Raw genomic sequence first — 114,497 nt, 5'->3', positions numbered from 1 at the left:
CTGCCGCCCCTGGCGGCGTTGAGGAAGACCTTCAGGTCGTCCCAGTCGAGCAGATCGAGCGCAGCCATGGGGATCGGTTGGCAAGACTCGCGCCAAGCCCGGCCATCCGGTCGCCGCCCGCGCCGGGTCCCTTCCGCAAGGCGCCTTGCAGATTTGCCCACTTCGCGCCCGCCGGGCGCCGGCTAGGCTGGTTCACGAAAGGGTCAAGTCCATGCTTCCACGCTTCAAGGCCGCGGCGATCCACGCCGCTCCCGTCTTCCTCGATGCCGCCGCCACCACCGACAAGGCGGTCTCGTTGATCCACGAGGCGGCGCGGGCGGGGGCGGGCCTCGTCGCCTTTCCGGAGACCTTCATCCCGGCCTTTCCGGTCTGGGCGGCGCTCTCGGCTCCCATCGACAACCACGATCTCTTCGCCCTCATGGTCGAGCAATCCGTCTTGGTCGACGGGCCGGAGATCGGGCGCATCCGCCAGGCGGCGCAGAAGGCGGGCATCGTCGTGTCCTTGGGGCTCAGCGAGCGCTCGCCCGTGAGCGTCGGCTGCCTTTGGAACGCCAATCTCATCATCGGCGCGGATGGCACGATCCTGAACCATCATCGCAAGCTGATGCCGACCTATTACGAGAAGCTCATCTGGGCCCCGGGCGACGGCGCCGGGCTGAAGGTGGTGGAGACCGGGATCGGGCGCATCGGCCAGCTCATCTGCGGCGAGAACACCAACCCGCTGGCGCGCTATGCCCTGATGGCGCAGGGCGAGCAGTTCCACATCTCGTCCTGGCCCCCGGTCTGGCCGACGCGGCGGCCGAAGGGGGGCGGCAATTACGACAACCTGGCGGCCAACCGCCTGCGGGCCAGCGCCCATTGCTTCGAGGCCAAGGTCTTCGGCCTCGTGACGGCGGGCATGTTGGACGGCAAGGCCTACGATTTCCTCGCCGCCCGCGATCCCGGCGCCGCCGACGTGCTCGACGCAACGCCGCGCGCCGCCTCGTTCTTCGTCGATCCCACGGGGGCGCAGATCGGCGAGGCGCTGCAGGACGAGGGGATCCTCTATGCGGAGATCGACCTCGATGCCTGCATCGAGCCCAAGCAGTTCCACGACGTGGTCGGCTATTACAACCGCTTCGATGTGTTCGACCTCGGGGTGAACCGCCAGCGGCTCGTTCCCGCCCGGTTCCGCGACGGCCCGGAGCTTGCTGCCGCATCCGAGCCCCCGGCCCCGCCAGCGAACGGCGCGTGAGCGACCGACCCCGCGGAAGTCCGCTCCTCTTCCTTGCCTGCGATCCTTCGCCCCCGATCCTTCGCGTCAACGACCCAGAATGGAGATGTGCCATGACCATCGACCGTCGCAAGCTCATCCTCGGAGGTGCCGCCGGACTGATGCTGCCGGATCTTCGCGCAGCCTTCGCCCAGAGTCCGGCACAGATCGGAACGTTCCCGGGCGGCGTCGGCGCGGATTCGGTCTTCATCGGCCTCAACATGCCGCTCACCGGGGTCTTTTCCGGCGATGGCAACGACCTCAAGCTCGGCTATGAACTCGCCATCGCGCAGATCAACGCGGGCGGCGAGATTCCCGCCGCCTGGGGGCTCAAGGGCAAGGGCGTCCTCGGCCGCCAGATCCGCCACAAGATCGCCGATACGGAGGGCAAGCCCAACGTGGCGGTCCAGGCCGCGACGCAGTTCATCCAACGCGACAAGGCGATCATGTTCCAGGGCTCCGTCAGCAGTGCGGAGGCCATCGCCCTCGAGGAGCTCGCGAGCCGCGACAAGGTCCTCTACATGGTGGGCATCGCCGGCTCGAACGACGTCACCGGCAAGAACTGCCAGCGCTACGGCTTCCGCTCGCAGCAGAACGCCTACATGGCCGCCAAGGCCCTCGCTCCCGTCGTCGCCAAGGCGCTCGGCAAGAAGCTCAAGGCCGCCTTCCTCGTCCCCGACTACACCTACGGCCAGACGGTCTACGAGTCCTTCTCCAAGTTCTCGAAGGAGCAGGGCTGGACGCAGGTCCTGAAGGAGACGGTCCCCCTGGGGACGGCCGATTACAGCTCGGCGCTCCTCAACATCGCCAACAGCGGCGCCGACGTCTTCGTCAACATCTGCTTCGGCTCGGATGCCGTGGCCTCCACCAAGCAGGCCGAGCAGTTCGGCGTCCTGTCGAGCATGAAGCTCGTGGTGCCGAACCTGTCCTCGTTCCAGGACAAGGAAGTCGGCCCGGAACTGATGCAGGGCGTCTACGGCTCCTGCGACTTCTGGTGGACGCTGCAGGATCGCTTCCCCCTCGCCAAGACGTTCGTGGAGGCCTTCCTCGCCCGGAACGCCTATCGCCCGCGCTGGGGCGCCCACATCGCCTACATGCAGACCTATCTCTGGGCGCTCTCGGTGGAGAGGGCGGGCGGTTTCAACCCCGTCGACATCATCAAGGTGATGGAAGGTTCGAAGGCGCAGCCCTACGAGACCACGATCGGCCGCGTCTATTTCCGCGCCGAGGACCACCAGATGGTCCGCCCGATCCCGATCCTGCGCGGCAAGGCGCCCTCGGCCATGAAGGGGCCGGAGGATTTCTACGAGGTCGTGGACCTCGTGGACGGCGAGACCGTGATGAACCCGCCCGATCTCTTCGGGTGCAAGCTCGGCCCCTACAGCTAAAGGCGCGCCGTCATGCCGAGCACCGCCGTCCTCCTCTCGCAGGCCTTCAACGGCCTCGCCCTCGGCAGCCTCCTGGCTCTCGTCTCCAGCGGGCTCACCATCATCCTCGGGACGCTCGGCGTCCTGAACTTCGCCCATGGCGCGCTGTTCGCTGTCGGCGCCTACACGGCCTTCGTGATGATGCAGGCCACGCACTCCTTCGTGCTCGCCATGCTCGGCGGCTGCGCCATCATGCTCATCATCGGTTTCACGATGGAGCGGCTCGTCATCCGCCACTTCTACGCCCGGCCGGACGAGGACCAGATCCTCGTCACCTACGGGATCGGCATCGTCCTGGTCGAGGGATTGCGGGCCGGGTTCGGCGGCAACAGCCAGCGGGTTCCGGTGCCGTCCTGGGGCACCGGCGCGACGAAGCTCGGGTTCATGGTCTACCCGACCTATCGCCTGCAACTCATCGGCATCGTCGCGGCGCTCCTCGTGGGCCTCTACCTCGTGCTCTACCGGACCTCGGTCGGCCTCGTGGTGCGGGCCGGCATCGAGAATGCCGGCATGGTCGGCATCCTCGGCATCGACGTGCGGCGGACCTTCCTGCTCGTCTTCGCGGTGGGCATCGTCGCCGTCGGCCTCGCCGGCATGCTCTACGCCCCCGTGGTGGCGGTGACGCCCGACATGGGCGCGAGCTTCATGGTGCAGTCCTTCGTGGTCATCGTGCTCGGCGGCCTCGGGTCCTTTCCCGGCGCCATCGTCGGCGGCCTCATCGCGGGCGAGATCATCAGCCTCACCAGCGCCTTCGATTCCGCCTACTCGGAGGTCATGCTCTACGGCCTGATGGCCCTCGTCCTCGTGGCGCGGCCGCAGGGCCTGTTCGGCACGGAGGGACGCGTCTGATGACACGCGGCCCCCTCCGGGCGCTGTTGCCCGAGCTCGCCCTCTTCGTCGCTCTCCTCGCCGCCCCCATCCTCCTGCCTCCGCTCGGCTTCTCCCACGACCTGCTGTCGCGGGCGCTGAACTGGGCCCTGTTCGGCCTCGGCTTCGACATCCTCTTCGGGCTCGCCGGCCTGCTCTCCTTCGGGCAGGCGGCCTTCTACGGGGCCGGCGGCTTCGTCGCCGCCTACCTGCTGGTCTCGGGGACGATTCAGAGCGTCTGGCTCGCCTTCCTCATCGGCACGCTGGCCGCCGGCCTGTTCGGTATCGCCGTCGGCTGGCTCGCCGTGCGGCGGATCGGCATCTACTTCGCCATGATCACCCTGGCCTTCGGCCAGATGGCCTATTTCATCCAGAACTCGTCGCTGTCGGATTATACGGGCGGCGAGAACGGCATCGCCGGGGTGCCCGTACCGGTGATCGGTTTCGGCGAGGGCGCCTTCCGGATCACGGCGGGCCTGCCGATGTATGCGCTGCTGGCCGCGACCTTCTTCTTCGGCTTCGTGCTCGCCCGGCGCATCGTGCGGTCGCCGGTGGGCCTGATCCTGAAAGCCATCAAGGAGAACACGCCCCGCGTGGCCATGCTCGGCCACGACGTTCCCGCCTACAAGCTCGCGGCCTTCACCATCGCGGCGCTCTATGCGGGCCTGGCCGGAGCGATGCTCGGCTCCTTCCAGAGCTACATGCCGCCGGACGCCTTCGCGCTCGAGACGTCCGGCCAGCTCGTGGTGCAGACGATCGTCGGCGGGGTCGGCACCCTCGTCGGCCCCCTGGTGGGGGCGGCGCTCTGGCTCTGGCTGCGGGACAACCTTCAACTCGTCCCCGGCCTGGGCCCTCTCTGGAAGCTCATTCTCGGGATCGCCTTCATCGGTCTGGTGATGGGCCTGCGCCGCGGCATCTGCGGCGAGATCCTGCACCGCTGGGAGCGACGCCGCGACGCGGCGCTCCTGCGCGCCGCCGAGGCCCGCACCGAGGTCATCGAGGCGGCGACCGGCGCGGTCACTCCCGAAATCCCGGCCGAGGTCGCGCTCCCCATGCCCCGGCCGGCCATCGACGGCCGCGCGTCGCACGCGGAGATCGCCCTGGAGGCCCAGGATCTCGCCCGCCATTACGGAGGCCTGAAGGCCGTGGACGGGGTCAGCTTCCGGGTCCGGCGGGGATCGATCCATGCGGTGATCGGCCCGAACGGCGCCGGCAAGAGCACCCTCTTCAAGATGCTCTCCGACGAGGTGAGCCCGAGCGCCGGCTCGGTCCTGCTGTTCGGTGAGCGGCTCACGGGGGCGGGGGTGACCCGTGCCACTCAGCTGGGCGTCGCGAAGAGCAACCAGCTCAACCAGCTCTTCCTCAACCTCACGGTGCGGGAAAACCTGCGGGTGGCCGCCCTCGCCCGGGCGCGCGGCAGGTTCCGCCTCGATCTCCTCGCCCCCTCGGTCGGGCGGGCGGAGGTGGAGGAACAGGTGGAGACCATGCTGGCCATCCTCGATCTCGGCCCGCGGGCGGAAACCCGCGCCAGCATCCTGGCCTACGGCGAGAAGCGCCGCCTCGAAATCGGGATGGCGCTGGCGACGAGCCCCAACGTCCTCCTCCTCGACGAACCGCTCGCCGGGATGAGTCCCTCCGAACGGGTCGCGACCTGCGCACTGATCCGGCGGATCGGACGGTCCTGCACGATCCTCATCGTCGAACACGATCTCGATGCCGTCTTCGACCTCGCCGAGCAGGTCACCGTCCTCAGCGACGGGCACCTCCTCGCGGATGGACCGGCCGAGGACGTGCGCCGCGATCCCGCCGTGCGGAAAGCCTATCTCGGCACGGGGCCGGAGGAGGACGAGATCGGCGAGTCCACTCGCATCCGGGGAGCCATGAATGAGCCTGCTTGAGGTGGAGAGCATCAACACGCTCTACGGGGATTCGCACGTCCTGTTCGACGTGTCGCTCCGGGTCGAGGAGAACGAGGTCGTGGCGCTGCTCGGCCGCAACGGCGCGGGCAAGACGACGACGCTCCGGACGCTGATGGGCGCCCTGTCTCCGCGCAGCGGGACGATCCGCCTCGACGGCAAGCCGATCCACGGCCTGCGGCCCGAGAAGATCGCGCGTGTCGGGATGCAGCTCGTCCCGGAGGAGCGCGCCGTCTTCGGCACTCTCACGGTGGAGGAGAACCTGCGCGTCGCCCGCCTGACCGCGCAGAAGCCATGGTCCCTCGACCGGATCTGGGAGGTTTTTCCGCGATTGAAGGAGCGCCGCACGTCGCGGGGGCGCACCCTGTCGGGTGGCGAGCAACAGATGCTCTCGATCGCTCGGGCGCTCATCCGCGATCCCCGGATCATCCTCCTCGACGAGCCGTTCGAGGGCCTGGCCCCCCTCATCGTCCAGGACCTCATCGCCTTGACCCGACGCCTCGCGCAGGAGGGCCGGACGATCGTCGTGGTGGAGCAGAACGTGGCGGCGGTGCTGAGCTTCGCCCAGCGGGTCTACGGTTTCAACAACGGCCACGTCGTCTACGAGGGGCAGGCCGCCGATCTCCGCGCCGACGCCGCGCCGATGCGGGCCTTCATGGGGCTTGCCGGGTAGAGCGCCCGTCCCGGATGGCGGCCTACGCGTCGGACGATGCCGCATCCGTCACACGACACGAGGCTGCATGCGAGGAGAGCACACCGAAACGCCTCGACAGGGGCTTTGCGCCCTGAGATAAGCCTCCGGCGATCGCTGGATGACGAGGCGTTTTAAGTCTTTGTCGCCGCGTGGCATTTTTCCGAGAAGCGGCTCCGGATCCCGAGCCGGCTCTGTAGGGAGAGGCGAACATTGGCGATTGATGAAGAGACTATTGCCGAGAAGACGTTCCTGACCTTCCTCCGGAATGGGGAGCGGGACGCCTTCCTTCAACTGGAAGCCGAATTGCTGGGCCAGTCCGTCGAGAGATGGGGAGCCCTGGTCGCGGCGTATCGCTCCCTGCTCACCCTCGACGACATCGCGGCGGAGGCCGGGCTTGACGAGCGGTTTCGTCCGAAGATCTGGTGGATGCGCAGTCCGTTCCCGGGGAATTTCGGCGATATCCTGACACCCTACGTGCTCTGGCATGCCTTCGGCGTCATGCCTCGCTGGTCCAATTCGAAGCAAGCAGACGGGCTGTGCATCGGCAGCATCGCTAAGTTCGCCCGGCCCGGCATGCATTTGTGGGGGACCGGCATGCCCCGCAGTACCGACGACCTCTGCCCGACCGCGATCTATTCGGCGGTTCGCGGGCCGCTCTCGCGCGACGCCGTTCTGGCCGCCGGTGGACAATGCCCCGAAATCTACGGCGATGCCGCCATCCTGCTGCCCGAGCTCTACGCGCCTGCGGTGGAGAAGACCCACAAGGTCGGCATCATCGCGCACGTCCTGCAGGAAGCGCGGATCCGCGAGGCCGTCGAGGCGGTGGGCGCCGACCACGTCAAGGTCATCTCGCTCCTCGCCGTGTCGTTCGAGGACATCGAGCGGGTAATCCGTGAAATCCTCTCCTGCGACGAGATCGTCACCACCTCGCTGCACGGCCTCATCGTGGCGCATGCCTATGGTGTCCCCGCTCAATCGGCGCGGCTGTCGGAGGGCAAGAAGGAGGCGAAGGATTCCTTCAAGATGCGGGACTACAAGCAATCGGTGGGTCTCTCCGACGAAGCCCTCGAACTTCCCCGGACGTTCAGCGACCTTGCCTGGCTCGACCACCGCGCCTGCGTGCTGCCGCCCTCCCCCCTCGACACGAAGCCTCTGCGGGCGGCCTTCCCGTTCCCGGTCCGATTTCAGGAACCGCCGGCCGCGAGGACCTGAGCAGGTTCGCATTGGCAAGCCAATGCTTCACCTCGCTCAGGCCTTTGGAGTGTCGCGGGTTTCGGGACGCAAATCCCGTGACCACTTTTGCTAAACCTACTCAAGGGACCCACGCGGAAAGATCGGTCCTGTCAGGCAAAAGGCTCCCGATGCGGTTGCATCGGGAGCCTTTTCATTATCGGGCCGCGGCGACTCGGGGGCCTCGGACAAGACCTGGCCACTTACGGCTCTCGTTCTAGGTACGGCGGCGCAGTGGGAGTTTGAAAGAGCCGCTCAGTTCAGCGCCACGGTGAAGGCGCCCTGGGTCTTGGAGCGGATCTCCTCCTCGGTGACGCCATCGGCGAGCTCGACCAGGACCATGCCGCCATCGCCCTTCTTGTCGATGGTGAAGACGCCGAGATCGGTGATCACCATGTCGACGACGGCGGTGCCGGTCAGCGGCAGGTCGCAGGCGGTGAGGAGCTTCGGGCTTTCCGACCCGTCCTTCCCCTTGGCGGTGTGCTCCATCACCACCACTACCTTCTTCACGCCGGCCACGAGGTCCATGGCGCCGCCCATGCCCTTCACCATCTTGCCGGGGATCATCCAATTGGCGAGGTCGCCGTTCTCCGCCACCTGCATGGCACCGAGGATCGACAGGTTGATGTGCCCGCCCCGGACCATGCCGAAGGAATCGGAGGACGAGAAATAGCTCGTGGTCGCCAATTCGGTGATCGTCTGCTTGCCGGCATTGATGAGGTCGGGGTCTTCCTCGCCCTCGTAGGGGAAGGGGCCCATGCCGAGCATGCCGTTCTCGGATTGCAGCTGAACCGACATGCCGTCGGGGATGTAGTTCGAGACCAGGGTCGGAATGCCGATGCCGAGGTTCACGTAGTAGCCGTCGCGCAGCTCCTTGGCGGCGCGCGCCGCCATCTGTTCGCGGGTCCAGGCCATGGTGGTGTCTCCCTAGGATGTCAGACGGCGGCGGAAGAGGCGGCGGCCTCGCCACGCTTGCGCGTGGTGCGCTGCTCGATCCTCTTCTCGCGGATCGCCACGTGGATGATGCGCTTGACGAAGATGCCCGGCGTATGGATCGCGTCGCCGTCGATCTCGCCCGGCTGGACCAGGTGTTCCACCTGAGCGACCGTGACCTTGGCGGCGGTGGCCATCATCGGATTGAAGTTGCGGGCGGTCTTCCGGTAGACGAGGTTGCCTTCTGTATCGCCCTTCCAGGCATGGACGATGGCGAGATCGGCGAAGAGACCGCGCTCCATCACGTAATCCTCGCCGTCGAACTCGCGCACTTCCTTGCCCTCGGCGATGAGGGTTCCGACGCCGGTCTTGGTGAAGAAGGCCGGGATGCCCGCCCCGCCGGCGCGGATGCGCTCGGCCAGGGTGCCCTGGGGGTTGAACTCGATGGCGAGTTCGCCGCCGAGATACTGGCGGGCGAATTCCTTGTTCTCGCCGACATAGGACGAGATCATCTTGGCGATCTGGCGGGTCTGTAGCAGCTTGCCGAGGCCGACATTGTCGATGCCGGCATTGTTGGAGATGACGGTGAGATCCTTGACCCCTGACGCCTGGATCGCGTCGATCAGCTCGTCGGGAATGCCGCACAGGCCGAAGCCGCCGGCCATGATCGTCATGCCGTCCTTGAGCAAGCCGGCGACCGCCTGCGTGGCGTCGGAATATACCTTCTTCATCTCAAGCCTTCCTCCCGAAATCCGGTTCCTGGCGCCGTTTCGGGCTGCCCTGCGAAACGCGAGCCAATCCCGCCTCCCCGGCCCGGCTCGCGCGGGGCTCGGATCGACAAGGGAGGGCCGCGTCCGTCTGTCCTGTCTCTGCGCCAGGACATGCTCTGCGCCAGGACATGGCGTTTCGGCAAGATCCTGCGGGAGAACATCGTGGTGGAAAGAATAAGGGTCACGAGACCTGTAGCAGGTCGAGCCGTCGGGGAAGGACGGCTCCAAGGACGAGAGCCCGTTTCCGAATCCTCCACTGCGGAGAAATGATGCATGGCAGACAAACCCCGTCCGGCTCGCTATGGAATGAAACGGGGGGGCAGGTTTTCGAAGATCGACCGCAGCGGCTGGGCGAGGCCGTGCGCGGGACCGCGCGTCGCGGTTTTGCTCCGATAGGGAGAGATATGCCGCTCCGTCGCCTCCTGCCGGCCGTCTGTATCGGCAGCCTCGTCCTCGCCCTGATCGCTGCTTGCCTGCCCTGGTCCGTCGCCTCCGCGCGCCTCACGCGGGGCGTCGGCAAGTCGCTGGCGACCGGTTACGGAATCGCGATGACGGCCGGGGGGCGGGCGGGCATCGCCCTGCTTCCCATTCCACGGCTGGATTTCGAGGGAGTCCGTCTCAGCGCCGGGACGGTCGACGGGCCGCTTCTCGCCGAGGGCGGAACGCTCACCCTCAAGCTCGGGATCCGCGCCCTCCTCGCCGGCCGTATCGAGATCGATACCCTCTCCCTCGAGCGCACCACGATCACCCTCCCCGTCGATGACGGGGACCGGCGCTGGGTCGAGCCGTTCCGCCGGCTCAAGGCGCGCTTGACCGAGGGCGGCGCGTCGCGTCCCCGTCGCATCAGCCTCACGGATGCGATCCTGGTGGGGCGCGATCCGCGCGACGGCAGTGCCCAGACCGCCAGCGACGTCGATCTGGTCCTCGCCTGGCCGTTCTGGAGTTCGCAGACCAACGTCGCGGGAAGCTTCGTCTGGAACGAGACTCCCACCCGGTTCTCGCTCTCCGGGGTTCGTCTGGACGAGCTGTTCTCGGGCCGTGAATCCCCGTTCTCCGCCAGCGCGACCTGGCCCGCAGGCCAGATGACGGCGGAGGGAAGCGGCAGCCTCGCCGACGGGGTGTCGCTTCGCGGCCAGGGCAGCCTGCAGACCCGTTCCCTGCGCGAGACTTTGGCCTGGGCGGGGACGGACATCGCCCTGTCGCCCTTGCTCGATACCTTCGCCATAGACGGTACGTTCGAGAGTTCGGGCCGCAACCTGCTCCTGCCGACCATGCGTCTGCGGCTCGGTGACAACAGCCTGGAAGGTGCCGGCTCGATCAGCTTCGGCCAGGGCCGCCCGGCCCTGCAGGCGACCCTGGCGGCGGAGAACCTGAACCTCGCCCCCGTTCTGGCCACCCTGGTCCGGGTCTTCGGCTCGGACGACACGTTGAACGCCAACGGCTGGAGCCGTCAGAGCCTGACCCTGCGGCCCTTCACCGGCGGCGACCTCGATCTGCGTCTCTCGGCGGGCAGTGCCCGCCTCGGCCCGGTGGTGATGGAGGATCTCGCATCCAGCCTGCTGGTGCGCGACGGCAGCGTCGAGGGCTCTCTCGTCCGCGCGATGGTGAGGGGCGGCCTCGTCAAGGGACGGTTCGGCCTCACCACCTCCGCCACCGATCGCGGCGAGACCGAACTGCGTGCGCAGGGGGCTTTCGACCAGCTCGATCTCGGTGCCTTCCTGGTCGATGTCGGGCAGGAGGGCTGGATCCTGGGCAATGCCCAGGGGCACTTCACCCTTGAGGGATCGGGCCGTACCGCCGCCGGGCTGATCGCTCACCTCAATGGACGTTCGTCCTTGGCCATGGAGAACGGCACCCTCGCCGGCCTCGACCTCGCCGACGTGATCCACCGCAACGGCGTCGCCGCCGATGGCGCCCTGGTCCGCCGGAACGGCCGTACGCCCTTCGAACGCGCGGGGGTGGTGCTGCGCTTCGTCGACGGGATCGGCGAGATCACGGATGGAATGCTGAAGACCACGTCGCTGTCCGCATCGCTGCGCGGAACCCTGTCGCTGCCGGAGCGGACCCTCGCCGCCAGGGCGGAACTGACACCGCGTGCATCCACCGACACCGTCCTGCGGCCGGTCTCACCCAAGAACCTGTCTTCGGCCCCGGCGCAGGGGCCGCTCTTCGACATCGACGGTCCCTGGGACGCCGTCGCCGTTCGCGTCATCCCGCGCGAGGGCGGTTCCGACCTCGACTCCCGGGGCGGCTCGATCCTGGCTCCCGATGCGATGCAGGGGCCGCGGACGGGGGCGCTCGACCTGCCGACGCGGGTGCGCGCCTACGTGCCCTGAGCGCCGGCGGAGGGGCGGCCGGTGAGGAAGGACGCCGTCAGCACGACGAGGGTGACGCCGCCGACCAGTAGCGTCGAGGCGGCGTTGATCTCCGGGTTCACGCCGAGACGGACCTGGCTGTAGAGCCGCATCGGCAATGTCGTCGCCCCCGGCCCCGAGACGAAGCTCGCGATGACGAGGTCGTCGAGGGAAAGGGTGAAGGCGAGGAGGAACGCCGCCGCCAGGGACGGTGCGATCAGCGGCAGGGTGACGGTGGCGAAGACGCGGATGGGTCCTGCTCCCAGATCCGCCGCCGCCTCCTCCAGGGAGCGGTCGAGCCCCTTCAACCGGGCGCCCACCACCACGGCGACGAAACCGAGGCCGAGGGTGGCGTGGGCGATGACCAGGGTCGCGAGGCCACGGTCGAGGCCGAGCCCGACGAAGAGCAGCAGCAGCGACAGGCCGGTGATCACCTCCGGCATCACCATCGGCGCGTAGACGAGGCCGGTGAAGGCGCCCCGTCCGGTAAAGCGGCCGCTGCGGTCGAGAGCCAGCGCCGCCAGGGTGCCGAGGACGGTCGCCACCAGGGCGGCGAGCGCCGCCACTTTCAGGGAAACGAGGGCGGCGGCGATGAGCGGGCCGTCGTTCACGAGCACTCCGTACCAGCGTGTGGAGAACCCGCCCCAGACCGTCACGAGGGACGAGGCGTTGAACGAGAAGACGACGAGGACGGCGATCGGCGCGTAGAGGAAGGCGAGCCCGAGCCCGAGGCTGGTCCGGTTGAGCGGACTCATCGGCCGACCTCCCCGCGCCCGCGTTCGGCATCCCGGAACAGCACGATCGGTCCCACGATGAGGATGAGGAGCAGCACCGCCACCGCCGAGGCGAGGGGCCAGTCGCGGTTGGAGAAGAACTCGCTCCACAGGACGCGGCCGAGCATCAGCGTGTCCGAGCCGCCGATAAGATCGGGGATGATGAACTCGCCCACCATCGGAATGAAGCAGAGGAGCGCGCCCGCGACGATGCCGGGCCGGGCCAGCGGCAGCGTGACGGTCCAGAACGCCCGCGCCGGCGAGGCTCCGAGATCGGCGGCGGCCTCCGTCAGGGTCGGGTCGAGGCGGGAGAGCACCGCGTAGAGCGGCAGCACCATGAAGGGCAGGTAGGCATAGGTCAGCCCGATCATCACCGCCGCCGGCGTGTTCAGGATGTCCAGGGGGCGGGCGATGAGACCGGTCCAGACGAGGCCGGCATTGAGCAGGCCCTCGGGCTTCAGGATCGCGATCCAGGCGTAGATGCGGATGAGGAAGCTCGTCCAGAACGGCACGATGACCAGGGCCACGAGGAGCGGCTGGAGCCGGGCCGGCGAGCGGGCCAGGGCATGGGCGACGGGCGTGCCGAGGATCACCAGGATCGCCGTCGCCGTGGCCGCATAGACCAGGGAGGACAGGGCCGCGTCGCGATACAGGCTGTCCCCGGCCAGGGTCTCGAAATTGGCGAAGTCCAGGGCTTCGAGGAACGCGCCCCATCCATCGATCCCGGCGCTCCAGTCGAGCACCGGCAGGTAGGGCGGCTGTGCCGTCGCCGGCGAGGACAGGCTGATCTTGAGGGTGATGAGGCAGGGCAGCAGCACGAAGGCGGCGAGCCACAGATACGGCGCAACCGGGAGGAGCCGCTTCATCACGCCGCCATGACCGTCGCGGCGTCGGGGGCGAAGGACAGGCGGACCGGGGCGCCGCCGGCGATCCCGGCTCCGGCCGGTAGGCTCGCGCGGATCGTGCTGCCGTCCGCCATGCGGATCTGGAGACGGATGCGGTCGCCGAGATAGGTCGAGCCCTCGACGTGCCCGTCGAGGGCGTGGCGATCCCCGGTGGCCATCGGATCGACGGGTGAAGCCCCGATGCGCTCGGGGCGGAGGGCGACCAGCGCGGAGGCGCCGGCGGCCGGGGCGCCCTCCCCGAGGGCGAGGACCGGACCGAGGGCGGTCTCGACCCGCACCAGCCCCCCGTCGGTTTCCCCGACCGTCCCCGGAATGAGGTTCACGTCGCCCAACAGCCCGGCGACGAAGCGATTGACCGGCCGTTCGTAGAGCGTCTCGGGCCGGCCGATCTGTACGAGACGGCCCTTGTCCATCACGCCGATCCGGTCCGCGAGCGCCATGGCCTCGGAAGGGTCGTGGGTGACGATGACGAAGGCGGTGCCGAGGCGGCGCTGGATCGCGCGCAACTCCCCCTGGGTCTCCTCGCGAAGCCCCCGGTCGAGGGCGCCGAGGGGCTCGTCGAGGAGGAGCACCTTCGGTTCGCGCGCCAGGGCGCGTGCGAGGGCGACGCGCTGGCGCTGGCCTCCGGACAGGGTCTCGGGTGCCCGGTGCCCGAATTCGTCCATCCGCACCAGGCGCAGCAACGCGTCCACGCGGGCGGAAGCGGCCGAACGGCCGAGGCCTTTCAGCCCGTAGGCGATGTTGCGCGCGACGCTGAGATGGGGAAACAGCGCATAGGACTGGAACATCATGTTCACCGGCCGCCTGTGCGGGGCGAGGCCGGTGAGATCGGTGCCGTCGAGGCGGATCGCCCCCTCAGTCGGCGTCTCGAACCCGGCGATCAGGCGAAGCAGGGTGCTCTTGCCGCAGCCGGAGGGGCCGAGCAGGCACAGGATTTCCCCCGACGGCATGTCGAGCGAGAGATCCGCCACCGCATCATGGGTGCCGAACGTCTTCGTCAGCCGTTGGAGGGTGAGGAACGGGAGCACGGCGTTCCGCGCCGTCAATTGTCCTCGCGCAAGGCTTCGGCCACCCGCGCCTCCAGCAGGTCGGGCCGGCGGATGACGAGGGCGCCACGGGTCCGGTCGATCAGGCCATCGGCCGCCATCACGGTGAACTCGCGGGTCACCTGCTCGCGCCGGCAGCCGATGCGGGCGGCCAGCACGTGGTGATAGGGCGGCGGCGTCACCACCCGTTCGCCGTCGCCGCCGGCGCGCGGCACGGACAGGCGCAGCAACTCGGCATAGAGCCGGTGGCGCAGGTCGAGGAGCGCGTGTTCCATCAGCCGCGTGTTGAGTTCGCGCACGCGCTTGGCGAGCAGGCGGAACAGACGGTCGGCGATAGCCTCGGAGGCGAAGATCATCTGCCGGAAGATCGGGGCCGGGACGACACAGACCTCACCGCGGGTCAGGGCGGTGACGTTGGCCGAGCGGCCGATTCCGTCGAGGGCCGCGAGCTCGCCGAAGAACGCGCCGCCCCGCATCTCGCCGAGGATCACTTCCTTGCCCGATTGCGAGCGGTTGAGGATGCGGACCTCGCCGGAGGCGAGGAAATAGACGTCGGTGGAGATGTCGTCGTAATCGACGAGGACTTCGTTCTCGTCGAACCGGCGCCAATGGCAACGGGTCTCATAGGTCGACAGCTCGATTCCCGGCTCCTTGAAGAAGGGGATTGTCGCCAGCCGTCCTGCGGTCACGGGTATCGTCTCCTAAAGCGGGTGATCGTTAAGCTGCCGGTCCCGTGGGTCAACCCATTCCGGCGGCCCATCCCTACCAAAAAGTCGGTCCGCCGGATTTAGGGGTCCGCTGCGGCCTCGCGATCGCGCCGAGGAAAGCGCCCTCTCCTCGCGCGTAGTTTACCTGCCTTTGCGATCGAGCGGGGTTACGATAGGCGCGCGCCGGAAATGAACACCCTGTCTCATGACAATCCCGGTTGATCGCTCCGGGAGCCGAGACGTGCTGGTAAGGTCAGCGTCATCGAGAGACGTCGCGGGCGCGACCCGTCAGCCGGGGCCACCCAGGATCGAGGCGGACGTCCCCTCGCCGTGGTGGACGCGAGACGTCGCGGCCGATTCCCCCGCCCCATCGGTCCAGGCCGCGCACGACGTGGCGCCGGCGAGTGCGCGCCAACGGCAGGCGACCCTGTCCGCGAGCGTCCGTCTGACGGGCTACGGCCTTCATACCGGGCGCCGCGTCACGGTCACCGTCGCGCCCGCCGGCGACGACCACGGCATCGTGTTCCGACGCGATCTCGGCCGTGGCCGCACGGTGGATGTGCCGGCCCTGTGGACTTTTCGCGAGACGCAACCGCTCTGCACCGCCCTTCGCTCGCCCCACGGCCCCCTGGTCCGGACCGTGGAGCATCTTCTGGCCGCGCTCTACGCCCATCGCGTCGACAACGCGCTGGTCTCCCTCGACGCGGAGGAACTGCCGATCTTCGACGGGGGCGCACTGCCCTGGTGCGAGGGGTTGCGCGCGAGCGGCCGGACCGAGAGCGACGCGCCGCTGCGCAGCATCCGGGTGCTGCGGCCGGTCGAGGTCCGACAGGACCACCGGACGTTGAGGATCGCCCCGGCGGATGTGCTTCACCTCTCCGGTCGTCTCGAACTCTCGCATTTCGATCCCATGCACTGGTCCGGCACGATCACCCCGGAGGTGTTCACCGAGCAGCTGGCTCCCTCGCGCAGTTTCGGGCGGGCCAAATGGGCGATTCCGGCCAAGATCTACGGCACGCTCCTGCGCAAGCCGCTGCTGCGGGGGGCGAACCTCTCCTCGACCGCGTGCATCGTCGGCGGGCGGATCATCGGCGGCATGACCGTGCCCGACGAGCCGGTGCGCCACCGCATGCTGGATCTGATCGGCGATCTGGCGCTGGCGGGATACCCGATCCTCGGCCGGATCGAGGCCGCGCATACGGGGCACGAACTGAACCACGCCCTGGTCGCGGCCCTGTTGAACGATCCCGCCGCCTGGGAGCTGACCTGACGCGGGTCCCGCCGGGGCGCCTCAGCCGATTCCGGCCAAAGCCAGCACAATGGCCAGGACGAGGGGGAGCGCCACCCCGGCGATCACGGTCTGGGTCGCCGTGATCCCTGCCATCAGCGGCGCGTCCCCGCCGAGCTGGCGCGACATGATGTAGGACGACGACGCAGTCGGCAGGGTCTGGAACAGCAGGGCCGTCACCGCGGCCGGACCCTTGAGCCCCAAGGCGAGGCAGGCCAGCACGGTGGCGGTCGGCATCAGCCCGAACTTGATCAGGGACGCCACGGCGACCGGCCTGATCCAGCTTCGCGCCGACCCGAAATCGAGGGCGGCGCCGACGCAGAGCAGGCCCAGCGGCAGCGACGCCTGGCCCAGGGCTCGCAGCATCGGCTCGAGTCCCGGTGGCAGGCCGAGCCCCGAGGCCTGGAGCGCGATGCCGCCCAGGCTCCCGAGGACCAGCGGATTGAGGGCGATCTGCCGCGCGAGGCCGAGGGCCGAGGGGCGGCCCGCCGTGCCGAAACGGGCGAAGACCAGAACGCAGAGGACGTTGACCGTCGGCACGATCGCGGCGTTCGCCACTGCCGCCAGCGCGATGCCCTGGGCGCCGTAGAGACCCGCCGCCGCCGAGACCCCCACATAGTTGTTGAACCGGATCCCACCCTGGAACACCGAGGTGAAGGCCGGTCCGCCGAAGCCGAGGCGTGGCCGGGCCGCCAGCGTCAGGCCGGCCACCGCCAGGGTCGAGAAAACCAGGACCAGGGCGAGCGCACCCACCGGGACGTCGGCGAGGCGTGCGGTGGCGAGGCTGTCGAGGAGCAGGCTCGGCAGCAGCACGTAATAGGCGAGGCGTTCGGCCTGCGGCCAGAAGCCCTCGGCGAGGAAGCCGAGGCGGCGCAGCGCCGCGCCGAGGCCTATGAGGAGTGCGATCGGAACGAGGGCGGCGAGAAGCGTCACGGTCATGGCGGCCGGATTACAGCGCTCAGCCCCCGCCGCATACCTCACCCTGCTGCCCTCGCCTCGTGACGCTCCCCTTGCAACCCTTGCCGCGCGCCGCCAGAAGCCTTCCATGCTCCGCGTCAACGACCTCACCTACCGCATCGGCGAACGCCTGATCCTCGACGGCGCCACCTTCGTCATTCCGGACCGGGCCCGCGTCGGGCTCGTGGGCCGCAACGGCGCGGGCAAGACGACGTTGTTCAAGGCGATCCTCGGCGAGTTGCCCACCGAGGGCGGCACCGTGTCGATGCCCAAGGGCATGCGCATCGGCGCCGTGGCGCAGGAGGCCCCGGCCGGCCCTGAAACGCTGCATGCCGTCGTGCTCGCCGCCGATACCGAGCGGGCGCGCCTGATGGCCGAGGCGGAGCACGCCGACGGCCTGCGCCGGGCCGAGATCGAGACGCGCCTCGTCGACATCGAAGCGCATTCGGCGCCGGCTCGCGCCGCCGCGATCCTGCACGGCCTCGGCTTCGACGCGGAGGCGCAGGGCCGGCCCTGTTCCGACTTCTCGGGCGGATGGCGCATGCGTGTGGCGCTGGCCGCCGTGCTGTTCTCGGAGCCCGACCTGCTCCTCCTCGACGAGCCCACCAACTACCTCGATATCGAGGGGACGATCTGGCTCTACGACTATCTCGAGCGCTATCCGCGCACCGCCGTCATCATTTCCCATGACCGCGACCTGCTCGACGAATGCGTCGATCACATCCTGCATCTCGACCGCGGCAAGCTCAGTATTTACCGGGGTGGCTACACCTCCTTCGCCCGGCAGGTGGCCGAGAAGCGCGTGCTGCAGTCCAAGGCCAAGGCCAAGCAGGATGCGGAGCGTGCGCATCTCCAGAGCTTCGTCGACCGGTTCAAGGCGAAGGCCACGAAGGCGCGCCAGGCCCAGTCCCGCGTCAAGCGCCTCGCCAAGATGGAGATCATCGCCTCGGTGATCGAGGACGACGTGCCGGCCTTCCGCCTGCCGAGCCCGGAGCGGCCGCTGTCCCCGCCCATCGTCGCCATGGAGCGGGTGCAGGCGGGCTACCCGGACCGGATCGTGCTCTCGGGGCTCAACCTCAGCCTCGCCCCCGACGACCGGGTCGCGCTGCTGGGCGCCAACGGCAACGGCAAGTCGACCTTCTGCAAGCTCATCGGCGGGCGCCTGCCCCCCTTGAGCGGCGAGATGCGGCGCTCGGGCAAGATGGAGGTGGCCTATTTCGCCCAGCACCAGCTGGACGAGTTGCGCCCCGCCGAGAGCGCCTACGCCCATGTCCGCGACCTGATGCCGGACGTGCCGGAATCGAAGGCGCGCGCCGCCGCCGCCCGGCTCGGCTTCTCGGGCACCAAGTCGGAGACGCCGGTCTCGCAGCTCTCGGGCGGTGAGAAAGCGCGCCTGCTGATGGGCCTCGCGGCCTTCAAGGGGCCACATCTCCTCATCCTCGACGAGCCCACCAACCATCTCGACATCGAGAGCCGGCAGGCCCTGGTAGAGGCGATCAACGACTACGAGGGCGCTGTCATCCTGGTGAGCCACGACCGCTTCCTGGTGGAGGCCTGCGCCGACCGGCTCTGGCTCGTGGCGAACGGCAGCGTGAAGGCCTTCGACGGGGACATGGACGATTACCGCCGCTTCGTCCTCGCCGGCCCCGAACGCGAGGCTCAGACGAGCGCGTCCGAGGCGACCGGCGGGGTGAAGGCGCTGGAGCGCCGCTCCAACGCCGACCGCCGCGTGGCTCTGGCCCCCCTGCGCAAGAAGCTGGAGGCCGTCGAGGCGCGGATGAAGAAGCTCACCGACGCCATGACCAAGATCGACGCAGCGCTCGCCGACGGCACCGCCTTCCAGACCAACGCCGCCAAGGCCGGAGAACTCGCCAAGATGCGCTCCGACGCCGCCGCCGCCCTGGAGGCGGCCGAGGAGGAATGGCTGGAGCTCAGCGGCGAGATCGAGGGCGCGACGGCGTAGCGAGGTGTAAGCCTGGATCGACCGGGCAGCCTTCGCGTTTCCCGCAGACGATTCCCTACCCGGACGAGACGATGACCGCACCGATCCGCCGCGACAGGCCTGCATCCCGCGTGAGCCTCGCCGCCAAGCTCGCCCTCCTGCCCCTCGGCGCGGCGGGCGCATGGATCGCCTATAGCCGGTTGGGGATCGACCACGATCAGACGCTGCATCCCGCCCTGCCGGGACGGCACGAGCGCCTGGAAACCCTGGCCGGGGATATCGGCCTTTATGGCGACGCCACCGCGCCGGGCGTTCCGCTGCTGCTGATCCACTCCGTCAACGCGGCGGCGAATGCCTATGAGATCCGTCCGCTCTACCGGCATTACGCGGGGAGCCGCCCGGTCTATGCCCTCGACCTGCCGGGCTTCGGTTTCTCGGAGCGCAGCGACCGGGTCTACACGCCCCGCCTGATGTCCGATGCGATCCAGGCCGTCACCGCCGAGATCCGTGCTCGACACGGCGGCGGGAAGATCGATGCCGTCGCCCTGTCCCTGTCCTGCGAATACCTCGCCGCCGCCGCTCTCGAGGCGCCGGGCGATTATCGCAGTCTCGGCCTCGTCAGCCCCACCGGCTTTGATTCCCGCTTCGTCGGCCGGCACCGCGACCGGACCCGGCACGGCGGCGCCGTCGCCCGCGCCATGCTGAACGCGCCGCTCTGGGGGGAGCCGCTGTTCGATCTCCTCGTGAGCCGGCCGAGCATGCGCTTCTTCCTGGAAAAGACCTGGGGCTCGAAGGACATCGACGAGGGCCTGCTCGCCTACGATCACGCCTCGGCGCATCGTCCGGGCGCGCGGCATGCGCCGTTCTCGTTCCTGTCCGGTGCCCTGTTCCCGGACGCGCCGGGGCGGTTCTACGAGGCGCTCACCCTCCCGGTCTGGATGATCCACGGGGTGCGCGGCGATTTCGTCGATTACCGCCATGCCGACCGTGTCGCCGGCCGCCCGAACTGGACCGTCGATGTCCTGCCCACCGGGGCTTTCCCGCATTTCGAGGACCTGGGGGCTGTGACGGGGCACTACGATGCGTTCCTGGCCGACCGCGACGGGTGAGGCCGGGGCTGGTCCGGCATCGACGGCCGGGCTACGTCCGGTATGACCCGTGACCTCATCCCCCGGTAAGCCGATGCCCGACCTGACCCTCGCCGCCGCCCAGACCATCGTCGCCACCGCCCTCGAGACGGCGCGCTCGCACAGCCTGAAGCCTCTCGCGGTGGTGGTTTACGATGCGCGCGGCGCGCTCAAGGCCATGGCCGCCGAGGACGGCACGTCCCTGCGCCGGGCGGAGGTCGCCATGGGCAAGGCCAATGGCTGCCTGGCGCTCGGCCTCGGCGGGCGCGCGATCCACAAGCGGGCCGAGGAGCAGGCCTATTTCGTCGCGGCCGTGAGCCATCTCGTCGGTCCCGCCGCGCTGGTGCCGGTGCCGGGCGGTGTCCTGATCCACGATGGCGATGCGGTCATCGGCGCCGTCGGCATCTCGGGCGATACCTCCGACAACGACGAACTCTGCGCGCTCGCCGGTATCGAGGCGGCCGGCTTCACCGCGCAGACCGGCGCCTGAGCGCCGCCATGCGCATGGACCGGCGCGCCTGCCTTCTCGGTGGCGGCGCCCTGCTCGTGGCCGGAACCGGTCCGGCGCGAGCGGCTGCGTCCTCTGTCTACCGGCGCGGCAACGATGCCGATCCGGAAACCCTCGATCCGCACAAATCCTCCACCGTGGCGGAGGCGCATATCCTGCGCGACCTCTACGAGGGGCTGCTGACCTACGACAATCACGGCGCCATCATTCCGGGCGCCGCGACGCACTGGACCGTCTCCGACGACGCCCTGACCTACACGTTCCACCTGCGCGAGAACGGACGCTGGTCGAACGGCGATCCCGTGGTGGCGGCGGATTTCGTCTTCGGTCTGCGCCGGATCATGGCCCCGGAGACGGCGGCGAAATATGCCGAGGTGCTGTATCCGCTCAAGAACGCCCGCGCCGTGAACCAGGGCGAAGCCGCGCCCGAGACGCTCGGCGTGACCGCGCCGGATGCCCGTACCCTCGTCGTCACCCTCGACCGGCCGACGCCCTACCTCCTCGAACTTCTCACCCACCAGACCTCGCTGCCGGTCCACCCGCCCTCGATCGCGCGCTTCGGCGATGCCTTCACCCGGCCGGGCAACCTCGTGAGCAATGGTACCTACGCCCTCGTGGACATGGTGCCGAACGACCGCATCACCTTGCGGCGCAACCCCTATTTCCATGCGGCGGCCGGCGTCTCCATCGAGACCGTGGCCTTCCTGCCGACGCCCGACCTGTCCAGCGCGGTCCGCCGCTACGCCGCCGGCGAGATCGATTCCCTGGCCGATCTGCCGGGCGACCAGATGGCCTCCCTCAAGGCGAGGTTCGGCGATCAGGTCGTCCTCGGCCCGTCGCTCGGGCTCTATGCCCTGGCCGTCAACACCCGCAAGCCCCCCTTCGACGACGTCCGCCTGCGCCGGGCGCTGTCCCTGGTGATCGACCGGGAATTCCTGGCCGAGAGGCTGTGGGGCGAGACCATGGCACCGGCCTATTCCCTGTGCCCGCCGGGCCTCGACAATTACCGCACGCCGCCGGAACTCGAAGGCCGCAGCGCCTTGCCCATCGACCGCGAGGAGGAGGCGCGGTCGTTGCTCGCCGAGGCCGGGTTCGGCCCGCGCGGCAAGCCCCTCCGCATCGAGTACCGCTTCAACAGCACCGACAACAACCGCAACACGGCGGTCGCCATCGCCGACATGTGGCGGGGCATCGGCGTCGACACGCGCCTCGTCTATACCGATGCCAAAACCCATTTCGCCCACCTGCGCGACGGCGGCGATTTCGATGTGGCCCGCATGTCCTGGGTCGCCGATTACTCCGATCCGCAGAATTTCCTGTTCCTTCTGGAGACCGGCAATGACGGGCTCAACCCCGGCCGTTACAGCAATCCGGCCTATGACGGGCTGATGCGCGAGGCGGCCGCGGAGCGGGATCTCGCCAGGCGGGCCGACCTCCTGTTCCGGGCCGAGACGATCGTCCTCGACGATTTGCCGTGGATCCCGGTGCTCCACACACGGTCGAAGGCGCTGATCTCGCCCCGTCTCACCGGCTATCACCCAAATCCGCGCAACGCGTCGCCGACGCGCTTCCTGAGGCTCGCACCGTGAGGCCGGCGGCGGCATGATCGGCCTCATCCTGCGCCGCCTCGCCCAGGCGCTCCCGACCCTGTTCCTCGTGGTCACCGGCAGCTTCTTCCTGATCCGCCTCGCCCCCGGAGGGCCGTTCGACCTGGAACGTCCGCTGCCGCCGGCGGCGATGCGCAACCTCGCCGCCATCTACGGCCTCGATCAGCCGCTGATCGTCCAGTACGGGCGCTATCTCGGCGCGCTGATACGGGGCGATCTCGGCCCGTCCTTCTCGTTCCGCGACCTCACCGTCGCGGATCTGTTCGCGCGCGGCCTGCCCGTCTCCATGACCCTGGGCGGCCTCGCCCTCGTCCTGGCGCTGGCCTGCGGGATCGGCTTAGGGAGCTGGGCCGCTCTCCGTCGCGGCGGGTGGATCGACCGGGCCATCGGACTTCTCGCCGGGCTGACCCTGGCGGTGCCCAACTTCGTCGTGGCGCCGCTGCTCCAGATCGTGTTCGGGCTGACCCTGCGCTGGCTCCCCGTGGGAGGCTGGGAGGGCGGCGCGCCCTCGCATCTCGTGCTTCCCGTCCTCACCCTCGCCCTGCCGCAGATCGGCGCCATCGCCCGCCTGACGCGGGTCTCGCTCAACGAGACCCTGAACGCCCAGCCGGTCCGCACCATGCGCGCCATGGGCCTGCCGCCCCACCGCATCGCCCGCCATGCCCTGCGCGGGGCGCTGCTGCCGGTGGTGTCCGTCCTCGGGCCGACCGCCGCCGCGCTGCTCACCGGCTCCGTCGTGGTGGAGACGGTCTTCGGCCTGCCCGGCATCGGCCGCGCCTTCGTCGACGGGGCGCTCAACCGCGACTACACCCTGGTGATGGGGACCGTGGTGCTGGTGGCCGTGTTCGTCACCCTCCTCAACATCGTCGCCGACATCGTCTGCGCCGTCCTCGATCCGCGCCTGAGAACGGCCCGATGAGGCGCGCATGGACCCGGTTCGCGCGCAACCGCGGCGCCCTCGCCGCTTTCCTGGTTCTCATCGCGATGACGCTCGCCTGTCTCGTCGGGCCGCGTCTCACCGGCCACGAGCCGGGGCGGATCTACCCCGACCTCGTGCGCACCGCGCCGGGCCTCGCCGCCCATCCCGGACCCGACGAAATCGCCCCCGCCCTCACCCGCCTCGCCTTCCGCATGCGGCTCGCGGTCTCGGACATCGCGGTCACCGGCGACACGGTCCGCATGGTGTTTTCGGGTGTCTCCAAATCTGTCGATACCAGGCCCATCGACGAACGGGTCCTGGTCTACCTGCCCCGTTCGGACCTGTTCGGTCCCGCCTCCATCGTCGAGCGCCAGGACGGGGGGCGCCGCCTCGTGGTCGAGGCTCCCCTGCGGCGCCTGCGCTTCCTCATGGGCACCGACATGCTGGGGCGGGACGTCCTCACCCGGAGTCTCGTCGCCGGGCGTGTCTCCCTCCTCATCGGGGCCGTCGCCACGGTCGTGGCGCTCCTCGTCGGGGTCGCCTACGGAGCGCTCGCCGGCTATCTCGGCGGCGTGGCCGACGCGGTGATGATGCGCGTCGTCGACATGCTCTACGCCCTGCCCTTCGTCTTCTTCGTGATCATGCTGCTGGTGTTCTTCCGCTCCGGGCTGGGGCTGATCCTGGTGGCCATCGGCGCGGTGGAATGGCTCGACATGGCCCGCCTCGTCCGCGCCCAGACCCTCTCCCTGCGGCATCGCGATTTCGTCCGCGCGGCCGAGGCCCTCGGCTTGTCCACGGCGGCGATCCTGCGCCGGCACATCGTCCCGAACACCCTCGGCCCCGTCACGGTGGCGGCGACCCTCCTCGTGCCCAAGGTGATCCTGCTGGAGAGCTTCCTGTCGTTCCTCGGCCTCGGGGTGCAGGAACCGGCCACGAGCTGGGGCGCCCTCATCGCGGAGGGCGCGCGCGCCCTCGAATCCGCCCCGTGGATGCTCGCCGGCCCCGCCGCCTTCCTCGTCTCGACGCTGGTGGCCCTCAACGTCCTCGGTGACGGCCTCGGCGACGCCCTCGATCCCCGGATCGCCGGCAGGTGACGGCCTGAGGGCCGTGGCCCTACAGGATACGCACATCTGCTCGACGGACGTGTCTCTACCCATGAGGGTTCGGCATGAGGCGCGACGGGCTCCCTCTCCCGTTTGGGAGAGGGTTGGGGTGAGGGGCGTGGACTCTCCGAAAAGGTCACACACCTCACCCTGTCCCTCTCCTTCCAGGAGAGGGGACCCGTGGTGCCCGCCAGATGTGGGAATGCCGTAGGCCGTGGCCTGAGGGAAACAGGCATGGATCCCGCCGTCCTCGAATTTGGGGCGGGCATCGGATCCCGAGGGTTGGCTATGCCACCGATCTCAGGTCGGCGATGTCCGCCGTGAAGGTGTGGATGCAGTTGCGTCCCCGCGATTTCGCCTCGTAGAGGGCACGGTCCGCGCGCTCGATGGTGTGGTCGATGTCCTTGTCGGACGAGTCCGCCTCGGCGATGCCGATGCTGATCGTCGCCAGAAGGCGATTGTTGTCGGGCTCGAACACGGTGCTGGCCACGCTCTGGCGAATGCGCTCCGCGATCAGCGCCGCGCCGACGGCGCTGCTGTCGCCGAGCAGGACGATGAATTCCTCGCCGCCGAAGCGCGCGACCTTGTCCGTCGTCCTGATGGTGTCGCTGATGATGGAGCCGACCTTGCGGATGACCACATCGCCCGCCGGGTGGCCGTAACGGTCGTTGACCCGCTTGAAATGGTCGATGTCGATCATCAGCACCGCGATGGGGCGGCGGTAGAGCTTGAAGGCGTTCAAGGCTTCCTTCGCGAGGGGAAGGAACGCGCGCCGGTTGAGGAGGCCCGTGAGAGCGTCCTTGTTGGCGATGAGCTGCAGGGCGTGGAGGTCGTCGCCGATGCGCCTGACCCGGTCCTGCGCGGCCTGCACCGCCCGGGACGCTTCGGTCTCGACGTCTCGCGCATCGGACTCGGCGGTGCCGATCCGTCTCAGCAGTGACCTGACGGCGGCGGACAGGCGCAGCACCTCGGGCGAGCCATGGACCCGCTCCGTCATCGTCGCATTCGGCTCGCGGCCGATCCGGTCCACCGCATCCGTGAGGTTCACGAGCGGGCGGCTCAGGCGCGTCACCACCAGGAAGATGCCGAGAACGCCCACCGCACCCGCGCCGAGGCCGATCAGGGTGATGAGGAGGGTCAGGCGATTGGCTCCCGCGAGCGCCGTATCCTCCGGCTGGAGGGCGACCACGATCCAGCCGAGACCGCTGTAGTCGCCCCGGCCGCGGGTGGCCGAGACGGCGGCGAGCCGTTTGCCGTCCGGGCCGCTCGCGATGAAATGTCCCGCCGCGAGATCGGCGGGGGAGTAGGGTGTGGTCCCGAGGTCCGGCCCGAGGAGCACGCGGCCGGTCCGGTCGAGGACGACGATCTCCTCCTTCAGCTCCGGCCTGCGCGAGGACAGGACTTCCCGTCGCACCACGTCCGCCCAGCTCCAGCTGAGATGGCTTCCCAGGACGCCGATGATCCGGCCCGACGCATCGGTGACGGGAGATGCGAAATCGACGAAGCGGAACGGGGTCTTGTCCCCGCTGGGCTTGAGCAGGCTCTGCAGCAAGGCCGCGACGTGAACGTCCTCGGCGACCGCGCCCTTCATCCCGTCGATGAACCAGGGACGCTGGCCGACATTCGCGCCTTCCAGGATACCGCCGGTCGCCGCGCGGACTTTCCCGGTCTCGTCGGCAAAGCCGATCCAGGCATAGTCCGGAAGGGTTTTCTGCATCGTCTGCAGCACCTTGCGCAGACTTCCGGTCTCTTCCATCCAGTGGGGCTGGAGCGGATCGAGGGCCGCCACGTTGCGAATCTCGCGCAAGCGCTCCGCCATGTCCTGGTCCAGGCGATCGGCGACGGAGCGGGCCACCTGCAGCAGGGCGTTCTGGGCCATATCGGTGGCTTGCCCGCGCGCCAGCAGCGCGGAGCCCAATGTGCTCGCGGCTACGATGGACAGGCCGACCGCACCGGCGAACAAGCTGATCTGGTGCCGCAGGGATATCTTGTCGGCGAGCCGTCCCAGCATCGATCCTGACCCTCAATCAGACCCGACCCTGCAACTCATAGGCTTGCGAGAACGTCAATCCTTAGAGTCAATTTTTCGTATAAATGAGAGTTTTCGCAAATCGGACATAGACGATGGGATGGTCCATTCGGCGGTGGTCGAGCATTGCAGGGCGACCGCAGTCACACTTTTGTCTATTGACGATGATACTGTCGGTATATTTGCGATATGAAATATTTATGATGCGGTTTTTATCATAGATGTATCTAGAATGCGGTTGCTTCTATCTATATGTTCGCAGTTATATGTAAATCACTTGTATCAAGGCAATGTGGGACAGTTGATTTGAGTCATTCAACCGCATCAATATTTTGATTATTGAGTTCGTTTCATTATTTACCGTTGTCCCAATCGTATTACGCTGTAGTGGCGAGCCGCCATTGAGTCGCGCGAACCACTCGCCCTTTGCCGGGCGGAGCGACCGCCGAATGGTCGACCCAAGGTGGAGGCTCGTATCCGCGCCGTCGGCGCGCGCCTGCGCGGCCGGGCCGGATGCTCACCGATCGGCCAGGAGGCCGGGATAGACCACCCGCACCGCGCGCCGCTCCGCCGGGATGTCGGCGCTCGGGCGGTCCTTGATCGCCGCACCGGTACTTCCCGTCGTCGTCACGTCGGCGGGGCGCAGGCGCCAGCCTTCGGCGCCACGCGGCGGCCTGTGTGACGCCTCATTGGCGCGCAGCGGCGGCGGCGCGAGCGCGGCACCCGCAAGCACCGTGGTGGCGAGGATGGCGGAGAGGAGGCGGGGATTCATCGGTCGAGGCACCCGGAGACGCGTACTCCGAGTGAAGCGTGAACAGGTAAAGACGCCGACGGAACCGCGAGGCTTGGCCGTTCATTGCCCACAGCAATCGTATCCGAGAGTTAACGAGGCGTCGATGACGAGTATGGTCGAGGCAAAGCCGGGCTCCGCCCCGCCGGAGCGGGTTCCGATGGGCACGGTGATCGACACCGATATTTCCGCTCGTCTCGACCGGCTGCCCTGGGGACGCTTCCACATCCTCGTCATCGTGGCGCTGGGCATCACCTGGGTGCTCGACGGCCTCGAAGTCACCCTGGCGGGCTCCCTCGTGGGCGCCCTGCGGGCCGAGCCCATGAGCTTCACCGAGTTCGATATCGGCCTGGCGGCGAGTTCCTATCTCGTCGGCGCGGTGGTGGGGGCGCTCGGCTTCGGCTGGCTCACCGACCGGATCGGCCGCAAGAAGCTGTTTTTCATCACCCTGGCCCTGTACCTCGCCGCCACCGCGGCCACCGGCCTGTCCTGGAACATCTACAGCTTCTGCATCTTCCGGTTCCTCACCGGCGCGGGCATCGGCGGCGAATACACCGCCATCAACTCTACCATTCAGGAACTCGTCCCGGCCCGCGTGCGCGGCTGGACCGACCTCGTCATCAACGGGTCGTTCTGGATCGGGGCGGCCTTGGGCTCCTTCCTCTCCATCGCCGTGCTGCGCCCCGGCATGATCGACCCGGCCTGGGGCTGGCGCATCGCCTTCTTCGTCGGCGGCGGCATCGGCCTCGTGATCTTGGCTCTGCGGACATGGATTCCCGAGAGCCCGCGCTGGCTCGCCACCCACGGCTACGTCGCCGAGGCGGACAGGGTCGTCACCGGCATCGAGAAGCGCTTCACCGACGAGGGCATCACCCTGCCGCCGGTGGACGAATCCAAGCGGATGAAGCTGAGGACGCGCAGCCACACGCCGCTGAAGGAAGTCTTCGGCACCATGCTGGTCGGCTACCGCAAGCAGACCCTGGTGGGCCTCGCCCTGATGATCGCGCAGGCGTTCTTCTACAACGCGTTGTTCTTCACCTACGCCCTCGTGCTCCAGCGCTTCTACGGGGTGCCGGGGGACCATGTCGGCTGGTACCTGCTGCCCTTCGCGCTGGGCTCCTTCCTCGGCCCGCTGCTGCTCGGCCGGCTGTTCGACACGATCGGCCGCCGCCAGATGATCGCCTTCACCTACGGCATCTCGGCGGTGCTGCTCACCATCACCGGCTACCTGTTCAAGATCGAGGTGTTCGGTCCCGTGGGCCAGACGGCGGCCTGGATGGTGGTGTTCTTCTTCGCCTCCGCCGCCGCGAGCGCCGCCTACCTCACCGTGGCCGAGACCTTCCCGCTGGAGATCCGGGCGCTCGCCATCGCGGTGTTCTACGCGCTGGGCACCGGCATCGGCGGCGTCTCCGGCCCGCTGCTGTTCGGTGCGCTGGTGGAGACGGGGTCCCGCGACAACGTGCTGATCGGCTACGGCATCGGTGCCGCGCTGATGCTGATCGCCGCCATCGTCGGCGGCATCTGGGGCACGGCCGCCGAGGGCAAGTCCCTGGAGGATGTCTCGAAGCCGCTGGCGGCGGCCTGACTGACGGCCGGGCGGTTCCGAGGCGCTCCCAAATGCCTCAAAACCGCTCCACCCACGGACGCAGCGCGACCTCGGAGGTCCAGGCGCTGCGATCCTGCCGCAGGACGTCCCAATAGGCCGAGGCGATGGCGTCGGGATCGAGCAGGCTGTCGGGGGCATCCGCCGGCTCCGGGCGGGAGGCGCTGCGGATCCCGCCGTCGATGACGAAATGGGCGACATGGATGCCCTTCGGCTGGAGCTCCCGCGCGAGGCTCTGCGACAGGCCGCGTAAGCCGAACTTGCCCATGGCGAAGGCGGCGGATTCGGCATAGCCCTTCACGCTGGCCGACGCCCCCGTGAACAGGATGGCCCCGTGGCGGCCCGGCAGCATGCGTCTTGCTGCGGCCTGGGCCACGAGGAAACCGCCATAGGCCGAGACCATCAGGGCGTGACGCACCGCGTCCGGGTCGAGATCGGCGACGGGGCCGCGCAACCGGCCGCTGGCATTGTAGATCACCACGTCGGGCGGGCCGCCCAGGGCCGGTTCCATCCGGGCGAACAGTGCCTCCACCTCCGACGGGTCGACGGCATCGCAGGAATGCAGGGCGGCGCCGGTCTCGGCCGCCAGTTCTTCGAGCTTGCCGATGGAGCGCGAGGCGAGGCCGAGGCGAAGGCCTTCGCGGGACAGGCGGCGCGCCAGCGAGGCGCTCAGGCCTTCGCCGGCGCCGACGATGAGGGCACGCTGGTAGGTCGGGACCATGGGGCATCTCCGGATGGCGAGGGTCTGTTGCCGAACGTCCCAGGGCCCGGGAAGGCTCCTGGCTTCAGCCCTCCCGCCGATCGCGAAAAAAATCGCGCAGGAGCGTGGCGGCCTCCGCCTCGCGCAAGCCGCCATAGACCTCCGGCGCATGGTGGCAGGTGGGCTGGTTGAAGACCCGCGGCCCATGCTCGACCCCGCCGCCCTTCGGGTCGAGGGCCGCGAAATAGACCCGGCGAATGCGCGCGAACGAGATGGCACCCGCGCACATCGGGCAGGGCTCCAGGGTGACGTAGAGATCGCAGCCGATCAGGCGCTCGTCGTCGATGGCGGCGCAGGCGGCGCGGATCGCCAGGATCTCCGCATGGGCGGTGGGATCGCGCAGCGCGCGGGGGCGATTATGGGCGACGCCGAGGATCGCGCCGTCCCGCACGATCACGGCCCCCACCGGCACCTCTCCTTCGTCGGCCGCGCGGCGGGCGGCATCGAAGGCGAGGCTCAGAGGGTCGGTGCCGGTGCTGGGGGAGAGGGGGGCATTCACTGTCGTCGAACCCAAGATCTGTCTTCATCGAGAAACCCGGCGGGTCGAGATCCCGTGATGGCCCGGCAGGAACATCGCGGCGATGGAGCCGTTTCCTTCCCGACGCGGCAAGGCCGCAGGATCTTTTCAGGAGCAGACGATGAGCAGCACCACCGACAAGATCAAGGGTCTCGCCAACGAAGCGGTCGGCAACGTGAAGCAGGGCATCGGCAACGCCACGGACAACGACAAGCTCAAGGCCGAGGGCAAGGCCCAGGAACTGAAGGGCGAAGCCCAGAAGACCGTCGGCGATGCCAAGGACGGCGTCAAGAACGCCGCCGACACGGTGAAGAGCAAGCTCTGAGCTTCGGCACGGGATATTAGAGAAGGCGGCCGGGAGGCCGCCTTTTTCGTATGCGGCTGCAACGCCCCCTTGCGCGGCGGGCGGGCCGCTCCACGCGCAATCGCTCGCAACCTCGCCTCCGCTCTGTTATGGGGCTCGGATGAGCGACAAGACAGACGAACAGACGGGCGGGTCCGAGGACGCGCCCGAGACCAACAACGTTTCCGGCCAAGCGTGGTCCCCGGCGACCGATGCGGGTGTGCCCGGACCTTCCGCCGAAGAGCAGCCGGCTCCGCGCCGGGCCGCGCCCGCCAGGGGCGGCGACGCCCCCCTGCGCCGCAAGGCGGCGTTGCCGCGGCCGGCGGCCAAGGCCGTCGAGGCGGGTGCCACCGGTGATTCCGATTCGGCGACGCCCGAGGGCGACCGTATCGCCAAGGCCATCGCGCGCGCCGGCATCGCGTCCCGCCGCGACGTCGAGGTGATGATCGCCGAGGGCCGCGTCACCCTCAACGGCAAGGTGCTGACCTCGCCGGCGATCAACGTGACGGATGCGGACGAGATCACCGTCGACGGTGAGCCCCTGCCCGCCCGCGAGCGGACCCGGCTGTGGATCTATCACAAGCCGCGGGGCCTCGTTACCACGGCACGCGATCCGGAAGGGCGCCAGACCGTCTTCGAGGCCCTGCCCGAGGACCTGCCGCGCGTGGTCGCCATCGGCCGCCTCGACATCAACACCGAAGGCCTGCTGCTGCTCACCAACGATGGCGGCCTCGCCAAGGTGATCGCGCATCCCGATACCGGATGGCTGCGGCGCTACCGCGTCCGCGCGCATGGCGACACGAATCAGGCCGAGCTCGACAAGCTGCGCAAGGGCGTCACCATCGACGGCATGGATTACGGCCCCGTGGACGCGGTCCTCGACCGGGCCTCGGGCGACAACCTGTGGCTGACGCTGGGCCTGCGCGAAGGCAAGAACCGCGAGGTCAAGCGCATCCTCGAGCACCTGGGTCTGGCCGTGAACCGGCTGATCCGCCTGTCCTTCGGCCCGTTCCAGCTCGGCGACCTCGAAGTGGGCCTCGTCGAGGAGATCCGCACCAAGGTGCTCAAGGAGCAGCTCGGCCCGACCCTCGCCGACCAGGCCGGCGTCGATTTCACCAGCCCCAACCGTGAGCCGATCGCCCCGTTCGGTTCGCCGAAGGCCGCGCAGCAACAGACCAAGCAGCCCGCCCGCAGCGCCTCGGCCGCCGCGGCGCGAAGCGCCGGGCGCAGCTACGACGACGCCCCGCGCGGCGGCGAGCGCGGTGGCGACCGCGACCGTGGCGGCGACCGCCCCCTGCGCAGGCCCGCCGAACCCGCACGGGTTCCCACGGGCGGCAACAGCGCCGGTCCCCGGCGCTCGGTCTGGCGTGCCGAAGAGGCAGCACCCCAGGAGGATGGTGCGCGCCGGGTCAAGATCCCCCGCCGTGGCGCCGATCCCAAGGCCGAGCGTGAGGCCTCCGCCGCTCGCGGCCGGGAGCGCGTGGGCGCGATCAATACCGGCGAACGCCGTGTTCTGGTGGAGCGCCTGAAGGCGAGCCCGCAGGAGCCGGCCCCCGAGCCGCATCGCCGTGATCGCGGTGCCCGGCGCGACGAGACGGGCGGCGCCGAGCGCCCGGTCCGGACGCTGCGCCAATCCGATGCCAAGGCGGCCCGCCGCGAGGAGGCCGATGCCCGGCCGCCGCAGCGCCGGTTCGACGGAGATTCCAGGCCCCCGCGCAGCGATTCCAGGCCCCCGCGCAGCGATGCGAGGCCTCCGCGCCGGGACGATGCTCCGCGCGGCGGTTTCGGGCGGCCCGCCGATGGCGCCGAGCGGCGCGGTCCGCCTCGTGGCGGCGACGAGCGCCCCCGCAGCTTCAAGCCTCGCGATGGCGGCGGCTTCAACGACCGCGCGGAACGTCCGGCTTTCAATCGCGGCGAGCCGCGTGGGGACAAGCCGGCGGGATTCCGCAGCGAGAAGCCGGCCTTCAATCGTGGCGGCGACGATCGTCCCGGCGGCGGCCGGCCGGGCGGGTTCAAGCCCGGCGGCTTCAAGGGAGCGGGCTTCAAGGGCCGCTCCGACGACCGCCAGGGCGGCGACCGTGACATCGGCGCCGAACGCTCGGGCGCCGATCGCGGCGGCTTCCGGCCCGGTGGCAAGCCCGGTGGGTTCGGCAAGCCCGGTGGGTTCGGAAAGCCCGGCGGATCGGGCAAGCCCGCCGGGGCCGCAAGGCCGGGCGGGTTCAAGGCAGGCGGTTCCTCCCGTCCCGGCGGTTCGGCCAAGCCCGGTGGGTTCGGCAATCGCGGCGGTGGCGCGGGCGGCAAGCCCGGTGGCGGGGGCGGACGTCCGCCCCGTGGCGGCTCGCGGTGAGGATCGTCGGCGGCGACCTGCGTGGACGCCGCCTCGCCACCCCGAAATCGGACGCGATCCGGCCGACCTCGGATCGACTGCGCGAGGCGCTCTTCAACGTCCTCGCCCATGCGTATGACGACGCGGTGGCCGGCGCGCGGGTCCTCGATCTCTTCGCCGGAACCGGGGCGCTGAGCTTCGAGGCCCTGTCCCGCGAGGCGAGCTATGCCCTCCTGGTGGACGAGGGCGCCGAAGCGCGCGGTCTGATCCGCGAGAACATCGATGCCCTGGGCTGCGCCGGCAAGACCCGGCTGTTCCGTCGCGATGCGACCAAGCTCGGCCCGGCCGGCACCAGCGGGACCTTCACCCTGGTCTTCTGCGACCCCCCCTACAACCGCGACCTCGCGCCGGCTGCGCTGGCGAGCGCATCCCATGGCGGGTGGCTCGCCCCCGGCGCCCTTGTGGTGGTGGAGGAGGCGGCGGGCGCCAATGTCGCGCTGCCGCCCGGCTTCACCGAATTGGAGCGGCGGGTCTACGGAGACACCGCCCTGGCTTTCTCGCGCTTCGAGGCCTGAGCCTGCGACCCCCGCGCGCGCCGGGAACCCCGGGGCATCGCCGCCGCGTTGCCCCGGAATGGTCCTCGATGACGCCACGCGCGATCCCGTCACGGCCGACCCGGCGAAGGCCGAGACGGCGGATGCTCCGCGTGACCCGCGCTTGTGGCGGCCCTGCCGTGTCCTGGTGACGCCGGCGGCCCTGGACCATGCCCAGGGCCGTGCGATGCTGGCGCGGGCCGAGGCGCTCGGTCTCCCGGTGGAGTGCCTGACGAGCAACCGCCTCACGGGCCTGCGCGACGAGGATCCGCGCCGCGCCTATCGCGAGGCGAAGGCCACCCTCGCCATCGTGGTGGCGCCCCCGAGCAAGCTGCGCCTGCAGCCGATCCCGCCCAGTGCCGACTGGCGCTTCGATCTCGCCGAGGGCTGCCCGGCCCATTGCCAATATTGCTACCTCGCCGGCTCCCTCTCCGGCCCGCCGGTGACGCGGGCCTATGCCAATCTCGACGCGATCCTCGGGAACCTGCCGGCCTATCTCGGCCAAGGCGGTGTCACTTCGGCCCAGGCCGGGCGCGTCGAGGAGGGCACCACCTTCGAGGCCTCGTGCTACACCGACCCCCTCGGCATCGAGCACCTGACCGGCTCGCTCTCGGCGGCGATCACGCATTTCGGCGCCTGGGACGCGGCGGTGCAATTGCGGTTCACCACGAAGTTCGCCGCCGTCGAGCCGCTCCTGGCCCTGCCCCATCGGGGTCGGACCCGCGCTCGCTTCTCCCTCAACGCGCGTCCCGCCGGGCGCTACGAGGGCGGCACCGCCAGCCTCGACGCCCGCCTGCAGGCGCTCGGCGCAATGGCGCGGGCCGGCTACCCGGTGGGTCTCACCATCGCGCCGATCATCGCCGTTCCCGATTGGCCGGATGCCTATGAGGGGCTCCTGCGGGAGGTGGCGGAGGCGCTGTCCGGCGTGTCGAACCCCGACCTCACCGTGGAGCTCATCACGCACCGGTTCACACCGGGGTCGAAGGACGTGCTCCAGGGCTGGTATCCCGGCTCCGACCTGCCGATGCGGGAGGACGAGCGCAGTCGCAAGCTCACCAAGTTCGGCTCGGTGAAATACGTCTATCCCCGCGATCTGATGCGGACGATGCGGGAGACGATCACCGCCGCCGTCGCGCGCGAATTGCCCTTCGCGCGGATCCTTTACTGGACCTGAGCGGCCGGTCTTCCCGGCGAGTCAGCCTCCGAGCGCCCTGGTCTTAGTGTCGGGATCGATGAGCGGTTCGACACGCCGCTCAGGCCCTGCCTCTATCTTCCGCTCGAGATCGACGGCCGGTGCCGCGTCGAGCTACGGCAGGCGGCATGACCGGGCTTGAACGCCGCCGTCTTGTTGTCCTGACATTCGTCACGTCCACGATACGCCACTGAGGCAGTCGCAGAATGGCGGGATCGAGAACTGCAATGATGCCGATTTAGCGATAGCCCATATCGTGATGACCGCATGAGGAGGACGTCTTGGAAACCCATTTCGAGCATTTCGGCCAAACTGACCTTGGTCAGCGCCTCATCGCCCTCATTGACACACCCGACCGTTACACTGAGTTCCGTGCGCTCTCGGAAAAAGGCCTCCCGGCTGTCACGGCGCTGGTCCCCGTCTTGTCGCCGGTCCTGATGCCGTTAGAGCGGACTGATCTGAAGCGTTTGAGCGCCGCTAAGCAATTCGTTGGGCGGTATGTTGGAACGATCATGCGGAAATACGGGCATACCATTGTGCGTCCGTCAGCAAGTGTTCCTGGCAAGCTGTTTGACGTCGCTGCCGTCTGGAGTGGCGCCCCTTCATCTGATGCCGAAGAAGACACTCAGGCAGATTGATCCAAGACGAGCGGTAAAGCACTGCGCGCCGCAATATGTTCCGCTCTGGTTCAAGATGCGTTATATGATCACTGATGCATCTAACTATTGTAACTAAAACAACATGACAAAGAACGAGATCGCCGAGATCGCCGGTGCGTCCGAGCTTATGATCGATGGCGAGCGTGCTGATTGACGTAGCATCACCGCACGTCGCTGGCGCTCTTCTTTTGCTGATCTTGCAATGCAGATTGGTGGTGGTGTCACTCTCTCCGAAGCGATGATGCTCCGGCGCGCCGCGAACCTCGCCATGATGTGCGAACGAGATGAGGCGCGCGTGATGAGGGGTGATGAGGACGACGTGGTGGATGAGGAGCACTATCGCCGGAACGCCTCTGCCTCAAAGGCCGCACTGATGGGGCCCGGCATGGCATCCACGGCCCGCATCTCGACCGTGCGCTTGTTCCCACCCCGTTTGGCCGGCGGGATCAGCCCCCATTCCGCATAAGACACTTACGCCGCGTCGGGCTCGGCACCCGCGTCGAAACGGGTCCGCGCGGCCTGGATCGTGGGCAGGTTCGCGAAGGCCCAGGAGCCGAGCGCCTGGACCGGCACCTGAAGCGAGCGGCCGAGCTCGGTGAGTTCGTAATCGACACGGGGTGGGATTGTCGGAGTGACCGTGCGCGAAACGAGGCCGTCGCGCTCCAGGCCGCGCAGGGTGAAGGTGAGCATCCGCTGCGAGATGCCGCCGATGATCCGCTTCAATTCGTTGAAGCGTCGGGGGCCGTCCGTGAGCGTCATCACCACGAGGATGCTCCACTTGTCGCCGACCCGCGCCAGGACCGTACCGACCACCCGGCAATCGCCGGGGCGGTGAATGGGCTGTGCCTCGGTTACGTCGCTGTGACCGGGTTCCACGAATGTGCCTCCTTGCGCGAGCGCTGCTCCGGTACTCTATAGCGCCTCGGTATCATTCTGATACCGAGGATCGAACATGAATCTTCTGCACATCGACAGCAGCATCCTGGGCGAGCATTCCGTCAGCCGCGCCGTCTCGGCCGCCATCGTCGCCCGCCTCCGCACGGGAGCGCCCGATCTCGAGGTGACCTATCGCGATCTGGCCGCCACGCCGATCCCCCACCTCTCTGGCGCCTATCTCGCTGGCCATCAGCCCAACGCCACCAACACGCCCGACATCAAGAACGACGTCGCGCTCGGCCGCGCGGTGCTGGCGGAGTTCCTGGCCGCCGACATCGTGGTGATCGGCGCACCGCTCTACAATTTCACGATCTCGACGCAGCTCAAGGCCTGGATCGACCGCATCCTCGTGGCCGGCCAGACCTTCAAATACACCGAGAGCGGCGCCGTCGGCCTGGTGCCGGAGAAACGCGTCATCGTCGCCGTGGCGCGCGGCGGCCTCTACGGTGCGGGGTCCCCTGCCGCCTCGGCGGAGCATGCGGAGACCTATCTGCGGGTCGTCCTCGGCTTCATCGGCGTGACCAACCCGGAATTCGTCATCGCCGAGGGGATCGCCCTCGGTCCGGAGGCCCGCGAGAAGGCCCTCGCCGGGGCGCTCGACGCGGCTTCCGCTCTGGCTGCCGTCTGAAGGCCTAGCGCCGGCCGAACAGCCGCTCGATATCGTGGAGCTTCAGTTCCACGAAGGTCGGGCGGCCGTGGTTGCAGGTGCCGGCGAACGGGGTGGCCTCCATCTCGCGCAAGAGGGCGTTCATCTCCTCGGGGCGCAGGCGCCGGCCGGCGCGGATCGAGCCATGGCAGCTCATGCGCGAAAGGATCGCGTCGAGGCGCCGCCCGAGCGGGCCGCCCTCGGTGCCGTCCGCACTCCCCTCCTCCAGTCCGCTCTCGTCGAGGGCGTCGAGGATGTCCTCCAGGAGATGGCGGGTGGACGAATCGGCCAGCGCCACCGGAACCTCGCGCACGAGGACGGCGCCGGTGCCGAAGGCCTCCAGAGTGAGGCCGAGACGGTCGAGGTCGGGGGCGGCCGCGATCAGGCGCTCGGCGTCCTGGGGCGCCATCTCCACCACGTCGGGGATCAGGAGGCCCTGGCGGGCGATGCCGCCGGCGGCGCGCTCGCGCTTCAGCCGCTCGTAGACGAGGCGCTCATGGGCCGCGTGCTGGTCGACGAGGACGATCCCGTCGTGGGTCTGGGCGACGATGTAGGTCTCGTGGAGCTGCGCGCGGGCGGCCCCCAGGGGATGCTCGCTGTCGGGCGGTTCGATCTCCGGCTGGCGCAGGTCGGCGCCGGGTGGTGCGAGATCGCCGGAGAACAGCGCCTGCCCTGCTTCCTCGAACCCTGTCTCCGGCCGGCCGAACGCCGCTTGCGGGGCCTCGAACAGGCCCCCGCGCGCCCCGAAGGACGATGCCGGCGCGAGGCCGGCGGGTGCGCCGAACGAGGGCAGGCCCGGCGGAAGCGGCACCCTGCCCGACCAGGCGCCACGACCCGAATGCGCCTGCATCGCCGGTCGCATCGTCGATGAGGGATGGCCCGGGCGCAGGGCATCCAGGGTGCGGGACGCGCCGGTGCTGGCATTGCGCGCTCCCACCTGCCGCAGGGTCTCGTGAATGGCGCTGACGATGAGGGCGCGGACGAGGCCCGGCTCGCGGAAGCGCACCTCCGTCTTGGCGGGATGGACGTTCACGTCGACGAGGGCGGGGTCGCAGGTGATGGCGAGGCCGAGCACCGGATGACGGTCCGAACTCATCGTGTCGGCATAGGCCCCGCGCACGGCGCCCAGCAGCAGACGGTCGCGTACCGGGCGGCCGTTGACGGTGAAGTGGATCTGGTTGCCCGCGCCGCGATGGTAGCTCGGCAGGCCGATATGGCCGGACAGGGCGAAGCCCTCCCGCGCCATGTGGAGGGGGGCCGAACTCGCGCCGAAATCCGGCCCCAGCACCGCCGTGAGCCGGCGCAGATCGGCGTCGTCGCCGGTCTCGGCGGAAAAGACGAGGGGGCTGCCGCTCTCGGAGCGGAGGGCGAAGCGGATCCGGGGCTGCGCCACGGCGAGGCGCCGCAACCCATCGGCGATGGCCAGCGCCTCGGCGCGGTCGGATTTCAGGAATTTCAGCCGCGCCGGCGTCGCCGAGAACAGGTCCGTGACCTCGATCCGCGTGCCGCGCGGGCTCGGCGCGGGACGGACCTCGCCCTTGATGCCGGCATCCACCACCAGGGTCGATCCGCTCTCGGCCTCGGCCGTGCGGCTGGTGAGGGAGAGGCGGGCCACCGCCCCGATGGAGGGCAACGCCTCGCCGCGAAAGCCGAGGGACTCGATGCGGCTCAGGTCGCCACCGGGAAGTTTCGAGGTGGCGTGGCGCTCCACCGCGAGGGCGAGATCGTCGGCGCTCATGCCGGCGCCGTCATCCACCACGCGGATCAGCCGGCGGCCCCCCGCCTCGATGGTCACCTCGATGCTGGTGGCGCCGGCATCGATGGCGTTCTCCACCAATTCCTTCACGGCTGAGGCCGGGCGCTCCACCACCTCGCCCGCGGCGATGCGGTCCACGAGGATCGGGTCGAGGCGGCGGACGGGGCGGAGCACGGGCGGCATTCCCCCAAGCATAGGCGAGCGCGCCGCCGCCTCAAAGCGCCGCCGACGTCATCGCGGTGGGAAGGATGCGATCAACCGAAGGGAAAGGCGAGACCACGCCCCGCCTGGACCCAGGCCCCCGCGATGACACCGCAGAGGAGGCAGGCCGCCAGGGTCACGAGCACCCGTCGCCTCGGCAGGCCGAGGGCGATGAAGGAGGCGGCGGCGAGCGGCACGATCTGTTCCCCGTGCATGCCGAGGAAATGCGCGATCCTCAGGTCGCCGCCCGCCCGGTTCCAGCCGAGCAGGGGCAGGCTCGCACCGGTAGGGCCGACCGCATGGCCATGGTTGGCGCTGAGGGCGATGCCGGTGGCGGCCCCGAGGATCACCGTTGTCGCGAGGCCGAGAATGACCGCCAGACGCAGGCTCGGCTCGAGGCCGGGACGTGGCCGGACCGCCACCGCGATGGCCAGGGGAATCTTGGCAGCGAGCAGGGTCAGGGCCATGAACCCCATCAGGGCGTAGAGGGCGGCGTGCAGCGGATCGCCGTCGTTGAAATGCGACGCCTCGGCCCGCGCCGCCTGCAGGGTGATGTAGGCGAGCTCGAACCCGCCCGCGATGATGAGCAGGAGCCGGCCGGTGCGCAGGGAGCGGGAGCGGCGCCGATCCGGCCGGACATAGCCGGTGAACCAGGCGAAGGTCAGGGCGTACACACCGACCGAAACGAAGAACTTCGCGGGCTTCGCCCAGACGAAGGCGCCATCGATGAGCCGACCGTCGATGAGGGGGAGTGCCAGGGTGACGGCGCCGGTCAGCAGGCAGGCGAGGCCGAAGGCGGTGAGAACGGGATCGTCCGCCCGAAGCCGGGCGAGCGCCGTGGGGCGGGGAGCGTCTCCGCCGAGGGTGAAGGCGATCATGGCCGGGTCTCCAGGCCGAGCCTGCCGGTGCTGAACCCGACGACGAGGGCGAGGAGCAATCCCGCCGGGCCAACCAGGAAGGTGAGGACGAGGCAGGGCAGGAGCAACAGAGGCGAGATCCCCGCCCCGATCCCGGCGCGAGCGATCCACGTACCCACGAAGAGGTCGAAGGCGAGATAATGGATCCAGCCGGCGGTGAGCGCATGGTCGTCCGCGAACAGGGAACGTACCGCCTCGATGGAGTCGAAGCCGCCTTTCACGCCGCCCGCCAACCCTGCCGCCAGGGCGCCGATATAGGCCACCGCCAGAAGCGCCGGCAGGATGAGACCGGTGCCGATCCAAGTGGCCCTTCGGAGCCGGGGAGCGAACAGCGCGATGGCGAGGGCGACCCAGCCCAAGAGGGCGATCGTGCTGCAGAGGGAGAACAGGCTCGCTGCGGGGATCACGTCTTGCCCATCCTTATCTTGACATCGTATAGATCGAGCATGAGTGAGCATCTTGACACTGTCAAGTCATCGAAGGGCGTTCCAGCCACAGAAGCCTCCGCCTACCATCACGGCGACCTGCGGTCCGCCCTGATCCGGGCGACGACGGCCATCCTGCGGGAGCGCGGGATCGACGGGTTTTCCCTGAGGGAGGCGGCGCGGCGGGCGGGCGTCTCGCCGGCGGCCCCGCAGCATCATTTCGGCGACGCGCGCGGGTTGCTCACCGCCGTGGCGACGGAGGGGTTCCGGATGCTGGGCGACGCGCTGGCCGCGGCCGATTCCGCCGCGACGGACCGAGACGGGCGTATTCGCGCGCAAGGCCGGGCCTATATCGGCTTCGCCCTCGACCATCCGGCCGAGTTCGACACGATGTGGCGCTGTGCGCGGATCGATACGGGCGACGCGGCCTACGCGGCGGCCGCCGGACGCGCCTTTGGGCTCCTGAAAGCCGCGGTGGCCGGAACCGCTTTCGAGGATGGCGGGCTACCGGCGGTGTCCCATAATACCGCCCCGGACCCGAAGGCCATCGCCTGCTGGTCCCTGGTCCATGGTCTCGCCCGGCTCGCCCTCGACGGTGCGCTGGGACCGGCCGAGGTGGCGCGAGGGATCATCGACGGGATGCTGGAGCCTATCCTCGACTGCCTGACGGTGTGATGCCGGGACAGCGCGGCCCGACGCCAGCGCTCATCGCGAGACCATTGGCGGATCCGCTCCAGACTTCGCCGGGTAGGACCCGTCGTCAGGCGACCCCGGCCCGCAGCAGGTCGTGATAATGGACGAGGCCCACGGGGCGCTCGTTCTCGACGACGATCAGCGAGGTGATCTTCATCGATTCCTGGATTTCCAGGGCCTTGGCGAGAAGGGTCTCCTGGTTCACGGTGCGCGGCCGGACGCTCATCAGCGCCTCGACCACGAGGCTGTCGAGATCGGCCCTGAACACGTTGCGGCGCAGGTCGCCGTCGGTGAGGATGCCGGCGAGGCGGCCGTCTTCTTCCACCACCACCACCGATCCGAAACCCTTGGCGTCGATCTCGGCGATGGCGGCCCGCATGCCCGTGCCGCGCCGGACGACCGGCAGCTGGTCGCCCGCATGCATCACCTCGCGGACCTGCCGGAGCGAGGCCCCCAGGCGTCCGCCGGGATGGTAGATGCCGAACTCGCGGGCTGAGAAGCCGCGGGCCTCGAGCAGGGCGATGGCGAGGGCGTCGCCCAAAGCGAGCTGCATCGCCGTGGAGGTGGTGGGCGCGAGCCCGTTGGGGCAGGCCTCGCGGGCCTTGGGCAGGGTGAGGCAGATATCGGCCTCACGCCCGAGGGTCGAGCCGGCATTCGCCGTGATGGCGATGAGGCCGACCCGATAGCGCCGCGCATAGCCGATGATGTTGGCGAGTTCCGTGGTCTCGCCCGACCATGACAGGGCGACGACGACGTCCTCCGGCTGGATCATGCCGAGATCGCCATGGCTCGCCTCGGCCGGATGGACATACAGCGCCGGCGTGCCGGTGGAGGCCATGGTCGCCGCGATCTTGCGGCCGACATGGCCCGATTTGCCCATGCCGGTGAGGATGGCGCGGCCCTTGGCGGCGGAGATGCGGGCGACGGCGTCCGAGAAGGCGGTGCCGAGACCGTTGCCGATGGCCTCCATCAGGCAGCGCAGGCCCTCGCACTCGGTCTCGATGGTGCGCAGGGCCGAGGCGATGGCGGGCGCATGGCCGGCATCGGGGGGCGACATCCGCTTCTCCGCTGCAGCACCGCCCATGACAATCCTCGCCTTCGCCGGCGCGCGCGGCGCCATGACGTGCCGCCTATGCAAGGCGAATGTGGTCGGATGGGGGCTTGGGCGCGTGGGACGCGGCGCACCGGTATCGGCGGCGGCGCGCCGGAGACCAGGGTATCGGGGGTGGGCGGCAGGAGTCCCAGGCTGCCCGGTGGATGGAACTATACTACGCCGATGCTGAAAAATTTCCGATCGCAACAAGTGATCGTTAACCGTTCGGCTGGAATGTCAAATCCCAAGTATAGGCTGATCGTCGCGAACCGCGGTCAGGAAGAGGTTTCCATGTCGATCCAAACTCGCTCGATTCGTGCCAAGCTCATCACGGCATTTTCCCTGCTTACTTTGTTCGTCATTGGCCTGGGGGTGCTTGGGATCGTCAGTACGCAGCGCATGCGCGAACAGGCGCTCGATATCGAAAACAATTGGCTTCCGAGCGTTCGTGTCCTCGGCGAGATCGATACTCTGACGGCTCGCAACAACGGCGTCATGCTGCGTCACACGCAGGAGACCGACCCCCAGAGGCTGACGACCATCGAGGGCGACCTCGTGCGGTTCGGAAAGAGGATCGACGAGAAGAAGGTCGCCTATGAGCGGATGATCGCCTCTCCCGAAGAGCGCGAACTCTACGAGACGTTCACGCGCGAGGCCGCCAAATTCGCCGCGATCCGCCAGACCATCCTGGACATGTCCCGCAGCGGAGAGAAGGCGCAGGCCTTCTCGTTCTACGAGACCAAGGGGATCACCATCCGCCGGGGCATGTCGGACGCCCTCGAAAAGCTGGTGAGCCTGAACAATGTCGGGGCGGATCAGGCTCAGGCGCGGAGCAAGTCGGTCTTCGAACAGGCTCGGACCCTGGGCATCGCCGCCATCGTCGTCGCGGTCCTCCTCTCCGTCCTGTCCGCCTTCCTGATCATCCGCGGCGTGACCCGAGACATCGATTCCGTGGTGCGGCCGATGCAGGCCCTCGCCGCCGGCGACCTGTCGGTGACCATCCCGCACCGGAACGCCAGGACCGAGATCGGGCGCATCGCCGACGCCGTGCAGGTGTTCAAGGACGGATTGCACCGGATGAAGGCTCTGGAAGACGAGACCGTCCTGGCCCGTGCCGGCGCGGAAGCACAGCGCAAGGCCGCCATGCGGTCCATGGCCGACGGCTTCGAGTCCGCCGTGGGCGGGATCATCCAGACCGTGTCCAGTTCGGCGACGGAGTTGCAGGCCACCGCGCAGGGCATGGCCGGCACCGCGACGCAGACCGCCGCGCAATCCACCAGCGTCGCCGCCGCGGCGGAACAGGCCGCCTCGAACGTCACCACCGTGGCGGCGGCGGCCGAGGAACTCGGCTCGTCGGTGCAGGAAATCGGCCGTCAGGTCAGCGCCTCGGCCAGCCTGGCCCATGTCGCCGTCGAGGAAACCGCGCGGACCGCGCTGCTCGTGAAGGACCTTAACAGCGCCGTGGCGAAGATCGGCGACGTGGTGACGATGATCAGCGCCATCGCGGGCCAGACCAACCTCCTGGCCCTGAACGCGACCATCGAGGCGGCCCGTGCCGGCGAGTCGGGGCGCGGTTTCGCCGTCGTCGCCGCCGAGGTGAAGGAACTCGCCAACCAGACCGCCAGGGCGACCGAGGAGATCGGCGGCCATATCGCCTCGATCCAAGGCTCCACCGATCAGGCGGTCTCGGCGATCGGCGGCATCACCACCCGCATCCAGGAGATCAGCGCCGTCGCCACCACGATCGCGGCCGCGGTGGAGGAGCAGGGCGCCGCCACGCAGGAGATCGTCCGCAACGTGTCCCAGGCCGCCGCCGGCACGGGCGAGGTCACGGTGAACATCGCGGGCGTGGCCGGCGCCGCCGAGGAGACCGGCGCTGCCGCCAGCCAGGTGCTCGGTGCGGCATCGGAGTTGTCGCGCCAGTCCGAACATCTCAACTCCGAACTGGGCCGCTTCCTCGCCACGATCCGCGCGGCCTGACCGGGGTCGGGCGCCTGCGCGGGGGAGCGCCGTCTCCCTCCGCGACAGGCCTGGTCGCCTCATGGGTTCGCCACGAGCGTCACGTGGCGATTGCCCTCCGGGTCGCCCATTCCGACTCGGAGGGCGACGGCGCGGCGCCGGATACCCCCTTGGTCGACTGGCGAAATCCTCCCCCGGCGCGGTATGCCTTTCGGATGCAGCGCGTCATCGTCATGGGGCCGCCCGGAAGCGGGAAATCGACACTGGCGCGGCGTCTCGGCGCCGCGCATGACCTGCCCGTCTTCCATCTCGACCAGGCCTATTTTCGTCCCGGCTGGGAGCCCGTGCCGGCCACCGAGTTCCGTACCGAAGTCGAACGCCTCGCGGCCCTCCCCCGCTGGATCATCGACGGGAACTACACGGACGTCATCGGGCCGCGCTTCGAGGCGGCGGATACCCTGGTCTATCTCGATCTCCCGGCCTGGCTGACGATGGCGCGCGTGATCCGGCGCCTGGCGGCGAGCTATGGCCGGGTCCGGCCGGACGCGGCGCGGGGATGCCCGGAACGGCTCGACGCCGAGTTCCTGCATTACGTCTGGACCTGGAACCGCAAGAGGCGAGCCCGGAACCTCGCCCTGATCGAGAGGTTTCCCGGCAAGGTCGTCATCCTGGCGAGCCGGGCGGAGCAGCGGCGGTTCGGAGGTGCGTGACCCTTCTCCGATCGGCGCTCGCGTGGTCGGGGGCGGCTGTCATCGCCGGCCTGCCCTCGTTAGAATCCCGGCCGCCCTCGCAGGAACCCGCGCCCGCCCATGCCATCACCACGCACCGCCGCGAAGCACGCCGAACTCGGCCCCGATTTCTACGACGTCGTCGCCGCCGCCGACTTCCCGAAGACGATCCTGCGCTACCGGAACCGGCCCTGGTCGGCGCGGGTGGGGCTCGACGACCTTTCCGACGAATCGTGGGTGGCGCATTTCGGCCGGTTCCAGCCCCTCGCCGGCAGCCTGCCCCAGCCTTTGGCGCTGCGCTATCACGGCCACCAGTTCCGCTCTTACAACGCCGATCTCGGCGATGGGCGCGGCTTCCTGTTCGCCCAGCTTCACGACCTCGCTGACGGTCGCCTCCTCGATCTCGCCACCAAGGGCAGCGGCACCACGCCGTGGTCGCGCACGGCCGATGGCCGCCTCACCCTGAAGGGAGGCATGCGCGAGATCCTCGCCACCTCCATGCTCGAGGCCCTGGGCGTCGACACCTCGAAGACCTTCAGCCTCATCGAGACCGGCGAGGAACTGCAGCGGGGCGACGAGCCCTCCCCCACCCGGTCCAGCGTTCTGGTGCGCCTCAGCCATTCCCATATCCGCATCGGCAGCTTCCAGCGCCTGCTGGCGCTGGACGAGCCGCACAACATCGAGAAGCTCCTCGATCATGCGGTGCGGACCTATCTGCCGGAGGCTTGGCGCGACGAGACCGCGCCCCGTGCCGTCGCCTTCCTGGAGGAGGTCTGCCGCCGGGTCGCCCGCACGGGGGCCCAGTGGATGGCGGCGGGCTTCGTCCACGGGGTGCTCAACACCGACAACATCAACATCACGGGCGAAAGCTTCGATTACGGTCCGTGGCGCTTCACGCCGACCAGCGACCCGGGCTTCACCGCCGCCTATTTCGACGTCCATGGCCTCTACAGTTTCGGCCGCCAGCCCGAGGCCCTGTTCTGGAATCTCAGCCGGCTCGCCGAATGCCTGATGCCGCTCGCCGACCGCGACGCCCTCGAAGGCGCCCTGAAGGTCTTCGGATCGAGCCTTCAGGATGCCTTCGCCGAGGCTCTCCTCGCCCGTCTGGGCTTGGCAAAGCCGGCGGACGAGGCGGATTTGCACCGGTTCGTCGCCGCCTTCTGGGGCTTCCTGGCGAAGAGCCGGGCGCCGTTCGAGCAGACCTTCTTCGACTGGTACGGTGGTCTCCTCAGCGCCGACCGTGCGGCGGCGAGCCCTTCCTCCGCCTTCTACGAGCGCGAGGATTTCGCCGCCGTCAGAACCAGCCTCGCATCCTTGTCCCCCGTGGAGACCATCCGCCTCGACCACCCGTATTTCGCCGGGACCACGCCCTGCACGATGCTGATCGAGGAGGTCGAGAGCCTCTGGGACCCCATCGCCGAGCGGGACGATTGGTCGGCGCTCCATGCCAAGCTCGAGGCGATCGCCCAGATGGCGGAGGCCTATGGTACGGCGCCTGCCCTGGCCGTCTGAGGCCATGCCCTGTTTCGGACACATGGCTGCGTTGTTCTGGGGAACGGCGGCGGGCGACGTCCGCCTGGACGGCACGATGACGGATATTCGGATCACGGCAGGCACCTTCGGCGAGGGCGTGGCCACTTACGAGAACGGCGTGTTCCGTTTTCCCAACGGCGAGGCCCGCGGCGTGGAGGATCTCACCGATCTCGGGCTCGCGCCCGAGTCGACGCCAGAGGCGCATTGGAGCGGTGACATCGTGCGCGGTCTCCAGGGTGCGCTGGCCACCTCGACCAAGGCCTTACCGTCGCCCTTCGGCTTTGCTGCGTCCTTCGTGGGCCTCGGGCTCGACGTGCTCGAATCCTCGGCCAATACCGCCGCGACCCTGCCGATCACGTTCAGCGACGGCGCCAGCGCGACGATGGCCGCCGACGGCGCCGTGGCGGCTCTGATCTGGCGCGACCGCGAGGTGGTCCGCCTCGCGCTCGAGCGGGTGGCCCCCGCCCCGGCGGTCCAACCGGTACCGGCACCGGAGCCGATCGTCTCGACACCAAATCCGAGCGATCCGACCCTGACCTCGATGTTCCAGTACGAGAAGCGCAAGGGACGCCTGCGCCGCGTCGTCACCGAGACGACGCCTCAGGAGACGTGAGCGGACGCCACGGATCTCCCGCGCGGGGGCGGGGGAATGGCGTGCCTCAACCGTCGATGACGCTCACATGCGCGGCCACGACCTTCCAGCCGTCGGGGAAGCGGATCCAGGTCTGGCTCTGCCGGCCCACCTTGCCGGGCGATCCGTCGCGGCGGAACAGGGTCATCGCCACGGCCGTATCCCGCCCATAGGCCGTGATCACCGTATCGGACAGGGTCCGCTCCAGCCCGGCCGGTGAGCGGGCGCGGCGGAAGGCACGGATCGCGTCCATGCCGTAGAGGTTCTCAGCCCCGCCGTAGCGGATGGTGCGGGGATCGTCGTGGAACAGGGCTTCCAGCGTCGCCACGTCGTTGCCGGTGAGCGCCGCCTCATAGGCCGCGAAGGCGGCCTCGACCTCGGCGATCACGTCTGGCGCATCGATCTCCATCGGCTCGCTCACAGGATCGCATGCGGCGCGGAGACGACGCCGTTTCGTTCGAGATGCCGCGCGACCCGCAGCGCCAGATCCTCGCGCCACGGGGCGGCGATGACCTGGACGCCGAGGGGCAGGCTGTCGTCGAGCCGTACCGGCACCGCCACTACGGGCAGGCCGATGAACGAGATCGGCTGGGTGAAGACGCCTATATTCGCCCGCACCGGCAGGGTCACCCCGTCGAGCTCGAAGGTGACCTGGCCCGATTTCGGAGCCCGGCACGGGGTCGAGGGGGCCAGGATGATGTCGACCTCGCGGAACAGGTCGAGCATCGCCGCCCGGTACCAGCGGCGAAAACGCTGCGCGCGCTCGACGAAGGGGGCCGGGATCATCGCCCCCGCGATCAGCCGGTCACGCACGGCCGGGTCGAAATCGGCGGCGCGGGTCCGCAGCCGGTCGAGATGGAGGGCGGCGCCCTCGGCGGCGGTGATGAGGTAGGCGGCGGCCCGCGCCCGCGCGGCTTCGGGGATCTCCACTCGCCGCCCGCAGCCGAGCGATGCGGCGAGGGTTTCCACCGCCATGAAGGCCTCGTGATCACCGCCACGCGCGAAGTATCCGCCCGCCATGGCGATCCGGAGGTCGCCGATGCCGTCATCGAGGCTCGGCATGGCGGGATCGGGGGCACGGGTGGTCGCCACCGGGTCGTCCGGATCGGGGCCCTGCATGGCATCGTAGGACAAGGCGAGGTCGGTGACGCTGCGCGCCATCGGCCCGAGATGATCGAGGCTGCCGACGAAGGGGAAGCTCCCCGCCCGCGTCAGTCGGCCGTAGGTGGGCTTCAGGCCGAAGCAGCCGCAGAAGGCGGACGGGACGCGGATCGAGCCGTTGGTGTCCGAGCCGAGGGCCAGGGGGACGAGGCCCGCGCCGATGGCGCCGCCCGAACCCCCGGACGAGCCGCCGGACATGTGCCCGAGATCGTGCGGGTTGCGGGTGGCGCCGTCATGGACGTTCTCCCCGGTGAAATCATAGGCATACTCGCCCATGTTGAGGCCGCCCACGAGGATGGCACCGGCGGCTTCGAGCCGTCGCACCAGGGCGCCGTCCCGTTCGGCAGGGGCGAGATCGCGGTTGATCTTCGAGCCCGCCCGCGTCGGCAGGCCCGCGATGTCGATGAGGTTCTTCACCGCGAAGGGCACGCCCGCCAGCGGCCCCAACGCCTCCCCACGGGCTCGCGCCGCATCGACGGCATCGGCTCTCGTCAGAGCGCGTTCGGGCAGCACGTCGGTGAAAGCGTTGACCTCCGTGTCCACCCGCGCGATGCGCGCCAGCACGGCCTCGACCACCAGGCGGGCGCTGATCGCCCCATCCCTGACGGACCCGGCGATGTCGGCCGCGTGCATCGTGCTCGGATCGGTCATACCGCCGCTCACGCCGCGAAGACCGGAGCCGGCTCCGCCTCGTCTGGCAGGGGAAACCCCGCGACGAGGCCGGCGGCGCCCTGAAGCACGGTGAGGTTCGCGCCCACCGCCGCGACCCAGGCGGGATCGAGGGGAATGCCGAGGAGGGCGGAGGCGGCGTCGATATAGGCATCGAGCCCACCCGATACGGGCTCGGTCTTCGGCATCTCGGCCATGGCTTCCTCCTCAAACCCCGATCCGGCGGAACCGTCGCATCCCGGGGAGCAAGGGTCGGGCCGGACTATGTGACGATCTCACGGAAGCACCCTGTGCGTCATGGCCGTCTTTAGGAGGTTGAGCGTCTTTCCCCATCCGCCGTCCTGAGATCGTGAGAGCGGGCGAAACGGGTCAGTCGGACCCGACGGCATCCGATCCTCACCATCGTTTCGGATGACGTCGAACTCTGTCCTTGTCTTATATGCAATTTGCATCTAACTAAGATGCAGAACGCATATAAGGCTCGCCCCGTGACCGAAACCGAATTCCTGGCCGAGTACGATCCCACCGCCTACGAGCGCCCTGCCCTCGCCGTCGATCTCGTCCTGCTGGGCCTGCGCGAGGGCCGCCCGGCGGCGCTGCTGCTGAAACGCGAACAGCATCCGCATGCGGGTCGCTGGGCGCTGCCCGGCGGCTTCGTGGGGATCGACCAGACCCTCGATGCGGCCGCTCTCCATGTCCTGCATGAGAAGGCGGGGATAACCGGGGTGCATCTGGAGCAGCTCTACACGTTCGGCGCGCTCGCCCGCGATCCGCGCATGCGGATCGTCAGCGTGGCCTATCTCGCCCTCCTGCCGGAGGCGGCCCTCGCCGAGGCTTTGGAGCGCGCACCCTCCCTCGTGGCGGCCGGGATCGAGGTGCCGTGGTCGGGCGAGGCGGGCGGAGACGTGGTGGCCCTGTCGCCCAAGGGTGAGGTTCTGCCCCTCGCCTTCGACCATGCCGACATCCTGGCGATGGCCATGCTGCGCCTGCGCGGAAAGCTCGATTATTCGGATGTGGGCTTTGCCCTCCTGCCCGGGCATTTCACCCTGCGACAGCTGCAGGACGTGCACGAGGCGGTTCTCGGCACCACGCTCAACAAGCCGGCCTTCCGACGCCGGATGCTCGACCGGGGCTGGCTGGCGCCGACCGGATCGCGCGAGGCCGGAACGTCGTTCCGCCCCGCCGAACTCTACCGATTTCAACCGTCCCGCTGACCCGACAGGAGGTTTCCATGGCATCGATCCGCAACATCGGCCTGGTCGCGCAATTGCGGAGCGAGGCGAGCAGCCACGTCATCCGCTATCGCCGGGGCCGCATCCGCCAGAGCGGCCGGGGCCTCGTCTTCTGGTTCCGCCCGGAGACGTCGAGCATCGCCGAGATGCCCATGGACGACCGCGAGATGACGCTGTTCGTCCGTGGCCGCAGCCAGGATTTCCAGGCCGTCGCCGTGCAGGGGACGATCGGCTGGCACGTGATCGATCCGGAACGTCTGGCCAGCCGCATCGATTTCTCCATCGACCTTCGCACCGGTAAGCTCCAGGGCGAGCCGATCGAAAAGATCGAGGCGCGCATGGCCGGCATCGCCAGTCAGGCGGTGCTGCAATATCTCGGCGGCAAGCCGGTGCGCACCATCCTCGATGCCGGCCCCGAACCCCTGCGCGGGGGGCTGGAGGCCGTCTTGGCGGCGGACCAGTCCCTGGCCGAGATCGGCGTCGCCGCTGTGTCGGTGCGGCTCACCAACCTCGCACCCACGAGCGAACTCGAACGCGCCCTGCAGACTCCGACCTTCGAGGCGCTGCAGCAGAAGGCCGACGAGGCGACCTTCTCCCGCCGCGCCCTCGCCGTGGAGAAGGAGCGTGCCATCGCAGAGAACGAGCTCGCCACGCGCACGGAACTGGCGCGCCGGGAGAAACTCCTCATTGCCGAGGAGGCGGAGAACGCGCGAAACCGGGCGGCCGGTCTGGCCGAGGCGCAGGGCGTCGAGGCGACGGCGGAAGCGGAGCGCATCCGCCTCGTCGAGGGAGCCAAGGTCCAGGCCGAGGCGCAGCGCGTCGCGATCTACCGCGACCTGCCGCCCGCGATCCTGCTCGGCCTCGCCGCGCAGGAACTGGCGGGCAAGCTCGACACGATCGAGCATGTCAGCGTGACGCCCGACCTCCTCGCCGCCGTGATGGGTGAGTTCCACAAGGCCCGTCCCTTGGTGGGAGCGCGCTAGGCAGGTTCGCGTCGGCAAGCCAACGCTTCACCTCGCTTAGATCTTTGAAATGTCGCAGGTTTTAAGACACAAAACCGGTGACCACTTTTGTGAAACCTGCTCAGCATGGCCGCCCTCACCCACCGCGCCGTCTTCGTCATCCGCGAGACCGATTACGAGGCCCTGATCGCCCGGCACGCCACGAACGGGCAGGCGCGCTTCTTCCTCGAGAGCCGCGGGCAGAAACTCGAGGATGTGGTCGAGCGGCACGAACGGTTCCACGCCGTGCTCTCCCGGGCACGGGCCTCGGTCCCGGGGGAGTGGCGCCAGGCCCTGGTGCGGCGCGCCGACCTCGATCGCTTCCTGTTCGCCGCGGACGACGTCGTCGTGGCCGTGGGCCAGGACGGGCTTGTCGCCAATGTCGCGAAGTATCTCGGCGCGCAGCCCGTGATCGGCGTCAACCCGGCGCCCGACCTCTATGACGGGATCCTCGTCCGGGTCGCCGTCGAGCGGCTCGGGCAGGTGCTCACCGCGAGCGTCAACGGCGCGGCGCAGGTGGAGCGGCGCACCATGGTCAAGGCCGTGCTCGACCATGGCGAGACGCTGTTCGCACTGAACGAGATCTTCGTCGGGCACCGCAGCCACCAATCCGCGCGCTACCGGGTCGAAGCGGCGGGCGAGGCCGAGGATCAATCCTCCAGCGGGCTCATCGTCGCGTCCGGTACGGGGGTGACCGGCTGGGCGCGGTCCATCGCCGAGGCGACGCATCTCGCCCTCCCCCTCGGCACGGAGGAGGCGGCGGTGGGCTACTGGGTGCGCGAGCCGTTCCCGAGCGTCGCCAGCGGCACGCGGCTGCGCGCGGGCAAGCTGACCGATGCCGGGCTTCTCGTGACCTCGCGCATGAACGATGGCGGCGTCGTCTTCGCCGACGGCATCGAGCAGGATTTCCTGGCCTTCGAATGGGGCCGCCAGGTCAGAATCTCGCCGGCGGATCGCACGCTCAATCTCGCCATCGGCTAGGCGTCGCCGGGATGTTTCGGCGGAGCGAGAGTGCGCAAAGAAAAACCCGCTAAGTCAGAGACTTAGCGGGTCGAATTCTTGGTAGCGAGGGAGAGATTTGAACTCCCGACACAAGGATTATGATTCCTCTGCTCTAACCAACTGAGCTACCCCGCCATAACAAAGGAACCCGCGCGGTGCGGGCGCCCCTGAAGAGATCGGCGGTATAAAGAAATCCGCCTTCGGGTGTCAACGGGGAGTTTGCGACTTGGCCACTCCCAGGCGCGGTTTTGTCAGAGGCGGGTGCCCAGGATCTCGGCCACCTGCGGGATGTCCTTGTCGCCACGGCCCGAGAGATTGAGCACCATCAGATGCTCGGCGGGCTTCGTCGGCGCGATCTCGAACACCTTGGCGAGGGCATGGGCCGGCTCGAGGGCCGGGATGATCCCCTCCAGCATCGAGCACAGCTTGAACGCCTCCAGCGTCTCGGAATCCGTTGCCGAGAGGTAGGTGACGCGCTTGGCCTCGTGCAGCCAGGCGTGTTCGGGGCCGATGCCGGGATAGTCGAGGCCGGCCGAGATCGAGTGGGCGTCGGCGATCTGACCGTCTTCGTTCTGCAGCAGGTAGGTCCGGTTGCCGTGGAGCACGCCCGGCTTTCCGCCGGACAGGGAGGCGGCGTGCAGGCCCGAGGCAATGCCATGGCCGGCGGCCTCGACCCCGTAGATCTCCACCTCGCGGTCGTCGAGGAACGGGTGGAACAGGCCCATGGCGTTGGAGCCGCCGCCGATGCAGGCGATGAGCGAGTCGGGCAGGCGCCCTTCCATCTCCAGCATCTGCTCCCTGGTCTCGAGACCGATGATCGATTGGAAATCGCGCACCATCGCCGGATACGGGTGCGGTCCGGCCACCGTGCCGATGCAGTAGAACGTGTCGGCGACGTTGGTGACCCAGTCGCGCAGCGCCTCGTTCATGGCGTCCTTGAGGGTCTTGGTGCCGGATTCCACCGGGATCACCTCGGCGCCGAGCATCTTCATGCGGAAGACGTTGGGCGCCTGGCGCGCCACGTCGACGGCGCCCATGTAGACGACGCATTTCAGGCCGAACCGGGCGCAGAGGGTGGCGGTGGCGACCCCGTGCTGACCGGCGCCGGTCTCGGCGATGATCCGCGGCTTGCCCATGCGGCGGGCCAGCATGATCTGGCCGAGCACGTTGTTCACCTTGTGCGAGCCGGTGTGGTTCAGTTCCTCACGCTTGAAGAAGACCTTGGCGCCATGGCCCGGAGCCGACTTCGTCCGTAAGTGCTCGGTGATTCGCTCGGCGTAGTAGAGCGGGCTCGGGCGGCCGACGTAATGGGTCAGGTGGCCGTTCATCTCCTCCTGATAGGATGGATCGGCCTTGGCCTCCGTATAGGCCTTCTCGAGATCGAGGATGAGCGGCATCAGCGTCTCGGCGACGAAGCGACCGCCGAAGATGCCGAAGCGGCCGCGCTCGTCCGGTCCGTTGCGGAACGAGTTCGGAGAGGGGGCGATGGTCACGGTTGTCGTCCTTCGCGTCTTCGGCCGGCGAGTCTCCGCCGGGCCTGTGCGTTCGGTATTGGGTTGCGCCAATGCCTAGACCCGCGTGGGGGGCGTCTACAATGCGGCGAACGCGTCGATTTGTGAAATCGGACCCTATTCGTAGGCCCGAACCGCCGCGATGAAGGCGGCGATGCGTTCCGTGCTCTTCTCTCCCGGTCGCGTCTCGACGCCCGAGGAGACGTCGACGCCGCGCAGGCCCGTGCGGGCGAGGGCTTCGGCGAGGTTCTCAGGGGTGAGACCGCCCGAGAGCATCGTCCCCGCCGGCAGGGTTTTTCCTGCGAGAAGATCCCAATCGAAGGCGAGGCCGTTGCCGCCGGGAAGTGCCGCATCCGGCGGCGGCTTGGCGTCGAGGAGGATGCGGTCGGCTGCCTCGTACGCGGCGATGGCGGCGAGGTCCGAGGGCGTCGAGACGCCGAGCGCCTTCATGACCGGGCGACCGCTGCGGTCGCGGATCGCCGCGACCCGCTCGGGCGTCTCGTGTCCGTGGAGCTGGATCCAGTCCGGATCGACGGTGCCAACGGCCGCATCGATCAGGGCATCGTCGGGATCGACGAGGAGGACGACCCGCTCCGCCCTGCCCTTCGCCCGGTCCGACAGCAAACGCGCCGTCTCCAGCGGGACATGGCGCGGGCTCTTGGGGAAATGCACGAAGCCGACGAGGTCGGCCCCGGCCGAGAGCGCAGCGTCGAGAGTGTCGGGCGCGCTCAGCCCGCAGATCTTGACGCGGATCGACGGCATGACGGCTCTAACGCGGCGCGGGGAGCGCGACGCGGCTGTCGAGGCCGGGATAACGCTCGGCCGGAGCGGGCTCGCTCGCTGCGACACGCGACTTCAGACGCTCGGTCTCGCCCTCCAGGCGCCGGATCTCGCGTCGGCGGGCCGCGCTCGTCCGCCGTGTGCTCGACTGACCCAGCCACGTGCCGATTCCGCCGCAGAGGATGCCGATGGCGACGGAGGCGAAGATGAGGACGTAGAGCGGCAGCGGCAGGCTGAAGGCCGGCGTGTCCGTCGTGAACGGATCGAAGGACAGGCGGACGACCTCCCGGTTGGCGACAGCCAGGGCGACAACCACGATCGCCACGGGAAGCAGGATCAAACCCTTGAGGAAGCGGATCATCGAGACACTCCGGTCGATGGGACGAGGCTGTGCATGGCGTTCAGGATTCCTCGCTTTCGGAGGGCTCCTCGGCGCCGATCCCGGCCTCATTGAGTCGCTGGCGCATCTCCTTGCCCGTCTTGAACACGGGGATGGCCTTCTCGGAGACGGCAACGGGCTCACCGGTGCGCGGGTTGCGCCCCCGTCGCGCATCGCGGCGCTTGACCGAGAAGGCGCCGAAGCCGCGCAGTTCGACACGGTCACCGCGCGCCAACGCCTCGGCGATCGTGTCGAGGATCGCCTTCACCAGGGTTTCCACGTCGCGCTGGTAGAGATGCGGGTTCTGCTCTGCGATCCTGAGCACGAGCTCCGACTTGATCATGCGGCGGTCTTCCCTGACTTCATGCGGTTCCGGCACCCCTGCGGACGTGATCCGGGCAGGCGTGATTCGGCGTCGCCCTCAAGGCTCATCGGCGGAACCCGGACGCCAGAGGGCGAGCATGCCCCCTTGCGCGAGACCTGCCGTCTCGTCGCCGGCCTGACGCAGGCGCGTGGCGAGGCCGCCCAGCCCCATCAAGTCGGCCCCCATGCCGAGAGCCGACCAGAGCTTGAAATCGCTCTCGGATTTCGGCTTCCAGTCGCGCACGGGCAGACCCTTGGCGACGTTGCGCTCGGTCTCGAGCCAGGCGATTGCCTGACGTTCACCGCCGACACCGTCCACCAGCTTCAGCGGAACGCTCTGGCGGCCGCTGAACACGCGCCCGTCCGAGACGGTCGCGAGTTCCTTCTCGGAGAGCTTGCGCCGCTCGGAGACGAGGCCCTTGAACCAGGCGTAGGTATCGCCGACCACGGAGGCCAGGGCGGCGCGGGCCTCGGGCGAGGTCGGGGTGAAGCCCGACGGCTCTGCCTTCAGCGGCGACGACTTCACCGACTCGACCTTGACCCCGACCTTGTCGAGGAGGCCGGACAGGTCGGGATACTGGAACAGCACGCCGATGGACCCGACGAGGGCGGTTTCCCGCGCGACGATATGATCGGCCGCGATGGCGGCGATATAGGCGCCCGATGCCGCCGTGCCGTCGACGAAGGCCACCATGGGCTTCTTCTCGGCCAGCGCGCGCAGGTTGCGGTAGAGTTCCTCTGAGCCGGTGGTGGTGCCGCCAGGCGACGAGATCGAGACGATCACGCCCTGCACCGCGCCGGCATCGCGGACCCGCTCGATGAGTTTCGTCGTCGATTCGCTGCCGGCGATGAAGCCGCCGATGGAGATGCGGGCGATCTGCGGTTTCACGGCCGGGAAACCGAAGCCGTCATTGCCCCGGACCCGGTAGCCCAACGTCCCGACGGCGACGATCAGCCCGCCGATCCCCACGACGCGCCACAGGGAGAGCTTGCGGCGCAGGCGCCGGCGATCGATCAGAAGTTCGGCGTCTGCGGCCATGCGATCGTCCCGCTCCCTTGACTCGTCCGACCGCTGCGGCCGGCTGTTCGCTCACGACACGTAAGGATGTACCGGTAAAGGTGCCTCCAAACGTCCCCTCGAGATGTGTTCCACACCCGCCGCCGGATTGCACCAAGCCGTTGGCAGCTCTCGCGTCCTTCCGCCGGACGACCGATGGAGTCCGGGGTACGCGAAAGCAGGGCCGTGTTCTAGCGCCCCCTCCGGTGGACCGGCAAGAGGACTCGTCGACGGGAAGCGAAGCTTGGGAGCGAAGCCGTGGGGATGGGGGCTCGGCGGGTGGTTCGATCGCTCGGCCGAAACAGAATCCTCCGATGTCGAACCGGTGACATCGGAGGCTTTTGGCGGCCAAATTCACTCGCTCAGGGAGCGAGGTCGTGGACCGGCTTCGTCGTGGTGGTGCGGTTGCTGTTGAGGACGGTGTTGCTGACCGGTGTCTGCTTCAGCGCCTCCAGGTCGATCTGCGGGGGAGCCGGAAGCTGCAATTGCTCGCTCGTATAGGCCCAGGCCTGCGCGACCCGCTCCGGATCGTCGTTCAGCTTCAATCCGTAGCTGGGGACGATCTGCCGGAGCTTCGCCTGCCATTCAGGGGACGACACCTTGGAAGCGAAGACCTTCTCAAGCACCTTCAGCATGATCGGAGCCGCGGTGGACGCGCCCGGCGAGGCGCCGAGCAGGGCCGCGATGCTGCCGTCCTTCGCGCTGACGATCTCCGTGCCGAGCTTCAGAACGCCGCCCTTGTCCTTGTCGCGCTTGATGATCTGCACGCGCTGGCCCGCCTGCCACAGGCGCCAGTCTTCCTTCTTCGCCTTGGGGAAATACTCGCGCAGGGCGGCGATGCGGTCATCGTCCGAGAGCATCAGCTGACCGGCCAGATATTCCACCAGCGGATATTCATCCACGCCCACGCGAACCATCGGCCAGACGTTGCTGGTGGTCGTCGAGGACAGGAGGTCGAAATACGAGCCCTCCTTCAGGAACTTGGTGGAGAAGGTCGCGAAGGGACCGAACAAGAGGACGCGCTTGCCGTCGAGGACGCGCGTGTCCAGATGCGGAACGGACATCGGCGGCGAGCCGACCGAGGCCTTGCCGTAGGCCTTCGCCAGATGCTGCGTCGTCACATCGGGATTCTCGTTGACGAGGAACGAGCCGCCGACGGGAAAGCCGGCGTAGTCCTCGCCTTCCGGAATGCCGGATTTCTGCAGGAGATGCAGCGATCCGCCGCCCGCGCCGATGAACACGAACTTGGCGTCGAAACTCTGCTCGGATCCGTCCTTGAGGTTCCGGGAGACCACGCGCCAGGAGCCGTCGGGATTCTTGTCGATGGTCCGGACCTCGGACGAGGCCTTCAGGTCGAAGTTCGGCTGGCTCTGCAGATGCCCGACGAACTGGCGGGTGATCTCGCCGAACTCCACGTCGGTGCCCAGAGAGGTCCAGGTGGCTGCGATCTTCTGCTTGGGATCGCGGCCCTCCATCATGAGGGGGACCCATTTCCGGATCTGCTCGGGATCGGTCGAATAGTCCATGCCGGCGAAGAGCGGGCTCGCCTTGAGCGCGGCATGGCGCTTCTTGAGAAAGGCGATGTTCTCGTCGCCCCACACGAAGCTCATGTGAGGGGTGTAGTTGATGAACGAGCGGGGGTTCTTGAGGACGCCGTTGCGAACCTGCCACGCCAGGAACTGGCGCGTGACCTGAAAGGCCTCGTTGATCTCGACGGCCTTGGTGATCTCGATCTGGCCGTCCTTCTTCTCGGGCGTGTAGTTGAGCTCCGCGAGGGCGGAATGGCCCGTGCCGGCATTGTTCCAGCCGTTGGAGCTCTCCTTCGCCACGCCGTCGAGCCGCTCGATCATCTGGATCGACCAGTTGGGTTCGAGCTCGCGCAGCCAGACACCGAGAGTGGCGCTCATGATGCCGCCGCCGATCAGAAGGACATCGACCTTCTTCGCCGGAGGGGCCGCGAGAACCAGGGTGCCGGGCACGGCCACGGCCGCCATCCCGGTCAAGGCCGTGCCGAGGATCTGCCTGCGGTTCAGGGCAGGCGCCGTGGAGGAAACGCCCTTGGACGGGCACATATCGTTGTCGTCGGCGCTCATCGCCATACCTCGTTCTGCGGAACACGTCCGAAGGACCCTCATCGGACGGCTGTCCGCCCAGGGCATCGGATCGAGAGGATCGGAGGAGCGCTTCTTCCCAGAGGGCATTCTTGCCCGGTGTGCTGGATTGACCAGTCTGCCGGATCGATGCCTCGCCGATCCCGGTCGGTAAAGGGGTCGGCAGTAGTCTTCCAGCTATTATTTGTCAGTCCGGTGGTGCGATTGGACGTTCTGACTTTCTCTCTGGAACATTTACAGATGAGAGGTCGATACGACGCCTCGGGACTTCGACTATGTTTCCATGTCCGAGAGGATTCCGCATGGGCAACTCAGCCCTGAACGAGGCGAGCCGGTGCGAAGGGCATCGGCGGCTGCCATCCGCGAAGTGCCAGGGCTGTTTCAGCTGATCGTCGTGCGGCCCGAATGTCCCATCCAGGCTGCCGCTCCAGAATCCCGTCCCGTACCGACGATGTCTCGAACAGTGGCGTTTTCAGTTCGAGCCGATCCCTCGGTGCCCGTCTCCTAAACGATGGCTCGGAGGGCAACAATCTGTGGCTCGCCGCAATCCGTTCAAATGCCGGGTTTTGAAACCGGCATGTCAGGGCGAGTCCGCTCGAGAGAGAGCGTGTCGAGACGAAGAAACGCCCGCGCGGGAGGTGATCCCACGCGGGCGTTCAGGATGCGACCACCGACTCCAGGGAGTCGGCGACCGTTCATGTCGGCGCCGGATTTAGTCCTGCGCGTCGTCCTTGTCGTCGCTGGTGCGGGCCTTCTTGAAGGCGGCACCGAGGATCTCGCCGAGGGAGGCGCCGGAATCGGCGGAGCCGAACTGGGCCATCGCCTCCTTCTCCTCGGCCATTTCCAGGGCCTTGATCGAGAGCTGGACCCGACGCGCCTTGCGATCGAACTGGATCACGCGAGCATCGAACTTCTCGCCGGCGGCGAAGCGCTCGGGGCGCTGATCGCCACGGTCACGAGCCAGCTCGGCCCGGCGGATGAAGGTGGAGAGGTCGGTGTCGACGATCTTCACCTCGACGCCCGAATCCTTCACTTCCAGCACTTCGCAGGTCACGATCTGACCCTTCTTGAACTCGCCGGCCTCCGTGAAGGGGTCGCCGCCGAGCTGCTTCACGCCGAGCGAGATGCGCTCCTTCTCGACGTCGACGTCGAGAACCTGGGCGCGCAGCATGTCGCCCTTCTTGAACTCCTCGATGACCTGCTCGCCGGGACGGTTCCAGTCGAGATCCGACAGGTGGACCATGCCGTCGACGTCGCCGTCGAGACCGATGAACAGACCGAACTCGGTCTTGTTCTTGACCTCACCCTCGACCTCGGAGCCGACCGGATGCTGCTCGGCGAAGGCCTCCCAGGGGTTCTGGAGGGTCTGCTTGAGGCCGAGCGAGATGCGGCGCTTGACGGGATCGACTTCGAGGATCTGCACTTCCACTTCCTGCGAGGTGGAGACGATCTTGCCCGGATGAACGTTCTTCTTCGTCCAGGACATCTCGGAGACGTGGATCAGGCCTTCGATGCCCGGCTCCAGCTCCACGAAGGCGCCGTAATCGGTGATGTTGGTGACACGGCCCTTGAGCTTGGCGTCGACCGGGTAGCGCTGGGCGATGCCCTCCCACGGATCGGCGAGCAGCTGCTTGATGCCGAGCGAGATGCGGTGGGTCTCGTGGTTGATCTTGATGATCTTGACCTTGACCGTCTGGCCGATGGTCACGACCTCGGACGGATGGTTCACGCGGCGCCACGCCATGTCGGTGACGTGGAGCAGGCCGTCGATGCCGCCGAGATCGACGAAGGCGCCGTACTCGGTGATGTTCTTGACGACGCCGTCGATGACCTGACCCTCTTCGAGGTTGGCCACGAGCTCGGAGCGCTGCTCGGCGCGGCTCTCTTCGAGGACGGTGCGGCGCGACACGACGATGTTGCCGCGGCGGCGATCCATCTTGAGGATCTGGAACGGCTGCGGGGTGCCCAGCAGCGGGGTGACGTCGCGGACGGGACGGATGTCCACCTGCGAGCGCGGCAGGAACGCCACGGCGCCGTCGAGATCGACGGTGTAGCCGCCCTTGACCTGGTTGAAGATCGCGCCGGTGACGCGCTCGTTGGCCTCGAAGGCCTTCTCGAGCTTGACCCAGCTCTCCTCGCGGCGCGCCTTGTCGCGCGAGATGACGGCTTCGCCGAGCGCGTTCTCGATGCGGTCGACATAGACCTCGACCTCGTCGCCGACGGCGAGTTCGCCTTCGCGGCCGGGGCCGTTGAATTCCTTGAGGGCGACACGGCCTTCCGTCTTGGCGCCGATGTCGATGACGGCCACGTCCTTCTCGATCGCGACGACGCGACCCTTGACGACGGAACCTTCGGTGATCTCGTGCTCGAGGAAGCTCTCCTCGAGGAGAGCCGCGAAGTCGTCGCGGCTCGGGTTACGCTGCAGGGCGCTACCAGCGGTCATTCTGTCTCCTGACAGGCCTCATGATCGAGGCCGGCGTCGGCGGTTCGTGTGACGGGGCACCCTCGGCGATCGCCGCCCGCGCGCCCCCTGGAGGACTCGACAGGCTCACCCCCCGCAGGAGGGCCGACGCAATCTGGAACAATGGTCGAGGGCCATTCCCCAACGGGTCGATGGCGGGACGAAAAGCCCGCGCACAGTCGAATCCGAAGGGAGGACGGCGCTGCCATAACCGATCGCGTCCGTTTCGGCAACAGAACGCTTGCGATCCGCGTAGGAGGATGCGTTCACGTAAGCATCCAGCGCGGTGTATCGGCGTGGCGCAGCCAGATCGCGGAGGCGACCGAGAGCGCCTCGATCGGCATCTCCACGTCGCCGCGGCCCTTGTCCCAGAGTTCGATGCCGGAAAAGCCGACCTTGCGGATCGTCAGCCACGCGCCGAAGGGGAATGTCGCGTCGGTACCCTGACCGGGGCCGAAACATTCCTCGAAGGCCAGGGGATCGATCATCATCTGATCGTATTTCCGGAGGTGCTCCACCATCGAGACCTTGGATCGGAACAGGATGCGGTCGCGGATATGGGACGAGAAACACGGCTCGTATTCCGTCAGCGTCATCCGGAGCTTGCCTCCAATGCGCAGATAAGGCGGATTCGGCCCGGCCTCGCTGAAGTTGAGCAGGCTCCAGCCCTCCTCATTCATCAGTGATTCGGCCAGCGTCACCGGTTCCGATGCCCCCAGTCGCGGATCGGCGTCGCGAGCCGCCGTATCGGGGCCGGTTCCCGTGGCCAGGATGTCGGACCCGATCGTGTGGCCGCCCGGCTCGTATTCCGCCACGTCGTGTGCCGTCTCGTGAGAGGCCATCATTCGCCCCGTAAAAGTGTCCCCGGCAATCGAGGGCGATCAATATTGCGCATTTTCTCATGCTTGGCGATCATGCAGCGCACCAACACGATAAAGGCGCCGCAACAGCGGCGCCTCCGGTAGTATGTCTGTCGGTTGGCGGACGCTCGACGCGACGATTATTCCTCGTCTTCGTCCTCGGTGCTGCGCATGCCCTTGAGCTTGGCGAAGACCGAATCCGCGTTGAGCTTCTCGTCGCGCTCGTTGCGGTGATGCTCGTCGGCTTCCTCGAAATTGCCGGCCGTGGAGACTTCGGTGGGCAGCAGGGTCGCGCCGGCATCGGTGGGCAAGACCGCCGGGCGGTCCTTGGCGGCGCGCTGGACTTCGAAATCGAGGTCGATCTGCGTGCAGAGGCCGAGGGTCACCGGGTCCATCGGCTGCAGCGAGCCGGAATTCCAGTGGGTCCGCTCACGGATCTGCTGGATCGTCGACTTGGTGGTGCCGACGAGGCGGATGACCTGCGCGTCCTTGAGCTCGGGGTGGTTGCGCAGCAGCCAGAGGATGGCGTTCGGCCGATCCTGACGGCGCGACAGCGGGGTGTAGCGCGGACCCTTGGTGGTGCGCTTGACCTCGGGCAGCTTCACCTTCGAAACGGCCACCTTGAGCTTGTAGTTGGGGGCCTTCTGCGCCTTCTCGATCTCGTCGCGGGTGAGCTGCCCGGTGGTGATCGGGTCGAGCCCCTTGATCCCGGCCGCGACTTCGCCATCGGCGATGCCCTTCACTTCGAGGGGGTGCAGCTTGCAGAAATCGGCGATCTGCTCGAAGGCGAGGGACGTGTTCTCGACCAGCCAGACGGCGGTCGCCTTCGGCATCAGCGGACCTTGGGACATGCTCTGTGGCTCCGACGTTAGCGGGGGAACGGGCGGCGCCGGGCATCGGTCCGCAGGCTCCGGATCAGTCGATCCGGAAGTCCCGTCTCACGCTCTCAAAAGGGGATCAGCGTATATAGGCGGCTGCCGGAGGGCGCGCAATTGCCTTCACGTCCGGTCGTCGACGATGGACAGCCGGATACGCCCGCTCTCCCCCGTCGATTGGCAGCCGTGCGGCGTCGACCGTCAGACGAACAGGCTCGAGACGCTCGATTCCGTCGCGGTCCGGCCGATGGCCTCGCCGAGGAGCGGAGCGATGGTGGCGACGCGGATATTGCGGGCGAGCTTGACCGCCTGCGTCGGCTGGATCGAATCGGTGATCACCAATTCCTTCATCCGCGAGGCGGCAATGCGGGAGACCGCCCCGCCCGAGAGCACGCCATGGGTGATGTAGGCCGACACGTCCTTGGCGCCGGCGTTGAGCAGGGCCTCGGCCGCGTTCACCAGGGTGCCGCCGGAATCGACGATGTCGTCGACGAGGATGCAGGACCGACCCTCGACCTCGCCGATGATGTTCATGACCTCCGATTCCCCCGGGCGCTCGCGGCGCTTGTCGACGATGGCCAACGTCGCGTCGATGCGCTTGGCGATGGCGCGGGCGCGGACCACACCGCCCACATCGGGGGAGACCACCATCCATTCCTTCGGGTCGAGGCGTTCCTTGATGTCGCGCACGATCACAGGCGCGGCGAAGAGGTTGTCGGTGGGGATGTCGAAGAAGCCCTGAATCTGCCCCGCATGGAGATCGAGGGTCATCACCCGGTCGGCGCCGGCCTCGGTGATGAGGTTGGCCACGAGCTTGGCCGAGATCGGGGTGCGGCCGGAGGTGCGCCGGTCCTGACGGGCATAGCCGAAATAGGGGATCACCGCCGTGATGCGTCGCGCCGAGGAGCGCCGCGCAGCATCGATCATGATGAGCAGTTCCATCAGGTGATCGTTGGCGGGGAAGGATGTCGACTGCACGATGAAGACGTCCTCGCCGCGGACATTCTCCTGGAGTTCGACGAAGATCTCCATGTCCGCGAAGCGGCGGACCATGCACTTGGCCAGGGGAAGCTCGAGATAGGCGGAGATCGCCTCCGCCAGCGGACGGCTGGAATTTCCAGCGATGATCTTGATCGAGGACTTCATGCCGCCGTCTTCATCTCTCGATTCCTGCGCCGCGCCGGATACCGGCCCCTCGGCGCGGCACCCCTTACAGCCCCCGACCCGGTGTCACAATGCCTTCACCGATCATTGAGGGCTGCCCTGCACAGATCACGGCTCCAACAGGCGATGGAGGTGGACGATGAAATAGCGCGTCTGAGCGCTGTCGACGGTGGCCTGCGCCTTGGATTTCCAGGCGCTCTGCGCGGAGGCATAGTCTGGAAAGATTCCGACGATGTCGAGCCCCTTCACATCGCGGAAGTTGACGCCTTCGAGGTTCTCGAGCTCGCCGCCGAAGACGAGATGCAGCTTCTGTCCGCTATCGATCGTGGTGGTCATCGTCTCTCCTTGGCAGGCCGTGGGGCCGCTGGCACGGGGTGGGATCGAGGGTGCGGGCCGACATTCGGCGCCGCGCTTTAGCGGTGTTCGCGACGCGAAGCGAGATGCCGCAGGTCGGCAAGCATCCGCCGGGCCAAGAGTCACGGCCCCGCCATGCGCCGGCCACGGGACTCACAGTTCGAACAGGGATTGCTGAGGCGGGGCCTCCGCCGGCTTTCGCGGCTGCCGCTTGCGCTTCGGCGGCCCCTCCCCGCCGGGCGCCGTATCGTCTGCGGCCTCGGACCGGGCGAACCGCGTGCCGTCCGCGAATTCGAGGCCCAGCCGCTGGCCCGGCGTCACCGAGGCGGCGGCGCGGATCGGGGCTCCGTCCTCGTCGCGGACCAGGGCGAAGCCGCGTGCGAGGACGGCGCGGTAGCTCAGCGTGCCGAGGAGTGCCGCGAAATTGCCGAGCCTGTCGCTCCGCCGCTCGTTCAGGCGGCGGATTGCCTGGCCGAGCCGGGCATCCAGGGCGCCCAGGCGCTCGAAGCGGCGGGCGGTCTCCGTGCGGGCACGGATGAGGGTCTGTTCGCGGGCGACGACGAGGCGCCGGCCGAGATAGCCCAGCGCCTCGCTTTTACGTGTCGCATAGTTCTGCAAGGCGGAACGAGGGCGGTCCGCGACGAGGGCGAGGCGGCCGCGCGCCTGGGCCAGCCGCAATCCCGGCGGGTGCCGCCCGAGCCGATCGATCAGGCGGCCGAACCGCGCCCGGTGATCGCGCGCATTGCCGGCCAGCGCCGGCATGAGCCGGGCCTCGGCGAGGTCGAGCCGTTGGCGTTTTCCCGCGAGGAAGGCATCCGCTCCCGGCATGGCACGCAGGAGCGCGCGCAGGTCGGAGCCTTCGCGGTCGAGCTTGCGCCTGACGGCTTCGCCCTGGCGGTGGCCGAGGTCGCGGATCTCGGCGACGAGATCGGCGCGGACCGGCACGGCCATCTCGGCGGCGCCCGTCGGCGTCGGTGCGCGGCGATCCGAGACGAAATCGATGAGGGTGGTGTCGGTCTCGTGGCCCACCGCCGAGATCAGGGGGATGGTGCTCTCCGAGGCGGCGCGGACCACGATCTCCTCGTTGAACGCCCACAGATCCTCGATCGAGCCGCCGCCCCGCGCGACGATGAGCACGTCCGGCCGTGGGATCGCGCCGTCCGGCGGGAGCGCGTTGAAGCCGCGGATGGCGGCGGCGATCTCTTCGGCCGCCCCCTCCCCCTGGACGCGCACGGGCCAGACCAGGACCGGCCGGGGGAAACGGTCTTCCAGCCGGTGAAGGATGTCCCGGATGACGGCGCCGGTAGGCGAGGTCACCACTCCCACGACCCGCGGGAGATAGGGAATGGCGCGCTTGCGATCCGCGGCGAACAGGCCTTCCGCCGAGAGGACGCGCTTGCGCTCCTCCAGCAAGGCCATCCAGGCACCGATCCCGGCCGGTTCGAGGCTCTCGACGACGATCTGGTAGGACGACTTGCCGGCGAAGGTGGTGATGCGCCCGGTGGCGACGACCTCCAGCCCCTCCTGGGGGCGCTGGCGCAGGCGGTTGAAGGTTCCCTTCCACACCACAGCGTCGATGCGGGCGGTGCCGTCTTTGAGCGAGAAATACGCGTGTCCGGAACCGTGCTGGCCGCGATAGCCGGAGATCTCGCCGCGCAGCCGGACATGGCCGAACGCGTCTTCCAGCGTCCGCTTCAGGGCCGAGGCGAGGTCCCCCACCGACCATTCCGGCGCGTTGGAGACGGCCGGTGTCGGGGCGGCAGGATTTGAAACAGGGGGAGGAACGAGGGCCATGGCGCGGGGACGCTAGGCCGGGTCGGCACGCGGGTAAACCCCGGCGCGGTCGGTCAGAACATCAGAGCCAGCAGGAGGATGCCCGACAGGACGGGGGCGACGCCGATGGCGAGCGCCCAGGGCCAGAAGCCCGGGATGTGCGGGGGGCGATTGTCGTTCACGGGTCTCACCGAGGGTCGGCCACTCACGAGGAACTGCGACAAACGCAGGCCCGACCCGGTTTGCGGGACGATCGGGAGAGCAGTGGAGTGGCGACATCCTGGCATGACGGTGTTCAACCCGCAGACGGCCAGTATCGTTCCTGCGACGGCCATCGATTGCGTGAGGTCGGAAGCGGTAATTAGAGCATCGATGCGAACGGCCCGCCAGAGCGCTCCGTGAGCGCCTGCCTCGCGGGAAGACTGTCCATCTCTCGCTTTTCGGGGGAAACCCTGTGCGGGAAGGCCCGCCGCCCTGCGCTGCGGGCCTTCGAGGATGCTATGTTTCGGACCGACCGTTCGCTACCTGGCCACTCGCGCCGGCTCCGGCATCCCGGCATGCCTTCTGCGTCTTTCGAAGCGTGACTTATGAACATCCTCCTCATCGGCTCCGGCGGACGCGAACATGCCCTGGCTTACGCCATCGCCAAGAGCCCGCTCTGCTCCCGCCTGTTCACGGCCCCGGGCAATCCGGGTACGGCCGAATACGGCGAGAACCGTCCCGATCTTGCGGTCACCGACCATGAGGCGGTGAGGCGTTTCTGTGAGACCGCCGAGATCGGCCTCGTGGTGGTCGGGCCCGAGGCGCCCCTCGTGGCGGGCCTCGTGGACGATCTCCAGGCGGCGGGCATCCGCGCCTTCGGGCCGACCAGGGCGGCGGCGCAGCTCGAAGGCTCGAAGGGCTTCACCAAGGATCTCTGTGCCGAGCGCGGCATCCCGACCGCCGCCTTCGCCCGCTTCACCGAGCGGGACGCCGCCCTCGCCTATCTGGCGCAATCGGGTGCACCCATCGTGGTGAAGGCCGATGGGCTCGCCGCCGGCAAGGGCGTCGTGGTGGCGGAGACCCTGGAGCAGGCCGAGAGCGCGGTCCGCTCCATGCTCGGCGAGCCGGGCGCCGAGATCGTCATCGAGGAATGCCTGTTCGGCGAGGAGGCGAGCTTCTTCGCCCTCTGCGACGGCACGAACGCGGTGCCGATCGGGACGGCGCAGGACCATAAGCGCGTGTTCGACGGGGATCGCGGCCCCAACACCGGAGGCATGGGCGCCTATTCCCCGGCTACCATCCTGACGCCCGCCCTCGAACGGGAGGTGATGGACACGATCATCGCCCCGACGCTCGCCGGGATGCGGGAGCGCGGGACACCCTTCACCGGCATCCTCTATGCCGGCCTGATGCTGACGGCCGATGGCCCGAAGCTCATCGAGTACAACACCCGCTTCGGAGACCCCGAGGCGCAGGTGCTGATGCCCCGTCTCGCCTCCGATCTGGTGCCGGCCCTGCTCGCCGCCTGCGAGGGCGACGTCACCGGCATCGCGCTGCAATTCGACGCCCATCGTGCGGCCCTGACCGTGGTGATGGCGGCGGCCGGTTACCCCGGCGCGGTGATGCGCGGTTCGACGATCCGGGGGATCGCCGAAGCCGGCGCCAGCAACGCGGTCATCGTGTTCCAGGCCGGCACGCGGGCGGAGAATGGCCGTATCGTCGCCGATGGCGGCCGCGTGCTGGCGGTGACGGCCACCGGCGACAGCATGATGGAGGCCCAGGCCCGCGCCTACGCGGCGGTGTCGCGGATCGACTGGCCTGAGGGCTTCTGCCGCCGGGACATCGGTCGGCGGGCCGTGGCCCGCGAAGTGGCGGGGGACGGCATCTGATGACGCCGCGCCCTTGAAATTCCGGGCGCCCGCTCATCTTGCTCGGTGACGGCCGGTATTGCGCCGGCGCGGAGGAATCGACCGATGGGCTACGTCTCGAAGACCGTGATGGAAGAGGGCAAGGCCGCCAAGATCGCGGGCCAGCCGGATGGGTCTAACCCCTACCCCGCCGGATCGCAGAACAGCGCCGACTGGCTCGAAGGCTACACCTACGACGAGGCCGAGCAGAACGTCGACAACGACTCGGACGAGTAGCCGCCCGGTTCAGTCCTTCGTCCAGACCTGCCCGTGATAGACGAACACCCCTGGCCGGTTGGCCAGGGCGGCGAGACCCGAAAAGGCCGGGTCCTGAACCGAGATCACGCTGGTGGGGATCGCCTCCATCTGCGTGACGAAGGGCGGCTTGTGCTCGAAGGACCGCCGGAAATCGCCCTTCTTCAGGATGGGCAGGATCCGCGGGGCGATGCCGCCGCCGATATAGACGCCGCCCGTGGCGAGGAAGGTCAGGGCGAGGTCGCCGCAGACCCGTCCGAGCAGTTTGGCGAACAGGGTGACGGCTTCGGCCGCAACCGGGTCGCTGCCGTCGATACCCGTATCGGTCACCTTGGCGGGCTCGGCATCCGCCGCCTCCCGCCCGGTTCGCGCGAGATGGATCGCCTTGTAGAGCCGCGTGAGGCCGGGTCCCGAGAGCAGCGCCTCCACCGTCACCCGCCCCTCGATACGCTCAACATGCCGCCAGATCTCCTCCTCGGCCGCATCGGAGGGGCCGAAATCCACATGGCCGGCCTCCGTGGAGACGATGGCGAGATGATCCGCGTAAGCGATCACGGCCGCTGCGCCGAACCCGGTTCCGGGGCCGAGGACGAGCCTCGTCCCCTGGTCGCCCTTCAGCCCGCCATCGCGATGGGGGCCGACCGGCGTCAGGTCGGTGGGGGCGATATCCACGGCGCCAGCGGCGACGGGGACGTAATCGTTGACGACCACCGCCCGCGAGAGGCCGAAATCCCCGCCGATCCGCGCGCCTTCGATGACCCAGTTCGCATTGGTGAGACGGACGGCGGGGCCATCGATCCGGGCGGCGACCGCCAGGATCGTCGAGCGCGGCGCCGGCCCGTCATACTTTTCGAGAACGGAGCTGATCGCGGCGCTCGGGTCGGGGAAGGCGTTGGTCGGGACATGGCCGACGATCTCCGCCCCGGCGCCCGCCTCCGGCACGAGTGCGAAGCGGGCATTGGTGCCGCCGATATCGCCGACGAGGACCGGGAACTCGAACATGCGTGCGGTTGTCCTTCGCGCTGGAATCCGGGGGTTCATATCTTGCCCGCCCTCAATGCGGGTGCGGGGCGTCACGGTCAGGTCTGCGGCACCGGCCCCGATGCGGGAGCGCGGCCGGTCGCGCCCTCAGGCGGGCGGCAGGGCGTCGGGATCGATCGGTGCGCCGTCGGCCCACGCATAGATGAGGGCGCGCACGGCATCGGGATCGGTGAGACGCCGCGTGGCGATGGTGTCGCTGCCGCCGATGCGGACGCTGACCCCGCCCTCCTCGTTCACCACGGCGAAGGCCTTCTCGTCGGTGAGGTCGTCGCCCAGGAACATCGCGCGGCGGCCGGCATAGGGCGGCGCCTCGGACAGGGCGCGGATCGCATGGCCCTTGGTGGCCGAGGCCGGGACGATCTCGCCCACCGCCTTGCCCAGCTGCAGCCGGTAATCGGCGCCGAGATCGGAAGCGGCCGCCTTCACGGCCTCCTCGGCCTTCGCGGCGTCGGTGGGCGTGGCGAGGCGCCAATGCACCGCGACGGAGGCCCCCTTGTCCTCGATCAGCACGGATTCGAGGTCGCGCACGGCGTCCTTCAACCCCGCGATGCGGGCGCGCAGGGCGGGATGATCCTCGGCGCTGCCTCCCGACACCACCCCGTCTACCCGCCGCTCGACCCCGTGAAGCCCGGCGACGTCGAACCTGGCGGGCGAGAGGAAATCGTCGATCACCGCGATGGGGCGGCCGGTGACGATGGCGAGCGCCCCGCCGAGCCGGTCCCGCAGGCGCAGGAGCGCGGGCGCGAGCTCCGGGGGCACCACCACCTGGTCGGGTCGGGGAGCGATCTCCACCAGGGTGCCGTCGAAGTCGAGAAAGAGGGCGAAATCCGTCACAGGCAGTGTCCCAGGGCATCTGGTTCGGGATGGCCGGCTCACCGAGACGGTCGATCCATCGGAGCGGCCGAATGTCTATCGTCCGCGTCGCGAGCCGGGCTAGCATGGCCCGCGCCACGCGCAAACGCCGCGTCTCGAATATCGCCTCCGCGCCGGCCCCCGCTGCGAAAACGGTCTCCCGTTTCCGGGAGGGGGTTCTACCGGCAACCCATTGATAAAAAATAGAAATTGGATGATTCCGATGCACCCGACCCCCCTGCCCTGCGGTCCCGGCCAGGAAAGCGTGTGGGATTATCCCCGTCCGCCTCGGCTGGAGCGCGTGGCCCGGCGCCTGCGCGTGGTCTTCGCCGGTGCCACCGTCGCCGACACGGTGGCGGGGTACCGCGTGCTGGAGACCAGCCACCCGCCGACCTATTACCTGCCCCCCGGCGATGTGGCCGACGGCGCGCTCGGGCCGCCCACCATGGCGGGGATCTGCGAATGGAAGGGCCGCGCCGTCCTCTTCGATGTCCTGGCCGGCGGCCATCGGGCACCGGGCGCGGCCTGGGCCTACCCGACGCCGACGCCGGATTTCACGGCCATTGCCGGCTTCGTCGCCTTTTATGCCGGGGCGATGGAGGCCTGTTTCGTCGATGACGTGAAGGTCGAGCCGCAGCCCGGCGGCTTTTATGGCGGCTGGATCACGCCGGAGATCGTCGGCCCGTTCAAGGGCGGGCCGGGCAGCATGGGCTGGTGAGCGCCACGTCCCGCGCTTTCATGCGCCACGCGACGGCCCTTCGATGCGTCATGCGACGGCCCTTCGGCGTTTGACCGACAGCCGGCAAATACCGGTACCCATGGCGCCGAACGATGCTCTAAAGGCCGGGGTCAGGTTCGATGAGGCGGCCGCGCGAGGGCGGTGAAGACGGAGTGGCGCGCATGCAGGACATCTCGGTTCAGGACTTGCCCGTCACCGACCCCAAAACCCTCGGCCTCTGCCCCGAGCGGCTCGAGCGGGTCGATGGCTGGATGCGCAGGCTGGTGGCCGAGGGCAAGCTCGCCGGCCTCTCGGTGATGCTGTCGCGGCGGGGGGAGACCGCCTTCTTCCGCGCCCATGGTCTCGCCGACATCGCCCGCGCGACGCCGTTTGCCGCCGATACGATCACCCGCATCTACTCGATGACGAAGCCGCTGACCTCGGTGGCGGTGATGATGCTCTACGAGGAAGGGCGCTTCCAGCTCGACGACCCGATCACCCGCTTCCTGCCCGAATTTACCGACATGCGGGTTTTCACCGGCGGCAACCGGGTGAAGGCCGAGACCGTGCCGGCCGAGCGGCCGATCACCATCCGCGACTGCCTCACCCATACGGCGGGCTTCACCTACGGCTTCATGGAGGCCACCCTCGTCGATGCCCTCTACCGGCAGAACGGCGTCGATTTCGGCGAGAACCAGGATGCGAGCCTGGCCGAGGTGGTCGCCCGGCTGGCGCGTCAGCCCCTCCTCGCCCAGCCCGGCGCGGAATGGAACTACAGCGTCGCCACCGATCTCCTCGGCCATCTCGTCGCGGTGGTCTCGGGCCAGGATTTCGGCGATTTCCTCAAAACGAGGGTGATCGACCCGCTCGGCATGGTCGACACGGATTTCCACGTGCCCGCCGACAAGGTCTCGCGGCTGGCGGCCAATTACAGCCTGTTCCGTGATCGCAGCCTCAAGCTCTACGACGACGCGGTGGGAAGCCGCTTTGCCGCCAAGCCCGCGATCGCCTCCGGCGGGGGCGGCCTCGTTTCGACCGCGTCGGACTACATGCGCTTCTGCCGCTTCATCCTCGGGCGCGGCGCCCTCGACGGCGTGCGGCTCCTTGGGCGCAAGACGGTGGAGCTGATGCTGATGAACCATCTCGGCGGCGACCTCGCCTCGATGGGCCAGCCGCGCTTCTCGGAATCCTCCTATACGGGGATCGGCTTCGGGCTCGGCTTCTCGGTCATGCTCGACCCGGCGCGGGCGCAGATCGTCGGCACCCCCGGCGAGGTCGCCTGGGGCGGCTTGGCCAGCACCTCGTTCTGGATCGACCCGGCCGAAGACCTCGCCGTGGTGATGCTGGCCCAGCTCATCCCCTCGTCGGCCCTGCCGATCAGACGGGAATTGCGGGTGCTGACCTACGCCGCGCTGGCGGAGTGACGGGGCTTCGGGCGAGGCATCGTCCCGGATTTGGGAACCGGGACGGCGCGGGCCGGCATGAACCGGCGTGACGATGGAAGCGGCAGCAGGCCATTTGGCGTCTCCTACAAGTACGCCTTCGTCTTTCTTCACAAACTCCGCGAGGCCATGGCTGTGGAGTTGAAGGGCCGCGTCGTCGGTGGCGAGGGCAAGACGGTTGAGGTGGATGGCGGCTACTTCGGCGGCTACATCAAGCCCGCCATTCACAAGGCGAGCCGCGTCGACCGACGCTTTGCCAGAAAACAGAACGGCAAGCGTGAGTGCGTTATGATCGTCCGCGAGCGCGGCGGCAATTTTAGCCCCGCCGTGTTCCGCACCGAATGCGCGGCCCTCAGCTTCATCAAGGCCCGCGTCGCCAAGCGCTCAGTCATTCAGGCCGACGAGGCCGCTTCATGGAACGCGCTTCACGCTTAGTACGAGGTCAAGCGCATCAATCACCGCGAGGCCTACAGCGATGGCGGCGCCTGCACGAACACGGCCGAGGAGTACTTCTCCCGCCTCGGTCGGGCCGAGCAGGGCCACCATCACCATAGCGCTGGCGTCTATCTCCGCCACTATGCGCAGAAGGTGTCATGGCGCGAGGATCACCGCCGCGAAGCGAACGGCACTCAATACGAGCGGATTGCCGGGCTGGCGATGAAGCGCGGCCCGTCCGTGGACTTCTGCGGCTACTGGCAGTGTCACAAGGTTGCGTGAAGCCTGCATGGTCGTGGTTTGAGTGCTCCTTTGCGGATAGCGCAAACCAGCCTTTGACATGGCCTTTGCGACGACGTATATCAAATTCACGCTTCTGCCAGCGAACCCGTGGGAGGGTTGCATATGTCCGCTATCGACGAGCTAAGAGAGTTGGAAGGCAAGCTACGCAGCCGGTTAAAGCAAAATCCTGACTTCTTGGCTTGGACCGCTTTGCGAAAGGCCATTGACGAAGTCATTGGGGCGACGGGTCATATTCCGGCGAGCCATGTAAACGTAAAATTGCAGGAAGAAGCTTCGCAGCAAAACTTTGCGCCCTTAAGTCAATCTGAGGCAGCAATGCGGGCGATTAAACAAGCAGGCGTGCCGGTTTATATTGGAGAATTGCTCCCGAAAGTTATCGAGCAAGGCGTTTCTGTTGGAGGATCTAATAAGGAAGTTAATTTATCTTCGGCGCTTTCAAGAGATAAGCGATTAAGGTCAGTTAGATGGAACGGAAAATACTACTGGTGGCTTAAAGATCAACTATATCCCGGAGAGACCGTTGCGGATCAGGCAGCGGCTCATGATGACTATGACGTACTGGGAAACGATCCCGTCAATAATAATGGCACCCAAGATGAAGAGGACAATGACCTGAGCGGCGTACTATAATAAAAAGGCGCTCCGAGGATGCCTGATTTGAGACATCGCCGGAGCGTCTTTGACGCCGGAAAGGAGGTGGACGGCATGGAGCCGCCTTAACACTCTGATCTTCCGGGTTGCACTCAGGTCGCCACAACCTGATGCAGTTCGCAGGCCCGTAGGGTGCCATAGAGTCAAAAACGGCATGGGCGGGAAACTGCCCATGCCACTTCCTTCTCATCATATATGATATGTTGCTAGCAGGGTCAATTTGGCCCGTCTAAGCTCGCACCCACCCCTTCAAATCGCCCTCAACTCGCAATCCTCTAACGTTCCCCGCCTGCTTACTCTTCCACAGGCAGGCTCCGACGCGCTTCCGAGTCATCTGCGCGACCCTGGGATCGTCCTTGTCGAGGCCACGCCCGACCATGACATGGTCCGCGATCTCGCGGGACGTGAGCTGCCCGTCAGTAACGCGGAGCGCCCCCAGCACGAACCGCATCATCTCGCCTCGGAAGGCGGCATGAAGCGGCGGGTACAGTTGGGTCTTGATCTCTCCCACGTCTGCCATGGGATCGAAGATGCGGATGGCGCTGTCTACAGCGTCCAGTGACCTGACGAGCTTCCGAAGCTCGCCCTGAATGTGTTCGATCTGGCCGGCGATCTCGGCTTGTGGCGTTTGCGCCCTAATGCCGGATGGACCCTCCCGGCCTCGATCCGCGGACGGCCACCCCGGTGTCGAGGTCGCGCGGAGACGTCAGCGGCAGAGGCTTTGCCGCGCGAGGCAGGGCAGCAGGCTGTCTTCGGGGAAGGGCAGCGTCACCTCCCCTGTCTTGGATTCGAGCCTGGAGATCGCCCATTCGCCCTTCGCATCGGCGACCGGCTCGATGAGCCAGCGCAGGGCGCGGACCTGGTCGCGGCCTCGCTCGGCCGGGAGCCGCGCTTCGACATATTGCTTGGACCACCACAGCATGCCGGAGGTGGGGAAGGTGACCGTGACCTTCTGCTTGGCCGCTTCGCAGACGAGCTGACGGACCCGGAAGCTGTTGCCCGCTGCGGCCTTCGGCCTGATCGCGGCGTCCAGCAGGCCGGAGCCGCCACCGGATGCCTTGAGGGCTTCCTGGCACCGGAGCTCGTCGCGCCGGGCGGCCAAGGCGCGGCTTCCCTCCTGGCAGGCCTGAACGAGGGGCCTGAGACTCTCATGCGACGGAATCATGCCGCGCCCGCATTGCAGGAGGGGCGACGCCGTGGCGTCCGATAGGGGATCGGCGGCGGCGAAGGCCTTGTCGACTTCGCCCGTCGCAATGCGGACGGCCTCGGTCCGGACCTCGGCGACCTTGCCGTTGAACTCCGTCACGAGGGCCGTCGGCGGATAGATCCCGCGCACATCGCTTGTGCCCATCAGGAACCAGTCGTTGGCCTCCAGCCCTGCGAACGTCTTCGGTGCGGCCTCGATCCGCCCGGCCTGCTCCTGGAAGACCTGCCGGACGCTTTTCGCCACGTAGTCTTCCGCCATTCCGGTGCAGGTCTTGTGGAGGCGCGACAGGGCCTCGTTGCCCCATGGCGTGCCGACGAGCCGGTCGCATTGCGAGCGAGCCTCGTTGAGGGGGAGGCTCTTGAGGCTCTCCCCGTCGAACGCCTCCCGAAGCTCCCGAGCGGCGGCCTGCTCCATCTCGGTGCGACGGGGTTCGAGCGGGACTCCGATGAAGCGGTCATGGGCCATCCGCGTCACGCCGTTTCGGCGGAGTTCGTCCCCGCCGAGCTGCAACCCGTTCGTCTCACGGAACGACGTCAGGGTCAGGGGAAGGGCGAGGAGGCGCTCCCGCTCCTCGTGCAGCCAGAGGGCGGCCTTCCGGCGCTTCTCGATGTCGGGATAGGATTGAGACAGCAGCCGGACGACGGTCCTGCCGTCCTTGCAGGACTGGGCTTTCCGGAGGAGGTCCTCCGTGAAGGGACGGTCCCAGTATTCGACCGGCAGACCCACCGCCCATTCGAGCCGCTCGATGTCGAGATAGCCGAACGTCGCGATTCGCTCGCACACGGTATCCCCCGGCAGGGCCTCGAGCGGTTGCCCGCTCGCCGCGAGGCGGTCGGCGACGATGCGCAGGAAGTCCAGGGCAGCCTGGCGGGCTGCCCCGTTGCGGTCGAGCGACCCATCGGGCGCCAGAGCGGGGCTGGTCGCCGCGCGCATCTCTGCGACGACCTGAGAGCGGGCGGCCGGCGGATCGACGGGAAGCTCCGCGAGCCGCTTGCGCTCGGCGTCGTAGAAGCGCCTCCAGAAGGTCGGCGCAGCCTCGGCGTAGCGCTGACGATAGGCTTGCTGGTCGAGGTCCGGCAGCAGGTCGAAGGGGGGAAGCGTCTGCTGCTCCCCGGCGACGGCCCGCGCCGTGTCGACGGAGGGACGGGCCTCGCCGAGCAGGCCGAAGAGGCGATCGATGCGGGCCTTCACGCTCTCGCTCCGAGCGAGCGTGAACGGCTCGCAATCGGCCTGCGGCTTGCCCTGGCCGGTGAGCCAGCGACCCTGGAGGCTGTCGCCGTTCTGCCCGAATCGCACCGCGACCCAAGGGCGGCCGCGTCTGTCCACCAGGATGAGACCACCCTCCGTGTCCTGAGCGACCAATTCCAGCTTTTGAAAAGAAGACGCGTTCGTCTTGCGAAAGAAGACGTCGAAAGCCGAGCCTTCGGGTCTGAATTCCCAATCGTCCAGCGTCGACACGCCGTCGCAAACGTGGCGACCCTTGAAGAAGCCGGCATCGAATGCTTTGGCCTCCCCCGATACCGTTGCGGACATTGCGAGGACGACGAGGGCTTTCAGGCTAAATGTCATGGATCGACCTGGATCTCCGCAATGATCGTGCATCAAATCACCCCTCCGCAAGGGGTAATCGATGCCTTTAACAAGCAGAGTTTACGTCGAGCCTGCGGCGCACTCAACGTTTGTCCGTCTGCGACAGCGGCCGGCCGGAATGAGCCGGCTCGGTACGGTCGTTCCCGACTGGACGGGGCGTGTCCCTGGACGTGGCGCGGACGCGAGGCGTTCGAACCGGCTGACGGAGCCGTCCGATCCGGATGATCTCCGGTTCGGCGGGCGGTCGTGGCGGACGGTCAGGCGGTGGAAGCGGTCGAACCGGGCGCGGAGAAGACGCCCTCGGCGACGTCGAACCGGATGGCCGAGGCCGAATGGGAATGGGACGGTTCAGGGGGCGGGACGCGCCAGCCACGCGCGCATCGTCGCGGACTTATGGCTGGCGTCGTCGTCGAGGACCTCGCGTCCGGTCCGGTCGGGGGGGCGCCGGACGGCCCGCATCGCGGCAATGGTGCCGCTGGGCCGTGGCTCCATAATTGGGAAAGATCGTCGTGCATCCGACCCTCGGACGCCCGCCGCGCGGTCTCCCGTACCGTCGGGCGTCCGCCCCGCCTCGGCACGCTTCGGCCAGGCGGGATGGGATCGAAGCGGTCGCCGGCAGGTCCGACGAGTCGGGACCCGGATCGAACGGGTCGGTCCGGTACCCTACTCGGCGGGCTTGGCCGCGGGCTTCGGTGCCGGCGCGGCCGGTTTCGTGGAGGGCGCGGCAGGGGTACCGGTCCCCGTGGCGGCCGGTGCGGCCTTCGGCGCCCATTCCGGATCGGAGCGGGGACCGCCCGGGCCGTTGGTCGGTCCGGTGATCTGTCCCGGCGCCGTATCGGTGACCTTGGTCCAGGCCTGCGACATGCACATGAAGCGCAGCATGCAGCCGCGCACGGTGAGTTCGCCGGGCTTCTCGCTCCAGATCGTCACGTCGTAGAACGACCCGTCCTCGGCGTTGTAGATCTTGCCTTCGTAATGGTTCTCGGCGTTGGGCTTGATGCCCATGACGAGCTGGTGGCCGAGCGATGGGCGGGCCTGCTTCTTCGGGTCGGGGTTCTTGAAGTCGATCCGGGGCTGGCCCTTGTCGTTCAGCGGCACCTTCAGCCAGACGACGTAGCCGCACAGGTGATCGTTCTTCGCGCCGCATTTCTCGAGACGGACGCGAGCCCGCCCGTCCTCGGTGAGCCAGGTTCCGCTCGGATCGTTCGGAGCAGCCATGGCGAGGCCGGACATCGCGCTGAGCGCAAGACCGGCCACCGGCGCCAGGAGGCGCCCGGCCACGGCCGAAATGGGTCGATACGTCATCAAGAACATCCTTAACCCGCCCCGAAACGCCGCTGTCCGCGCCCATGCCGTCCGCCCGTCCGGGGCGCGTGGTCGAGCGCGCGGTGGCGGGAGCCGCCCCTCGTCTGAAGGCCCCGGCTTCGGATGCGAACGTGACCGGATCATGACCGGCTCACGGCGTCCTAACGGATTTCGCGCAAGCCGCGAGAGAATTCTTCGTGAGGGTCGGCGTGTCTCGCCGAAGACGATGCCGCATGAAAAAGGGCCGGTGCTCACGCACCGGCCCCGATCCCGCCACCGACGAGGAAGGTTGGCTTACTCGGCCGCCGTCATGTCGGAGGTGAAGTGACCGCACCAATCCTTGGACGCCACCACCGGCCACAGGCCCGGCGACTTCGGCTCGGGCTGGCTCACCGGCGGGTTATAGCGGCAGAGACCTTCGTCGCCGGCCGACTGACCGCCATTGATCTTGTGATCGTCGAAGAAGCGGCAGCTCTCGCAGGCCGCGCTGGTGATGTGTGCCATGTGTCTCTCCCAATGATCCGGTCCAGGGGGCAGGAGGCCTGCCGACCCCCGCCATCCGCGTGGTTCTTAATTAGAATAACTCCAGACTGAGGTCAAGGGCGTCATGCGGCTCGATCCGGCGGCTCGGCGCGTTGCTGGGCCACCCAAAAGTTGTCAGTGGGCCGCGGAAACCCGGCAGCTGAAAAGGCCATAAGTGGCAGTCACCAAACGAACGATTGAATCGACCTTTCAATGAGGGGACCGCCGGGCGTGAAAGGATCGACGTGAATTGGCCAAGGCCGCTTCACCACTGACCAGCGCGGTCCCTCTGGCTAGAGCCGTGCCCTGGCGGTTTGAATCGTTGGGGGTAGGCGATTTGGATCAGTTGTGATTCACTGGACGGGCTTATGAGGGAGGATCACCATGCCTTCAGCTCTATCGGTCGATCTGCGCGAGCGTGTGGTCGCCGCGATTGAAGCGGGCACATCGCGGCGTCAGGCAGCCAAACGCTTCGGTGTCGGAGCGGCCAGCGCGATCCGCNGTCGATCTGCGCGAGCGTGTGGTCGCCGCGATTGAAGCGGGCACATCGCGGCGTCAGGCAGCCAAACGCTTCGGTGTCGGAGCGGCCAGCGCGATCCGCTGGCACGACTGCTTTCGGCAAGAAGGGCGGATCGCGCCCAAGCCCATGGGCGGCGACCGCAACTCGCAGCGCCTGGAAGCGCAGGCCGCCCTGATCCTTCGGGCCAACGAAGAACACCCGCAATCCTTCCTGCGCGAGCTCCGYGACGTYCTCTCGGAACGCGGTGTCCAAGCGAGCACGAGCAGCCTGTCACGCTTCTTCGCCCGGCACCGCATCACCCGTAAAAAGGGGCTGTCCACGCGGCCGAGCAGGAGCGGCCGGATGTGAAGGCCGCACGCGAGGACTGGTTCGAGCGCCAACCCGACCTCGATCCGGATCGCCTGGTCTTCCTCGACGAGACGGCCGCCACGACGAAGATGGCCCGCCGCTATGGTCGTGCTCCCCGCGGCGAACGCTGTCGGATCGCCGTGCCSCATGGGCATTACAAGACCACCACCATCACCGCCGCCCTGCGGGCCACGGGMCTGATCGCCAGGAGCGTCTTCGATGGAGCAACSAATGGCATGCGCTTCCGTGCCTACGTCACCGACACCYTGGCTCCTGTGCTCAGGGCCGGCGACACCGTCATCCTCGACAATCTGAACGCCCACAAGGTCGCCGGGGTGCGCGAAGCCATCGAGGCGGTCGGTGCACGGGTGCTCTACCTCCCGCCCTACTCACCCGATTTCAATCCCATCGAGCAAGTCTTTGCCAAGGTCAAAGCCCTCCTTCGGACCGCCGCAGCGCGAACCGCCGACGACCTGACCATCGCCATTCGAGAGGCTTTCTCCGCCTTCCGGCCGAACGAGTGCCGCAACTATCTCACCGCCGCTCGATACGATGCCTATGATCCAAGCTGAGCGGGCACGGCGCTAGATCCACCCGCCATCGTTGATCCGCGCCCTGATCCGATACGGCTCCGCCAGGACGTGGGCGTGAGACATGCCGGCGGCCAATGCCATGGCGGCGGAAGAAGAGGAGGTCGTCGAACTGCAGGAATGGAACCCGGCCGTCGTCACCGACCAGCGGAAGCGGGTCTTGTCGCTCCGGCACGCCGACACGGCGACGCTGTGGTTGGGCAAGGTGGGGATCTGCCTATCCCCATCATGGCATGGTCGCCCGAACGCTCCGATGTCGGGGCGACCCCATCGGATCCCAGACCGACCCACTCCCGCCCCGCCGCCTACGCGGCCGGGGACCGCCGCCGGGCGAGGCTGCGCATCCGCGCCACCGCCTCGGCCCGCCAGTTGCGCAGGAGCCGCCGCCTCACGCCGTCCCAGCTGATGGCCGGGACCGGCGAGACGGGATCGATGAGGGCGCTGAGCGCCCGCGAGTAGTCGAGCACGAGACCGGGCGTCCAGGTCATCGCGCCGGCCCCGTTCCGCAGGAGGGCGGCCGCCCAGAATTCCGGGCTCAGGGCGGCCTGGGCGAGCCTGCGCCACGGCTTGCCGGCCCGGCTGAACGCGCCCTCCACGGCGGCGTCGAGGGCGCGGGCGACCGCCGTCGAGCAGTTCCGGCCCACGAGATTGTAGGTCGCGTCGCGGCGATAACCGGCCCAGAAGCGCGTCAAGCCCGCCCCGTCGATGCCGTGGAGGGTGACCGTGACGGTGGCCTCGCACCAATCGTCCGCCTCCTCGCGGTAGCTCGGCAGGAAGCGGCCCGGCACGTTGTTCTCCGGGCCGGCCCGCAGGGTGGCGCGCAGGTTGTCGGGGGACCGGTCGATCTCCACCGCGGGGTAATGGCTCACATAGAGCGGGCTCCCGTGCGTCCCGCTGCCATCGCCCAGTTCCAGGGCCGCGTGCCCGGTGGAGATGTGGCCGGACCCGTTCACGGAGATGACGTAGCGATGGACCAGGCGCTGCCGGGCCGGGATCGAGACCGTTCCCGTCGGCGTCCAGACATAGACGGTGAGCGTGTCCGTGCCGGCCCCGTCGGCGCGCGGTCCGGCTGCCGCCGGAGGGCGCCGCAACCGCAGCCCGAGGATCGCCACCTTGATCCCCGCCAGCATCAGGAAGGCGCCGATGCAGAACCCCACCGTGCCGGCGTACCAGGTGGGCCAGGGCTGCAGGGTGATGATGCCCAACGCCACGCCCAGCGCCCCATGCGCCGCCGACAGGCGCCAGCCCGGAAAGCGGAGCACATAGGAGAGCGCGAAGCGCGACAGGCCGTCGAACAGGAAGGCCGTCCCGAACAGCATGGCGAGGAGGAACGTGCTCGAGGACGAGGCCAGCATCGTCAGCACCGCCACCACGAGGAGGAGCGCCGCCTTGAGGAGGCGCAACCGGCGCGCGGCGCCGGTGGCGACGAGGCCGCGCAGGAACGAGCCCAAAGCCTCGACCACGAGGAGGAGGCCGAACCAGCGGTCGGGAATATGCGTGGCCCCGTCGAGGGCATCGATCACGAGGGCGGCGCCGAACCCCGTCCAGACGAGGCCCGCCCCGGTGACGAGGCCCCAGCGCCGGTGGACCGCCTCCCGCCCCACCAGCAGCAGCCAGAGCGGCAGCGCCATCTGGCTCGCCGGAGCCTCGGAGGCGGCGAGCAGATCGTCGACGGGGGCGCCCTCTCCCTTGGCCAGAGCGAGGTTCACGACGCCCTGCCCCTTCAGGCTCAGCCGCCCGTGGCCGGAATCGCCCTCGGGGCGGGACGCGTCCGTCGCGGAGCCGTCGTGGAATGATTGAGGCCGCATGGTCACCGGTGATCGCCCCCCGCAGTGCGCCATCTCCTATCACCGAGAAGCCAGAACAAGGGAAAGGTTCGCTTAAAGGAGCCGCATCGACCCGAATTTTTCCAGGTCATACAACTCCAACAGTCTCAATCTGACGCAGGCACAGCCCGTTTCGACCCGCCCCCGCCGTAAGGGTTATCCTACGTCGCGCTCAAACGCAGCGCATTGGCTGATGCGTTAGACCCTACCAATCTGATGCATTTGGGTAACTATTTTCAGAATTAATTGATATTTATGCTTCGCCTCTAGAAGCCGCAATTATGATCGTTGTACAATTTTACAGATACGGAGTTCGATCTATGAATAGAAAAACCATAAAATCGATCCTTTTGGCATTTTTCAGCGTAAATATTGCAGGGTGCACGTTATCAGGTGTGAAATACGTCGATGGAGTTCCAACCTCGGACACAATTGAATCAAATGTTGCGAGAAGAGCTCTTAACACTGTAGAATTTGCACAGTTTTCAGTAATAGGTCGCGAAATATTAGACCCTTCAGTTACAGGGCCATATTCTAAAAGAAATATTTTTAGCAGCGAGCCAATCGAAAATGTTTATTGCGTTAAGGCAAAACTTAGGAACCCACTGCTGTCAGTAGATAGCGCGTTTCATAAAACAGTGTCAGTCGAAGTCCAATCTATTCTTTCGGAGAAACCATTGGCTTGGCCCATTATTTCAACAGGCATGGGATGTGACAGATCGCCAATGAGACCTTTCCCAGAACTTTCAAAAATAGGCTATCGACCATAACCGATTGATCAACGCCCATCTCGCAACCGCCCTTCAGCGTCGGCGTTTGACCACGAGATTTCACCCTCGCGCGCCCTTCGGATCCGGGCTCCGCTGCGCGGCCCCGGAACGATCGAGGCGCGCCAGACCGCATCGCCCGGCGTCCAGAGCCATACTCCATCGGCCCGGTTGTCGAGGCCGCCGGCGGCTGCCATGGTCGCCCGATGGCACAGTCACCCCCCTCCCGCTACTCCCCCTCCGAACTCATCGAGCAGTTGCGGGAGGCCGCCGAAGAGATCGCGCCCGAACTTCCCGGCATCCGGGCGGAGGAGACGCTGGAGGGCGAGGCGGCCCAGACCATCGAGGAGATGGCCGAGGCCCTGATGCGGATAGCGAACGGGGCGCCGCGCCCCCAGGACCTCGCCCGCGCCGCCCTGGAGGCCAAGGCGCCCCTGAAGCCGATCGGCCGCCCCAAGAGCACCGTGGTGAAGATGCAGCGGCCGCGTCGGTAGAGCCTCCGGCGCAGCAACGGCAAGAACAGACTGTATCAATTCAAAAGTAGATATTTTTTAAATCTTGCCTTGGACTGCGCCGGCAGGCACACTCTTCGACCTATAGCATGACACGAGTGACGCCGACGGACGGTCGCCGGGAGGCGGTCCCCGTCCATGCCGGCGCGCGACCGGCTCAGGGCGACCGCCAGCGACAGGGTGATCCCGACCAGATGACGCACCGTCCTTGCCCTCCCCGCCCGTCCCGCCGCGCGATCCTGGCCGGCGGGCTCGGCCTCGCCGCCCTCGGGGGCCCGGCGCGGGCGGCGGGGCCGGCCGCGCGCATCGCCTCGCTGGGCGGGGCCGTCACCGAGATCCTCTACCGGCTCGGGGCCGCGAGCCGGATCGTGGTGGTCGACACCACGAGCATCTACCCGGCGCAGGCCCTGCGCGAGAAGCCGAATGTCGGCTATCTGCGCGCGCTGTCGGCGGAGGGGCTGCTCTCGGCCGGCCCGGATCTCGTCATCGCGGCCGAGGGCGCCGGCCCAGCCGACGTGCTGACCCTGGTGCGCGAGGCCGGGGTGCCGGTCTCCATCGTCAAGGAGCCGCCGACCCCCGAAGGTGTCCTCGACAAGATCGCCACGGTGGGACGCCTCGCCGGCCTCGAACGGGAGGCCGCCGCCCTCGCCGGGGAGGTGCGCGCGCAATTCGCCGGTCTGAGCGAGCAGCGCGCCCGCATCACCCGCCCGGCCAGGGCGCTCGTCGTGCTGTCGGTAGCCAACGGCCGCGTCATGGTCGGGGGCCGCAACAGCACGGCGGACGGCATCCTGGCCCTGGCGGGGGTGGAGAACGCGGCGACCGGCATCGAGGGGTTCAAGCCGATGACGGACGAGGCCATCATCGCCGCCGCCCCCGACGCCGTGGTGATGATGCAGAACGGCGCCGAGGCCCCGAACCCGGAGACGACCTTCGCCCCCGGCACCGCCCTCGGCCAGGTACCGGCCGCCGCCAAACACGCCCTCGTGGCCATGGACGGCCTCTACCTCCTCGGCTTCGGCCCGCGCACCCCGGATGCCGCACGCGACCTGATACGGGCGATCTACCCCGACCTCATCCGTGGCTGATCCTGTCCACGGGGACAGGCTCGCCGATCCGCGCCGCCGGGACGTCGCGGTCTTCGCCGGCTTGGCAATCCTCGTCCTCGCCGTCAGCCTCCTCTCCGTTGGAATCGGGGCGATCCCCATCGCGCCGGCGCGGATCCTCGACGTGATGATGCAGGGCGGGGCGGATCCGGGCCTCGCGCGCGACAGCCTCGTCATCCTCAACATCCGCCTGCCGCGCACCCTCCTGGGCCTGATGGTCGGCGCGGGCCTGGCGGTCTCCGGGGCGCTGATGCAGGGGCTCTTCCGCAATCCCCTGGCCGATCCGGCCCTGGTCGGCGTCTCCGCCGGGGCGGGTCTCGCGGCGGCCTGTATCATCGTCCTCGGCGACCGGCTCCTCGTGGCCTTTGGCCTGCCGGGGCCGCTCCCCTATGCGGTGCTGCCGGCGGCGGCCTTCTGCGGGGGGCTCGTGGCGACGCTCGGCCTCTACCTCGTCGCCACCCGCTCGGGCCGGACCTCCGTGGCGACGATGCTGCTCGCCGGCATCGCGCTCGGAGCGCTGAGCGGCGCGATGACGGGGCTCCTCGTCTATGCCAGCGACGACCGGCAGCTGCGCGACCTCACCTTCTGGTCCCTGGGCAGCCTCGGGGGATCGACCTGGACCAAGGTGGCGGCCACCGCTCCGGCGATCCTGCCGGTGCTGATCGCCGTGCCGTTCCTCGGGCGCGGGCTCAACGCCCTGGTCCTCGGGGAGGCGGAGGCGTTCCATCTCGGCATCCCGGTGGAGCGGCTCAAGCGGGCGGCGATCCTGCTGGTGGCCATCGCCGTCGGCGCCGGCGTGGCGGCGGCCGGGGTGATCGGCTTCGTCGGCCTCGTGGTGCCCCATACCCTGCGGCTGATGATCGGCCCCGAGCACCGGCGGCTCCTGCCGGCCTCGGCCCTCCTCGGGGGCGCGCTCCTCGTCCTGGCGGATGTGGCGGCGCGTCTCGCGGTGGCGCCGGCCGAACTGCCCATCGGGATCGTCACGGCGCTGGTGGGCGCCCCCGTCTTCCTGTGGCTCCTCCTGGCGCGGACCCGGACCCTCAATGTCTGAGGCGGCGCCCCTGCTCACCGCGTCCGGCCTCGCCTTCGCCACGGGCGGGCGCACCCTCGTGGAGGGCGTGTCGCTCGACGTGGCGCCGGGATCGCTGCAGGTCATCATCGGCCCGAACGGCGCGGGCAAATCCACCCTGCTGCGCCTCCTGTGCGGCGAGCTCGCCCCCACCGCGGGCACGGTGGCCTATGGCGGAACGCCGGTTCCGACGATCCCGCCCTGGCGGCTCGCGGCCCTGCGGGCGGTGATGCCGCAGACCACGCGGCTCGCCTTTCCCTTCTCGGTCTCGGACGTCGCCCGCATCGGGCTCGACGGCATCGGCCGGGGCCTCACCCGGCGCGACCGCGAGGCAATCCTCGCCGACGCCCTCGGCCGGGCCGACATCCTGCATCTCGCGGGCCGTGCCTATCAGAGCCTCTCGGGCGGTGAGCAGGCCCGCGTCCAGTTCGCACGCGTGCTGTGCCAGCTCGCCGCCGGCCGCACCATCGCCACCGGACAGGTCCTGTTCCTCGACGAACCCACCGCGAGCCTCGACCTGCGCCATCAGAGCGCGATCCTGGAAGCCGTGGATGGGCTGCGGGACCGGGGCGTCGGCGTGGTGGCGATCCTGCACGACCTCAATCTCGCGGCCGCCTATGCCGACACCCTGCTGGTGCTCTCCGAGGGCCGCCTCGTGGCGCGCGGCACCCCGGCGGCGATCCTGCGCGACGACCTGATCGCCGACATCTTCCAGGTGAGCTGGCCCGTCGGGCGGGTGCCCGAGGGCGGGCGGCCCTTCATCCTCCCGCGCCGCCTGTGACCGGGCGGCAACAGACCACGGTATTACAATATTGAACTGGAACAGGTCCAGAAATATTCAGACGGTTCTTGGACCTACCCCAATCTAGCCAAGACTAAACTGCGTTGACCGCACAGTCACGAAGCAGCATCAGCGCTGGGAGCCAGCCAACCTCCCAGCGCTGCCTTTCTGTCTCGCGGAACCGGTCATGCCTCCCCGTCGCCTCCTCACCCCCCATCGCGCCGGCGCCCTCGTCGGCGTCTCGCTCATCGCGATGAGCGCCGCTCAAGCGCAGACGGCGCCCGCCCTCCCCGCGGCGCAACCGCCGCACACGGCGGTGAGCCTCGACACTCTCTCGGTCACCGCGACGAAGACCGAGGAGCCCGCCATCGACGCCCTGTCCGGGAGCAGCGTCGTCACCCGCGCGCAGATGGACCGCCTGCAGCCGAGCCGCCTCTCCGACGTCCTGCGCGACGTCCCCGGCGTCACCACGCAGGAGAACCAGAACGACCCGGCCCAGGCCATCAACATCCGCGGGCTGCAGGATTTCGGGCGCGTCAACGTCCTGGTGGACGGCGCCCGCCAGAACTTCCAGACCTCGGGCCACAGCGCCAACGGCGTCTTCTATCTCGATCCCGAACTCGTCGGCGGCGTCGACATCACGCGCGGCCCCACCTCCACCATCTACGGCTCCGGCGCGATCGGCGGCGTGGTCGCCTTCCGCACGCGCTCCATCGACGACATCCTGGCTCCGGACGAGAAGGCGGGCGCGGTCCAGAAATTCGGCTTCGGCTCGAACGGACAGACATTCCTGAACTCGACGGCGCTGGGCGCCCGCATCGGCACCGCGGCGGATGTGTTCGGTCAGTTCGTCTACCGCAACAACGACGCCTATCGCGACGGGTTCGGCACGCTCGTGCGCGACACCGGCAACGAACTGACCTCCGGCCTGGCCAAGTTCAACCTCCGGCCCGCCGACGGCCACGAGATCAGCGGCACGGCCCTCCTGCAGAACTTCGACTTCGCCAATAACGGCAGCAGCAACGCCGGAGCCCGCTTCAACAACGCGGTCCAGGCCAACACCTACACCCTCGGCTACCGCTTCGCCCGGCCCGACGTGCCCCTGATCGATCTGAGCGTGAAGGGCTACTACACCGGCACGCACAACACGCTGACCTTCCTCGACGACACCGCGAGCGGTCTCTACGGCAATCTCGGCGTGCGGGCCGGCGACAGGATCGACTACGACATCGAGACGCTGGGCGTCGACGTCCACAACACGGCCCGTTTCGACACCTGGGCCTTGAGTCACGCCCTGACCATCGGCGGCGACGCGGTGTTCGACCGGGTCAAGACTACGGACAATGCCGGGGGCTTCGGCTCCGCTTTCACGCCCTCCGGGCAGCGGACCCTGGCGGGCGCCTTCATCCAGGACGAGGTGCGCTACGCCTCCTGGCTGCGGGTCATCGGAGCGTTGCGCTACGACCATTACGAAATGTCCGGCGGCAACGCGAGCTCGAGCGGCGACCGCCTCTCTCCCAAGATCACGGTGGGGGTCTCGCCCTTTGCCGGGATCGAGTTCTACGGCACCTATGCGGAAGGCTATCGGGCGCCGTCGATCACCGAGACCCTGGTCCAGGGCATCCATCCCTTCCCGGCCTTCAACATCCTGCCGAATGCGTCCCTGAAGCCCGAAGTGGCGCACAATATCGAAGGGGGCATCAACCTCAAATACGGCGATGTCCTGAGGCCCGGCGACGTCTTCCGCGCCAAGGCCAACGTCTTCCAGAACGAGATCGACGACTACATCAACACCGCCCAGGTCGGCCCGACCTATTTCGTGCCCGTGATTCCCGGCATTCCGGCCTCGGTCTGCGTCGGCCGGCCCGGACGTTTCCCGTGCTTCATCCCGGTCCAGTCGTTCCAGTACCTCAACGTGGCGCAGGCCGAAATCTCCGGCGTCGAACTGGAGGGCGCCTACGATTGGGGCGGCGGCTTCGTCTCGGTGGCGGCCACCCATACCGAGGGGCGCGACAAGGCCACGCGCGAGGCCCTTCTGAGCATCCCCCCGGACCGCATCAGCGCCACGCTCGGCCTGCGCTTCCTCGACGACAGCCTCACGGTGGGAAGCCGCCTCACCTTCGTGGACAAAAGCAACGTCGTTCCCGACAGTGCGACGATCCTGGCGACCAAGGCCTATGGCCTCGTGGATGTCTTCGCGTCCTACCGGGTCAACGACCGGATCCGCGCCGACTTCACCCTGCAGAACGCCTTCGACAAGCGCTACACCCAGTACCTCAACCTGCTGCAGAGCCCAGGCCTGACGGCAAAGGCCGCGATCAGCATCAAGTTCGCCACGCGCTGACCGACGGGATAGTCAGTTCGCGCGACGCACCACGGTGCGGGAGGGCGGCGGGCAGGCTTCCGAGAGCGTGTTTGCGGTGTATTTCCAAGGCTTTACCTCATCCTGAGGTGCCGCGCAGCGGCCTCGAAGGAGGGCTCCAGATATCGCGCGACAACTGGAGTGCTCCTTCGAGGCCCGCTGACGCGGGCGCCTCAGGATGAGGTGGTCTGCTTGGATGATCTGCTTTGGCAAATGATCGACTTGGGTATGGGCATCCGCTGAGCAATCCGATCACACAAGCTCTCAAGGACATAGGCAGCCGTCGCTCCGCTCACGCAGCGGAGGCGGTGCCGCGTAGCGGCTCGGCCGCCCGCACCTCACCGACCGCGGCGGCGATGCCGGTGGAGGCCAGGTTCTTGCCCTTCGCCTCGATCTCGAAATCGGCCCAGGCGAGGTGCCGGGCCACGAGGGCGTTGAGCGCCCGGTTGCCCATCAGGTGCGAATGGGCCGCGATGTCGCGCCACTTGTGCCCGGCCCCTATCAGGGCGGCGTAATCGGGCAGCGTGTCCGGGTCGTGCCCCTCCAGCAGGGCCTCGCGCGAGAGGCTGATATGGGCGATCGGGCGCACGCCGCGCCAGGAGTCGCGGATGCGGGCGATCCGCGAATCGTCGGGCTCGATATAGATGCCGCCGCTCTGGACCCAGTGGTGGTGCAGGTCGAGGACCACCGGCACGTCGTCCGCCAGGTCCAGCACCGTGTCGAGGCCGAAGGCGTTCTCGTCGTTCTCCACCGTCAGCAGGTCGCGCGCGGTCTGGGAGAGCTTGGGCAGGCTGGCGCGAAACCCGTCGATGCCCGGATCGCGGGCGCCGACATGGATGTTGATATGGGCGCCCTGCGGGTGCCAGCCGCCGCCATAGCCCATCATCGCCATCAGCTCGGTATGGTATTCGAGCTCGGAGATGCCGTTGCGCTCGGCATTGGGGTTGCGCGAGGCGATGACGCAGAACGGCCCGGGGTGGAAGCTGAGGCGCACGCCCCCCGCCCGCGCCCGATCGCCGACGCGCGCGAGACCGGTCTCCACGAGATCGACCATCTCGGGCTCGGCATAGATCGAGCGTGCCACCGCGTGGGTGTAACCGGGCAGGACATTACTCGCCATCCGCAGCAGGCGCTCCAGGGGCGGCCGGGCCGCGACCCAGGCGATCTGCCGTTCGAGCGCGCCGAGATTGTGCCGGACGAGACCCTCGAGCTTCGCCCGCCGCGCCGCGGGCGSGAGCCTGTCGAGATGGCTCATGGTAGTGTGCGACAGGTTCATGTGAAGCGTCGCCTCGCGGGCGGCCTTCAGGGTCTTGAAGCTGGCAGGATCGTCGTCGAGCACGAAGGTGCAGCAGAAACCGAGGCGCGGCGTGTCCATCATCATGGGGGGATAACGGCGTCGGCCGGCTTTGGTGTCGCCGGACCGGGCGGTTTCGGATCGCCCCGTGACCGAGCCGGCGTGATCGGATGCCTCAGCGGATGCACACGCTGATGTCGGTCGTCCGCCAAAGTCGATCGCCCGACCCGACCACCTCATCCTGAGGTGCCCTTCGCCTCGGCGAAGGGCCTCGAAGGAGCCCTCCAGATACCGAAGCGTTCCCTGGAGCCCTCCTTCGAGGCCGCTACGCGGCACCTCAGGATGAGGTAGAGCCTTGGAAAAACATCCAAAAAGTCTCTCAGTCCAGGCACATGGCGAAATACATCTCCCTGATCCGCTCCAGGGCCTGGAACCCCTCGGCGCGCGGGTTGAGGAGTTCCGGCCCCTCCGGGACACGGCCGAAGAACGCGCTCGACGGATCGGCCACGAAGCCGCGCTCGCCGATATAGAGCCCGTCCCGGTTCTTCACGTTGACCGAGCCGCAGACCCACGACCCTTCGGCCTTGCGCAACGCCGTCACCTTCGGATCGAGGGCGCCGAAACGCTCCCCCACCATGACGAGGATCGCTTCCGCCGCGGACTTGCCGATGACGGCATCGGACCCGTCCTCGACCCGCTGCGCCTGCGCCGGGCCGGACAGGGCCGAGAGCAGGAGGAGCGCCCCCACGAGGCCACGGGAGTGGCCCGTCATCGTGAATGGCCGAACCATGACGCGACGGCCCTCACCGCGCCGAACCCGCTCCGCCGCCCCCGTTGGTCGCCGGCTTGGCATCGGCGATGAGGATGTCGAGGGATTGGCGCACGATCTCCAGGGCGCTCACGCCCTTGCTCGCGGCCTCCGCCTCGACCTTCGCCCGGTCGGCGGACGGCATCCCGTCGAAGATCGCCTGCGCGACCCCCACCGATGCATGCTTGTGATGTTCGCCCATGATCAGACCAGCCGGATGACGGTGGAGCCGAAGCTCCCGTTCAATACTAATAAGCATTTCATGAGAATAGCCTGACCCCGCACTTGGGAACGATGAGTGCTCTTCTTTCTCACCTCGCAGCAGAGATCAACTCGTTCCATGATGGAAATCTGGGTGAAATCACCCAAAACGCGACCCGCGATTCGCCAAAGCACCATCATCTCGCTGGCGGGCAAGGCCGGAACCGGACTGGGCACGGCGCCCCCGCCCTCATCGCATGGCCCGCGACGTCAGAATTCGAGGCCGAGCTTGAGGCGGACGGCGTGGCGCTCGAACTGGCCGAGGCCGAGGGCGCGCCGTGCGAAGGCGGGATCGGCATCGCGCCCCCAGATCTGGCCGGCATAGGCCAGGGTGATCCAGGCCTTCTCGGTGAAGCGGTGGTGCAGGGCCGGGCCGAGGGTCAGGGCCTGGCTCTCCAGCCGGTTCAGGAAAGCCCCGTCATAGCCGCGCAGGTAGCGCAGTTCCGGCCCGAGATAGGTCTTGTCCGCCACCTCTCCGACGAGGGCGTTCGACCAGACGAAGGTCGAGGAGCGGTAGCCCTCGCCCGAGCCGCGCTGGCGCCCCACCGCCGGTTCGAAACTGACGTTGCTGCCGTACCAGAGTGTGTTCGGCACGATCTGGACATCGACCTGGGCCAGGGTCTCGAGATCGAAGACGTCGGCGCCGTTGCCCTCAATCGGCAGGATGCGGGTGAAGCGCGGCCTCACCTCCAGGGCGAAACCCACGGGCTGCTCGGCCGAGCCCTTCAGGAACTGGTACTTCACGTCGATCGAGGCCCCGTCGAACGTGCCGAAGGCCTTGTCGTCGAGATCGGCGATGGTGCGGACCCGGTGCAGGGTGCCGAAGGCGCTGAACTCGATGCTCAGGCGGTCGATCGGATCGAACTGATAGCCGAGGCGCGCGTCGAAGGCCCGGTAATGCGACGGGCCGGGGCCGGCGCGGCGCTTGCCGATGCGCGAGACGCTGTCGAAGACGACCTCCTGCTGGCCCTTCTCGCCGGCATCCGTTCCTTCGGTGAAGCCGAACAGGTGCTCGGTGTCGACATCCTCTTTCTCGGGCGACGACGGCTTGGCTTTCGTCTCAGGCGACGGCGACTTGGCCTTCGACGAGCGCGCCTGACCGCCGCTCTTGCCGTCCTTGCCGTCCTCGGAGCCGGCCAGCGCCGGCGCGCAGGAACAGGCGGCGAGAAGAAGCGCGACGGCGATCCTCACGGGCGTCATGGCGCGGTGTTTCCTTCGGCCCGAGGCACCGATGTCCCCCGGTCCCGTCGACACCCTAGCCGGCCGCACCCCGAGACGCTGCGCCGTCTCTGCAACAGGACGAGAGTATTCATGATGCAGAGGATGATCACGCCGGATGAAACGTGAGATGGGGCCGAGACGACCTCCGGCTTTCGGAGGGCGGTGCTCCCATCGCCGGACGGTCTTCAGCCCCGCAGGGCCGCGAGGGTCCGCCGCTGGCGGCCCGCATCGTCGAAATTCTCCGGCGCGAGCCAGGCGGCGAAGGCGTCCCGCAGGCGGGGCCAGTCGGCATCGGTCACCGCGAACCACGCCGTGTCGCGCGAGCGCCCCTTGGTGACGATGGCGTTGCGGAAGATGCCCTCGAAGGTGAAGCCGTAGCGCAGGGCCGCCGCGCGGGAGGGCGCGTTGAGGCTGTCGCATTTCCACTCGTAGCGGCGATATCCGAGGTCGAAGGCGCGGTCCATCATCAGGGCCATCGCCTCGGTGGCGGCGGGGTTGCGGGCGAGACCGGGGCCGAACTGGATATGGCCGACCTCGATACAGCCATGGGCCGGCTCGATCCTGAGATAGGCCGCGAGGCCCAGCGCCCGGCCGGTGGCGGCGTCGAGGATGGCGTGATGCATCGGGTCGCGGCTGCGCGCGATCTCCGCCAGTCGCGCGCGATACTCGGCCTCGTCCGCCGGCGGCTCCACGGGCAGGTAGGTCCAGCGCGCCGGGTCGTGCGCCAGAGCGGAGAAGAGGTCGCCCGCATGGCGCTCGGCATCGAGGGGCTCGATCCGGCAGAACCGGCCCTGCATCGCCTCGCGTGGCGGGAACGACGGCGCGGTCCACCCCGCGAGGGCGGGGCCGACCGGCTGGCCATAGGAATTCACGCGCTCGCTCATGCCCGAACTCCCAACCTGTCGACGAGGTCCGCCATCGCGTCGTTGCCGCCCGCGTCCCGGCGCAATCCGGCCGCGACGCCGGCCCGGTCCGCCTCCGTGCGGTTCTGGCTGACCTTCCATTTGCCGGTGAGCCGCGCAATCGGAATCTCGATGCCGACGATCCCCCTGATCTGCGCGGCGGTGAAGGCCGGCGGCGCGTCCGCCACCGACCAGGGCGCGTCCCGCCCCGACTCCTGCATCCGCGTCAGGTCGTCGATCTGCCGGCGCAGCCAGGCCTCGTCCTCGATGACTTGCGGGCGGCCCCGCGCCTGGACGGTGGCGTAGTTCCAAGTAGGCACCACCTTCCCCGTCTCACGCTTCGTCGCGTACCAGGAGGGCGTGACGTAGCGGTCCGGCCCCTGGAACACGACGAGGCATTCGGGAAGCCCGTCGAGGTCGCGCCAGTGCGGGTTGGCGCGGGCGAGATGGGCGCGCAGCACGCGCTCTCCGCCAGCGCCCTCGTCGAGGAGGAAGGGAACGGGGTTGGCCATCAGCCCGCCGGCGCCCGCGCTCACCAGCAGGCCGAGCGGGCAGGCGCGGATGAGGGCGGCCTGGGCCGCGGCATCGTCGGTGCGGAAATGGGGCGGCTCGTACATGACGCATCCTCGGCGTGGCGCGGTGTTCGCCGTCACTGTTGACGAGAAGCGGATCATGCGGAAGATCCAGTTTTCGCCCGATGACCGGACCAGTTCGACGAAGACCCGGCGCCGCCCTCCCCTGCCGCTTCAGCTCGATCTCGACCCGCCGACCGCCGGTCCGCTTCGTCGCGGGGATGCGAGCCTGCACGGGCGCGTGCGGGAGGCCCTGCGCGACGCGATCCTGGCCGGACGCCTGCCGCCCGGAATGCGTCTGCCCTCGTCCCGCACCCTCGCCGGGGATCTCGGCTGCGCGCGGGGGACGATCCTGCTCGCCATCGAACAACTCGTCGCCGAAGGCTACCTCACCACCCGCCCCGGCTCCGGCACAAGCGTGGCCGACACCCTGCCCGACGACCTCCTCGTGCCACGGGGCGCGGCGGGCCGCACGACCCCCTCAATCGCGGCGCCGGTCCTGTCGCGGCGCGGGGCGTCGCTGGCAGCGTCGCGGGGCGAGGCCGGCGACGCCCCGATCCCCGACGCCTTCGCCCTCGGCCGACCCGCCCTCGATGCGTTTCCACGTGAAACCTGGGCGCGCCTCCTCCAGGCCGAGTGGCGCGCTGGCCCGCCCGCGCATCGTCATCCCCTCGGCGATCCGCGCCTGCGCCGCGCCCTGGCGGCCTATCTCTCGGCCGGGCGCGGGGTCGCCTGCAGCGAGGAGGCGGTGATCGTCACAGCCAGCATCCGGCAGAGCCTGCGCCTCCTGGCGGAGCTTCTGCTGGAGCCCGGCGAGGCGGCCTATCTGGAGGAGCCAGGCTTTCCCGGCCTCGCCCATGCCCTGCGGGCGGCGGGCCTGCGCACGGTCCCGGTGCCGTGCGACGGGGCGGGGTTCTCGATCGCGCGGGCGCGGTCCATCGATCCCGGCGCCCGGCTCGCGGTGGTGACACCGGCCCAGGGCCATCCCCTCGGCGCCACGATGAGCCTGGAGAACCGTCTCGCCCTCCTCGCCTGGGCGGAGGCGGAGGATGGCTGGATCGTCGAGGACGATTACGACGGCGAGTACCGCTATGCCGGGCGGCCGCTGGCGCCGCTCCACGCCCTCGACCGGGCCGGGCGCGTTCTCTATGTCGGCAGCGTCTCCAAGGTGCTCCTGCCCGCCCTGCAGATGAGCTACCTCGTCCTGCCGGAGGCCCTGGTGGAGCCCGTGCGCCGCGCCCTCACGGGCAGCGGCGGCTTCGCCTCGATCCTCGGGCAGGGTGCGCTCGCCCGCTTCATCGCGGAGGGCCATTTCGCCGCCCATCTGCGCCGGACGCGGCGTCTCTACGGGCAGCGACAGGCGGCCCTCGTGGCGGCGGCGCGCGACCATCTCGGCGATGTGCTGGAGGTGCCGCCCCGCGACGGCGGCATGCATCTGGTGGCCCGCCCCGTCCCCGGAACGGACTTCGACGATCGCCTCGCCGTTCAAGCCTGCGCGCGCGCCGGCATCGCCACCACGGCGCTCTCGCCGCATTTCGCCGATCCTGCGCGCGCCGAGCAGGGGCTGCTTCTCGGCTATGCCTGCGTGCCGGAGCGCGCCGTCGCACCGGCGTTAATGCGGATGGCGGAGGCGTTGCGGCATAGGGGCTAGCGGGCCAGGGGCCGTTCATCGGCAAAACTCCGCGGACCGGCTGCTTGCGATACCGCATCGAACGGGGATCCCGGCGGTCCGGGGCCGGTGACCGGTTCGGCGGCCCTCGTCCCTACGTCTTCGTCTCCCGGCACATCGGCGCAGTCCGGTTCACGATCGGCCCGGAATCGAGGCACGGCTCATTCCACATCGCCGCGAGCGCGTGTCCGAATCCGGAAAAGCGGTCGTTCATGGCACGACACCAACCGAATCAAGTTTTCCGAAAAAGGTTCAGCTTTATTAAGCCACATGTCTGCAACGTAGAAATCGAAAAGCCACAAGGTATTCGTTGATGTACCGCGCCCTTGTCTGCCTCGGCGAGCAGCATGACGGCTGGGTCTTGCCCCTTGCTGCTATCGTTTGCTGGGTATCGAGCCATACCGCCCTACGGCTCGCCCGCCAATCGACTAAGAGCCGGGATTTGGAACCTTGGGCGTGGCTGCTAGCGGCGGGCTTTTCTGCGGGATCCGGGGTGTGGAGCACGCATTTCATCGGCATGCTCGGTTACGACCCCGGAATCGTCGTCGGCTACAATACCCGCCTGACGCTGCTGTCCCTGGTCGTGGCGATCCTGGCATCCGGGATCGCCCTGACGCTCGAACGCCGGGCGACGAGTTCGGCCATGGCGGCAGGCGCCGGGATCGTTCTCGGGCTGGGCGTGGCGGCCATGCACTTTCTCGGCATGGCGAGCATCGAAGTCCCCGGGACCTTTACCTGGGACCGCACGCTCGTCGTCGTATCGGTGCTGATCGGCTGTGGCCTGTCCGCGGCCGCGCTCGTCGCCTTCCGGCATCGGGAGCTGAGATACCCGAACGCCATCGCCGCGACACTTCTGACCGCCGCGATCGCAGGACTGCATTTCACCGCGATGGGCGCGCTGCAGATCACCCCCGACCAGACGCAACCGACTTCGGCGTCGAGCCTGCCGCGTCTCGCGCTCGCCTCCGGCATCGCCGCGATCATGCTCGCGATCCTGGGCTTTGCCGTGCTCGCCCTGTTCGCCGATCGCATGCGCCTGGCCAATCGGGCCTTGCGCACCAGCGAGGCCGCCTATCGTCTGCTCGCCGAGAACACGACCGATGTGATCGTCCGGTCAGATCTCGACACGACGCGCCGCTATGTATCGCCCGCCGCCTTTCAGGTTCTGGGGCGCGATCCGGAGGAACTCATCGGAACGCAGCCTCTGGACACCGTCCATCCGGACGATCGTCCGGCCTATGAGCAGGTGCTCGCCGACCTGGTTCAAGGTCGGATCGACAGGCCCGTCACGAGGCAGCGCTACCGTCACAAGGACGGACGCTGGGTGTGGATCGAAGCGTCGTTCAAGCTCACCCGATCGGCGGACGGGGCCGCTCCGACGGGCTATGTCGCGTCCCTGCGTGACGTCACCGACCGAATGGCAGCCGAGACCGCGCTGCGGATCAGCGAAGAGCGCCTCGCGCTCGCCCTCGACAGCGGCAGCGACGGTCTTTGGGACTGGGAGGTCGCGACGGGAAAGGTCTGGTTCTCCGATCGCTGGCAGACGATGATCGGCTACGAGCCGGGCGAGATCGAGGGTCATCTGCGCTCGTGGCGGCGTCTCACGCACCCCGACGACGTCGAGCGCGCGCGCCGGCTGCTGACCGACCACATCGACGGGAAGACGCCGATCTACGAATGCGAGCAGCGCGTCCGTACCAAGAGCGGTGCCTACACCTGGGTCCTGTCGCGCGGCAAAGTCGTCACGCGCGATGCCACGGGGGCTCCGCTGCGCATCGTCGGCACGCATATCGACATCGCCGCGCGCAAGCAGGCGGAGCAGCAGATCGAGTATCTGGCGCTGTACGACGCGCTCACCGGATTGCCCAACCGGACCCTGTTCTGGGACCGCCTGGACCGCGAGATGGTGAGCGCGGAACGGCGCGGACATTTCTTCGCGGTGCTGGCTTGCGATCTCGACCGATTCAAGTCCGTGAACGACAGTATGGGCCACCCGGCGGGCGACAGCCTCCTGCGCAAGGTCGCCGATCGGCTCAAGGCGTCGATCCGGGAGGGAGACACTGTCGCGCGGCTCGGCGGTGACGAATTCGCCATCGTCCTGAGGGGACTCGACCGTCCGCAGAACGCCAGCACCACGGCCCAGCATGTCATCGACGCGGTGAAGCTGCCCTTCGATCTCGAGGGCCGCACGGTCAGCGTCGGGATCAGCATCGGCATCGCGGTCGGGCCCCAGGACGGCCGCAACCCCGATCAGCTGTTCAAGAATGCCGACATCGCGCTCTACCGTGCCAAGGCCGCCGGTCGGAGCACGTACCGCTACTACGAGCCCGACATGGATGCGGCGATAGCCGAGCGCAACGCACTGGAACTGGACCTGCGCGAAGCCGTCCGGCTGGGGGAATTCGAGCTGTTCTACCAGCCGATCATCGCGCTCGAAAATGACGTGCTCAGCGGCTTCGAGGCGCTCATGCGCTGGAAAAATCCCACGCGGGGCTTCGTCTCCCCCAGCGAATTCATTCCCTTGGCCGAGGAAATCGGCCTGGTGGTGCCGTTGGGCGCCTGGGCTCTGAAGGAAGCCTGTTGCGAAGCGATGGAATGGCCGGGCGAGCTCAAGGTCGCCGTCAACGCCTCCACCGTGCAATTCGCCGAACTCGGCCTGGAACATGCCATCGTGATGGCGCTGACGGCGTCCGGCCTGCCGCCGCATCGGCTCGAACTGGAGATCACCGAGAGCGTGCTGATGGGTGACACGGAGAGCGCGATCGCGTGCCTGCATCGGCTGCGCCGGCTCGGCGTGCACATCGCCCTCGACGATTTCGGCACCGGCTTCTCGTCCTTGAGCTACCTGCGGCGATTCCCGTTCGACAAGATCAAGATCGATCGCTCCTTCATCCACGAGATCGGCGACTCCGATACGGCCGCGATCGTGCGCGCCGTCGTGGGCCTCGCCGAGAGGCTCGGCGCGCGCATCACCGCCGAGGGTGTGGAGGACGAGGCACAGCTCGCCCATGTGCGCCGGGAGGGCTTCACGGAAGCTCAGGGCTATCTGTTAGGCCGACCGCTCTCGGCGCCGGATGCGCTCCGGTTCGCCCGTGCCGCGAAAGAGCCGGTGGCCTGAGACCGTGCCGTCGGCCGGTGACAAACGGCCGTGTCCGGCGACCGGATCGGCCGGTCATCCGCGTTCGACGCTCGATGCTTCGCCGACACGGAAAAGGCCGCCGACGCGGGCCTCCCTCCGCCACCGTTTTTGAGGGCGGCCGGAAAACCGGTTACGATGGGGCATCAGAGGCAGAGCCCCCGAGCCAGGACGAGCGATGAGCCAGGACCCTTCCCCCACCAGCACCGCCGCCCATGCGGTGTTCGACGTCGCCGCCGCCGTGGCGGCCCTGCCCGAGGCTTGTTCCACCATGGTGGCCGACCATCGGTTCGTCGATCAGCCGGCGGCGAGCGCGCGGGTGTTCCGGGTCTATTCGCCGACCCCGCCGCACAGCCACGCCTCCTGCGACGAGTATCTCTACGTGCTCTCCGGCCGCTGCATGATGAAGTTCGCCGACGAGCCGGCGGTGGAGGTCGGGCCGGGCAAGCTGGTGATGTTCCAGCGCGGCGTGGTGCATTCGGTGCCGGAGATCCTGGAGGAGCCGATGGTGTTCCTCTCCGTCGACACACCCCGCCGCGAACCGCGCGACATCCGCTTCGTCTCGGACGGCACCGGCACGCCCGACACCTTCATGCGCCAGTCGCAGCAGGCCCAGCAGCAGTAAGGCACACGCCCTTCCCCTCTCCCCGCCGGGCGGGGAGAGGACGTCGTCCTCCCCTCGTCGGGAGGCGACGTGAGCCCGCCAGGGCGAGGGTGAGGGGGTATCTCCGGATGCGGCTCCTTCGGCCAAGCCCCCTCACCCTCGGCTGCCGCCTCGCCGCGCCGACGACGGGGTCGTCGCGGCCCTCTCCCCGCGCGCGGAGAGAGGGGAATGCGCGCCGGCCTTCGGGTCCAACAGTCTGAGGTCACGTCCCTATTCAAAAGAGGCTGGTCCCCCTCTCCCCGCTAGGCGGGGAGAGGACGTCGTCCTCCCCATGCCGGGAGGCGACGTGAGCCCGCCAGGGCGAGGGTGAGAGGGTCTCTCCGGGTAGGGCTCCTTCGGCCGCGCCCCCTCACCCTCGGCTGCCGCCTCGCCGTGCCGACGACGGGGTCGTCGCGGCCCTCTCCCCGCGCGCGGGGAGAGGGGAATGCGCACCAGCCTTTAGGCCGATGCGCCGCCAGCCGATGACGAGCCCCGTCGTCACGAGGGCTCCGGCGAGCAGGTTCAGCAGCCATTGCACCGCATCTCTCGCCGGCGGGTGGCCGACGAGGACCGGCAGGTCAAGGCGGTGGAGCGCCGTGAACAGCCAGCGGTTGACACGGCCCGAACGGTCGAGCCGGTTCAAGATCTCGCCGCTCTGCGGATCGACGTGAAGCCAGGTGGCGGCCGGGTCGGCGAAGCGCAGGCGCAGGATGGGGAGCGTCCCGCTCGTGAGCGGCGACCAGTAGAGATCGTGGGTGTCGAGGCGCTCGACGCCTTCCAGCCTCGCACCCGCCATGGCGAGACCGGCCGCCGCCGCGATCCGGGCGGTCGAGGGTGCGTCTCCGATCACCCGGCCGCCGGTGCGGTCGAGCCCCGTCGCGACCCAGTGCCCGCCGATCCGCGCGAGATGCAGGCCGAGAGGAGCATGCGCGCCGATCTCGCGGAGGCTTTCGGTCGTGAGGCCGATGGGGCTGTCCGCCCCGGCATAAGCCTCGCGCAGGTCGGCGGGCGGCGCGAGGGAGGTGAACCAGCGGTTCGGGTTCATGGAGAGCCAGCCGCTGAGGATGAAGATGGTGAGCCCGATCCCGCCGATGAGCCCGGCGAGGTGGTGCCATCGCGCCATCCCGCGATAGGGCGTGACGCGTCCTCCTGCGTAGCGCCGCCTCAGGCGCAGGCGCCAGATCCCCAGGACGAGGCCGCTGAGCGCCGTGAACGCGGCGATGCCGGAGAGCCACAGCACTACATCGCGCCAGAGGTCGGCGCGGGCGCGCAGCGGCGTGAGATAGACCCAATGGGTGACGGCGCCGACCCAGTTCCAGCCGCGCTCGAACCGCGTCGTGTCGAGCACGATCTCGCCCGTCCTTTCCGAGACGTAGAGCTCCGTGCCGGCCGCGTCGTTCAACGCGACCTTGTGGAACGGGCGGAGCGGATCATAGCGCGCCGTCACCGTCCATTGGTCGCGCTCGACCTCCTCCACGGACGCGCCGGGACCGGCCCCGGTGAGGCGCCGGGCCGCCTCGGCATCGACCAGCCCGGCCGGCGCGCCGGTTCGCGCCGAGAGAGTGATGCGGCGGCCGTCGCTGGCCGACATCCGGTAGAAAGGCTCGTCCCCGCGCATCTCCAGATCGAGGCTGCGGGGCATGCCCTGCAGCCCGGCGGCGGCCAGGGCCTCGTCAGGCGAGACCGCGACCGCCTCCCACGCCATCGGGCGAAGACGCGCGAGACGCTCCGTCTCCGTCAAGCTCGGGAACGGCACGTAGAGCATCACCAGCCCGGAGCCGATCCAGAGGGCGAAGAGCAGCCCGGTGGCGATGCCGAGCCAGCGGTGGCCGAGGACCAGCCACCGCTTCCCTCGTTTCAGCAGGCTCACCACGCGACGCTGTAGGCCACCTCGAACGAGCGCGGTCGCCCGAGGATCCAATTGGTGCCGATGCCGTCCACGGCGTTGCCGCTGATCGCGTAGGTCTTATCGAACAGGTTGTAGACGCGGAGGCTCAGGCGCGAGGCCGGGGTGACCTGATGGTCGAGGCCGAGATGGGCGAGGGTGTAGTCGGGCCGCGGCGCGGTATTGGAGAAGTCGCTGAAGACCCGGCCGACATTCTGGAGCCCGATGCGCGCCTCCCAGTCACGGGCGAAGGCCCAATTGAGCCAGACATTGGCGACGCGCTCGGGCACGTCGATGGGCTGGTTGCCCGCATAGGACACCGCCCCCTCCCGGAACTCGTCGTATTGCGCGTGGAGCAGAGCGAGGTTGGCGTCGATGCGCCAGCCATCGGGCAGGCGCAGGGCGAGCGCCCCCTCCACCCCGTGCGAGGATTGCCGGCCGACCTGGGTCGAGACATTGGGCTGGCCCGGCACCGCCGAGATCAGCTTGTCCTTGACGATGCGATAGCCGGCGAGCGTCCATTCAAGGGCGCCGTTCAGCGCGAGGCCCTTGGCCCCGACCTCGATCTGCTCGCCGGTGGAGAGGTCGAAATTGGCGTTCGATTGCGACAGGCTGATGAGGCTCCCCACCGGATCGGTGGCGGTGGCGTATTGCACGTAGAGGGCCGAATCCGGCGTCGGGTTGTAGACGAGGCCGAACCGGTAACTCAGGGCCTCGAACGAGCGGGCGAAGGTGTCGCCGGTCTGCAGGTTGCGCCGGTGCAGGGTCGGCGCGTCGAAACGCACGCCGGTGAGGAAGGAGAGCTGGTCGCTCAGGATCAGCCGGTTCTCGGCGAAGACCGAGGCTTGGTTGGTGCTGGTGGCATAGGCCGGGCTGGCGCGGCCATTGGCCGGGAACAGGCCCGGATCGTAATTGTACGGATCGACGCTGGTGACGAGGCTGCTGCCCGCGCTGGAGAAGTTGTTGGTGTGGCGGAAATCCACGTGGTTCACGTCGAATCCGATGGCGAACTCGTTGCGGAAGCCGAACACGTTGCCCTTGAAGGCCGCGTCGAAGCGGTTCCCGACCTGCTCCTGTTGGTGGTAGATTTCGGTATAGCTGGACCGGTCGATGAGGCCCGTGCCGCGATTGAAGCTGTATTGCTCGACATCGAGCCAGTGGCGGCGGCTCTGCAGCCGGTAGGCGGTGTTGCGGATGGTGATGTCGGCGCTCGGCGTCCACTCGGTCTTGAGCTGGGTCCAGTTGTCGGACCAGATGACCTTCGCGCCGTCGACATTGTAGTTGTTGTTGCGCAGGGACTGGACGATCCGGCCATCGACCAGCGGCGTGCCCCAGTAGCGGGCGGGCTCCTGGTAGCCGAGATCGTGGCTGAGGGTCACCGCGAGATCGGGGTTCAGCTGGAACAGCAGCGCGCCCGAGACCGCGAGGTTGCGGAAATCCCCGTTCGGGCTGGTCCAGCCGCCATCGCGGTTGCCGCTGACATTGAGGCGGTAGGCCACCGCATCGCCGATGGGACCGCCGAGATCGACGGCGAGGCGCGCGAGCCCGTCCGACCCGGTGGCGGCGCGGGCGGCATGGATCGGCGTGAAGCTCGGCTTCTTCGAGACCACGTTGACCACGCCGCCGATGGCGCCGTCGCCGTAGAGCACGGAGGCCGGGCCGCGCAGCACCTCGATCCGCTCCACGTTCCAGGTATCGAATGGGAAGGTCACGGTACCGGCTCCCACGAACAGCCGCGTGCCGTCATAGAGTTGCTGGATCGAGTTCGGCCCGGCGAAGCCCCGGCTGGAGAAGGCGCCGTTGCCATTGCCGGGTGAGGCGATGGTGGTGATGCCGGTGGCGTTCTGCGTCACCGCCTCGACCACCGTGTTCTGGCCCCGGATACGGGCGGTCTCGCCGCTGATGACGTCGATGCTGGCGGGCGTCTCCAGCGGCGTCAGGCCGAGGCGACTGGCGCTGCGGGAAGGGGTCGAGAGGTTGAGCCCGACCGGGTTGGCGCGGGTGAAGCCGACCCCGCTCCCCTCCACGGTGAGCTGGTCGAGGGTGACGGCATTCTGGCTGACGGAATCCTGTGCCCGGACCTGACCGGCGAGCAGGGTCGAGCCGAAGAGCGACGCGAGGAAAGCGGTGGCGCGGGCCGGGGATGTCCGCCCGGGCGCGCGGTGGGTGACCTGTCTGGGCATGTTCGTTTTGGCAAACCGGAGTGATCGCTGGCCGAATGCCGCGCCCCCTCTGCTAAATCGTATGTTATAACGTTACAATGCAGCAGACCGGGCAAAATGCCTGCGTGCGGGACCGGACGGTCTCGCCGAAGGCATCCTGAGGAGCGATTCTGTAACGGAAGGAACGGGAACGATCGGGCATCGCAGGCAGACGGCAGGCGCGGCTCAGCGCAGTGGCACGTCACCGCGAACGAAGCCGATGCATTCGCGACATGCGAACGCCCCGACACCCCACCAGGACACCCCGCCCGATGCGTTTCGCGTGTGACCACGACTGACGGCAGGTCTCCTGGCTCGCGGGTCGCCGCCCTCTCATCGTCTTCCCAGGTGATCACCCAGTGACGTGTTGATGAAGGACTCGCCGCTTACAGTTGCGGGGGCAGCCGCGGCATCGGACACAAGGTCCTCACCGCGTTCCCTTTTGATCCCCCGAAGAGGAACCGTCACGCTCAAGCTAGTCGAGGCCGGGAGACCGCGTCAACGACGTCACGGCAACAGCCCAAAAGAAAAGCCCCGGATCTTTCGATCCGGGGCCGATCTCATCGGATGCGCGTCGCCTACCAGCGGTAGGTGACGGAGCCGGTGATGCGGCGGCCTTCGCCGTAATTGCAGCCGACGAATCTGACCTGTTGCGAGCAGGTGCCGACATAGACGCGGTCCGTGATGTTGTTCGCTGCCACCTGGAAGCGCCAGTTCTCGTAGGTGTACCGGAGCGACGCGTCGAAGAGGACGTAATCCGGCACGCGGATGTTGTTCTGGGGATCGCCAAACGATTCCCCGATGTAGCGGACACCGCCGCCGATCCCGAGCCCGCGGAACATGCCGGTCTGGATCGTGTAATCGAGCCAGGTTGCGGCGGTGAAGTTCGGCACCTGTATCGGCCGCTTCCCGACCGCGCTGGGATTGCCATCAGGCGCATTGTCCTTTGTCACTTCGGCCTGCAGGACCGTGAGCGACGAGATGAGCTTCAAGCCGTCGAGGAGGTCGACGGTGGCTTCACTCTCGAAGCCCTTCACCTCGACTTCACCGTTCTGGTAGAAGGCCTGCTGCAACGGATCGCTGGGATTGAAGAACAGGGCGTTGGTCTTCTTTGTGTTGAACACGGAGAAGAGGATCGATGTAGCCTGGCCCGGCGGCTGGAACTTGACGCCGGCCTCGATGGTCTCGCCGATCTCGGGCTTGGCCGGCGTGATGTTGTAGGTCAGTGGCACCGGACCGATGCCGGGCACGTCCATGCTCGTGCTGGTCTGAAGGAAGACCGGTAGCACGTTGAACGAGCGGGCCGCCGAGACATAGGGCGTCAGGCCGTTATCGAAGAGATACGAGAGCCCGACGCGGCCGCTATAGGATTGCGCGTCCTGGTTCGCACCGAAGCTCGTGGGAATCCCGTTCGGGAACGGGATGGCGTTGAGCATTTGGCGCACGGTGTCGATGACCGGGTTCTGGGCGTCGGTCTTCGTCGTCACCCAATCGTAGCGGGCGTTCATGCTGAGCAGCCAGTGATCGTAGAATTTGACCTGATCCTGCGCGTAAACGCCCACTTGGTCCTGTTGCAACCGTGACAGGAGGGAACGCGGAAGCTGGGCGACGGGCTGGCCGTAGACAGGGTTGAGAATGTTGAGCGGGCCGACGAATGGACCGACTCCGAGTAGGCCGAAGCTCGTACCGCCGAACTGGTCACTCTTGTTCTTGATCTTGCTGTAATCGACCCCGAGCAACGCGGTGTTCTTGATGTCACCGAACTGCGCATCGTGCTGAATCTGGGTATCGACGGTGAAGACGCCGTAGTCTTCGAGCCAGGTCTGAGCCTCGCGGTTTACGATGTTGGGCATCGCCGAATTGGTGACGCTCGTGGAATAGATCGCGTTGTAGTCGGTCGAGGCATGGGCGTAGCGCAGGTTCTGGCGCACGGTCCAATGGTCGTCGAACCGGTGGGAGAACTGGTAGCCGCCCTCGAAATGCTCGGCGAGGAAGCGCGAGAAGCCCGGCTCCCCGAGGAAGCGGCTGCGCATCTCCGATTTATAGGGACTGCTGCCCCGGGTGTATTCGCGCGGGATGGCGCGGAACGTGTCGCCGGTGCGGTCTCTCTGATAATTGCCGAGCACTGTCAGGCTGGTATCGGCCGAAGGCGCGAAGGTCACCGCGGGCGCGATGTAGATCCGGTCCAGCGGCGTGTAATCCACCTGCGTGCCGCCTTCGCGCAGCAGGCCGGTGATCCGGTAGAGGATCGTCTTCTCGGGATTGAGCGGGCCGCTCAGGTCGAAGCCGAACTGCTTGCGGTTGAAGCTGCCATAGGAACTGAAGATTTCCCGCAGCGGCTCGACCGTTGGCTTCTTGGTGATGAAGTTGACGAGACCACCCGGATCGTTAAGCCCGAACAGGCCCGAGGTCGGACCGCGCAGCACGTCGATGCGCTCCACGCCGTAGGGCTCGATCGGGAAGCCGGAGAAGCTCGTCTGCGGCAGGCGCATCCCGTCCTTGTAGATGCCGCGCTGGGTCTGGTCGAAGCCACGGATGATCAGCTGGTCGAAGCGGCCGTCCTGCCCCTGGGGCGACGCGATGATACCCGCGCTGTAGGCGAGCGCATCCGCGAGGTTCTCGGCGCCGCGATCCTCGAGTTGCTTCTGCGTCACGACGGACACGGACTGGGGAATCTCGCGGAGGGTCGCATTGGTCTTCGTTCCCGACGTGCTCCTGGGCACGACGTAGGAATTGGCGGCCGTCACACCACCGCCATTGCCACCTCCCGAACCATTTCCGGAGCCCTGCACCGACAAGGTGTCGAGCTGCACCGCCGCCGTGCCGCCCGACGCGGCTTGGGCGAAGGCCTCCCCACTCCACAGGGCGGGGGCCATGGCGAGCATCGCCACGGTGGAGACGCCGGCCAGACAGCGCAGGCCACTCACGGATTTGTGAGACAACTGGCCGGAGGTGGACAACATGCCATCGGACATAGGGAAGACCTTGATCGTCGGAAATACGGCGCAGACCTGATTGGTGAAGAACGAGATTTCCTTGCCGATGCATCGCGTAGAACGATTCAAAAACAAGCTCGGGTCTCGACAAGACGAATCCACACGGCGTCTTTGTCAGCAAGTCAAAGTTGAGATTTAATGACAAAAGTTGCGGCGGCGTTGCCTAAGAAACACAATCCTTCTTTGGAACAATTCAATTCAAGCGTCGCAAAAAACTTGCCGAAAGACGATCAACGGCGGGCCAGGAGCCACATCAGGAACGGTCCGCCGACGAGGGTCGCCACCAATCCGGCGGGGAGCTGGTAGGGGAAGAACGCCATCCGCCCGACGAAATCCGCCGCGACCATGATGAGCGCGCCGACGATCGCCGCACCGGCGAGCTGCGACGCCGCGCGGGTGAGGCCGGTCAACCGCGCCATCTGAGGCGCCACGAGGCCGACGAAGCTCAACGGCCCCGCCACCAGGGTCGCCGCGGTGGTGAGGATCGCCGCCAGGACGAGGATGGCGAGGCGGCTGCGGCGAAGGTCGAGCCCCAGCGAGCGGCCGGTGGGAGCGCCGAGGGGTAGCAGATCGAGCCAGCGGGTCAGAACGGGAAGGCAGGCGGCCCCAAGGGCGAGGATGGCGAGGGCGGCCACGGCATCCTCCGGCGCCACACGCGCCGTGGAGCCCGCCGTCCACCCGAGCAGCATGACCACGGAAGGATCGCCGCTGATCATCAGGATGGTGAGGAGGGCGCCGAACCCGGTGGTGAGGCCGATGCCGGCCAGCAGCATCTGCTCGGGCGCGGTGTCTGCACGGCGGCCGAGGCTCAGGATCGCCAGGAGGGTCGCGAGCGCCCCCAGGCTGCCGGCGCCAAGGAGCGCCGTCCGGTCAGGCGTGCCGAGGACGATCGTGACGGCAACGAGGCCGAGGGCGGCCCCGGAGCTGATGCCGAGCACTTCGGGACTCGCCAGGGGATTGCCGGTAAGCCGCTGCAGCAGGGTGCCGGCGATGGCCAGCATCGCGCCGGCCGCGAGCGAGGCGGCGATCCGGGGTAGGCGCCAGGGCAGCAGCGCGTCGAGTCCGGCCCCGAAGCTCCAGTGCCAGCCGGCCGTGTCGCGGCCGAGGGTCAGCGCGACGAAGACGAGGAGGGCCAGCGACGCCGCTCCCACGAGGACCAGGCGCCATGGCCGCGCGAGCCGGGCCGAGGCGCCGCCCTCCGGGCGATGCAGTGCGCCGACGCCACGCAGGCGCGGCAGCAGCCAGAGCAGCATCGGCACGCCGACGAGGGAGGCCAGCGCCCCCGTCGGCACCTGCGCGATGGGGGCGAGCGCCAGGACCACGGAATCGGTGAGCCAGATCAGGGCCGCGCCCAGCAGGGGCGCGGCGACGAGGCGGTCGCGCAAGGTGCGCGTGCCGGTGAGGCGGACGAGGATCGGCGCGGCGAAGCCGACGAAGCCGATGACGCCCACCCCCGCCACCACGAAGCCGCCCAGCGCCACCGCCACGGCCACGGCGAGGAACCGGACCCGGCCGAGGGAGAGCCCGAGGCTCCTGGCGTTCGCCTCGTCGAGGTCGAGCACCGCGAGGGGCCGCACCATCAGCGCGACCAAAAGAGCGGCCACCGCGAGGCGGGGCGCGAGATAGGCCGGTGCGCTCCAATCGTTCATGGCGAGGGAGCCCGCGCCCCAGACGAACAGGCCGAACAGCCGCTCCTGATGCAGGATCACGAGGAGGGTCTGGATCGCCCCGCAATAGAGCTCGATCACGAGCCCGGCCAGCAGCAGCGCGAGGGGGGCGAAGCCCTTGGCGCGGCCGAGGGCGAAGACCGCGAGCACCGCCAGGGCCGAGCCCGAGAGCGCCACCGCCTCCCGCCCTTGCGAGAAGAGGCCGGGCGCGAACAGGGAGGCCAGGGCCAGAGCGAGCTGCGCCCCGGCCGAGATGCCCAGCGTCGAGGGCGAGGCGAGGGGATTGCGCAGCACCTGCTGCAGCACCACCCCCGACAGAGCGAGGGCGGCGCCGGCGAGCCAGGCGGTGACGATCCGCGGCAGCACGCTCTCGTGCAGGATCACCTGGGCGATGTCGGTCCAGTCGGGACTCCACAGGGCCTTCAGCGCCGGGCCGAGGGCCATGTCGGCGGTGAGCGTGCGCAGGGTGAGGAGCCCGGCCACGAGTGCCACCGCGCCGATGAGGAGCATCGTCCCGCCGATCCGCGACCGGGGCGGCGCGAGGGCATCGAGGCGGGGCTCGGCCAGATCCACCTCAGCCACGGGGGCAATCCCGCTTGGCGAGACCGGTCATCAGCTCGGCGAAACGCGCGATGGCCGGCAGGCCGCCATAGAACCAGACCGGGGCCACCACGTCGACATGATGCTCGCGCACCGGCGGCAACGTCTGCCAGAGCCGGCTGCCGGCCAGCGCCCTGGCCGCGTCGGATTGAATCGGCCCGATATGGACGATGCGGGCATCGGCCGGGCCGATGGCGAGCTGCTCGATCCCCACCGCCGTGAAGCCGGAGGCGTTGCTGGCGCCGGTCCAGGCATTCGCGATCCGGAGGCGGTCGAGCACGGTCTGGAACAGGCTGGTGCGGCCGTAGACCACGATGTTGCGGTGGTCGACGATCCAGACGAGGTAGGTGGGGTGCCTCTCGGCCGGGCAGGCGCTCGCCGCCGCCTCGGTGAGGATCGCCTCGGTCCGTGCCTCCAGGGCTTTGGCCTCATCGACGCGGCCGAGACGCAGGGCGATGCGCATCGTCTCCGCCTTCGCCCGCTCGTAGGGATCGCCCCCGGCATTGGCGATGGAGACCGCCTCCGTCGGGGCGATGCGCGACAGAAAGGCCCCCTGCGTCGCCACCTGGATCGGGTTGGCGAGGATGAGGTCCGGCTTCAGGCTCGCCAGCACTTCGAGGTTGGGCTCCACCACGAGGCCGAGATCGACCACGCCGTCGGGGAGCGCCGGCGCCACCACGGTCCGGTTGTAGTTCTCGGGCTGCGTCACCGCGATCGGCACGATGCCGAGGCCGAGGAGCAGTTCCACGGCGCTCCAGTCGAGGGCCGCGACGCGCGGCTGGGCGGGCATCTTTTTCTCCGCGCGCGCGGGCAGACAGGCCAGCACGAGGAGGCAGGCCGCCAGACCGACAACGGCCCGTCTAGCGGACATCGACGGCAGCCAGGGCGAGATCCTCGACCTTGCCCTTGGCCTCAGGAGCGAGGCTCGCATCCCGCAGGGCGGGCGTCAGCGCCGCGATGGCGGCGGTGGCAGCGAGGCACAGGCCGCCCCCCGCCGCCATGGCGATCCGCGCCGAGGCGAGATGGGCCGTGGTGCCCGCCTGCATGCCGCCGAGCGCCGGGCCGATCGTCTCCTCCAGCACCCACAGGCTCGACACCCGGCCGAGCATCGCGTCCGGCGTCGCGCGCTGGATCAGGGCCGCGCGCAGGATGCCGGCGAGGCTCGCGGCCGCGCCGAGGGTGGCAAGGCAGAACAGGGCGGGAGCCATGCCCTCGCTGAAGCCCAGCGCGATGCAGGCACAGGCCCAGATCGCCACGCAGGCCACCAGCCAGCGCCCGGCGAACGGGCTCGCGCCGGCCCGGCCCGAGGCCAGGGCGCCGAAGAGAGCACCGACCGAAGGGGCGGCATAGAGCAGGCCGATGCTGTCGGGCCCTCCGCCGAGCCCGTGCGTCGCGAGTTCGGGCAGCAGCACGTAGGGCACGGCGAAGACCAGGGCGACGAGATCGACGAGGAGCAGGCTCAGCACCAGGGGCGAGCGGGCGATATAGCGCAGGCCCCCCATGAAGCCGGCCTCATCGGCGGCGAGCACGGGAAGGGGCGCTCCGGCGGAGGGGCCGGCGAGCGGCGGCAAGGGGGGCAGGAACCCGAGCACGATCGGCGTGATGCCGGAGATGAGCGCGACGACTCCGTAGCACGCGACGAGCCCCGCGCCGGCGGTGATCGCCCCGGCCAGGAACGGCCCGGCGATGGCGCCCGCCTGCGCCGCGACGGCCGTGAGTGCGGCGGCCCCCGACAGGTGCTCGCGCCCGACCAGCGCCGGGGTGGCGGCCATGATCGCCGGCATGCCGAAGCCGAAGGTCGAGCCGCCGACCACCGCCGCGGCGTAGATCGGCCAGACCATCGGGGCCGCGAGGGCGGCGTTGGCCATGAGGATCAGGATGGTGAGGAGATGGGCCGTGCGCGACCAGACCATGACCGCGCGGCGGTCGTAGCTGTCGGCGAGCCAGCCGCCGACGATGAGCGCCAGCGCCATCGATCCCGCGACGGCGGCGTTGAGGAACGCCACCTGCAGCGACGAGGCGGTGAGGGCATACATCTGCAGGCTCACGGCGACGCCGAGCACCCCGAAGGCGAGGAACGAGGCGGCCCGCGCCGCATAGAGCAGCTGGAACCCGCGGCTCGCCCGCAGGGGAGACAGGTCGAGCATCATGGTGCCATGCCGCCTCGGATGACGCTCTTTGACATCACGCTTCAGTCCTCGTCCTTGGCGTCTTCGTCGGCGCCGCGCCGCCAATAGGCCACGGCGAGATGCTGGTCACGGGTGAGGCCACAGGTCTTGCGCCAATGCGCCCGCAGGGCCTTGAACGCGTCGAATTCCGAGCCGGCCCAGGCGAAGACCGTTCGATCCTCCGGGAACGGGATCGCCCGGACCGCATCCGCCAGGAGCGTGGTCTTGCCGGGCGGTGCGCCGTTGCGGTGGAGCCAGCGCAGCTCCACCCCGTCCGGCCGGTCGAGCGCCTGCTCGTCGTCCGGCCCATCGACCTCGATCACCGCGACCCCGCCGACATGGCCGGGCAGCCGCCCGAGGATGCGGCCGATGGCCGGCAGGCCGGTCTCGTCGGCGGCGAGACAATACCACTCCGCCGCGCCGGCGCTGCGGCCGCCGGGGCCGAGCAGCCCGACCACGTCCCCGGCCTTGGCGCGCTTGGCGAAGGAGGCGCCGGGGCCGGCGTCATGGTGCATGACGAAGTCGATGTCGATCTCGCCCGCAGCCACATCGATACGGCGGATCGTGTAGGTGCGCATGGAGGGCGCGCTCTCCCCCTGCGGCCAGACCGGGATGCCGTCGATCCCCGGCACGGGCCATTGCGGCGCATGGCCCTCGGGCGGGATGATGATGTGCACATGCATGTCGAACGCGTCGTAGCGCGCCAGATCCGTGCCGACGAAGGTGATCCGGCGCATATGCGGCGTGAGATCGACCACGCGCCGAACCGTCACCTCGCGCAGGCTCGGAATGGTCTCGTCGGCGCAGCCGTCACCGGTCCAGACGATGGAGGCGTCCGTGGCGCCGGGAAGCTCCTGGAGATGCGAGGCGAGCATGAACTTGACGACGGCGAGGGAGGTCTCGTCGGTCGCCTCCGCCTTCAGGGCGAGCAGACCTTCGGCAGCCACGAGAGTGCCGGTGCCGACATCGAACTCGACCCGCCCGCGTCCCGGCTCGTGGAGCACGGGGATGTCGTGTTCGAGGAAATGCTCGCACAGGTCCGCGATGTATCGCCCGGCATCGGCGAGGCGCACCTGGGCTTCGGAAGCCATGGCTGTCACGGGGTGTTCTCCACGATGGCGGGACGGCGCGAAGTCTGGCCGCGGATCGGCTGGTGGCTGTAAACGAGGACGGACGGACACACAACGCAAAACAAGGCGACTGATTTCATCGAAGCGCACCGGATCGATTATTTATAGTTGATAGAAAAACGACCATCATCGAGAATGCTTTCCGCGCTTTTGTCGCCGTGTCTTCGCAACCCGGCAAAGAACCGATTCGATGTCGCGATCCCGCCTCCGTGATCGCGACGCCCGCAACAGGCAGGCTAAGAATTTTACCCGCCGTCAGCACAGGCGCGAACACGCTCCGTCTAAAAAGACATTCGACCCCACCTTTTATCGCTACATTGTCAAAGACAAAATATTGATCGACAAAATGTCGACAAAACTGGGCGATCTCCCATATCGGTACTCGACCGGCACCTGACTCTGGCCAGAAACAGGACGGGCCAGGTCTTGCCGCCATCGAGCCGAAACGGGAGAATGCATGAACGATGTCGATTTTCGCAAGATGCTCAATGCCCATTGCCTGATGCAGGCGGGCTGCTACGTCTCGGACATCGAAACCGCGCCTGATGGCGGGCGCTATCTCTGGTCGAACGCGATTCCGGAGCCGGGTTTCAACGTCGGCGTCGAGACCACCGACCTGGCCTGGGTCCGCGCGACCTCCGCGCGGCGCGGCCGGCTCCCGGCCCTCCTCGTCAACCAGAACAGAGACGGGGACGGGGACGCGCTCGGCGCCCATCCGGACTTGCAGGCCGCCTTCCCGACCCGCTGGATGCTGGGCGATTGCCGGGACGTGCAGGCGCCGGTCATGCCGGAGGGGCTGACCCTCGCGACGGAGGCGGCGGCGGCTCCCGGCGAGGGCTACCTGTCGGTCTGCGGCGGCCTCTACGACGATGTGGGCGTGAACGCGATCGCCGAGGCGGTCTTCCTGCCGGTGCTGCGCGATGCCCGGCCCGTCGAGGGGGTCGAGACGCGCCACCTCACCGTGAGCGCGGATGGGGTTCCGGTGGCCTGCGCCTCGGTCTACCGGGCGGGCTGGCTTGCCGGGCTCTACAATGTCGGCAGCCTCGCGACGCGGCGCGGGCACGGCCTCGGCGCCCTGGTCACGCGGGCGGCGATGGCGAGCGCCCGACAGGCCGGCGCGGAGACGGTGATGCTCCAATGCGTGGCCGGCGGCCATGTGGAACGGCTCTATGCCGGCCTCGGCTTCACCGTGGCGGCGAGCCCGACGCTGATGGTGTTCTCGCATGGCGACGCGTCCGCAGGATGACGCGATAGCGGTCTCGCCCCTCACAGCGAGGCCGCGAAACTGTCGTGGAACATCGTGGAATCCACGATCTCCCGGTGGGTGACGTCGGGGATCACGGTCACCTGTTCCACCCGGTTGGAGTAGCGGCCCCAATCCACGTGGTTCAGGCCGCGCTCCACCGACTTGCCGGCGAGCCAGACCCGGATCGGACAATCGAACCTGTCCGCCCGGTAGCGGCGATAGAGCAGCGTGTTGTCGACGAAGGTCCAGAGTTCGTATTCCTTGCTGCCGACGCCTGGGCCATCAAGGGGCAGCGGATCGGGGGCGGCCGCCACATAGGCGAGGAACTGCTCGTGGAGTTCCGGGTCCATGCGCCGGAACAGGTCCTCCCAGTCGGCCCGCATCGGCGAGCGCTCCAGCCAGGACGCGACATTTTCCTGGAGGCGACGACGATGCTCCGGCGTCAGCACCGGCAGGGCGCCGACGGCGAAACTCACATCGATGTCGCAGACGTCGAGCATGCCGACGAAGCTGAGGTCGACGCGCGAACCCAGCATCCGCGCCGCCTCGTAGGCGAGGACGCCGCCCCAGGACCAGCCGAGCATGGTGCAGGGGCGTCCGGCGCTCTCCTTTTCGATGATCTCCGCATAGCGCGCGGCGATGTCCTCCACAGAGACCACGCTCTTGCGCGCATCGGTCAGCGAGTAGCAGACGAAGCCGGTGACCGGCTGGTCCGGCCCGAGGCGGCGGACCAGGGGCGCGTATTCGCGGGTGTTCACCATCAGGCCGGGGAAGCAATAGAGCATCGGGCGGTCGCCCGTCGCCCGCAGGCGCACCACCTGCGCGGTGCCGACCGCATCGGCGGTGAGCGCGGCGGCCAGGGTCTCGACGCTCTGGTTGTTGAAGATGTCGGCGATGGTCGGGCTGCGCTCCGGGAAGGCCGTGCCGAGGGCGGTGAGCACGCGCAGGGCGGTGAGCGAGTTCGCCCCGGCCTCGAAGAAATTCCGGTCGGGCGGGATGGCGGTGAGGCCGAGGGCCTTGGCCCAGATGTCGGCCACCACGGTCTCGGTGGGGGTGAGCGGGCGCGAGGGACCGCCCGTCGCCTCGACCAGCGGCGCAGGCTCCGGCAGGGCCGCGCGGTCGAGCTTGCCGTTGGGCGTCAGCGGCAACCGATCCAGCGCCACGATCCGGCTCGGCACCATGTAGTCCGGCAACCGCCGGGCAAGGTCGGCCCGGAGCGCGCTCGCGTCGAGCTCCGCCCCGGCCGCAGTGACGACGTAGGCCACCAGCAGCGGACCCGCCGGGCCCTGCCGCAAAGCCGCCGCCGCGCCCGCCACGGTCTCCTGTGCCAGCAGCGCCGCCTCGACCTCGCCGAGCTCGATCCGGAACCCGCGCAGCTTCACCTGCNCCCGCCGGCCCCTGCCGCAAAGCCGCCGCCGCGCCCGCCACGGTCTCCTGTGCCAGCAGCGCCGCCTCGACCTCGCCGAGCTCGATCCGGAACCCGCGCAGCTTCACCTGCGCGTCGGCCCGCCCGAGATACTCCACCGTCCCGTCCGCCCGCCAGCGCGCCAGATCCCCGGTGCGGTAGAGCCGGCCGCCGTCCCGACCCGACAGGTCCGGGAACGGATCGGGGATGAACCGGTCCGCCGTCTGCCCGGCCCGGCCGAGATAGCCCCGCGCCAGACCGTCACCGCCCAGATGCAGTTCCCCAGTCACCCCCACAGGCACCGGCTGCAACGCCGCGTCGAGAATGTAGGCCCGCCGGTCCCCCACCGCCCGGCCGATCGGGGCGTAGGCCCCCTCCACCGCATCCCCGGACCGCGCCCGCCAGACGAGGGGCGAGATCACCGTCTCGGTGGGGCCGTAGCCGTTGATCAGCAGCGTCGGGTCGAGCGCCCGGCCGATCAGCGCGAAGCTCTCCCGCGACAGGGCCTCGCCGCCGAACGCATAGGAGCGCCGGCTCGGGCGCGGGCCGCTGGCGGCCTCGAGCGCGAGCTGGTGCATGTAGGCGGTGGGGAAGCCCGCATGGGTGACGCCGTGACGCTCCATGGCGTCCAGCGCCTCGCGCGGGGTCCACAATCCGTCGGGCTTGAGCACGACGCAGCCACCGAAGGCCAGCGGCACCATCCAGCGCTCCTGCGCCCCGTCGAAGCTCATCGACAGGACGTGGAGTTCGCGCGTCTCCCGGTTCGTGCCGTAGACGGCCCCCGTGGCCCGCACGTGCCGGGCCAGNCTCCTGCGCCCCGTCGAAGCTCATCGACAGGACGTGGAGTTCGCGCGTCTCCCGGTTCGTGCCGTAGACGGCCCCCGTGGCCCGCACGTGCCGGGCCAGGGGTCCATGCGCCACGGCGACGCCCTTGGGGGTCCCTGTGGAGCCGGAGGTATAGATCACGTAGGCGAGCTGCTCCGGATGGGCCGTGCGGGACGGCGCGGTCTCGGGCTCGGAGGCGAGATCGAGGGCGGAGGGGTCCAGGCTACCGGCCTCTCCCATACCCGCCTCTTGCGCCAGCCCATCGAGGGCGCTGCCCTGCACCAGCAGCAGGCGGGTCCCGGCATCGCGCAGGAGGGCGGCCAGACGCGCCCTCGGCTGGGCCGGATCGAGGGGCAGGAAAGCGCCCCCGGC

The 114,497-nt window shown here is 68.5% G+C and carries 101 protein-coding genes, 1 tRNA gene, 3 pseudogenes and 1 riboswitch (1 of these 106 running past the window's edge); of the genes and pseudogenes, 49 read left to right on the top strand and 56 right to left on the bottom strand.

Going from position 1 to position 114,497, the window contains the following annotated elements; all coding sequences use genetic code 11:
- Positions 1-68, bottom strand: partial view of a LysR family transcriptional regulator gene (locus ASF34_RS18190; protein ID WP_056163206.1) — the 5' portion only. 901 nt of this gene lie to the left of the window's left edge; only the first 68 of its 969 coding nucleotides appear in the window; its start codon is at positions 66-68; the stop codon falls past the left edge of the window.
- Positions 69-211: 143 nt separating this feature from the next.
- Here ASF34_RS18190 and ASF34_RS18185 point away from each other — a divergent pair, with 143 nt between their 5' ends.
- The 6 genes from ASF34_RS18185 to ASF34_RS18160 all read left to right on the top strand — a co-directional run bounded on the left by ASF34_RS18185 (position 212) and on the right by ASF34_RS18160 (position 7,368).
- Positions 212-1,234: a carbon-nitrogen hydrolase family protein gene (locus tag ASF34_RS18185; protein WP_056163204.1), complete on the top strand. Its 1,023-nt coding sequence runs from the start codon at positions 212-214 to the stop codon at positions 1,232-1,234.
- Positions 1,235-1,326: 92 nt separating this feature from the next.
- Complete coding sequence (locus ASF34_RS18180) at positions 1,327-2,640, top strand: substrate-binding protein (protein ID WP_056163201.1); 1,314 nt, start codon at positions 1,327-1,329, stop codon at positions 2,638-2,640.
- Between the two features lie 12 nt (positions 2,641-2,652).
- The gene (locus ASF34_RS18175; protein ID WP_018043210.1) at positions 2,653-3,528 is read left to right on the top strand and encodes a branched-chain amino acid ABC transporter permease; all 876 of its coding nucleotides are present in this window, start codon (positions 2,653-2,655) and stop codon (positions 3,526-3,528) included.
- Positions 3,528-5,444, top strand: a complete 1,917-nt coding sequence (locus ASF34_RS18170; RefSeq protein WP_056163197.1) for a branched-chain amino acid ABC transporter ATP-binding protein/permease — start codon at positions 3,528-3,530, stop codon at positions 5,442-5,444. The genes ASF34_RS18175 and ASF34_RS18170 overlap by 1 nt, the downstream gene beginning before the upstream one ends.
- On the top strand, positions 5,431-6,135 hold the full coding sequence (locus ASF34_RS18165; protein WP_018043208.1) for an ABC transporter ATP-binding protein: 705 nt from the start codon (positions 5,431-5,433) through the stop codon (positions 6,133-6,135). Before ASF34_RS18170 ends, ASF34_RS18165 begins: the two co-directional genes overlap by 14 nt.
- Before the next feature lie 231 nt (positions 6,136-6,366).
- Positions 6,367-7,368, top strand: coding sequence for a polysaccharide pyruvyl transferase family protein (locus ASF34_RS18160; protein WP_056163193.1), 1,002 nt, complete (start codon positions 6,367-6,369; stop codon positions 7,366-7,368).
- A gap of 273 nt (positions 7,369-7,641) precedes the next feature.
- Here the strand turns inward: ASF34_RS18160 and ASF34_RS18155 are convergent, their stop codons facing one another.
- The gene (locus ASF34_RS18155; protein WP_018043206.1) at positions 7,642-8,301 is read right to left on the bottom strand and encodes a 3-oxoacid CoA-transferase subunit B; all 660 of its coding nucleotides are present in this window, start codon (positions 8,299-8,301) and stop codon (positions 7,642-7,644) included.
- A 20-nt stretch (positions 8,302-8,321) separates the two neighbouring features.
- Positions 8,322-9,050, bottom strand: coding sequence for a CoA transferase subunit A (locus ASF34_RS18150; RefSeq protein WP_056163190.1), 729 nt, complete (start codon positions 9,048-9,050; stop codon positions 8,322-8,324).
- Positions 9,051-9,493: 443 nt separating this feature from the next.
- Here ASF34_RS18150 and ASF34_RS18145 point away from each other — a divergent pair, with 443 nt between their 5' ends.
- Entirely contained in the window at positions 9,494-11,425 is a 1,932-nt protein-coding gene (locus ASF34_RS18145) for an AsmA family protein (RefSeq protein WP_056163188.1), read from the top strand.
- Here ASF34_RS18145 and ASF34_RS18140 read toward each other — a convergent pair.
- From ASF34_RS18140 to ASF34_RS18125, 4 genes are read right to left on the bottom strand one after another with little or no spacing between them, the layout of a single operon-like run.
- Positions 11,413-12,198, bottom strand: coding sequence for an ABC transporter permease (locus tag ASF34_RS18140; protein WP_056163186.1), 786 nt, complete (start codon positions 12,196-12,198; stop codon positions 11,413-11,415). The genes ASF34_RS18145 and ASF34_RS18140 overlap by 13 nt on opposite strands.
- Entirely contained in the window at positions 12,195-13,082 is an 888-nt protein-coding gene (locus ASF34_RS18135; protein WP_056163182.1) for an ABC transporter permease, read from the bottom strand. Before ASF34_RS18135 ends, ASF34_RS18140 begins: the two co-directional genes overlap by 4 nt.
- On the bottom strand, positions 13,082-14,167 hold the full coding sequence (locus ASF34_RS18130) for an ABC transporter ATP-binding protein (protein WP_056163179.1): 1,086 nt from the start codon (positions 14,165-14,167) through the stop codon (positions 13,082-13,084). Before ASF34_RS18130 ends, ASF34_RS18135 begins: the two co-directional genes overlap by 1 nt.
- Entirely contained in the window at positions 14,164-14,856 is a 693-nt protein-coding gene (locus tag ASF34_RS18125) for a Crp/Fnr family transcriptional regulator (protein WP_018043200.1), read from the bottom strand. The genes ASF34_RS18130 and ASF34_RS18125 overlap by 4 nt, the downstream gene beginning before the upstream one ends.
- A 409-nt stretch (positions 14,857-15,265) precedes the next feature.
- Here ASF34_RS18125 and ASF34_RS18120 point away from each other — a divergent pair, with 409 nt between their 5' ends.
- Positions 15,266-16,144, top strand: a complete 879-nt coding sequence (locus ASF34_RS18120) for a UDP-3-O-acyl-N-acetylglucosamine deacetylase (protein ID WP_056163177.1) — start codon at positions 15,266-15,268, stop codon at positions 16,142-16,144.
- Positions 16,145-16,165: 21 nt separating this feature from the next.
- Here the strand turns inward: ASF34_RS18120 and ASF34_RS18115 are convergent, their stop codons facing one another.
- A complete protein-coding gene (locus tag ASF34_RS18115; protein ID WP_056163174.1) occupies positions 16,166-17,101 on the bottom strand; it encodes an AEC family transporter in 936 nt (311 codons plus the stop codon).
- A gap of 106 nt (positions 17,102-17,207) precedes the next feature.
- Between ASF34_RS18115 and ASF34_RS18110 the strand changes: the two genes are divergently transcribed.
- The 6 genes from ASF34_RS18110 to ASF34_RS18085 all read left to right on the top strand — a co-directional run bounded on the left by ASF34_RS18110 (position 17,208) and on the right by ASF34_RS18085 (position 24,316).
- Positions 17,208-19,082: an ABC-F family ATP-binding cassette domain-containing protein gene (locus tag ASF34_RS18110; RefSeq protein ID WP_056163171.1), complete on the top strand. Its 1,875-nt coding sequence runs from the start codon at positions 17,208-17,210 to the stop codon at positions 19,080-19,082.
- Positions 19,083-19,153: 71 nt separating this feature from the next.
- Positions 19,154-20,170 carry an alpha/beta fold hydrolase gene (locus tag ASF34_RS18105; protein ID WP_056163169.1) on the top strand — a complete coding sequence of 339 codons (1,017 nt, stop codon included), beginning with the start codon at positions 19,154-19,156 and terminating at the stop codon, positions 20,168-20,170.
- A gap of 73 nt (positions 20,171-20,243) precedes the next feature.
- A complete protein-coding gene (locus ASF34_RS18100) occupies positions 20,244-20,678 on the top strand; it encodes a GlcG/HbpS family heme-binding protein (RefSeq protein WP_056163166.1) in 435 nt (144 codons plus the stop codon).
- Between the two features lie 8 nt (positions 20,679-20,686).
- Positions 20,687-22,285 carry a peptide ABC transporter substrate-binding protein gene (locus tag ASF34_RS18095; RefSeq protein WP_056163163.1) on the top strand — a complete coding sequence of 533 codons (1,599 nt, stop codon included), beginning with the start codon at positions 20,687-20,689 and terminating at the stop codon, positions 22,283-22,285.
- Between the two features lie 13 nt (positions 22,286-22,298).
- Entirely contained in the window at positions 22,299-23,222 is a 924-nt protein-coding gene (locus tag ASF34_RS18090) for an ABC transporter permease (protein WP_056163161.1), read from the top strand.
- Positions 23,219-24,316 carry an ABC transporter permease gene (locus tag ASF34_RS18085; RefSeq protein ID WP_018043192.1) on the top strand — a complete coding sequence of 366 codons (1,098 nt, stop codon included), beginning with the start codon at positions 23,219-23,221 and terminating at the stop codon, positions 24,314-24,316. Before ASF34_RS18090 ends, ASF34_RS18085 begins: the two co-directional genes overlap by 4 nt.
- Before the next feature lie 295 nt (positions 24,317-24,611).
- On the opposite strand, the gene ASF34_RS18080 is transcribed toward ASF34_RS18085, so the two are convergent.
- Positions 24,612-26,336: a sensor domain-containing diguanylate cyclase gene (locus ASF34_RS18080; RefSeq protein WP_018043191.1), complete on the bottom strand. Its 1,725-nt coding sequence runs from the start codon at positions 26,334-26,336 to the stop codon at positions 24,612-24,614.
- A 535-nt stretch (positions 26,337-26,871) separates the two neighbouring features.
- Positions 26,872-27,126, bottom strand: coding sequence for a hypothetical protein (locus tag ASF34_RS18075; protein ID WP_018043190.1), 255 nt, complete (start codon positions 27,124-27,126; stop codon positions 26,872-26,874).
- Between the two features lie 124 nt (positions 27,127-27,250).
- Here ASF34_RS18075 and ASF34_RS18070 point away from each other — a divergent pair, with 124 nt between their 5' ends.
- Positions 27,251-28,729 carry an MFS transporter gene (locus ASF34_RS18070; protein WP_026175828.1) on the top strand — a complete coding sequence of 493 codons (1,479 nt, stop codon included), beginning with the start codon at positions 27,251-27,253 and terminating at the stop codon, positions 28,727-28,729.
- Positions 28,730-28,766: 37 nt separating this feature from the next.
- On the opposite strand, the gene ASF34_RS18065 is transcribed toward ASF34_RS18070, so the two are convergent.
- Both ASF34_RS18065 and ASF34_RS18060 read right to left on the bottom strand, forming a co-directional pair.
- The gene (locus ASF34_RS18065) at positions 28,767-29,468 is read right to left on the bottom strand and encodes an SDR family NAD(P)-dependent oxidoreductase (RefSeq protein WP_056163158.1); all 702 of its coding nucleotides are present in this window, start codon (positions 29,466-29,468) and stop codon (positions 28,767-28,769) included.
- A 64-nt stretch (positions 29,469-29,532) separates the two neighbouring features.
- Positions 29,533-30,006, bottom strand: a complete 474-nt coding sequence (locus tag ASF34_RS18060) for a nucleoside deaminase (protein ID WP_018043187.1) — start codon at positions 30,004-30,006, stop codon at positions 29,533-29,535.
- Between the two features lie 139 nt (positions 30,007-30,145).
- Here ASF34_RS18060 and ASF34_RS18055 point away from each other — a divergent pair, with 139 nt between their 5' ends.
- The 6 genes from ASF34_RS18055 to ASF34_RS18030 all read left to right on the top strand — a co-directional run bounded on the left by ASF34_RS18055 (position 30,146) and on the right by ASF34_RS18030 (position 35,603).
- Positions 30,146-30,349: a CsbD family protein gene (locus ASF34_RS18055; RefSeq protein WP_026175827.1), complete on the top strand. Its 204-nt coding sequence runs from the start codon at positions 30,146-30,148 to the stop codon at positions 30,347-30,349.
- 139 nt (positions 30,350-30,488) lie between these two features.
- Positions 30,489-32,714 (top strand): pseudouridine synthase, encoded by a 2,226-nt coding sequence (locus ASF34_RS18050; RefSeq protein WP_156465770.1) that lies wholly within the window; start codon positions 30,489-30,491, stop codon positions 32,712-32,714.
- Entirely contained in the window at positions 32,711-33,268 is a 558-nt protein-coding gene (gene rsmD, locus ASF34_RS18045; protein ID WP_018043184.1) for a 16S rRNA (guanine(966)-N(2))-methyltransferase RsmD, read from the top strand. Before ASF34_RS18050 ends, rsmD begins: the two co-directional genes overlap by 4 nt.
- A 58-nt stretch (positions 33,269-33,326) precedes the next feature.
- Positions 33,327-34,460 carry a spore photoproduct lyase family protein gene (locus ASF34_RS18040; protein ID WP_200913321.1) on the top strand — a complete coding sequence of 378 codons (1,134 nt, stop codon included), beginning with the start codon at positions 33,327-33,329 and terminating at the stop codon, positions 34,458-34,460.
- 299 nt (positions 34,461-34,759) lie between these two features.
- Entirely contained in the window at positions 34,760-35,116 is a 357-nt protein-coding gene (locus ASF34_RS18035) for a hypothetical protein (RefSeq protein ID WP_056163155.1), read from the top strand.
- A gap of 223 nt (positions 35,117-35,339) precedes the next feature.
- Positions 35,340-35,603 (top strand): hypothetical protein, encoded by a 264-nt coding sequence (locus tag ASF34_RS18030; protein ID WP_056163151.1) that lies wholly within the window; start codon positions 35,340-35,342, stop codon positions 35,601-35,603.
- Positions 35,604-35,608: 5 nt separating this feature from the next.
- Here the strand turns inward: ASF34_RS18030 and ASF34_RS18025 are convergent, their stop codons facing one another.
- Entirely contained in the window at positions 35,609-36,013 is a 405-nt protein-coding gene (locus ASF34_RS18025; RefSeq protein ID WP_056163148.1) for a winged helix-turn-helix transcriptional regulator, read from the bottom strand.
- Between the two features lie 76 nt (positions 36,014-36,089).
- Between ASF34_RS18025 and ASF34_RS18020 the strand changes: the two genes are divergently transcribed.
- Entirely contained in the window at positions 36,090-36,701 is a 612-nt protein-coding gene (locus ASF34_RS18020) for an FMN-dependent NADH-azoreductase (RefSeq protein WP_056163145.1), read from the top strand.
- Positions 36,702-36,705: 4 nt separating this feature from the next.
- On the opposite strand, the gene mutL is transcribed toward ASF34_RS18020, so the two are convergent.
- From mutL to ASF34_RS18005, 3 genes are all read right to left on the bottom strand, one after another.
- The gene (mutL, locus tag ASF34_RS18015; RefSeq protein WP_056163141.1) at positions 36,706-38,658 is read right to left on the bottom strand and encodes a DNA mismatch repair endonuclease MutL; all 1,953 of its coding nucleotides are present in this window, start codon (positions 38,656-38,658) and stop codon (positions 36,706-36,708) included.
- A 71-nt stretch (positions 38,659-38,729) separates the two neighbouring features.
- A complete protein-coding gene (locus ASF34_RS18010) occupies positions 38,730-39,554 on the bottom strand; it encodes a hypothetical protein (RefSeq protein ID WP_056163138.1) in 825 nt (274 codons plus the stop codon).
- The gene (locus ASF34_RS18005; protein ID WP_056163135.1) at positions 39,551-40,000 is read right to left on the bottom strand and encodes an ABA4-like family protein; all 450 of its coding nucleotides are present in this window, start codon (positions 39,998-40,000) and stop codon (positions 39,551-39,553) included. Before ASF34_RS18005 ends, ASF34_RS18010 begins: the two co-directional genes overlap by 4 nt.
- Before the next feature lie 39 nt (positions 40,001-40,039).
- Between ASF34_RS18005 and ASF34_RS18000 the strand changes: the two genes are divergently transcribed.
- Positions 40,040-40,693, top strand: coding sequence for a TetR/AcrR family transcriptional regulator (locus ASF34_RS18000; protein WP_056163131.1), 654 nt, complete (start codon positions 40,040-40,042; stop codon positions 40,691-40,693).
- An 85-nt stretch (positions 40,694-40,778) separates the two neighbouring features.
- Here the strand turns inward: ASF34_RS18000 and ASF34_RS17995 are convergent, their stop codons facing one another.
- Positions 40,779-41,795 (bottom strand): KpsF/GutQ family sugar-phosphate isomerase, encoded by a 1,017-nt coding sequence (locus ASF34_RS17995; RefSeq protein WP_056163129.1) that lies wholly within the window; start codon positions 41,793-41,795, stop codon positions 40,779-40,781.
- A 300-nt stretch (positions 41,796-42,095) separates the two neighbouring features.
- On the opposite strand from ASF34_RS17995, the gene ASF34_RS17990 reads away from it, so the two are divergent.
- The 4 genes from ASF34_RS17990 to ASF34_RS17975 all read left to right on the top strand — a co-directional run bounded on the left by ASF34_RS17990 (position 42,096) and on the right by ASF34_RS17975 (position 46,637).
- Positions 42,096-43,784, top strand: coding sequence for a methyl-accepting chemotaxis protein (locus tag ASF34_RS17990; protein ID WP_056163126.1), 1,689 nt, complete (start codon positions 42,096-42,098; stop codon positions 43,782-43,784).
- Positions 43,785-43,867: 83 nt separating this feature from the next.
- On the top strand, positions 43,868-44,473 hold the full coding sequence (locus ASF34_RS17985; RefSeq protein WP_244479042.1) for a hypothetical protein: 606 nt from the start codon (positions 43,868-43,870) through the stop codon (positions 44,471-44,473).
- 99 nt (positions 44,474-44,572) lie between these two features.
- Positions 44,573-46,003, top strand: a complete 1,431-nt coding sequence (locus ASF34_RS17980) for a protein adenylyltransferase SelO (protein WP_056163123.1) — start codon at positions 44,573-44,575, stop codon at positions 46,001-46,003.
- 22 nt (positions 46,004-46,025) lie between these two features.
- The gene (locus ASF34_RS17975) at positions 46,026-46,637 is read left to right on the top strand and encodes a hypothetical protein (protein ID WP_056163120.1); all 612 of its coding nucleotides are present in this window, start codon (positions 46,026-46,028) and stop codon (positions 46,635-46,637) included.
- Positions 46,638-46,683: 46 nt separating this feature from the next.
- Here ASF34_RS17975 and hpxZ read toward each other — a convergent pair whose 3' ends face one another.
- Genes hpxZ through ASF34_RS17960 form a run of 3 tightly spaced genes read right to left on the bottom strand, consistent with a single transcriptional unit; the run spans position 46,684 to position 48,682 of the window.
- Positions 46,684-47,064 (bottom strand): oxalurate catabolism protein HpxZ, encoded by a 381-nt coding sequence (hpxZ, locus tag ASF34_RS17970; RefSeq protein ID WP_056163681.1) that lies wholly within the window; start codon positions 47,062-47,064, stop codon positions 46,684-46,686.
- Positions 47,065-47,072: 8 nt separating this feature from the next.
- On the bottom strand, positions 47,073-48,467 hold the full coding sequence (locus ASF34_RS17965) for an AtzE family amidohydrolase (protein WP_056163116.1): 1,395 nt from the start codon (positions 48,465-48,467) through the stop codon (positions 47,073-47,075).
- A gap of 8 nt (positions 48,468-48,475) precedes the next feature.
- Positions 48,476-48,682, bottom strand: a complete 207-nt coding sequence (locus tag ASF34_RS17960; RefSeq protein WP_018043168.1) for a DUF4089 domain-containing protein — start codon at positions 48,680-48,682, stop codon at positions 48,476-48,478.
- 291 nt (positions 48,683-48,973) lie between these two features.
- Between ASF34_RS17960 and ASF34_RS17955 the strand changes: the two genes are divergently transcribed.
- The 3 genes from ASF34_RS17955 to ASF34_RS17945 all read left to right on the top strand — a co-directional run bounded on the left by ASF34_RS17955 (position 48,974) and on the right by ASF34_RS17945 (position 51,699).
- On the top strand, positions 48,974-49,699 hold the full coding sequence (locus tag ASF34_RS17955) for an NUDIX hydrolase (protein WP_056163677.1): 726 nt from the start codon (positions 48,974-48,976) through the stop codon (positions 49,697-49,699).
- Positions 49,700-49,716: 17 nt separating this feature from the next.
- A complete protein-coding gene (locus ASF34_RS17950) occupies positions 49,717-50,700 on the top strand; it encodes an SPFH domain-containing protein (RefSeq protein WP_056163113.1) in 984 nt (327 codons plus the stop codon).
- 105 nt (positions 50,701-50,805) lie between these two features.
- Positions 50,806-51,699, top strand: coding sequence for an NAD(+)/NADH kinase (locus ASF34_RS17945; protein WP_056163109.1), 894 nt, complete (start codon positions 50,806-50,808; stop codon positions 51,697-51,699).
- Between the two features lie 79 nt (positions 51,700-51,778).
- Here ASF34_RS17945 and ASF34_RS17940 read toward each other — a convergent pair.
- The 13 genes from ASF34_RS17940 to xseA all read right to left on the bottom strand — a co-directional run bounded on the left by ASF34_RS17940 (position 51,779) and on the right by xseA (position 65,429).
- Positions 51,779-51,855, bottom strand: a tRNA-Met gene (locus ASF34_RS17940).
- A 116-nt stretch (positions 51,856-51,971) separates the two neighbouring features.
- On the bottom strand, positions 51,972-53,213 hold the full coding sequence (gene trpB, locus ASF34_RS17935; protein ID WP_056163106.1) for a tryptophan synthase subunit beta: 1,242 nt from the start codon (positions 53,211-53,213) through the stop codon (positions 51,972-51,974).
- 135 nt (positions 53,214-53,348) lie between these two features.
- Positions 53,349-53,993, bottom strand: a complete 645-nt coding sequence (locus ASF34_RS17930) for a phosphoribosylanthranilate isomerase (protein ID WP_056163103.1) — start codon at positions 53,991-53,993, stop codon at positions 53,349-53,351.
- 7 nt (positions 53,994-54,000) lie between these two features.
- On the bottom strand, positions 54,001-54,372 hold the full coding sequence (locus tag ASF34_RS17925; RefSeq protein WP_018043162.1) for a lipopolysaccharide assembly protein LapA domain-containing protein: 372 nt from the start codon (positions 54,370-54,372) through the stop codon (positions 54,001-54,003).
- 40 nt (positions 54,373-54,412) lie between these two features.
- Complete coding sequence (gene ihfB, locus ASF34_RS17920) at positions 54,413-54,733, bottom strand: integration host factor subunit beta (RefSeq protein WP_018043161.1); 321 nt, start codon at positions 54,731-54,733, stop codon at positions 54,413-54,415.
- A 78-nt stretch (positions 54,734-54,811) separates the two neighbouring features.
- Complete coding sequence (gene sppA, locus ASF34_RS17915; RefSeq protein ID WP_056163100.1) at positions 54,812-55,792, bottom strand: signal peptide peptidase SppA; 981 nt, start codon at positions 55,790-55,792, stop codon at positions 54,812-54,814.
- A 380-nt stretch (positions 55,793-56,172) separates the two neighbouring features.
- Positions 56,173-57,903, bottom strand: coding sequence for a malate dehydrogenase (quinone) (gene mqo, locus ASF34_RS17910; RefSeq protein WP_244479041.1), 1,731 nt, complete (start codon positions 57,901-57,903; stop codon positions 56,173-56,175).
- A gap of 730 nt (positions 57,904-58,633) precedes the next feature.
- On the bottom strand, positions 58,634-60,364 hold the full coding sequence (gene rpsA, locus ASF34_RS17905) for a 30S ribosomal protein S1 (RefSeq protein WP_018043158.1): 1,731 nt from the start codon (positions 60,362-60,364) through the stop codon (positions 58,634-58,636).
- 284 nt (positions 60,365-60,648) lie between these two features.
- A complete protein-coding gene (locus ASF34_RS17900) occupies positions 60,649-61,227 on the bottom strand; it encodes a hypothetical protein (RefSeq protein ID WP_018043157.1) in 579 nt (192 codons plus the stop codon).
- 155 nt (positions 61,228-61,382) lie between these two features.
- Positions 61,383-62,093: a DUF1013 domain-containing protein gene (locus ASF34_RS17895; protein ID WP_018043156.1), complete on the bottom strand. Its 711-nt coding sequence runs from the start codon at positions 62,091-62,093 to the stop codon at positions 61,383-61,385.
- Positions 62,094-62,318: 225 nt separating this feature from the next.
- Complete coding sequence (locus ASF34_RS17890) at positions 62,319-63,263, bottom strand: ribose-phosphate pyrophosphokinase (RefSeq protein ID WP_018043155.1); 945 nt, start codon at positions 63,261-63,263, stop codon at positions 62,319-62,321.
- Positions 63,264-63,389: 126 nt separating this feature from the next.
- Positions 63,390-63,617 (bottom strand): DUF4170 domain-containing protein, encoded by a 228-nt coding sequence (locus tag ASF34_RS17885; protein WP_056163096.1) that lies wholly within the window; start codon positions 63,615-63,617, stop codon positions 63,390-63,392.
- A 171-nt stretch (positions 63,618-63,788) separates the two neighbouring features.
- Entirely contained in the window at positions 63,789-65,429 is a 1,641-nt protein-coding gene (gene xseA, locus ASF34_RS17880; protein WP_082494223.1) for an exodeoxyribonuclease VII large subunit, read from the bottom strand.
- A gap of 566 nt (positions 65,430-65,995) precedes the next feature.
- Between xseA and purD the strand changes: the two genes are divergently transcribed.
- Complete coding sequence (gene purD / locus ASF34_RS17870; protein WP_056163089.1) at positions 65,996-67,279, top strand: phosphoribosylamine--glycine ligase; 1,284 nt, start codon at positions 65,996-65,998, stop codon at positions 67,277-67,279.
- Positions 67,280-67,363: 84 nt separating this feature from the next.
- On the top strand, positions 67,364-67,534 hold the full coding sequence (locus ASF34_RS23175; protein WP_018043150.1) for a hypothetical protein: 171 nt from the start codon (positions 67,364-67,366) through the stop codon (positions 67,532-67,534).
- A gap of 9 nt (positions 67,535-67,543) precedes the next feature.
- Here ASF34_RS23175 and ASF34_RS17865 read toward each other — a convergent pair whose 3' ends face one another.
- Positions 67,544-68,554, bottom strand: a complete 1,011-nt coding sequence (locus tag ASF34_RS17865) for a glucokinase (RefSeq protein WP_056163086.1) — start codon at positions 68,552-68,554, stop codon at positions 67,544-67,546.
- Between the two features lie 126 nt (positions 68,555-68,680).
- The gene (gene otsB, locus ASF34_RS17860; RefSeq protein ID WP_056163084.1) at positions 68,681-69,427 is read right to left on the bottom strand and encodes a trehalose-phosphatase; all 747 of its coding nucleotides are present in this window, start codon (positions 69,425-69,427) and stop codon (positions 68,681-68,683) included.
- A gap of 241 nt (positions 69,428-69,668) precedes the next feature.
- Between otsB and ASF34_RS17855 the strand changes: the two genes are divergently transcribed.
- From ASF34_RS17855 to ASF34_RS22910, 5 genes and pseudogenes are all read left to right on the top strand, one after another.
- On the top strand, positions 69,669-70,163 hold the full coding sequence (locus tag ASF34_RS17855; RefSeq protein WP_056163674.1) for a DUF427 domain-containing protein: 495 nt from the start codon (positions 69,669-69,671) through the stop codon (positions 70,161-70,163).
- Positions 70,164-70,345: 182 nt separating this feature from the next.
- The gene (locus ASF34_RS17850; protein WP_244479040.1) at positions 70,346-71,587 is read left to right on the top strand and encodes a serine hydrolase domain-containing protein; all 1,242 of its coding nucleotides are present in this window, start codon (positions 70,346-70,348) and stop codon (positions 71,585-71,587) included.
- A 57-nt stretch (positions 71,588-71,644) separates the two neighbouring features.
- Positions 71,645-72,322 (top strand): annotated as a pseudogene (locus tag ASF34_RS23540) (IS1595 family transposase).
- A 123-nt stretch (positions 72,323-72,445) separates the two neighbouring features.
- Complete coding sequence (locus ASF34_RS22915; protein WP_156465768.1) at positions 72,446-72,973, top strand: hypothetical protein; 528 nt, start codon at positions 72,446-72,448, stop codon at positions 72,971-72,973.
- 403 nt (positions 72,974-73,376) lie between these two features.
- Positions 73,377-73,556, top strand: coding sequence for a hypothetical protein (locus ASF34_RS22910; protein WP_156465767.1), 180 nt, complete (start codon positions 73,377-73,379; stop codon positions 73,554-73,556).
- 144 nt (positions 73,557-73,700) lie between these two features.
- On the opposite strand, the gene ASF34_RS17835 is transcribed toward ASF34_RS22910, so the two are convergent.
- The 3 genes from ASF34_RS17835 to ASF34_RS17825 all read right to left on the bottom strand — a co-directional run bounded on the left by ASF34_RS17835 (position 73,701) and on the right by ASF34_RS17825 (position 77,600).
- The gene (locus tag ASF34_RS17835; RefSeq protein ID WP_244479039.1) at positions 73,701-75,770 is read right to left on the bottom strand and encodes a hypothetical protein; all 2,070 of its coding nucleotides are present in this window, start codon (positions 75,768-75,770) and stop codon (positions 73,701-73,703) included.
- A gap of 684 nt (positions 75,771-76,454) precedes the next feature.
- A complete protein-coding gene (locus tag ASF34_RS17830; protein WP_056163074.1) occupies positions 76,455-77,096 on the bottom strand; it encodes a DUF2147 domain-containing protein in 642 nt (213 codons plus the stop codon).
- Positions 77,097-77,390: 294 nt separating this feature from the next.
- Positions 77,391-77,600: a hypothetical protein gene (locus ASF34_RS17825; protein ID WP_018043143.1), complete on the bottom strand. Its 210-nt coding sequence runs from the start codon at positions 77,598-77,600 to the stop codon at positions 77,391-77,393.
- A gap of 402 nt (positions 77,601-78,002) precedes the next feature.
- Here ASF34_RS17825 and ASF34_RS23805 point away from each other — a divergent pair.
- Positions 78,003-78,119, top strand: a pseudogene (locus ASF34_RS23805) (IS630 transposase-related protein); the annotation flags it as partial.
- 1 nt (position 78,120) lies between these two features.
- Positions 78,121-79,058 (top strand): IS630 family transposase gene (locus ASF34_RS22440; protein WP_244479038.1). Its coding sequence is split into 2 segments (ribosomal slippage), with 939 coding nucleotides annotated over them: positions 78,121-78,454 and positions 78,454-79,058; the frame shifts between segments, so codons are not numbered across the junction. This gene is flagged as partial in the annotation.
- A 12-nt stretch (positions 79,059-79,070) separates the two neighbouring features.
- Here the strand turns inward: ASF34_RS22440 and ASF34_RS17810 are convergent.
- Both ASF34_RS17810 and ASF34_RS17805 read right to left on the bottom strand, forming a co-directional pair.
- The gene (locus tag ASF34_RS17810; protein WP_018045620.1) at positions 79,071-79,280 is read right to left on the bottom strand and encodes a hypothetical protein; all 210 of its coding nucleotides are present in this window, start codon (positions 79,278-79,280) and stop codon (positions 79,071-79,073) included.
- Positions 79,281-79,381: 101 nt separating this feature from the next.
- Positions 79,382-80,884, bottom strand: coding sequence for an HdeD family acid-resistance protein (locus tag ASF34_RS17805; RefSeq protein WP_056163071.1), 1,503 nt, complete (start codon positions 80,882-80,884; stop codon positions 79,382-79,384).
- A 338-nt stretch (positions 80,885-81,222) separates the two neighbouring features.
- On the opposite strand from ASF34_RS17805, the gene ASF34_RS22895 reads away from it, so the two are divergent.
- From ASF34_RS22895 to ASF34_RS17780, 6 genes are all read left to right on the top strand, one after another.
- Positions 81,223-81,672: a hypothetical protein gene (locus ASF34_RS22895; RefSeq protein ID WP_156465763.1), complete on the top strand. Its 450-nt coding sequence runs from the start codon at positions 81,223-81,225 to the stop codon at positions 81,670-81,672.
- A gap of 203 nt (positions 81,673-81,875) precedes the next feature.
- Positions 81,876-82,163 (top strand): hypothetical protein, encoded by a 288-nt coding sequence (locus tag ASF34_RS17800; RefSeq protein WP_018045622.1) that lies wholly within the window; start codon positions 81,876-81,878, stop codon positions 82,161-82,163.
- Positions 82,164-82,270: 107 nt separating this feature from the next.
- Positions 82,271-83,266 (top strand): heme/hemin ABC transporter substrate-binding protein, encoded by a 996-nt coding sequence (locus ASF34_RS17795; protein ID WP_082494221.1) that lies wholly within the window; start codon positions 82,271-82,273, stop codon positions 83,264-83,266.
- On the top strand, positions 83,259-84,335 hold the full coding sequence (locus tag ASF34_RS17790) for a FecCD family ABC transporter permease (RefSeq protein WP_056163065.1): 1,077 nt from the start codon (positions 83,259-83,261) through the stop codon (positions 84,333-84,335). The genes ASF34_RS17795 and ASF34_RS17790 overlap by 8 nt, the downstream gene beginning before the upstream one ends.
- Positions 84,328-85,134, top strand: coding sequence for a heme ABC transporter ATP-binding protein (locus tag ASF34_RS17785; protein WP_056163060.1), 807 nt, complete (start codon positions 84,328-84,330; stop codon positions 85,132-85,134). The genes ASF34_RS17790 and ASF34_RS17785 overlap by 8 nt, the downstream gene beginning before the upstream one ends.
- Positions 85,135-85,321: 187 nt before the next feature.
- Positions 85,322-87,478, top strand: a complete 2,157-nt coding sequence (locus tag ASF34_RS17780) for a TonB-dependent hemoglobin/transferrin/lactoferrin family receptor (RefSeq protein WP_056163058.1) — start codon at positions 85,322-85,324, stop codon at positions 87,476-87,478.
- A 310-nt stretch (positions 87,479-87,788) separates the two neighbouring features.
- On the opposite strand, the gene ASF34_RS17775 is transcribed toward ASF34_RS17780, so the two are convergent.
- From ASF34_RS17775 to ASF34_RS17745, 6 genes are all read right to left on the bottom strand, one after another.
- A complete protein-coding gene (locus tag ASF34_RS17775) occupies positions 87,789-88,877 on the bottom strand; it encodes a UV damage endonuclease UvsE (RefSeq protein WP_200913319.1) in 1,089 nt (362 codons plus the stop codon).
- Positions 88,878-89,169: 292 nt separating this feature from the next.
- The gene (locus ASF34_RS17770; protein WP_056163665.1) at positions 89,170-89,562 is read right to left on the bottom strand and encodes a hypothetical protein; all 393 of its coding nucleotides are present in this window, start codon (positions 89,560-89,562) and stop codon (positions 89,170-89,172) included.
- Between the two features lie 31 nt (positions 89,563-89,593).
- On the bottom strand, positions 89,594-89,800 hold the full coding sequence (locus ASF34_RS17765) for a hypothetical protein (RefSeq protein ID WP_056163055.1): 207 nt from the start codon (positions 89,798-89,800) through the stop codon (positions 89,594-89,596).
- Between the two features lie 269 nt (positions 89,801-90,069).
- Positions 90,070-91,059, bottom strand: coding sequence for a hypothetical protein (locus tag ASF34_RS17755; RefSeq protein WP_056163048.1), 990 nt, complete (start codon positions 91,057-91,059; stop codon positions 90,070-90,072).
- Between the two features lie 206 nt (positions 91,060-91,265).
- Positions 91,266-91,964: a GNAT family N-acetyltransferase gene (locus ASF34_RS17750; protein WP_056163045.1), complete on the bottom strand. Its 699-nt coding sequence runs from the start codon at positions 91,962-91,964 to the stop codon at positions 91,266-91,268.
- Positions 91,961-92,599: an FMN-binding negative transcriptional regulator gene (locus tag ASF34_RS17745; protein ID WP_056163043.1), complete on the bottom strand. Its 639-nt coding sequence runs from the start codon at positions 92,597-92,599 to the stop codon at positions 91,961-91,963. Before ASF34_RS17745 ends, ASF34_RS17750 begins: the two co-directional genes overlap by 4 nt.
- Positions 92,600-92,654: 55 nt before the next feature.
- Here ASF34_RS17745 and pdxR point away from each other — a divergent pair, with 55 nt between their 5' ends.
- From pdxR to ASF34_RS17730, 3 genes are all read left to right on the top strand, one after another.
- Entirely contained in the window at positions 92,655-94,205 is a 1,551-nt protein-coding gene (gene pdxR, locus ASF34_RS17740) for a MocR-like pyridoxine biosynthesis transcription factor PdxR (protein WP_244479037.1), read from the top strand.
- A 511-nt stretch (positions 94,206-94,716) separates the two neighbouring features.
- Positions 94,717-97,341 (top strand): bifunctional diguanylate cyclase/phosphodiesterase, encoded by a 2,625-nt coding sequence (locus ASF34_RS17735; RefSeq protein ID WP_018045637.1) that lies wholly within the window; start codon positions 94,717-94,719, stop codon positions 97,339-97,341.
- Positions 97,342-97,537: 196 nt separating this feature from the next.
- Positions 97,538-97,984, top strand: a complete 447-nt coding sequence (locus ASF34_RS17730) for a cupin domain-containing protein (RefSeq protein WP_056163037.1) — start codon at positions 97,538-97,540, stop codon at positions 97,982-97,984.
- A gap of 388 nt (positions 97,985-98,372) precedes the next feature.
- Here ASF34_RS17730 and ASF34_RS17725 read toward each other — a convergent pair whose 3' ends face one another.
- The 7 genes from ASF34_RS17725 to ASF34_RS17695 form a co-directional block, all read right to left on the bottom strand.
- Positions 98,373-99,875, bottom strand: coding sequence for a PepSY domain-containing protein (locus tag ASF34_RS17725; RefSeq protein ID WP_056163034.1), 1,503 nt, complete (start codon positions 99,873-99,875; stop codon positions 98,373-98,375).
- Positions 99,869-102,070, bottom strand: coding sequence for a TonB-dependent receptor (locus ASF34_RS17720; protein ID WP_056163031.1), 2,202 nt, complete (start codon positions 102,068-102,070; stop codon positions 99,869-99,871). The genes ASF34_RS17725 and ASF34_RS17720 overlap by 7 nt, the downstream gene beginning before the upstream one ends.
- Before the next feature lie 301 nt (positions 102,071-102,371).
- Positions 102,372-102,569: riboswitch (cobalamin riboswitch) on the bottom strand.
- Between the two features lie 97 nt (positions 102,570-102,666).
- Positions 102,667-105,051, bottom strand: a complete 2,385-nt coding sequence (locus ASF34_RS17715) for a TonB-dependent siderophore receptor (RefSeq protein ID WP_244479036.1) — start codon at positions 105,049-105,051, stop codon at positions 102,667-102,669.
- A 263-nt stretch (positions 105,052-105,314) separates the two neighbouring features.
- Positions 105,315-107,333, bottom strand: coding sequence for a Fe(3+)-hydroxamate ABC transporter permease FhuB (fhuB, locus tag ASF34_RS17710; RefSeq protein ID WP_056163024.1), 2,019 nt, complete (start codon positions 107,331-107,333; stop codon positions 105,315-105,317).
- Positions 107,326-108,141 (bottom strand): ABC transporter substrate-binding protein, encoded by an 816-nt coding sequence (locus ASF34_RS17705; protein WP_244479035.1) that lies wholly within the window; start codon positions 108,139-108,141, stop codon positions 107,326-107,328. The genes fhuB and ASF34_RS17705 overlap by 8 nt, the downstream gene beginning before the upstream one ends.
- Positions 108,142-108,211: 70 nt before the next feature.
- Positions 108,212-109,501, bottom strand: coding sequence for an MFS transporter (locus ASF34_RS17700; protein WP_018045644.1), 1,290 nt, complete (start codon positions 109,499-109,501; stop codon positions 108,212-108,214).
- A 41-nt stretch (positions 109,502-109,542) separates the two neighbouring features.
- The gene (locus tag ASF34_RS17695; protein WP_056163018.1) at positions 109,543-110,610 is read right to left on the bottom strand and encodes a siderophore-interacting protein; all 1,068 of its coding nucleotides are present in this window, start codon (positions 110,608-110,610) and stop codon (positions 109,543-109,545) included.
- 496 nt (positions 110,611-111,106) lie between these two features.
- Between ASF34_RS17695 and ASF34_RS17690 the strand changes: the two genes are divergently transcribed.
- Positions 111,107-111,895: a GNAT family N-acetyltransferase gene (locus tag ASF34_RS17690; protein WP_056163015.1), complete on the top strand. Its 789-nt coding sequence runs from the start codon at positions 111,107-111,109 to the stop codon at positions 111,893-111,895.
- 20 nt (positions 111,896-111,915) lie between these two features.
- Here the strand turns inward: ASF34_RS17690 and ASF34_RS17685 are convergent, their stop codons facing one another.
- From ASF34_RS17685 to ASF34_RS23260, 3 genes and pseudogenes are all read right to left on the bottom strand, one after another.
- Positions 111,916-113,211: an alpha/beta fold hydrolase gene (locus tag ASF34_RS17685; RefSeq protein ID WP_244479050.1), complete on the bottom strand. Its 1,296-nt coding sequence runs from the start codon at positions 113,209-113,211 to the stop codon at positions 111,916-111,918.
- 71 nt (positions 113,212-113,282) lie between these two features.
- Positions 113,283-114,019: pseudogene (locus ASF34_RS23265) on the bottom strand (AMP-binding protein); the annotation flags it as partial.
- An 88-nt stretch (positions 114,020-114,107) separates the two neighbouring features.
- A partial coding sequence (locus ASF34_RS23260; protein ID WP_210166716.1) for an AMP-binding protein occupies positions 114,108-114,497 on the bottom strand: 390 nt, incomplete at both ends.

It is taken from the genome of Methylobacterium sp. Leaf106, assembly GCF_001422895.1.
Classification (GTDB): Bacteria; Pseudomonadota; Alphaproteobacteria; order Rhizobiales; family Beijerinckiaceae; genus Methylobacterium; species Methylobacterium bullatum.
Note: the sequence above shows the minus strand (reverse complement) of the source record. Positions and strands in the feature narration are given on the sequence as shown.

Bases quoted from the DNA above. Each gene is read 5' to 3' on its own strand.
- ASF34_RS18185 (WP_056163204.1), top strand. From the start codon at position 212: ATGCTTCCACGCTTCAAGGCCGCGGCGATCCACGCCGCTCCCGTCTTC.
- ASF34_RS18180 (WP_056163201.1), top strand. From the start codon at position 1,327: ATGACCATCGACCGTCGCAAGCTCATCCTCGGAGGTGCCGCCGGACTG.
- ASF34_RS18175 (WP_018043210.1), top strand. From the start codon at position 2,653: ATGCCGAGCACCGCCGTCCTCCTCTCGCAGGCCTTCAACGGCCTCGCC.
- ASF34_RS18170 (WP_056163197.1), top strand. From the start codon at position 3,528: ATGACACGCGGCCCCCTCCGGGCGCTGTTGCCCGAGCTCGCCCTCTTC.
- ASF34_RS18165 (WP_018043208.1), top strand. From the start codon at position 5,431: ATGAGCCTGCTTGAGGTGGAGAGCATCAACACGCTCTACGGGGATTCG.
- ASF34_RS18155 (WP_018043206.1), bottom strand. From the start codon at position 8,301: ATGGCCTGGACCCGCGAACAGATGGCGGCGCGCGCCGCCAAGGAGCTG.
- ASF34_RS18150 (WP_056163190.1), bottom strand. From the start codon at position 9,050: ATGAAGAAGGTATATTCCGACGCCACGCAGGCGGTCGCCGGCTTGCTC.
- ASF34_RS18145 (WP_056163188.1), top strand. From the start codon at position 9,494: ATGCCGCTCCGTCGCCTCCTGCCGGCCGTCTGTATCGGCAGCCTCGTC.
- ASF34_RS18140 (WP_056163186.1), bottom strand. From the start codon at position 12,198: ATGAGTCCGCTCAACCGGACCAGCCTCGGGCTCGGGCTCGCCTTCCTC.
- ASF34_RS18135 (WP_056163182.1), bottom strand. From the start codon at position 13,082: ATGAAGCGGCTCCTCCCGGTTGCGCCGTATCTGTGGCTCGCCGCCTTC.
- ASF34_RS18115 (WP_056163174.1), bottom strand. From the start codon at position 17,101: ATGACCGTGACGCTTCTCGCCGCCCTCGTTCCGATCGCACTCCTCATA.
- ASF34_RS18110 (WP_056163171.1), top strand. From the start codon at position 17,208: ATGCTCCGCGTCAACGACCTCACCTACCGCATCGGCGAACGCCTGATC.
- ASF34_RS18105 (WP_056163169.1), top strand. From the start codon at position 19,154: ATGACCGCACCGATCCGCCGCGACAGGCCTGCATCCCGCGTGAGCCTC.
- ASF34_RS18100 (WP_056163166.1), top strand. From the start codon at position 20,244: ATGCCCGACCTGACCCTCGCCGCCGCCCAGACCATCGTCGCCACCGCC.
- ASF34_RS18095 (WP_056163163.1), top strand. From the start codon at position 20,687: ATGCGCATGGACCGGCGCGCCTGCCTTCTCGGTGGCGGCGCCCTGCTC.
- ASF34_RS18090 (WP_056163161.1), top strand. From the start codon at position 22,299: ATGATCGGCCTCATCCTGCGCCGCCTCGCCCAGGCGCTCCCGACCCTG.
- ASF34_RS18085 (WP_018043192.1), top strand. From the start codon at position 23,219: ATGAGGCGCGCATGGACCCGGTTCGCGCGCAACCGCGGCGCCCTCGCC.
- ASF34_RS18080 (WP_018043191.1), bottom strand. From the start codon at position 26,336: ATGCTGGGACGGCTCGCCGACAAGATATCCCTGCGGCACCAGATCAGC.
- ASF34_RS18075 (WP_018043190.1), bottom strand. From the start codon at position 27,126: ATGAATCCCCGCCTCCTCTCCGCCATCCTCGCCACCACGGTGCTTGCG.
- ASF34_RS18070 (WP_026175828.1), top strand. From the start codon at position 27,251: ATGACGAGTATGGTCGAGGCAAAGCCGGGCTCCGCCCCGCCGGAGCGG.
- ASF34_RS18065 (WP_056163158.1), bottom strand. From the start codon at position 29,468: ATGGTCCCGACCTACCAGCGTGCCCTCATCGTCGGCGCCGGCGAAGGC.
- ASF34_RS18055 (WP_026175827.1), top strand. From the start codon at position 30,146: ATGAGCAGCACCACCGACAAGATCAAGGGTCTCGCCAACGAAGCGGTC.
- ASF34_RS18050 (WP_156465770.1), top strand. From the start codon at position 30,489: ATGAGCGACAAGACAGACGAACAGACGGGCGGGTCCGAGGACGCGCCC.
- ASF34_RS18040 (WP_200913321.1), top strand. From the start codon at position 33,327: ATGGTCCTCGATGACGCCACGCGCGATCCCGTCACGGCCGACCCGGCG.
- ASF34_RS18030 (WP_056163151.1), top strand. From the start codon at position 35,340: ATGCAGATTGGTGGTGGTGTCACTCTCTCCGAAGCGATGATGCTCCGG.
- ASF34_RS18020 (WP_056163145.1), top strand. From the start codon at position 36,090: ATGAATCTTCTGCACATCGACAGCAGCATCCTGGGCGAGCATTCCGTC.
- mutL (WP_056163141.1), bottom strand. From the start codon at position 38,658: ATGCCGCCCGTGCTCCGCCCCGTCCGCCGCCTCGACCCGATCCTCGTG.
- ASF34_RS18010 (WP_056163138.1), bottom strand. From the start codon at position 39,554: ATGATCGCCTTCACCCTCGGCGGAGACGCTCCCCGCCCCACGGCGCTC.
- ASF34_RS18000 (WP_056163131.1), top strand. From the start codon at position 40,040: ATGAGTGAGCATCTTGACACTGTCAAGTCATCGAAGGGCGTTCCAGCC.
- ASF34_RS17995 (WP_056163129.1), bottom strand. From the start codon at position 41,795: ATGGGCGGTGCTGCAGCGGAGAAGCGGATGTCGCCCCCCGATGCCGGC.
- ASF34_RS17990 (WP_056163126.1), top strand. From the start codon at position 42,096: ATGTCGATCCAAACTCGCTCGATTCGTGCCAAGCTCATCACGGCATTT.
- ASF34_RS17980 (WP_056163123.1), top strand. From the start codon at position 44,573: ATGCCATCACCACGCACCGCCGCGAAGCACGCCGAACTCGGCCCCGAT.
- ASF34_RS17975 (WP_056163120.1), top strand. From the start codon at position 46,026: ATGGCTGCGTTGTTCTGGGGAACGGCGGCGGGCGACGTCCGCCTGGAC.
- hpxZ (WP_056163681.1), bottom strand. From the start codon at position 47,064: ATGGAGATCGATGCGCCAGACGTGATCGCCGAGGTCGAGGCCGCCTTC.
- ASF34_RS17965 (WP_056163116.1), bottom strand. From the start codon at position 48,467: ATGACCGATCCGAGCACGATGCACGCGGCCGACATCGCCGGGTCCGTC.
- ASF34_RS17960 (WP_018043168.1), bottom strand. From the start codon at position 48,682: ATGGCCGAGATGCCGAAGACCGAGCCCGTATCGGGTGGGCTCGATGCC.
- ASF34_RS17950 (WP_056163113.1), top strand. From the start codon at position 49,717: ATGGCATCGATCCGCAACATCGGCCTGGTCGCGCAATTGCGGAGCGAG.
- ASF34_RS17945 (WP_056163109.1), top strand. From the start codon at position 50,806: ATGGCCGCCCTCACCCACCGCGCCGTCTTCGTCATCCGCGAGACCGAT.
- ASF34_RS17930 (WP_056163103.1), bottom strand. From the start codon at position 53,993: ATGCCGTCGATCCGCGTCAAGATCTGCGGGCTGAGCGCGCCCGACACT.
- ASF34_RS17925 (WP_018043162.1), bottom strand. From the start codon at position 54,372: ATGATCCGCTTCCTCAAGGGTTTGATCCTGCTTCCCGTGGCGATCGTG.
- ihfB (WP_018043161.1), bottom strand. From the start codon at position 54,733: ATGATCAAGTCGGAGCTCGTGCTCAGGATCGCAGAGCAGAACCCGCAT.
- sppA (WP_056163100.1), bottom strand. From the start codon at position 55,792: ATGGCCGCAGACGCCGAACTTCTGATCGATCGCCGGCGCCTGCGCCGC.
- mqo (WP_244479041.1), bottom strand. From the start codon at position 57,903: ATGAGCGCCGACGACAACGATATGTGCCCGTCCAAGGGCGTTTCCTCC.
- rpsA (WP_018043158.1), bottom strand. From the start codon at position 60,364: ATGACCGCTGGTAGCGCCCTGCAGCGTAACCCGAGCCGCGACGACTTC.
- ASF34_RS17900 (WP_018043157.1), bottom strand. From the start codon at position 61,227: ATGATGGCCTCTCACGAGACGGCACACGACGTGGCGGAATACGAGCCG.
- ASF34_RS17895 (WP_018043156.1), bottom strand. From the start codon at position 62,093: ATGTCCCAAGGTCCGCTGATGCCGAAGGCGACCGCCGTCTGGCTGGTC.
- ASF34_RS17890 (WP_018043155.1), bottom strand. From the start codon at position 63,263: ATGAAGTCCTCGATCAAGATCATCGCTGGAAATTCCAGCCGTCCGCTG.
- ASF34_RS17885 (WP_056163096.1), bottom strand. From the start codon at position 63,617: ATGACCACCACGATCGATAGCGGACAGAAGCTGCATCTCGTCTTCGGC.
- xseA (WP_082494223.1), bottom strand. From the start codon at position 65,429: ATGGCCCTCGTTCCTCCCCCTGTTTCAAATCCTGCCGCCCCGACACCG.
- purD (WP_056163089.1), top strand. From the start codon at position 65,996: ATGAACATCCTCCTCATCGGCTCCGGCGGACGCGAACATGCCCTGGCT.
- ASF34_RS23175 (WP_018043150.1), top strand. From the start codon at position 67,364: ATGGGCTACGTCTCGAAGACCGTGATGGAAGAGGGCAAGGCCGCCAAG.
- ASF34_RS17865 (WP_056163086.1), bottom strand. From the start codon at position 68,554: ATGTTCGAGTTCCCGGTCCTCGTCGGCGATATCGGCGGCACCAATGCC.
- ASF34_RS17855 (WP_056163674.1), top strand. From the start codon at position 69,669: ATGCACCCGACCCCCCTGCCCTGCGGTCCCGGCCAGGAAAGCGTGTGG.
- ASF34_RS17850 (WP_244479040.1), top strand. From the start codon at position 70,346: ATGCAGGACATCTCGGTTCAGGACTTGCCCGTCACCGACCCCAAAACC.
- ASF34_RS22915 (WP_156465768.1), top strand. From the start codon at position 72,446: ATGTCCGCTATCGACGAGCTAAGAGAGTTGGAAGGCAAGCTACGCAGC.
- ASF34_RS22910 (WP_156465767.1), top strand. From the start codon at position 73,377: ATGGTCCGCGATCTCGCGGGACGTGAGCTGCCCGTCAGTAACGCGGAG.
- ASF34_RS17835 (WP_244479039.1), bottom strand. From the start codon at position 75,770: ATGACATTTAGCCTGAAAGCCCTCGTCGTCCTCGCAATGTCCGCAACG.
- ASF34_RS17830 (WP_056163074.1), bottom strand. From the start codon at position 77,096: ATGACGTATCGACCCATTTCGGCCGTGGCCGGGCGCCTCCTGGCGCCG.
- ASF34_RS17825 (WP_018043143.1), bottom strand. From the start codon at position 77,600: ATGGCACACATCACCAGCGCGGCCTGCGAGAGCTGCCGCTTCTTCGAC.
- ASF34_RS17805 (WP_056163071.1), bottom strand. From the start codon at position 80,884: ATGCGGCCTCAATCATTCCACGACGGCTCCGCGACGGACGCGTCCCGC.
- ASF34_RS22895 (WP_156465763.1), top strand. From the start codon at position 81,223: ATGAATAGAAAAACCATAAAATCGATCCTTTTGGCATTTTTCAGCGTA.
- ASF34_RS17800 (WP_018045622.1), top strand. From the start codon at position 81,876: ATGGCACAGTCACCCCCCTCCCGCTACTCCCCCTCCGAACTCATCGAG.
- ASF34_RS17795 (WP_082494221.1), top strand. From the start codon at position 82,271: ATGACACGAGTGACGCCGACGGACGGTCGCCGGGAGGCGGTCCCCGTC.
- ASF34_RS17785 (WP_056163060.1), top strand. From the start codon at position 84,328: ATGTCTGAGGCGGCGCCCCTGCTCACCGCGTCCGGCCTCGCCTTCGCC.
- ASF34_RS17780 (WP_056163058.1), top strand. From the start codon at position 85,322: ATGCCTCCCCGTCGCCTCCTCACCCCCCATCGCGCCGGCGCCCTCGTC.
- ASF34_RS17770 (WP_056163665.1), bottom strand. From the start codon at position 89,562: ATGACGGGCCACTCCCGTGGCCTCGTGGGGGCGCTCCTCCTGCTCTCG.
- ASF34_RS17765 (WP_056163055.1), bottom strand. From the start codon at position 89,800: ATGGGCGAACATCACAAGCATGCATCGGTGGGGGTCGCGCAGGCGATC.
- ASF34_RS17755 (WP_056163048.1), bottom strand. From the start codon at position 91,059: ATGACGCCCGTGAGGATCGCCGTCGCGCTTCTTCTCGCCGCCTGTTCC.
- ASF34_RS17750 (WP_056163045.1), bottom strand. From the start codon at position 91,964: ATGAGCGAGCGCGTGAATTCCTATGGCCAGCCGGTCGGCCCCGCCCTC.
- ASF34_RS17745 (WP_056163043.1), bottom strand. From the start codon at position 92,599: ATGTACGAGCCGCCCCATTTCCGCACCGACGATGCCGCGGCCCAGGCC.
- pdxR (WP_244479037.1), top strand. From the start codon at position 92,655: ATGCGGAAGATCCAGTTTTCGCCCGATGACCGGACCAGTTCGACGAAG.
- ASF34_RS17730 (WP_056163037.1), top strand. From the start codon at position 97,538: ATGAGCCAGGACCCTTCCCCCACCAGCACCGCCGCCCATGCGGTGTTC.
- ASF34_RS17720 (WP_056163031.1), bottom strand. From the start codon at position 102,070: ATGCCCAGACAGGTCACCCACCGCGCGCCCGGGCGGACATCCCCGGCC.
- ASF34_RS17715 (WP_244479036.1), bottom strand. From the start codon at position 105,051: ATGTTGTCCACCTCCGGCCAGTTGTCTCACAAATCCGTGAGTGGCCTG.
- ASF34_RS17705 (WP_244479035.1), bottom strand. From the start codon at position 108,141: ATGCCCGCCCAGCCGCGCGTCGCGGCCCTCGACTGGAGCGCCGTGGAA.
- ASF34_RS17700 (WP_018045644.1), bottom strand. From the start codon at position 109,501: ATGATGCTCGACCTGTCTCCCCTGCGGGCGAGCCGCGGGTTCCAGCTG.
- ASF34_RS17695 (WP_056163018.1), bottom strand. From the start codon at position 110,610: ATGGCTTCCGAAGCCCAGGTGCGCCTCGCCGATGCCGGGCGATACATC.
- ASF34_RS17690 (WP_056163015.1), top strand. From the start codon at position 111,107: ATGAACGATGTCGATTTTCGCAAGATGCTCAATGCCCATTGCCTGATG.